The sequence below is a fragment of the Streptomyces sp. NPDC058371 genome (genome assembly GCF_042723265.1).
Lineage (GTDB): Bacteria > Actinomycetota > Actinomycetes > Streptomycetales > Streptomycetaceae > Streptomyces.
In genome coordinates this window covers 1-115,343 of sequence record NZ_JBHXJC010000002.1, presented here as the reverse complement: position 1 = coordinate 115,343, position 115,343 = coordinate 1, and the positions used below count along the sequence as shown (strand labels likewise).

Annotated in this window: 85 protein-coding genes and 2 pseudogenes (1 of these 87 running past the window's edge); 49 read left to right on the top strand and 38 right to left on the bottom strand. The window is 70.8% G+C overall.

Going from position 1 to position 115,343, the window contains the following annotated elements:
- Together ACFWM2_RS08060 and ACFWM2_RS08055 are read right to left on the bottom strand one after the other, a co-directional pair.
- Positions 1 to 339: the 5' portion of an epoxide hydrolase family protein gene (locus ACFWM2_RS08060; protein ID WP_383274514.1), read on the bottom strand. 882 nt of this gene lie to the left of the window's left edge; only the first 339 of its 1,221 coding nucleotides appear in the window; its start codon is at positions 337 to 339; its stop codon lies off the left edge, out of view.
- On the bottom strand, positions 336 to 1,316 hold the full coding sequence (locus ACFWM2_RS08055) for a LysR substrate-binding domain-containing protein (protein ID WP_383274511.1): 981 nt from the start codon (positions 1,314 to 1,316) through the stop codon (positions 336 to 338). Before ACFWM2_RS08055 ends, ACFWM2_RS08060 begins: the two co-directional genes overlap by 4 nt.
- Positions 1,317 to 1,366: 50 nt before the next feature.
- Between ACFWM2_RS08055 and ACFWM2_RS08050 the strand changes: the two genes are divergently transcribed.
- Both ACFWM2_RS08050 and ACFWM2_RS08045 read left to right on the top strand, forming a co-directional pair.
- Positions 1,367 to 1,996, top strand: coding sequence for an RBBP9/YdeN family alpha/beta hydrolase (locus ACFWM2_RS08050; RefSeq protein ID WP_383274508.1), 630 nt, complete (start codon positions 1,367 to 1,369; stop codon positions 1,994 to 1,996).
- 115 nt (positions 1,997 to 2,111) lie between these two features.
- Positions 2,112 to 2,594 carry a VOC family protein gene (locus tag ACFWM2_RS08045; RefSeq protein ID WP_383274505.1) on the top strand — a complete coding sequence of 161 codons (483 nt, stop codon included), beginning with the start codon at positions 2,112 to 2,114 and terminating at the stop codon, positions 2,592 to 2,594.
- Positions 2,595 to 2,706: 112 nt separating this feature from the next.
- On the opposite strand, the gene ACFWM2_RS08040 is transcribed toward ACFWM2_RS08045, so the two are convergent.
- Positions 2,707 to 3,753, bottom strand: a complete 1,047-nt coding sequence (locus tag ACFWM2_RS08040; RefSeq protein ID WP_383274502.1) for an aldo/keto reductase — start codon at positions 3,751 to 3,753, stop codon at positions 2,707 to 2,709.
- A gap of 272 nt (positions 3,754 to 4,025) precedes the next feature.
- A complete protein-coding gene (locus tag ACFWM2_RS08035) occupies positions 4,026 to 5,489 on the bottom strand; it encodes an FG-GAP-like repeat-containing protein (protein WP_383274499.1) in 1,464 nt (487 codons plus the stop codon).
- 670 nt (positions 5,490 to 6,159) lie between these two features.
- Between ACFWM2_RS08035 and ACFWM2_RS08030 the strand changes: the two are divergent.
- From ACFWM2_RS08030 to ACFWM2_RS08020, 3 genes and pseudogenes are all read left to right on the top strand, one after another.
- Positions 6,160 to 7,044, top strand: a pseudogene (locus ACFWM2_RS08030) (chitinase); the annotation flags it as partial.
- Positions 7,045 to 7,058: 14 nt separating this feature from the next.
- A complete protein-coding gene (locus ACFWM2_RS08025; protein ID WP_383274496.1) occupies positions 7,059 to 8,834 on the top strand; it encodes a coagulation factor 5/8 type domain-containing protein in 1,776 nt (591 codons plus the stop codon).
- A gap of 199 nt (positions 8,835 to 9,033) precedes the next feature.
- Entirely contained in the window at positions 9,034 to 11,247 is a 2,214-nt protein-coding gene (locus tag ACFWM2_RS08020) for an MMPL family transporter (RefSeq protein ID WP_383274493.1), read from the top strand.
- 37 nt (positions 11,248 to 11,284) lie between these two features.
- Here ACFWM2_RS08020 and ACFWM2_RS08015 read toward each other — a convergent pair whose 3' ends face one another.
- A complete protein-coding gene (locus ACFWM2_RS08015; RefSeq protein ID WP_383274490.1) occupies positions 11,285 to 12,760 on the bottom strand; it encodes a short-chain fatty acid transporter in 1,476 nt (491 codons plus the stop codon).
- 298 nt (positions 12,761 to 13,058) lie between these two features.
- On the opposite strand from ACFWM2_RS08015, the gene ACFWM2_RS08010 reads away from it, so the two are divergent.
- Together ACFWM2_RS08010 and ACFWM2_RS08005 are read left to right on the top strand one after the other, a co-directional pair.
- Positions 13,059 to 17,354 carry a discoidin domain-containing protein gene (locus ACFWM2_RS08010; RefSeq protein ID WP_383274487.1) on the top strand — a complete coding sequence of 1,432 codons (4,296 nt, stop codon included), beginning with the start codon at positions 13,059 to 13,061 and terminating at the stop codon, positions 17,352 to 17,354.
- A 202-nt stretch (positions 17,355 to 17,556) separates the two neighbouring features.
- On the top strand, positions 17,557 to 19,197 hold the full coding sequence (locus tag ACFWM2_RS08005) for an MFS transporter (protein ID WP_383274484.1): 1,641 nt from the start codon (positions 17,557 to 17,559) through the stop codon (positions 19,195 to 19,197).
- Between the two features lie 97 nt (positions 19,198 to 19,294).
- Here ACFWM2_RS08005 and ACFWM2_RS08000 read toward each other — a convergent pair whose 3' ends face one another.
- From ACFWM2_RS08000 to ACFWM2_RS07975, 6 genes are all read right to left on the bottom strand, one after another.
- On the bottom strand, positions 19,295 to 22,093 hold the full coding sequence (locus ACFWM2_RS08000) for a SpoIIE family protein phosphatase (protein ID WP_383274481.1): 2,799 nt from the start codon (positions 22,091 to 22,093) through the stop codon (positions 19,295 to 19,297).
- An 81-nt stretch (positions 22,094 to 22,174) separates the two neighbouring features.
- Complete coding sequence (locus tag ACFWM2_RS07995; protein WP_383274478.1) at positions 22,175 to 23,296, bottom strand: glycoside hydrolase family 99 protein; 1,122 nt, start codon at positions 23,294 to 23,296, stop codon at positions 22,175 to 22,177.
- Between the two features lie 8 nt (positions 23,297 to 23,304).
- Positions 23,305 to 24,153: an NAD-dependent epimerase/dehydratase family protein gene (locus ACFWM2_RS07990; protein ID WP_383274475.1), complete on the bottom strand. Its 849-nt coding sequence runs from the start codon at positions 24,151 to 24,153 to the stop codon at positions 23,305 to 23,307.
- Positions 24,153 to 25,043 carry a carbohydrate ABC transporter permease gene (locus tag ACFWM2_RS07985; RefSeq protein WP_383274472.1) on the bottom strand — a complete coding sequence of 297 codons (891 nt, stop codon included), beginning with the start codon at positions 25,041 to 25,043 and terminating at the stop codon, positions 24,153 to 24,155. Before ACFWM2_RS07985 ends, ACFWM2_RS07990 begins: the two co-directional genes overlap by 1 nt.
- Entirely contained in the window at positions 25,040 to 26,035 is a 996-nt protein-coding gene (locus ACFWM2_RS07980; protein WP_383274469.1) for a carbohydrate ABC transporter permease, read from the bottom strand. Before ACFWM2_RS07980 ends, ACFWM2_RS07985 begins: the two co-directional genes overlap by 4 nt.
- Entirely contained in the window at positions 26,032 to 27,420 is a 1,389-nt protein-coding gene (locus ACFWM2_RS07975; protein WP_383274465.1) for an ABC transporter substrate-binding protein, read from the bottom strand. Before ACFWM2_RS07975 ends, ACFWM2_RS07980 begins: the two co-directional genes overlap by 4 nt.
- Positions 27,421 to 27,579: 159 nt before the next feature.
- Here ACFWM2_RS07975 and ACFWM2_RS07970 point away from each other — a divergent pair, with 159 nt between their 5' ends.
- From ACFWM2_RS07970 to ACFWM2_RS07945, 6 genes are all read left to right on the top strand, one after another.
- A complete protein-coding gene (locus ACFWM2_RS07970; protein ID WP_383274462.1) occupies positions 27,580 to 28,365 on the top strand; it encodes an IclR family transcriptional regulator in 786 nt (261 codons plus the stop codon).
- A 229-nt stretch (positions 28,366 to 28,594) separates the two neighbouring features.
- Positions 28,595 to 29,878: an enolase C-terminal domain-like protein gene (locus ACFWM2_RS07965; protein ID WP_383274459.1), complete on the top strand. Its 1,284-nt coding sequence runs from the start codon at positions 28,595 to 28,597 to the stop codon at positions 29,876 to 29,878.
- Positions 29,875 to 30,552: a ThuA domain-containing protein gene (locus ACFWM2_RS07960; RefSeq protein WP_383274456.1), complete on the top strand. Its 678-nt coding sequence runs from the start codon at positions 29,875 to 29,877 to the stop codon at positions 30,550 to 30,552. The genes ACFWM2_RS07965 and ACFWM2_RS07960 overlap by 4 nt, the downstream gene beginning before the upstream one ends.
- Complete coding sequence (locus tag ACFWM2_RS07955; protein WP_383274453.1) at positions 30,537 to 31,619, top strand: Gfo/Idh/MocA family protein; 1,083 nt, start codon at positions 30,537 to 30,539, stop codon at positions 31,617 to 31,619. The genes ACFWM2_RS07960 and ACFWM2_RS07955 overlap by 16 nt, the downstream gene beginning before the upstream one ends.
- A 230-nt stretch (positions 31,620 to 31,849) precedes the next feature.
- Positions 31,850 to 34,942 (top strand): alpha-mannosidase, encoded by a 3,093-nt coding sequence (locus ACFWM2_RS07950; RefSeq protein WP_383274450.1) that lies wholly within the window; start codon positions 31,850 to 31,852, stop codon positions 34,940 to 34,942.
- Entirely contained in the window at positions 34,935 to 37,181 is a 2,247-nt protein-coding gene (locus tag ACFWM2_RS07945) for an ROK family protein (RefSeq protein ID WP_383274447.1), read from the top strand. The genes ACFWM2_RS07950 and ACFWM2_RS07945 overlap by 8 nt, the downstream gene beginning before the upstream one ends.
- A gap of 120 nt (positions 37,182 to 37,301) precedes the next feature.
- Here ACFWM2_RS07945 and ACFWM2_RS07940 read toward each other — a convergent pair whose 3' ends face one another.
- On the bottom strand, positions 37,302 to 38,561 hold the full coding sequence (locus ACFWM2_RS07940; protein ID WP_383274444.1) for a glycoside hydrolase family 71/99-like protein: 1,260 nt from the start codon (positions 38,559 to 38,561) through the stop codon (positions 37,302 to 37,304).
- A gap of 289 nt (positions 38,562 to 38,850) precedes the next feature.
- Complete coding sequence (locus ACFWM2_RS07935; protein ID WP_383274441.1) at positions 38,851 to 39,765, bottom strand: SGNH/GDSL hydrolase family protein; 915 nt, start codon at positions 39,763 to 39,765, stop codon at positions 38,851 to 38,853.
- Positions 39,766 to 39,993: 228 nt separating this feature from the next.
- On the opposite strand from ACFWM2_RS07935, the gene ACFWM2_RS07930 reads away from it, so the two are divergent.
- Together ACFWM2_RS07930 and ACFWM2_RS07925 are read left to right on the top strand one after the other, a co-directional pair.
- A complete protein-coding gene (locus ACFWM2_RS07930) occupies positions 39,994 to 41,196 on the top strand; it encodes an SGNH/GDSL hydrolase family protein (RefSeq protein ID WP_383274438.1) in 1,203 nt (400 codons plus the stop codon).
- A 128-nt stretch (positions 41,197 to 41,324) separates the two neighbouring features.
- Positions 41,325 to 42,170 (top strand): neocarzinostatin apoprotein domain-containing protein, encoded by an 846-nt coding sequence (locus ACFWM2_RS07925; RefSeq protein WP_383274435.1) that lies wholly within the window; start codon positions 41,325 to 41,327, stop codon positions 42,168 to 42,170.
- Positions 42,171 to 42,240: 70 nt separating this feature from the next.
- Here the strand turns inward: ACFWM2_RS07925 and ACFWM2_RS07920 are convergent, their stop codons facing one another.
- Positions 42,241 to 43,257, bottom strand: coding sequence for a zinc-binding alcohol dehydrogenase family protein (locus ACFWM2_RS07920; protein WP_383276438.1), 1,017 nt, complete (start codon positions 43,255 to 43,257; stop codon positions 42,241 to 42,243).
- Positions 43,258 to 43,409: 152 nt separating this feature from the next.
- Between ACFWM2_RS07920 and ACFWM2_RS07915 the strand changes: the two genes are divergently transcribed.
- The 3 genes from ACFWM2_RS07915 to ACFWM2_RS07905 all read left to right on the top strand — a co-directional run bounded on the left by ACFWM2_RS07915 (position 43,410) and on the right by ACFWM2_RS07905 (position 46,212).
- A complete protein-coding gene (locus ACFWM2_RS07915) occupies positions 43,410 to 44,207 on the top strand; it encodes a VOC family protein (RefSeq protein ID WP_383274432.1) in 798 nt (265 codons plus the stop codon).
- A 348-nt stretch (positions 44,208 to 44,555) separates the two neighbouring features.
- Complete coding sequence (locus ACFWM2_RS07910) at positions 44,556 to 45,515, top strand: helix-turn-helix domain-containing protein (RefSeq protein WP_383274429.1); 960 nt, start codon at positions 44,556 to 44,558, stop codon at positions 45,513 to 45,515.
- 1 nt (position 45,516) lies between these two features.
- Positions 45,517 to 46,212: a ribonuclease H gene (locus tag ACFWM2_RS07905; RefSeq protein ID WP_383274426.1), complete on the top strand. Its 696-nt coding sequence runs from the start codon at positions 45,517 to 45,519 to the stop codon at positions 46,210 to 46,212.
- Positions 46,213 to 46,255: 43 nt separating this feature from the next.
- Here the strand turns inward: ACFWM2_RS07905 and ACFWM2_RS07900 are convergent, their stop codons facing one another.
- The 3 genes from ACFWM2_RS07900 to ACFWM2_RS07890 all read right to left on the bottom strand — a co-directional run bounded on the left by ACFWM2_RS07900 (position 46,256) and on the right by ACFWM2_RS07890 (position 48,048).
- Positions 46,256 to 46,708, bottom strand: a complete 453-nt coding sequence (locus ACFWM2_RS07900; RefSeq protein ID WP_383274423.1) for an SRPBCC family protein — start codon at positions 46,706 to 46,708, stop codon at positions 46,256 to 46,258.
- A 113-nt stretch (positions 46,709 to 46,821) separates the two neighbouring features.
- Positions 46,822 to 47,646 carry a tyrosinase family protein gene (locus tag ACFWM2_RS07895; RefSeq protein ID WP_383274421.1) on the bottom strand — a complete coding sequence of 275 codons (825 nt, stop codon included), beginning with the start codon at positions 47,644 to 47,646 and terminating at the stop codon, positions 46,822 to 46,824.
- Positions 47,647 to 47,679: 33 nt separating this feature from the next.
- A complete protein-coding gene (locus tag ACFWM2_RS07890) occupies positions 47,680 to 48,048 on the bottom strand; it encodes a tyrosinase cofactor (RefSeq protein ID WP_383274419.1) in 369 nt (122 codons plus the stop codon).
- 458 nt (positions 48,049 to 48,506) lie between these two features.
- On the opposite strand from ACFWM2_RS07890, the gene ACFWM2_RS07885 reads away from it, so the two are divergent.
- The 3 genes from ACFWM2_RS07885 (at position 48,507) to ACFWM2_RS07875 (ending at position 51,910) form a co-directional block, all read left to right on the top strand.
- Positions 48,507 to 49,712, top strand: a complete 1,206-nt coding sequence (locus ACFWM2_RS07885) for an FAD-dependent monooxygenase (RefSeq protein ID WP_383274416.1) — start codon at positions 48,507 to 48,509, stop codon at positions 49,710 to 49,712.
- A gap of 90 nt (positions 49,713 to 49,802) precedes the next feature.
- Entirely contained in the window at positions 49,803 to 51,323 is a 1,521-nt protein-coding gene (locus tag ACFWM2_RS07880) for an MFS transporter (protein ID WP_383274413.1), read from the top strand.
- On the top strand, positions 51,320 to 51,910 hold the full coding sequence (locus ACFWM2_RS07875; protein WP_383276435.1) for a TetR family transcriptional regulator: 591 nt from the start codon (positions 51,320 to 51,322) through the stop codon (positions 51,908 to 51,910). Before ACFWM2_RS07880 ends, ACFWM2_RS07875 begins: the two co-directional genes overlap by 4 nt.
- Positions 51,911 to 51,924: 14 nt before the next feature.
- Here ACFWM2_RS07875 and ACFWM2_RS07870 read toward each other — a convergent pair whose 3' ends face one another.
- Together ACFWM2_RS07870 and ACFWM2_RS07865 are read right to left on the bottom strand one after the other, a co-directional pair.
- Entirely contained in the window at positions 51,925 to 52,551 is a 627-nt protein-coding gene (locus ACFWM2_RS07870) for an alpha-ketoglutarate-dependent dioxygenase AlkB (RefSeq protein ID WP_383276433.1), read from the bottom strand.
- A gap of 115 nt (positions 52,552 to 52,666) precedes the next feature.
- On the bottom strand, positions 52,667 to 53,308 hold the full coding sequence (locus ACFWM2_RS07865) for a TetR/AcrR family transcriptional regulator (protein ID WP_383274410.1): 642 nt from the start codon (positions 53,306 to 53,308) through the stop codon (positions 52,667 to 52,669).
- A 644-nt stretch (positions 53,309 to 53,952) separates the two neighbouring features.
- Between ACFWM2_RS07865 and ACFWM2_RS07860 the strand changes: the two genes are divergently transcribed.
- The 3 genes from ACFWM2_RS07860 (at position 53,953) to ACFWM2_RS07850 (ending at position 58,261) form a co-directional block, all read left to right on the top strand.
- On the top strand, positions 53,953 to 55,035 hold the full coding sequence (locus tag ACFWM2_RS07860) for a tetratricopeptide repeat protein (protein ID WP_383274407.1): 1,083 nt from the start codon (positions 53,953 to 53,955) through the stop codon (positions 55,033 to 55,035).
- Positions 55,032 to 56,150: a polyprenyl synthetase family protein gene (locus ACFWM2_RS07855; RefSeq protein ID WP_383274404.1), complete on the top strand. Its 1,119-nt coding sequence runs from the start codon at positions 55,032 to 55,034 to the stop codon at positions 56,148 to 56,150. The genes ACFWM2_RS07860 and ACFWM2_RS07855 overlap by 4 nt, the downstream gene beginning before the upstream one ends.
- Positions 56,151 to 56,476: 326 nt before the next feature.
- Positions 56,477 to 58,261 (top strand): M4 family metallopeptidase, encoded by a 1,785-nt coding sequence (locus ACFWM2_RS07850; RefSeq protein WP_383274401.1) that lies wholly within the window; start codon positions 56,477 to 56,479, stop codon positions 58,259 to 58,261.
- 58 nt (positions 58,262 to 58,319) lie between these two features.
- Here the strand turns inward: ACFWM2_RS07850 and ACFWM2_RS07845 are convergent, their stop codons facing one another.
- From ACFWM2_RS07845 to ACFWM2_RS07805, 9 genes are all read right to left on the bottom strand, one after another.
- Positions 58,320 to 58,997: an AIM24 family protein gene (locus ACFWM2_RS07845; RefSeq protein ID WP_383274398.1), complete on the bottom strand. Its 678-nt coding sequence runs from the start codon at positions 58,995 to 58,997 to the stop codon at positions 58,320 to 58,322.
- Positions 58,998 to 59,130: 133 nt separating this feature from the next.
- Positions 59,131 to 61,017: a DUF2264 domain-containing protein gene (locus tag ACFWM2_RS07840; protein ID WP_383274395.1), complete on the bottom strand. Its 1,887-nt coding sequence runs from the start codon at positions 61,015 to 61,017 to the stop codon at positions 59,131 to 59,133.
- Complete coding sequence (locus ACFWM2_RS07835) at positions 61,014 to 62,042, bottom strand: hydroxyacid dehydrogenase (RefSeq protein ID WP_383274392.1); 1,029 nt, start codon at positions 62,040 to 62,042, stop codon at positions 61,014 to 61,016. The genes ACFWM2_RS07840 and ACFWM2_RS07835 overlap by 4 nt, the downstream gene beginning before the upstream one ends.
- 64 nt (positions 62,043 to 62,106) lie before the next feature.
- Positions 62,107 to 62,973 (bottom strand): carbohydrate ABC transporter permease, encoded by an 867-nt coding sequence (locus ACFWM2_RS07830; RefSeq protein ID WP_383274389.1) that lies wholly within the window; start codon positions 62,971 to 62,973, stop codon positions 62,107 to 62,109.
- A complete protein-coding gene (locus tag ACFWM2_RS07825; RefSeq protein ID WP_383274386.1) occupies positions 62,970 to 63,947 on the bottom strand; it encodes a carbohydrate ABC transporter permease in 978 nt (325 codons plus the stop codon). The genes ACFWM2_RS07830 and ACFWM2_RS07825 overlap by 4 nt, the downstream gene beginning before the upstream one ends.
- Positions 63,948 to 63,984: 37 nt before the next feature.
- Complete coding sequence (locus ACFWM2_RS07820) at positions 63,985 to 65,316, bottom strand: ABC transporter substrate-binding protein (RefSeq protein WP_383274383.1); 1,332 nt, start codon at positions 65,314 to 65,316, stop codon at positions 63,985 to 63,987.
- A 99-nt stretch (positions 65,317 to 65,415) separates the two neighbouring features.
- Positions 65,416 to 66,510 carry a substrate-binding domain-containing protein gene (locus ACFWM2_RS07815; protein WP_383274380.1) on the bottom strand — a complete coding sequence of 365 codons (1,095 nt, stop codon included), beginning with the start codon at positions 66,508 to 66,510 and terminating at the stop codon, positions 65,416 to 65,418.
- Between the two features lie 100 nt (positions 66,511 to 66,610).
- Positions 66,611 to 67,774, bottom strand: a complete 1,164-nt coding sequence (locus ACFWM2_RS07810; protein ID WP_383276430.1) for a glycoside hydrolase family 64 protein — start codon at positions 67,772 to 67,774, stop codon at positions 66,611 to 66,613.
- Between the two features lie 633 nt (positions 67,775 to 68,407).
- Positions 68,408 to 70,531 carry an alpha-galactosidase gene (locus tag ACFWM2_RS07805; protein ID WP_383274378.1) on the bottom strand — a complete coding sequence of 708 codons (2,124 nt, stop codon included), beginning with the start codon at positions 70,529 to 70,531 and terminating at the stop codon, positions 68,408 to 68,410.
- 183 nt (positions 70,532 to 70,714) lie between these two features.
- Here ACFWM2_RS07805 and ACFWM2_RS07800 point away from each other — a divergent pair, with 183 nt between their 5' ends.
- The 8 genes from ACFWM2_RS07800 to ACFWM2_RS07765 all read left to right on the top strand — a co-directional run bounded on the left by ACFWM2_RS07800 (position 70,715) and on the right by ACFWM2_RS07765 (position 82,599).
- On the top strand, positions 70,715 to 71,893 hold the full coding sequence (locus ACFWM2_RS07800; protein ID WP_383274375.1) for an ROK family protein: 1,179 nt from the start codon (positions 70,715 to 70,717) through the stop codon (positions 71,891 to 71,893).
- Between the two features lie 143 nt (positions 71,894 to 72,036).
- Positions 72,037 to 73,353, top strand: a complete 1,317-nt coding sequence (locus ACFWM2_RS07795) for an ABC transporter substrate-binding protein (protein ID WP_383274372.1) — start codon at positions 72,037 to 72,039, stop codon at positions 73,351 to 73,353.
- Between the two features lie 26 nt (positions 73,354 to 73,379).
- On the top strand, positions 73,380 to 74,312 hold the full coding sequence (locus ACFWM2_RS07790) for a carbohydrate ABC transporter permease (protein WP_383274369.1): 933 nt from the start codon (positions 73,380 to 73,382) through the stop codon (positions 74,310 to 74,312).
- The gene (locus tag ACFWM2_RS07785; RefSeq protein WP_383274366.1) at positions 74,309 to 75,235 is read left to right on the top strand and encodes a carbohydrate ABC transporter permease; all 927 of its coding nucleotides are present in this window, start codon (positions 74,309 to 74,311) and stop codon (positions 75,233 to 75,235) included. The genes ACFWM2_RS07790 and ACFWM2_RS07785 overlap by 4 nt, the downstream gene beginning before the upstream one ends.
- A gap of 77 nt (positions 75,236 to 75,312) precedes the next feature.
- Positions 75,313 to 77,145, top strand: coding sequence for an alpha-galactosidase D (locus ACFWM2_RS07780; protein WP_383274363.1), 1,833 nt, complete (start codon positions 75,313 to 75,315; stop codon positions 77,143 to 77,145).
- A 120-nt stretch (positions 77,146 to 77,265) separates the two neighbouring features.
- On the top strand, positions 77,266 to 79,683 hold the full coding sequence (locus tag ACFWM2_RS07775; RefSeq protein ID WP_383274360.1) for a glycoside hydrolase N-terminal domain-containing protein: 2,418 nt from the start codon (positions 77,266 to 77,268) through the stop codon (positions 79,681 to 79,683).
- Positions 79,680 to 80,954 (top strand): SGNH/GDSL hydrolase family protein, encoded by a 1,275-nt coding sequence (locus ACFWM2_RS07770; protein WP_383274357.1) that lies wholly within the window; start codon positions 79,680 to 79,682, stop codon positions 80,952 to 80,954. Before ACFWM2_RS07775 ends, ACFWM2_RS07770 begins: the two co-directional genes overlap by 4 nt.
- 157 nt (positions 80,955 to 81,111) lie before the next feature.
- Complete coding sequence (locus ACFWM2_RS07765; protein WP_383274354.1) at positions 81,112 to 82,599, top strand: FGGY-family carbohydrate kinase; 1,488 nt, start codon at positions 81,112 to 81,114, stop codon at positions 82,597 to 82,599.
- Between the two features lie 66 nt (positions 82,600 to 82,665).
- Here ACFWM2_RS07765 and ACFWM2_RS07760 read toward each other — a convergent pair whose 3' ends face one another.
- On the bottom strand, positions 82,666 to 83,397 hold the full coding sequence (locus ACFWM2_RS07760) for an MgtC/SapB family protein (RefSeq protein WP_383274351.1): 732 nt from the start codon (positions 83,395 to 83,397) through the stop codon (positions 82,666 to 82,668).
- 190 nt (positions 83,398 to 83,587) lie between these two features.
- Between ACFWM2_RS07760 and ACFWM2_RS07755 the strand changes: the two genes are divergently transcribed.
- The 10 genes from ACFWM2_RS07755 (at position 83,588) to ACFWM2_RS07710 (ending at position 96,409) form a co-directional block, all read left to right on the top strand.
- On the top strand, positions 83,588 to 84,691 hold the full coding sequence (locus ACFWM2_RS07755) for a LacI family DNA-binding transcriptional regulator (protein WP_383274348.1): 1,104 nt from the start codon (positions 83,588 to 83,590) through the stop codon (positions 84,689 to 84,691).
- Between the two features lie 62 nt (positions 84,692 to 84,753).
- The gene (locus tag ACFWM2_RS07750; RefSeq protein ID WP_383274345.1) at positions 84,754 to 86,364 is read left to right on the top strand and encodes an FAD-dependent oxidoreductase; all 1,611 of its coding nucleotides are present in this window, start codon (positions 84,754 to 84,756) and stop codon (positions 86,362 to 86,364) included.
- A gap of 114 nt (positions 86,365 to 86,478) precedes the next feature.
- Positions 86,479 to 88,608: a hydantoinase/oxoprolinase family protein gene (locus ACFWM2_RS07745; protein WP_383274342.1), complete on the top strand. Its 2,130-nt coding sequence runs from the start codon at positions 86,479 to 86,481 to the stop codon at positions 88,606 to 88,608.
- Positions 88,605 to 89,207, top strand: coding sequence for a hypothetical protein (locus ACFWM2_RS07740; protein ID WP_383274339.1), 603 nt, complete (start codon positions 88,605 to 88,607; stop codon positions 89,205 to 89,207). The genes ACFWM2_RS07745 and ACFWM2_RS07740 overlap by 4 nt, the downstream gene beginning before the upstream one ends.
- 3 nt (positions 89,208 to 89,210) lie before the next feature.
- Positions 89,211 to 90,497 (top strand): TRAP transporter large permease subunit, encoded by a 1,287-nt coding sequence (locus tag ACFWM2_RS07735; protein ID WP_383274336.1) that lies wholly within the window; start codon positions 89,211 to 89,213, stop codon positions 90,495 to 90,497.
- Positions 90,498 to 90,520: 23 nt separating this feature from the next.
- Positions 90,521 to 91,519: a hypothetical protein gene (locus tag ACFWM2_RS07730; RefSeq protein WP_383274333.1), complete on the top strand. Its 999-nt coding sequence runs from the start codon at positions 90,521 to 90,523 to the stop codon at positions 91,517 to 91,519.
- A 190-nt stretch (positions 91,520 to 91,709) separates the two neighbouring features.
- Positions 91,710 to 92,705, top strand: a complete 996-nt coding sequence (locus tag ACFWM2_RS07725) for a LacI family DNA-binding transcriptional regulator (protein WP_383274330.1) — start codon at positions 91,710 to 91,712, stop codon at positions 92,703 to 92,705.
- Positions 92,706 to 93,061: 356 nt separating this feature from the next.
- Positions 93,062 to 94,951 carry a discoidin domain-containing protein gene (locus tag ACFWM2_RS07720; protein WP_383274327.1) on the top strand — a complete coding sequence of 630 codons (1,890 nt, stop codon included), beginning with the start codon at positions 93,062 to 93,064 and terminating at the stop codon, positions 94,949 to 94,951.
- A 125-nt stretch (positions 94,952 to 95,076) separates the two neighbouring features.
- On the top strand, positions 95,077 to 95,679 hold the full coding sequence (locus ACFWM2_RS07715; RefSeq protein WP_383274324.1) for a hypothetical protein: 603 nt from the start codon (positions 95,077 to 95,079) through the stop codon (positions 95,677 to 95,679).
- 22 nt (positions 95,680 to 95,701) lie between these two features.
- Positions 95,702 to 96,409 (top strand): fibronectin type III domain-containing protein, encoded by a 708-nt coding sequence (locus tag ACFWM2_RS07710; RefSeq protein WP_383274321.1) that lies wholly within the window; start codon positions 95,702 to 95,704, stop codon positions 96,407 to 96,409.
- 36 nt (positions 96,410 to 96,445) lie between these two features.
- On the opposite strand, the gene ACFWM2_RS07705 is transcribed toward ACFWM2_RS07710, so the two are convergent.
- Positions 96,446 to 96,802 carry a hypothetical protein gene (locus ACFWM2_RS07705; protein WP_383274318.1) on the bottom strand — a complete coding sequence of 119 codons (357 nt, stop codon included), beginning with the start codon at positions 96,800 to 96,802 and terminating at the stop codon, positions 96,446 to 96,448.
- Positions 96,803 to 97,077: 275 nt separating this feature from the next.
- Entirely contained in the window at positions 97,078 to 98,259 is a 1,182-nt protein-coding gene (locus ACFWM2_RS07700) for a PP2C family protein-serine/threonine phosphatase (protein ID WP_383274315.1), read from the bottom strand.
- 226 nt (positions 98,260 to 98,485) lie between these two features.
- Between ACFWM2_RS07700 and ACFWM2_RS07695 the strand changes: the two genes are divergently transcribed.
- Genes ACFWM2_RS07695 through ACFWM2_RS07680 form a run of 4 tightly spaced genes read left to right on the top strand, consistent with a single transcriptional unit; the run spans position 98,486 to position 102,767 of the window.
- On the top strand, positions 98,486 to 98,977 hold the full coding sequence (locus ACFWM2_RS07695) for a DUF5709 domain-containing protein (RefSeq protein WP_383274312.1): 492 nt from the start codon (positions 98,486 to 98,488) through the stop codon (positions 98,975 to 98,977).
- A gap of 59 nt (positions 98,978 to 99,036) precedes the next feature.
- Entirely contained in the window at positions 99,037 to 99,600 is a 564-nt protein-coding gene (locus ACFWM2_RS07690) for a (2Fe-2S)-binding protein (RefSeq protein WP_383274309.1), read from the top strand.
- Positions 99,597 to 100,589 (top strand): FAD binding domain-containing protein, encoded by a 993-nt coding sequence (locus ACFWM2_RS07685; RefSeq protein ID WP_383274306.1) that lies wholly within the window; start codon positions 99,597 to 99,599, stop codon positions 100,587 to 100,589. The genes ACFWM2_RS07690 and ACFWM2_RS07685 overlap by 4 nt, the downstream gene beginning before the upstream one ends.
- A gap of 45 nt (positions 100,590 to 100,634) precedes the next feature.
- Entirely contained in the window at positions 100,635 to 102,767 is a 2,133-nt protein-coding gene (locus ACFWM2_RS07680) for a xanthine dehydrogenase family protein molybdopterin-binding subunit (RefSeq protein ID WP_383274303.1), read from the top strand.
- A gap of 173 nt (positions 102,768 to 102,940) precedes the next feature.
- On the opposite strand, the gene ACFWM2_RS07675 is transcribed toward ACFWM2_RS07680, so the two are convergent.
- Both ACFWM2_RS07675 and ACFWM2_RS07670 read right to left on the bottom strand, forming a co-directional pair.
- Complete coding sequence (locus tag ACFWM2_RS07675) at positions 102,941 to 104,416, bottom strand: hypothetical protein (RefSeq protein WP_383274300.1); 1,476 nt, start codon at positions 104,414 to 104,416, stop codon at positions 102,941 to 102,943.
- A gap of 172 nt (positions 104,417 to 104,588) precedes the next feature.
- Positions 104,589 to 105,361 (bottom strand): annotated as a pseudogene (locus ACFWM2_RS07670) (ArgP/LysG family DNA-binding transcriptional regulator); the annotation flags it as partial.
- Between the two features lie 127 nt (positions 105,362 to 105,488).
- Here ACFWM2_RS07670 and ACFWM2_RS07665 point away from each other — a divergent pair.
- Positions 105,489 to 106,805 carry an MFS transporter gene (locus tag ACFWM2_RS07665; protein WP_383274297.1) on the top strand — a complete coding sequence of 439 codons (1,317 nt, stop codon included), beginning with the start codon at positions 105,489 to 105,491 and terminating at the stop codon, positions 106,803 to 106,805.
- 22 nt (positions 106,806 to 106,827) lie between these two features.
- Here the strand turns inward: ACFWM2_RS07665 and ACFWM2_RS07660 are convergent, their stop codons facing one another.
- Together ACFWM2_RS07660 and ACFWM2_RS07655 are read right to left on the bottom strand one after the other, a co-directional pair.
- Positions 106,828 to 107,793, bottom strand: a complete 966-nt coding sequence (locus ACFWM2_RS07660) for an ATP-dependent DNA ligase (RefSeq protein WP_383274294.1) — start codon at positions 107,791 to 107,793, stop codon at positions 106,828 to 106,830.
- A 93-nt stretch (positions 107,794 to 107,886) separates the two neighbouring features.
- Positions 107,887 to 108,780 (bottom strand): Gfo/Idh/MocA family protein, encoded by an 894-nt coding sequence (locus tag ACFWM2_RS07655; RefSeq protein ID WP_383274291.1) that lies wholly within the window; start codon positions 108,778 to 108,780, stop codon positions 107,887 to 107,889.
- A 170-nt stretch (positions 108,781 to 108,950) separates the two neighbouring features.
- Between ACFWM2_RS07655 and ACFWM2_RS07650 the strand changes: the two genes are divergently transcribed.
- Positions 108,951 to 109,739 carry a PIG-L deacetylase family protein gene (locus ACFWM2_RS07650; RefSeq protein ID WP_383274288.1) on the top strand — a complete coding sequence of 263 codons (789 nt, stop codon included), beginning with the start codon at positions 108,951 to 108,953 and terminating at the stop codon, positions 109,737 to 109,739.
- 126 nt (positions 109,740 to 109,865) lie between these two features.
- Positions 109,866 to 111,290, top strand: coding sequence for a M1 family metallopeptidase (locus ACFWM2_RS07645; protein WP_383274284.1), 1,425 nt, complete (start codon positions 109,866 to 109,868; stop codon positions 111,288 to 111,290).
- 27 nt (positions 111,291 to 111,317) lie between these two features.
- Here the strand turns inward: ACFWM2_RS07645 and glgB are convergent, their stop codons facing one another.
- The 3 genes from glgB to ACFWM2_RS07630 all read right to left on the bottom strand — a co-directional run.
- The gene (gene glgB, locus ACFWM2_RS07640) at positions 111,318 to 113,606 is read right to left on the bottom strand and encodes a 1,4-alpha-glucan branching enzyme (RefSeq protein ID WP_383274281.1); all 2,289 of its coding nucleotides are present in this window, start codon (positions 113,604 to 113,606) and stop codon (positions 111,318 to 111,320) included.
- Positions 113,607 to 113,659: 53 nt separating this feature from the next.
- Entirely contained in the window at positions 113,660 to 115,051 is a 1,392-nt protein-coding gene (locus ACFWM2_RS07635; RefSeq protein ID WP_383274277.1) for a maltokinase, read from the bottom strand.
- A gap of 28 nt (positions 115,052 to 115,079) precedes the next feature.
- On the bottom strand, positions 115,080 to 115,343 hold a 264-nt coding region (locus tag ACFWM2_RS07630), incomplete at its 5' end, for an alpha-glucosidase C-terminal domain-containing protein (RefSeq protein WP_383274274.1).

The window sequence follows — 115,343 nt, the reverse complement described above, 5'->3', positions numbered from 1 at the left end:
CGAACCCGGCCAGCCGTGCGTGATGATCAGGGGAGTCGCATCGGGTTCCGGAGAGCGGATGTGGGCGAGATGCACGGTCGCCCCGTCGATCTCCGTGGTGAACTGCGGCCATTCGTTGAGCCGTGCCTCGGCGGCGCGCCAGTCGTAGTCGTGGCGCCAGTAATGGACGAGCTCGCGCAGGTAGTCACGCGGGACTCCGTATTCCCAGCCCACGCCGGGCAGTTCGTCCGGCCACCGGGTGCGGTCGAGCCGCTGACGCAGGTCGTCCAGGTCGCTGTCGGGAATGTCGATGCGGAAGGGCCGGAGGGCGCCCGAGGCGTCCGGTGCTGAGGTGGTCATATGGCGCGGATGGTATCCGTGCCCGGTCCGGTGGGCGTCATGAATTTCCGGGCGGCCGCTTCGCCCGCGGCGGAGAGCCGATCCAGCACGGTGGCCAGCAGCGGGTCGTGCTCGGCGCCCGACCGGACCGCCGCGAAGACATGACGGCTCGGTGGGTGTCCCTCGGGTGCACGCACCACAAGACCCGGACGGTGCAGGGGCTGCACCAGCCGCGGTACGAGCGCCACACCCGCGCCCGCCTCGACGAGAGCGGCGAGCGACTGCCAGTCGTTCACCGCGTGCCGGATCTCCGGTGTGAACCCGCCGGCCGCACACACCGAGCGGGTCACCGCCCCGCAGCAACTGCGCGCGTCCCCGACGATCCAGGGATCCGCGGCCAGTTCCCGCAGCGGGATGCGGTCCAGCCCGGCGAGGCGATGGGTGGCGGGCAGCCCGACGTCCAGGACATCGGCCAGGAGATCGGTGCGTGCGTAGCGGCGGTCGGTGAACGGGGGCGCGGCGGCGAAGTCCACGGCGACCGCGACATCGACCTCGCCCGCGTCGAGCCGGGTGAACAGGTCGGGCGGCTCGGCCTCCACCACGGCCACGTCGATGTCGGGACACATCCGCGCCAGGTCGGCCAGGGCGGCGGGCAGCAGTCCGGAGATCGCGCTGGAGAAGGCCCCGATGGTCAGCGTGCCGCGCCGCCCGTCGCTCCAGGCCGCGAGATCGGCGCGGGCCCGCTCCAGTTGGGCGGCGATGACGTCCGCGTGCTGGAGCACCACCCGGGCCTGCCCGGTCAGGCGGACGCCCCGGCCGTGCCGTTCAAGGAGCGGTACGCCCAGTTCACGGGAGAGCGCGGCCACCTGCTGGGACACCGCCGACGGTGTCAGATGCATGGCCTGCGCGGCCTTCGCCAGACTGCCCCGGCGGTCCAGCTCACGCAGCGCACCGAGCCGTCGGAGATCAATACTGAAGGCCCCGCTTACCTGTTCCATGCACAAACATTAACTGGACCTGATGTTCCGCAGCGGCCGAGGATCGCACCATGACCGCGACCTCACGTTCCTTCCTGATCCTGCACGGCTGGCAGAACCACCGTTCGGAGGGCCACTGGCAGCACTGGCTGGCGGACCGACTGACCGCCCGCGGCGAGCGTGTGACCTACCCTCAGCTTCCCGATCCCGACGATCCGGACCTGGACGTCTGGCGGGAGCGGTTCCATGCCCTGCTCGCCGCACAGCCCGCGGGACCGGGACACGAGCGGGTGGTCGTCTGCCACAGTCTGGCCGTACAGCTCTGGCTGCACGCCGTGGCCGGCGGGGGCGTTCGCGCCGAGCGGGTCCTGCTGGTCGCGCCCCCGTCCGACGAGGTGCTCGACCGGTACCGGGAGGTCGCCGCGTTCGCCCGGTCCGGGGCCACCGCGGGGCAGGTGGCCGCCGCTGCCGGCCTGACCCGGCTGGTGGCGGGCGACGACGACCCGTACTGCCCGGGCGGCGCGGCCGAGCGGTACGGCCTGCCGCTCGCCCTCGACACCGACGTCGTCCCCGGGGGCGCCCATCTGGATCTTCCCGCGGGCTACGGCGCCTGGCCGTCGGTCCTCGACTGGTGCCTGGATCCCGCCGTGCGGATCACGGCACGCACCGCCCGGGCGACTGATCCGCGCCCCGGACCGTGACGCACGGCGCCGGACGCCCCGCGGGAACCGGGAAATCTCCTCGCGCGCCACCGATGAGTTTCCGGACGAGGATCGGTCGACAGAGGTGAAGACGTTCCCGCCTAGGAGGTACCGCATGTCCAGCGAAGGATTCACCACCTGCCTGTGGTTCGACGGCCAGGCCGAGGAAGCGGCCGACTTCTACGTCTCGGTCTTCAAGAACTCCCGGCTCGGCCGGGTCGGCCACTCCACCGACGCCGGGCCAGGCCCTGCCGGCTCCGTGCTGACCGTCGAGTTCGTCGCCAACGGCCAGAAGTTCATCGCGCTGAACGGGGGCCCGCAGTTCACCTTCAACGAGGCCGTCTCCTTCCAGATCTTCTGCGAGGACCAGAGCGAGGTCGACCACTACTGGAACCGCCTCACCGACGGCGGCGGCGAAGGCGGTCCCTGCGGCTGGCTCAAGGACAAGTTCGGGCTGTCCTGGCAGGTCGTCCCGTCCCGGCTGATCGACATGGTCACCGACCCGGACCAGGAGAAGGCGGCCCGCGCGACACAGGCGATGCTGGCGATGGGCAAGCTCGACGTCGCCGCGCTGGAGAAGGCGTACGCGGGCGAGTAGCGGGCCGGCGCCCGCTGGACGAGCGCCTCCGGCCGGCTTGTGCGGGCGGAGGCGACCTCGCCGAGGATCAGGGCCAAGGGGCTGCCGACGGGGCGCGGCAGCCCGGCCGGCGCTACCTGGCCGGGCGGTGCAGGGCGAGGTCCGGTGCGCCGAAGCGTGACGCCGCGAGACGGGACTGGTGCCAGTGGGGGTAGATCAGCTCGGGCGCGCTGACCTTGTCGAGGCGGTCGAGGTCCTCCGAGGCCAGCGTCACGTCCGCCGCGCCGAGGTTGTCCGCCAGCTGTTCGTCCTTGCGCGCGCCGATGATCACGGAGGTCACGGCGGGCTTCGCGAGCAGGTAGGCGAGGGAGATCTGCGCCGGTGAGGCGCCGTGCGCCGAGGCGATGTCGACGACGGTCTCGATGGTGTCGTAGAGCTTGTCCTCGTCGCGGACGGGCGGCTCGTTCCAGTCGGTGAGGTGCCGGCCGTCGCTCGCCTGCTGTCCGCGCCGGTACTTGCCGGAGAGCAGGCCACCCGCCAGGGGGCTCCACACCATGATGCCGAGGCCCTGGTCGAGGGAGAGCGGGACGAGCTCGTACTCCGCGTCGCGCGACTCCAGCGAGTAGTAGATCTGGTTGCTCACGAACCGCTGGTAGCCGTGCGCGTCGGCGACGGCCAGTGCCTTCATCAGCTGCCAGCCCGAGTAGTTCGAGACGCCGAGATAGCGGACCTTGCCCGAGCGCACGAGCGTGTCGAGGGTCTCCAGGGTCTCCTCGAGCGGGGTCAGGCCGTCCCACTCGTGCACGTGGTAGATGTCCAGGTGGTCGGTGTTCAGCCGGCGCAGGCTGCCCTCGACCTGGTCCCGGATGTGGTGGCGGGACAGGCCCTCGTCGTTCGGTCCGTCGCCCATGGGCATCCGGACCTTCGAAGAGATCAGCAGCCGGTCGCGGTTGCTCCCGATGGCCTGGCCGAGGATCTCCTCGGCGGCTCCGGCCGAGTACATGTTGGCGGTGTCGACGAGGTTCACGCCCGCGTCGAGGCACATGTCGATCTGCCGTCGGGCACCGGCCACGTCGGTGTGCCCGACGTCGCCGAAGGCGGCACTGCCACCGAAGGTCATCGTGCCCATGGCGAGCGTCGACACCCGCAGGCCGGACCGGCCGAGCAGTCGGTACTCCATCGTCGTCCTCCAGGTCGGTGTGATCCATTGCACCCCGGCATCACCGTGCTCGCCAGCCACGCGGGTACCCGCGCCGACGGGAGACACGCCACGGCCCGGGAAGCGTCAGGGGCTTCCCGGGCCGATTCATGTGCGCGCCACGGCTGTGGCAGGCGCTTTGCGGCGCGTACGGAGGACGTGTGCGGGCCGCCGTCCCGGCCGGACGCGGTGTGACCCGGACGCGGGTCAGGCGTCCGACGCCGCCTCGGCCGGAGCTCCGGACCCGCCGTGCCTCACTTGGCGACGGTCGATCCGAAGTGGGCGTTGTCCTGCGGCGCACCGAGCGCGGCGGCGCCGAAGGACCAGGAGCCACTGGTGGTCAGCCCCGAGGGCGTTCCGTCGAGGACCCAGGCGAAGCCCTCGTCGTAGTTCTCGTCCGGGGCCGTGGTGACGAGTTCGGCGTGACCGTCGCGGTCGGAGTCGATGAGACGGGCCTGCGCACCGAAGAAGTCGCCCTCTTCGGCCGCCCCGGGGACACCGGCCGTGTCCTGGTTGAAGTTCTGCACGCCGGCCGAGGTCACCCCTCGCGCCGAGCCGCGCAGCAGCCACACCGCGCCGGCGTCCGCGAGGTCGCCGATGCCCTCGCCCTGCGAACCGATGGCCAGGTCGAGGTAGCCGTCGCCGTTGACGTCGCCGAGACTCACGTCGCTGCCGAAGTCGTCGCCGAGTTCGTCAACGCCGGGGACGCCGTTCTGCCCCTGCTGGAAGACGGTCACGGGCTCCTCGCCGTTGGATCCGAACAGGCCGAGGTTGCTGCCGTAGCGCACCTGGACGGAGCCCCCGGACAGGTCCCACTCGCCGTGCTCCAGCACGCGGGGGGCGCCGAGTACGAGGTCGGGGTACCCGTCCTTGTTGATGTCGCCGGAGGTCCCGACCGAGCCACCGGCGAACGTGCGGTCCAGGACGAGTCCGTCCTGGTCGCTGCGCAGCAGGACCGAACGGCTCTCGACCTGTTCCAGCGACGGCTGGGTCCCGGTGACGACGAGGTCGGCGTAACCGTTCTTGTCGTAATCGGCGCCGGTCAGGCCGGTGGGCTTGAAACCGTCCTCCGTCGGAATGCCGTAGAGCTGCTCGGGGTTCGCCGGTGTGCGGGAGTCGGCGAAGTCGTGCACGTACACGGAGTCCGTTCCGTTGACGTGGGCGAGTTCCTGGTGCCCGTCGGCGTCGACGTCGGCCGCTGTGAGCCCGGTCCCGAACGCCTCGTTCGCGCTCGGCGTGCCCACGGTGTCGCTCTGCAGCCAGCTGCTCGTGCCGGTCAGTCCGCCGGCCGAGCCCCACACGACGGTGATGCCGCCGGCGTCCGTCGCCGAGTCGATGTCCTCGCCGGGGACGCCGATGGCCAGGTCGGCGTAGCCGTCGCCGTCGAGGTCCGCGGAGGCGACGGACGCGCCGAAGGCGTCACCGGCCTCGGGGGTACCGGGCACACCGGCCGAACTCTGGGTGAGGACTGCCTTGCGAGCGGTGTTGATGCCCGAGGAAGAGCCGTAGAGCACGGACACGAAACCGGCCCCCGTCCTGCCGCCCACGGCCGCCTTGGGCGCCGCGGTCACCAGGTCCGGGTAGCCATCTCCGTTGAAGTCGTCGTGCGCCACGGCGGCGCGCGGGGCGGCTACCGCGGACGTGCTGCCGGCCACGACAGCGGAGCCGGTGGTGGCGAGTACGCCGGCCACCAGGGCGGCGAAGTATGTCGAGCGCAAGGAAGTCCCCCTGTGTGAAGCCGCGTTGACGCGCAGCCGTGTGGATACGAGCGAACCGACGGGGTGGGCCTGAGTACGGCTCCTTGTCCGTCGCGTGGGATCAGACACGGCACCCCGGCCCGGGGTTGTGCTCCCGGGGGCCGACCGGAGGGGCCTGTGACACGGCTGTGACAGCGGCGGCGATTCCGTGACGACAGGGCACTCCCCACGGTCGGCCGTGGCACGGCCGGACGAGAAGGAGGCGCGACTGCCTTCACGATTCGAGCACATGCACACGTCTCGGACGCTTTCCTCTTCACTCTCTGAAGTAAAGGAACTCCCTTGAGTCACAGTGATGTTCAATGGTGCAGACCTATTGACTGAACGCCTTCAAGTCCCGAAACATTACGCACTGAGACCGGCCGTGACCTTCCGGCCGGAAGCTGCAGCCGCGGGCTGCGCCGGCGCTCTGCCGACGGGCATACGCCGCCTCGCTCGCGCGAGTTCAGGAAGGCATTCCCCCCACATGAGTCACCGCACGAACCCTTTCGTCCGCCAACCGGGCGGACGTAGCGACATTCCACGTCACCGCCTGCGGCGCCGCGGACGCCGGACCGCCCTCGCCGTGGCGATCGCGGCTGCCGCGGCGGCCACGAGCGCCGCAGCCTGGGCCGACGGATCGGACCAGGTGCCGGCCGCCGCCCCCACAGCGGTCGCCCCCTATCTGTACAACGGCTGGGGCAGTCCCCCCGACCCGGCCGAGGTCATGGACGCCACCGGCGTCAGCTGGTTCACCCTCGCGTTCGTCCTCGACGCCGGTGGCTGCTCCCCGCAGTGGGACGGCAGCCGCCCCCTCGCCGGCGGAGTCGACGAACGGACCGTGAGCGCGATCCGCGCCAAGGGAGGCGACGTCGTCCCGTCCTTCGGTGGAGCGAGCGGCGCCAAGCTGGAGCAGTCCTGCGCCGACGCCACGGCGCTTGCGGGCGCGTACCAGAAGGTCATCGATGCCTACGGCCTCAAAGCGATCGACATCGACATCGAGGGCGACGCGTACAACGACCCCGCCACCCAGCAGAAGACCGTCGACGCTCTGAAGCAGGTCAAGGCGGACAATCCCGGGCTCGTCACCTATGTCACCTTCCCCAGCGACCAGAGCGGCCCCGACGACTCCATGATCGGCCGGGCCGCCGACTCCGGTCTGGAGGTGGACGGCTGGACGATCATGCCGTTCGACTTCGGCGGTGCGGGCAAGGACATGGGGCAGCTCACCGAGCAGGCCACCGACGGACTCAAGAACGCGGTCAAGAGCGCGTACGGCTACAGCGACGACGAGGCCTACCGGCACAGCGGCCTCTCCTCGATGAACGGCATCACCGACGTCAACGAGACCGTCACCACGAAGGACTTCGAGACGATCCTCGCCTACGCGAACGAACACCACCTGGCTCGGCTCGCCTTCTGGTCCGTCAACCGCGACCGCCCCTGCCCGGGCAACTACCCGAACGACGACACCTGTTCCGGAGTCGACCAGGACCCCTGGCAGTTCACCGGCATCTTCGCCCGGTTCACGGGATGAGGGGGAGTACCACCATGATCTTCAGCAACACCGCCGGACGCCGTACCGGACATCGCAGGGGCCGTCGCGCCACTCGCATCGCCCTGGCACTGGCCGTCGTCGCGGGGGCGGGTACCGCGGCACTCGCCATGCAGAGCGCGGGTGCCGCCCCGGCCGAACCCGACCTCGGCCCCAACGTCCAGATCTTCGACCCCTCGATGTCCGCGAGCGACATCCAGAGCAAGCTCGACTCGGTCTTCAGCAAGCAGGAGAGCAACCAGTTCGGCGAGGCCCGGCAGGCGCTCCTCTTCAAGCCCGGCTCGTACGACGCCAACGCCAACGTCGGCTTCTACACCCAGGTCGCCGGGCTCGGTCTGTCCCCCGACGACGTCACCATCAACGGTGCGGTGCACGCCGAGGCGGACTGGTTCCAGGGCAACGCCACGCAGAACTTCTGGCGGTCGGCGGAGAACCTCTCCGTCAATCCGACCGGCGGGTCGGACCGTTGGGCCGTCTCGCAGGCCGCTCCGTACCGCCGCATCCATCTGAAGGGCGACCTGCAGCTCGACGACGGCGGCTGGTCGAGCGGCGGCCTGCTCGCCGACAGCAAGATCGACGGACAGGTCAAGTCCGGTTCGCAGCAGCAGTGGCTGTCCCGCAACTCGGAATGGGGCAGCTGGACCGGCTCCAACTGGAACATGGTGTTCGTCGGCGACAAGAACGCACCCTCCAACAGCTTCCCCAGCCCGCCGTACACCACGGTCGGCCAGACGCCCGTCTCCCGCGAGAAGCCGTTCCTGTACATCGACGACGAGGGCACCTACAAGGTGTTCGTGCCCGCCCTGCGCAAGGACTCCAGCGGCACGTCCTGGTCCTCCGGCACGCCCGAGGGCACGTCGATCCCGTTGGACGACTTCTTCATCGCCAAGCCGGGTGCCACGGCCGCCGAGATGAACGCGGCCCTGGACGCCGGCAAGCATCTGCTGGTCACCCCTGGCGTCTACCACCTCGACCAGACGCTGAAGGTGACGAAGGCCGACACCGTCGTACTGGGCCTGGGTCTGGCAACTCTCGTACCGGACCAGGGAGTCACGGCGATGTCCGTGGCCGATGTCGACGGCGTCAACCTCGCGGGGCTGCTCATCGACGCGGGCACGCAGAACTCCGACACCCTGATGGAGATCGGCCCGAACGGCGCGTCCGCCTCGCACGCCGCTGATCCGACGTCCCTGCACGACGTGTTCTTCCGGGTGGGCGGCGCCGGAGTCGGCAAGGCCACCCAGAGCCTGGTGGTCAACAGCTCCAACGTGATCGGCGACCACACGTGGATCTGGCGGGCGGACCACGGTGACGGTGTCGGCTGGAACACCAACACGGCCGACACCGGACTCGTGGTCAACGGGGACGACGTCACCATGTACGGCCTGTTCGTCGAGCACTACCAGAAGCACCAGACCATCTGGAACGGCGAGAACGGGCGCACGTACTTCTACCAGAACGAAATGCCCTACGACCCGCCCAACCAGGACGCCTGGATGAACGGCTCCACCAAGGGCTACGACGCCTACAAGGTCGCCGACTCCGTACAGCACCACGAGGCATGGGGACTCGGCAGCTACTGCTTCTTCAGCACCGACAAGTCCGTGACCGCCGAGCACGCCATCGAGGCGCCCAAGACGGCCGGCGTCCTGTTCCACGACATGGTCACGGTGTCGCTCGGCGGCACCGGCACGATCAGCCACGTCGTCAACGGCACCGGAGGCCCGTCGAACTCGTCCAACAATGTGGCGAATCTCGTCAACTACCCCTGAAACCAGGTGAAGTGACGGCTCCCGACCGATGAGAGGCCGGGTCGGCAGGTCCCTTTCAGGGTCTGCCGGCCCGGCCGTCGTCACTCGAACGGCCCACTCTTCTCGCGGCCCGCCCACGGCGGTCCGACAGTGGGGGGACAGCGCACTCTGGGCTGCCCGCCATCGGCCGACGGCTGATCCAATCAGTCCGGGAGACCTCGTGTCCGTCTACTTGTTCCGCCTCGCCCGCTGGGCGTTCCGACGTCGGCGTACGGTGCTCGCCGTGTGGATCCTCGCCGCCGCCGTGGCGATCACCCTCTCGGTCGTGGGCGGTGGCAAGACCGACAACACCTTCACGGTCCCCGGAACCGAGTCGCAGCAGGCCACCAATGTGCTCAAGAAGAAGCTGCCTGCGCTGAGCGGTGGCCAGACCCAGATCGTGTTCGCGACCCACGGGAGCACCAAGGTCACCGACCCGTCCTACCAGGCCGGCATCGAGGCCGCGGTCAAGATCCTGAAGACGGTGCCGCAGGTGGGCCTCGTCACCGACCCCTTCCAGTCCAAGTCCGTCTCCAAGAACGGCCATGTCGCTCTCGGGTCGGTGCAGTTCAACGCTCAGCCGAGCGACGTGAAGTCATCGACGCTGGACGCGGTGAAGGCAGCCGTCGTCCCCGCGCAGGACGCCGGTGTGGAGGTCGAGTACTCCGGCAGCGTCTATCCCGGCTGGGAGTTGAAGATCTCCGAGTTGCCGGAGATGGTCGGCATCCTGGTCGCCTTCGTGATCCTGACCATCACCTTCGGTGCGCTGGTCGCCGCCGGACTGCCGATCCTCACCGCGATCATCGGCATCGTCGTCACCCTGATGAGCATCAGTGCGCTGGCATCCGTCATGACCATCGCCTCGACCTCGACGACCGTGGCGACGATGCTCGGTCTCTCCTGCGGCATCGACTACGGGCTGTTCATCCTGGCCCGGCACCGCAACAACCTGCTCACCGGCATGAGCATCGAGGACTCGGTGGCGCTGGCCGCCGGCACTTCGGGCAGCTCGGTGGTCTTCGCCGCGCTGACGGTGATGATCGCGCTGTGCGGGCTCTCCGTGGTCGGGATCCCCTTCCTGACGGTGATGGGACTAGCCGCCGCGGGCGCGGTGCTGGTGGCCCTGCTGATCGCACTGACCCTGATGCCCGCGATGCTGGGCTTCGCCGGGAACAAGGTGGCGAGGTTCATCAGTACGCCGCTGCGCCCGGGCCACCACGAGAACGTCGCCCAGATCGCCGCGACCGAGCCGGAGCGCACGTTCGGCTCCGCCTGGGCACGGTTCGTGGTGCGCTTCAGAGTGCCGCTCCTGATCGCCGGGATCGCCGTCCTTCTCGCGCTCGCCGTGCCCTCGACCAAGATGGAACTGGGACTGCCCAGCGGATCCTCGCAGCCGAAGAAGAACACCGCGCGCAAGGCCTACGACCTGACCACCGACAACTTCGGGCCGGGCTTCAACGCCGCGCTCCTGGTCGTCGCCGACGGGGTCCCCGATGCCGACGCGGCGGCCCCGATCACCGCCGCACTGGCCAAGATCCCCGGCGTGGTGTCCGCCGCACCGATGGCGGCCGGCAACGACGTCGCCGTCATCCGGGTGATCCCCACCACCGGCCCCAACGACCAGGACACCACCCACCTCGTGAACCGGATCCGGGACGAGCGGTCCACGGTCGCGGGGGACACGGGTGCCACGATCCTGGTGGGAGGCACCACCGCCTCCAACATCGACGTGTCGAGCAAACTCTCCTCGGCGCTGCCGGTGTTCCTGGCCGTCGTGGTCGGCCTGGCGTTCATCCTCCTGACGCTGGCGTTCCGGACGATCCTGATCCCGATCAAGTCGATCATCGGTTTCCTGCTGTCGGTGTTCGCGGCCTTCGGCGCGCAGGTCGCGGTGTTCCAGTGGGGTTGGGGCGAGCGGCTGTTCGGCATCCCGCCGAGCGAGACCATCAGCTTCCTGCCGATCCTGATGCTCGCGATCATCTTCGGTCTCTCCAGCGACTACGAGGTGTTCGTCGTCTCCCGCATCAAGGAGGACTTCACCAAGAACGGGGACGCCCTCAAAGCCGTGGAACGCGGCACAGGCCTCTCCGCGCGCGTGGTGACCGCGGCCGCGCTGATCATGTTCAGCATCTTCGTGGCCTTCATGTTCACCGACGACCCGACCGTCAAGGCGATCGGCTTCAGCTTCGCCGTCGGTGTCCTCCTGGACGCCTTCGTGGTCCGGCTCACGCTGGTGCCCGCGTTCATGGCGATCATCCGCGCGAAGATCTGGTACCACCCGAGGTGGTTCGACAAGTACGTCCCCGACCTGGACATCGAGGGTGACCGCCTTCAGCACCAGGTGGGCGGAGCCGAGTCCACCCCGCCCGCGGACGAGCGGACAGCCGTCCGCTGAGCACGCCCGCGGCGTCACCCGCTCGCGCCCGCCCCGGTCAGGGGAAGGCGAGCGTGCGGGCTAGCAGCGTGACGAGGACCAGCACCAGGGGGAACAGCACCAGGAACATGGCGAAGGTGTACCCCATGATGTCCCGCGCCTTCAGCCCCAGGATGGTCAGCGTGGGCAGCATCCAGAACGGCTGGAGCAGATTCGCGCTGGCCTCGCCGAGGTCGTAGACGACGACCACCCAGCCCTGGTTCACATGGAGTTGGTTGGCGGCGTCCAGGACGTACGGCGCCTCGATGACCCACTTGCTGCCGCCGCTGGGCACGAACACGCCCAGGACGCAGCTGTAGACGGCGATGAACGCCGGATAGAAGAACTCGTTGGACACCGAGACCAGCCAGCCGGCGATGGTCTTGCTCAGGCCGGTGAAGGCGATCATCCCGAAAATGCCGCCGTAGAGCGGGAATTGGAGCAGTACACCGGACGCGGCCGGTGTCCCCTCCTTGAAGGCCTGAGCGAGCCGCACCGGCCGCCAGTGCAGGATCAGCGCCAGCAGGATGAGGATCAGGTTGACGGTGTTCAGGTCCAGGGCGTTGAGCGCGTTGCCCTCGGCCCGGGCGAAGTGCCGGGCCAGGTACCACGCACCGAGGGCGAACAGCAGGATCGCGAAGAGCGGACTGTACTCGATCCACTCGCCGGGCCGGCTGCGCCGCGTCTCGGTGCGGTCCTCGGCGACACCGGGACCCAGCTCGATCCCCAACTGCTGGGCGGTCTTGGCGCGTTGGGGCGAAGGCGACAGGAACCAGGCCAGCCCGACGGCGACGACGAACACGATGGCCGTGGCGACGATGCCCTGCCACAGGAAGATGGTGTCGGTCAGCGGGATGAGACCGCTGCCGCGTCCCTCCGCGATGACCTTCTGGACGGCGGGAGGGCTGGAGGCGGGGCTCGCCACCTGGAGCGCCGCCGAGCCCGACAGGCCCTGGGCCCATACCGTGCCGAGGCCGAGGAACGCCATCGCGCCGAGCGCCCGGTAGTCCACCCCCTGGACCCGGCGGGCGATCTCCTTGGCGAGGATGGCCGTGAAGATGAGGCTGAAGGCCCAGTTCAGATACGACGTCAGCATGGCGACGGCCGCGGTGAAGGCGATGGCACCACGGGGTGTGCCCGGAACGCGCGCGATGCGGGCGATGAGCCGGCCCACCGGTGGGGACACGGCTACGGCATAGCCCGCGACGATGATCATCGCCATCTGGAGCGTGAAGGTGATGAGCGACCAGAAGCCCTGCCCCCAGGCGTCGACGAGGCCGTAGCCACTGGTCGCCGCGGGGTCGGACGGGGCGCCGAGCAGCTTCTCGCCGGTCGCGAGGCCCAGCGCGAACACCGCGAACGTGCCCACCAGTACGAAGCCCAGCGCGTCGGGCAGCCACTTCTCGGTGAAGGCCGTGAAGCGCAGCGCCATCCGCGCCAGCCAGTTGTCCCCGCTCTGTGTCGGGTCCGGTTTCTGCCGGGCCGCCGTGGACATCTGCTGCCTCCCAGGGGTGGTGACTGAACCTCGGGTTCCGGGTGTGCGGTGCTGAGGATCATGGGCCGTCCGGAGCCCGAGCGCAATGCATGTGAACCATCCGGTGCCCGCGGTCTCATGCGCGACAGCGCCGCCCCGTGCCTCCCGGCCAACAGTGACGAGCAACTATCTCTGCACAGACTGTGGACTGAGCAACATCACCATGCAACTCTGCAACAACTGAGCGCAAAAACTCGACCCATGACTCTCTCGTACCTGTCACGCATCCACGCGACCCCCCTTCAAGGGCAGGAGAAGCATGAACAGACATCGCTGGAGAGGCCGTTTTCTGGCCGCTCTGCTCACCGCGGCGCTCGCCCTCATAGGGCTCCCCGCGCTGACCGAGACCGCGACGGCGGCCGGCGGCCCGAACCTCGCCGCGGGCAAGAGCGCCACGGCCGCCAGTTCCAAGGCCGAGTACGGCGCCCCCAACATCACGGACGGCAACGCCGGTACGTACTGGGAGAGTTCGGGGACGAACTTCCCCCAGTGGGTGCAGGCGGACCTCGGCGCCTCCGCCCGGGTGGACGAGGTGGTGCTGAAGCTGCCCGCGTCCTGGGAGAGCCGCAGTCAGACCCTGGCGGTGCAGGGCAGCGCCGACGGCACGAGCTTCGACACCATCAAGACCTCGGCGTCGTACGCCTTCACGCCGAGCGCGAGCAACACGGTGACCATCTCGTTCCCGGCCACCCAGACCCGCTATGTGCGGATCAACGTCACCGCGAACACCGGCTGGGCCGCCGCTCAGCTGTCCGAGGTGGAGGTCCACGGCGCGACCGACACCTCGGGGAACCTGGCCGCGGGCAAACCGTTCACGGCGAGCAGCTCCACCCAGACCTATGTGGCGGCGAACGCCGGTGACGGCAACCGCGCCAGCTACTGGGAGAGCAAGAACGGTGAGCTCCCGCAGTGGGTCCAGGTCGACCTGGGCTCGTCCGTGCGGGTCGACCGGGTGGTGCTGCGGCTGCCGGCGAGCTGGGGGGATCGCACCCAGACGCTCAAGCTCCAGGGCAGCACGAGCGGTTCGGACTTCAGCGACATCACCGCCTCCAAGGGCTACGCCTTCAACTCGGCGAACGACCAGACGCAGACCCTGACGTTCAACGCGACGACCACGCGGTACGTCCGAGTTCTCGTCACGGCCAACACCGGCCAGCCGGCCGGGCAGTTGTCGGAGCTGGAGGTGTACGGGCCGACCACCGGCGACACGCAGGCGCCGACCGCGCCCACCGAACTGGCGTACACGGAGCCGGCATCCGGCCAGATCAAGCTGACCTGGAAGGCCGCCACCGACAACGTCAAGGTCACCGGCTACGACATCTACGCCAACGGTGAGCTGCGGACCTCCGTCGCCGACGACGTCACGACGTACACGGACACCCAGCCCGCCTCGGCGACCGTCGCCTACTACGTCCGGGCCAAGGACGCGGCGGGCAACGTGTCGGCGAACAGCAACACCGTCACCCGCAAGGGCGACTCCGGCGACACCCAGGCGCCGACCGCACCCTCCTCTCTGGCCTTCACCGAGGCCACCAGCGGACAGGTCAAGCTCACCTGGGGCGCCTCGACCGACAACGTGAAGGTCACCGGCTACGACCTCTACGCCAACGGCACCCTGCGCAAGAGCGTCGACGGCACCACCACGACGTACACCGACCCGCAGCCGGCGTCGGCGACGGTCACGTACTACGTGCGGGCCAAGGACGCGGCGGGCAACGTGTCGGCGAACAGCAACACCGTCACCCGCAACGGCTCCACCACCGACGACGCGAACCTCGCCGTGGGCAAGCCCATCACGGCGTCGTCCACGATCTTCACGTTCGTGGCGGAGAACGCCAACGACGACAAGACGAGCACCTATTGGGAAGGCGGCTCGGGGACCTACCCGAACAGCCTCACCGTGAAGCTCGGCTCCAACGCCGACGTCAACACCGTCGTCGTCAAGCTCAACCCGGACGCCGCCTGGGCGACCCGGACGCAGAAGATCCAGGTTCTCGGACGCGAGCAGAAGGCCACCGCGTTCACCGGCCTGGTCGCCGCGAAGGACTACACGTTCGACCCGGCGAGCGGCAACACCGTGCGCATCCCCGTGTCGAGCCGGATCGCGGACGTCCAGCTGGTGTTCACCGCCAACTCGGGCGCGTCCGCCGGGCAGGTCGCCGAATTCCAGGTTCTGGGCACGCCCGCCCCGAATCCGGACCTCCAGATCACCGGTATCACCTCGGCCCCGGCCAGTCCCGTCGAGTCGGACGCCGTGAAGCTGACCGCGACCGTGCGCAACTCGGGCACGGAAGCGTCGGACGCCACCGACGTCGATTTCCAGCTCGGCGGCAAGAAGGCGGGCACCGCCGCCGTCGGCACACTGGCGGCCGGAGCCTCGGCCACGGTCACCGCCGACATCGGCACCCACGACGCGGGGACCTACCAGGTCGGTGCCGTCGTGGACCCGAGCAACAAGGTCATCGAACAGAACGAGGGCAACAACTCCTACACCAGCCCCACCTCCCTCGTCATCAAGCCCGTCGCCAGCTCCGACCTGGTGGCCTCGCCGGTCAGCTGGTCGCCGAGCACTCCTGCCGAGGGCAACACGGTCACCTTCTCCGTCGCGCTGAAGAACCAGGGCACGGTGGCCTCAGCGAGCGGCAGCCACGGCATCACGCTGACCGTGGCCGACGCGTCCGGTACGACCGTCAAGACCCTCACGGGCGCGTACGACGGTGCCATTGCGGCGGGTGACACCACCGCGCCGGTCAAGCTCGGCACCTGGACCGCGGGCAAGGGCAAGTTCACCGTGAAGACCGTCATCGCGGACGACGCGAACGAACTGCCGGTCAAGCGCGAGAACAACACCAGCTCGCAGTCCCTGTTCGTGGGCCGCGGCGCCAACATGCCGTACGACATGTACGAGGCCGAGGACGGCACCGCGGGCGGCGGCGCCCAGACCGTCGGACCCAACCGGACCATCGGTGACGTCGCAGGCGAGGCCTCGGGCCGCAAGGCCGTCACGCTCAACAGCACCGGCAACTACGTGGAGTGGACCACCAAGGCCAGCGCCAACACCCTGGTGACCCGGTTCTCCATCCCGGACTCCGCGGGTGGCGGCGGTACGAACTCGACCCTGAACGTCTACGTCGACGGCAAGTTCCTCAAGGCCATCGACCTGACGTCCAAGTACGCCTGGCTGTACGGCGCGGAGACCGGGCCGGGCAACTCCCCGGGATCGGGTTCCCCGCGGCACATCTACGACGAGGCGAACCTGATGCTCGGCCAGACCGTACCGGCCGGCAGCAAGATCCGCCTCCAGAAGGACGCCGCCAACGACTCCAAGTACGCGATCGACTTCGTGAGCCTGGAGCAGGCGACGGCGGTGCCCAACCCGGACCCGGCGACGTACGTGGTGCCGACCGGATTCGGCCAGCAGGACGTGCAGAACGCGCTCGACAAGGTGCGCATGGACACGACGGGCAAGCTCGTCGGCGTCTACCTGCCGGCCGGTGACTACGAGACGTCGAGCAAGTTCCAGGTGTACGGCAAGCCGGTCCAGGTCGTCGGCGCCGGTCCCTGGTTCACCCGCTTCCACGCCCCGTCGTCACAGGAGAACACCGACATCGGCTTCCGGGCCGAGGCCGCCGCCAAGGGGTCGTCGTTCTCGAACTTCGCCTACTTCGGCAACTACACCTCCCGTATCGACGGGCCAGGCAAGGTGTTCGACTTCTCCAACGTCTCCGACATCACCATCGACAACATCTGGAACGAGCACATGGTGTGCCTCTACTGGGGCGCCAACACCGACAGCATCACCATCAAGAACTCGCGGATCCGCGACATGTTCGCCGACGGCATCAACATGACCAACGGCAGCACGGACAACCACGTCGTCAACAACGAGGCGCGGGCGACCGGCGACGACAGCTTCGCGCTGTTCTCCGCCATCGACGCGGGCGGGGCCGACGAGAAGAACAACGTGTACGAGAACCTCACGTCGATCCTGACGTGGCGCGCGGCGGGCATCGCCGTCTACGGCGGCTTCAACAACACCTTCCGCAACATCCACATCGCCGACACGCTCGTCTACTCGGGCATCACCGTGAGTTCACTGGACTTCGGCTACCCGATGAACGGCTTCGGCACGGATCCGACGACCTTGGAGAACATCTCGATCGTCCGCGCGGGCGGTCACTTCTGGGGAGCGCAGACCTTCCCGGGCATCTGGTTGTTCTCCGCGTCCAAGGTCTTCCAGGGGATCCGTATCAACAACGTCGACATCGTCGATCCGACGTACAGCGGCATCATGTTCCAGACCAACTACGTGGGAGGACAGCCACAGTTCCCGATCAAGGACACCATCCTCACGGACGTGACGATCACCGGAGCGCACAAGAGCGGTGACGCCTACGACGCGAAGTCCGGGTTCGGCCTGTGGGCCAACGAGATGCCGGAGGCCGGGCAGGGCCCCGCCGTCGGTGAAGTCACCTTCCACAACCTGAAGATGAGCGACAACGCACAGGACGTGAAGAACACGACGTCCACATTCAAGATCAACAACCTGCCGTAGCGCACCGGGTGCGCCGAGGCCGGCAGGCCCGGGTGGCGGGATCGTGTCCCGCCACCCGGGCCACGCGGCGTCGGGTCGTGCCCCCGGCACCGCCGACCGGCAGTCCGCCATGATCGATTGGTGGGGCCGGGCCACCCGGCTTAGCGTGGTGCGTAGTGAACGCCTGTGTTCACTGCCGTCCCCTGCGACGCAGGGCGATCTCATGACAGGTGCTCCCGTGACGACCCCGGACACTGCCGACTCCCCGCAGCGGGGCAGAGGCAGTGGTATCGCACTCCTCGTCATCGCCTCGTGCCAGCTGATGGTGGTCCTGGACATCACCATCGTGAACATCGCCCTGCCGCACATCCAGACCTCGCTCGGCTTCTCGACCGAGTCCCTGTCCTGGGTGGTCAACGCCTACACTCTGACCTTCGGCGGCCTGCTGCTGCTCGGCGGACGGCTGGGTGACATCCTCGGCCGGCGCCGGGTCTTCATCTTCGGCGTCCTGCTCTTCGTGTTCGCCTCCCTGCTCGGCGGACTCTCGCAGGAGTCCTGGCACTTGCTCGCGGCCCGCGCCCTGCAGGGCGTCGGCGGTGCCATCGCCTCGCCCACCGCCCTGTCGCTGATCACCACGACCTTCCGTGAAGGCCCCGAGCGCAACCGGGCGTTCGGCGTGTTCGCCGCCGTCTCGGCGGGCGGCAGCGCGATCGGGCTGCTCGCGGGCGGGCTGCTCGTGGAGTGGCTCGACTGGCGCTGGGTCCTCTTCGTCAACGTGCCCATCGGCCTGCTGATCGTGCTCGCCACTCCCCGCTACATCCGGGAGTCCGAGCGCCACCCGGGCCATTTCGACCTCTTGGGCGCGCTGACCTCCACGCTCGGCATGGTGCTGCTCGTCTACGGCTTCATCCGTGCCTCGGAGGACGGCTGGAGCGACACCGTGACCATCGGTGCGTTCGCGGCGGCCGTGGTGTTCCTCGCCCTGTTCATCATCGTGGAGCGCAGGTCGAAGCAGCCCATCACGCCGCTGTGGATGTTCCGCGACCGCAACCGCGCCGGCGTCTACGGCATGATGCTGATGCTGGCCGCGGCGATGTTCGGGATGTTCTTCTTCCTGACCCTGTTCGTGCAGAACATCCTGGGCTTCAGCCCGCTGCGGGCCGGTCTGGCCTTCCTGCCGGTGAGCGTGATCATCGCGATGGGAGCGGGCTTCGCTTCGCAACTGCTGCCCAAGTGGGGCCCCAAACCCTTCATGGCGGTGGGCGCGATCCTCGCCGCGGTGGGGCTCGGCTGGCTGACGTTGACCGACGTCCACAGCTCGTATCTGGGCAGCATCCTCGGCCCCATCCTGGTCTTCGGTTTCGGCATGGGCCTGCAGTTCGTGTCACTGACGCTGATGGCGGTGTCGGGAGTGGCTCCGCAGGAGGCGGGAGCGGCCTCGGGGATCCTCAACGCCACGCAGCAGGTGGGCGGTTCACTCGGTCTGTCCGTGCTGGTCACCGTCTTCGGCACGGCCAGCCGCGACGAGGCCACCCACCAGATCCGGGACTTCCTGGGGCAGGCCACCCCGGCGCAGCGGCTCGAGTTCCGCAGAACCGGCCGGCTCCCCTCGCCCTGGAACGACCAGGTGCTGACGTCGGGTATCTCGAGCGCGTTCGTCGTCGCGGCGATCTTCGCCATCGTGGCGGCGGTGATCGCCCTGTTCGTCATCCAGGTACGTGCCGACGACCTGAAGCGCCTCCAGGGCGGAGTTCCGCTGGTGCCGGGAGGCGAGGCGTCCGCGGAGCCTGCGGGGGACGCGTCCGGACAGGTCGCAGGGTCTGCCGGGACATCGCCGCCGGCTGAGGAACCAGGTCGGCCCTGATCGTGCGGCTCTGCCCTGCCCGGGCCTGCCGTACGGCTGTACTGAGCCTGTCAGGGCGATCCGGCACACCGCCCGCCGCGAGACGCGTCGCGCCCCCTCAGGGCAGCGGCTGCTCGGCCCAGATGACCTTGCCCGCGGGGGTGTAGCGAGTGCCCCAGCGCTCGGCGATCTGGGCGACCAGGAACAGCCCGCGTCCGCCCTCGTCGGTGCTGGCCGCGTACCGCAGATGGGGCGACGTGTTGCTGCTGTCGTACACCTCGCAGATCAGGCTGCGGTCGCGCAGCACGCGCACATGGATGGGGGCTGCGCCGTACCGGATCGCGTTGGTGACCAGCTCGCTGAGGATCAGCTCCGTGGTGAAGTCCATGTCGTCCAGTCCCCACTCGGCCAGCTGCCGGGTGACCGAGGCGCGCACCTCGCCGACGGCGGCCGGGTCGGAGCGCACGTCCCACTCGGCGACCCGGTCCGCACCCAGGGCGTGCGTGCGGGCGACGATCAGCGCGATGTCGTCGCTCTGCCGGGCCGGCAGCAGGGCCTCCAGTACGGCCCGGCAGGTGTCCTCCGGCGACCGGTCGGCCCCGGCCAGGGCGCCGCGCAGCAGTTCGAGGCCGACGTCGATGTCGCGCTCCCGGTCCTCGACGAGCCCGTCGGTGTACAGCACCAGCCTGCTGCCCTCCGCCAGCTCCAGATCCGCCGTCTCGAACGGCAGGCCCCCGAGCCCCAGCGGCGGACCGGCGGGCACCTCGGGGAAGTCGACGCTGCCGTCGGGACGGACCACCGCGGGCACCGGATGACCCGCGCGGGCGACGGTGCACTGCCGCGAGGTCGGGTCGTACACGGCGTACAGGCAGGTCGCGCCGGTGATCGTGGCGCTGGTGTCCTCCGTCGACTCGTCCTGGTCGATGCGGCCGACCAGCTCGTCCAGGAGCGAGAGGAGCTCGTCGGGCGGCAGGTCCAGCGCCGAGAAGTTGTGGACCGCGGTGCGCAGCCGCCCCATCGTGGCCGCGGCGTGCAGCCCGTGACCGACGACGTCGCCCACCACGAGGGCGACCCGGGCCCCGGACAGCGGCAGTACGTCGAACCAGTCGCCGCCCACCCCGGCCTGCGCCGGAAGGTAGCGGTAGGCGATGTCCAGGGCGCTCTGCGCGGGCAGGTTGCGCGGGAGCAGACTGCGCTGCAGCGTCACGGCCATGCTGTGCTCGCGCGTGTAGCGGCGCGCGTTGTCGATGGAGACCGCGGCGCGGGCGACCAGTTCTTCGGCGAGGGCCACCTCCTCCACGTCGAAGGGCTCGGGCTTCTCGGAGCGCCAGAAGTTGACCACGCCCAGGACCAGGTTCCCGACCCGCAGCGGGACGGTGATCAGCGAGTGGATTCCGTAGTCCACCACCTGGGCGGACCGCTCCAGGTCCTGGGCCAGCCAGCCCGGGGCCTTGCTGAGATCGGGCTCGACGAGGGCCTGACCGGTGTGGAGGCTGCGGGCCTGGGGCGAGGAGGCGACGAAGGTGATCTCCTGGCCCACCGGGTAGAGCGGCGCGTCCTTGCGGATGCCGATGGATGCCGCCCGGCGCAGGTCGGCGACCGACTCCGGCTCCTCGCCGCTCAGGACCGCGGCGACCAGGTCCACGGTGGCGAAGTCCGCGAAGCGGGGCACGGCCACCTCCGCCAGTTCCTCGGCGGTACGGGTCACGTCCAGGCTCGTCCCGATGCCCACACCGGCGTCGTACAGCAGCTTGAGCCGTTCGCGTGCCACTTCGGCCCGGCCGGACAGTGCACGCAGTTCGGTCGAGTCACGCAGCGTCGCGACGCTGCCGGACGGCCCGCCCTGGAGGTCCGTGGGCCGCTGGTTGATGGCCAGCAGCCGGTCGCCGACCAGGTGCACCTCGTCCGTGGCGACGCGTCCCGAGGCCAGCAGCTCGGCGGTCTCCGCGTCGAGGCCCAGTTCGAGGACGTGCCGTCCGTCCGCGTGCTCGGGCAGGTCGAGCAGACGGTGTGCCTCGTCGTTGGCGAGCAGCAGCCGCCCCTCGCCGCTGATGATGATCACGCCCTCCCGGACGGCGTGCAGCACCGCGTCGTGGTGTTCGTACATCCGGGTCATCTCGTACGGGCCGAGGCCGCGGGTCTGGCGCAGCAGCCGTCTGCTCACGAGCGCCGTTCCGCCGGTGGCCAGGGCGAGCGCGGCCGCCGCGGCGGCCAGCAGAAGCGGCAGCTGGCGGTTCGCGACACCGCCCACGTGCGCGGTCGTGACACCGGCCGACACCAGCCCCACGACCTTCCCGTCGGGATCCTTGATGGGCACCACGGCCTGCACCAGGGGACCGATCGTTCCCGTGATCTCCTCGGTGAGGGGGCGCCCGGCCAGCGCGGGGGCGATGTTTCCGACGAACTTCTTGCCGATCCGGTCCGGCTTGGGGTGGGTGTAGCGGATCCCGTCGGTGTTCATGACGACGATGAAGTCGACCTTCGACGCCTTGCGGGCGGCTTCGGCCCGCGGCTGCAGCACGGCGGTGGGATCGGAGACCTGCAACGCTTCCCGGGTTCCCGGCGCGTTGGCGAACGTCTCGGCGACCGCGAGCGAGCGGTTGCGGGCCTCCTGCGTGCTGTCGTGCTGCACCTGCAGCACCAGGGCCACGACCGCGGCCACGACCAGCAGCAGCACGATCGCCACTTGCAGCACGAACACCTGGCCGGCGACACTGCGTCCGCTCAGGGCCGACCGCAGCCCGGCGCCCCGCCGTCCGGGCCCGCCCTCGCGCGCCCCCTGACCGAGCGCTCGGTGCGGTGTCCGCTGTCCTCGCTGCTCGTGCCCTCGGCGCGCGCGCTCCCGCCTGCGCTGCGCGCGCAGACCGCTGAGACAGCGGGTCGACTGAGCCCAGGATCGACCCAATAGTCGGACCATGTGCCCATGTCTACACTGCCCGGCGCCGGGAGGCGAGGGGCGGCGCCCGCTGTGACAGCGGCCGGGGTGGCCGGGCGGGCGTCAGCCGCGGGCGGCGCGTGCGGCCTCGAAGCGGGCCACCCACCGGGCGGTCCGGTCCAGGTAAGCGGTTTCGGCGCGGGCACCCCGTCTGCCGTACGCGCCCTCGTAGGAGAGATAGTCGAGGGTCCCGGGCGTCCGGGCCGTCGCGGGCTCGATCTGGGTCCCCTCGTGCCATTCGTTGAACGAGGTGATGCTCACCCAGTCGGGCGGTGCGTCTTCGTGCCCGCTGGCCAGCGCGTACTCCCATTCCAGGTCGTAGGTGCGGCCGTCCGCGCGGTCGAGGGTCGGGGTCGTGTTGCCCGGGACCGCCCGGTCGTCCAGGTAGCCGGGACCGAGCGACGGCGCCCACACCATGCCGCGCTCGGCGCAGAACGCGGCGACCCCGGTCCAGTCGGGCCGGTTGGCGGTCGCGATGGCGTCGTAGGTGTAGACCCCGCCGAAGTCGCCGATGCGGGACTCGTCCCAGGTCTGTGCCATGACGAGGGCGATGTCGTCGACCTCGTGCAGTGCGGACCAGTCGACGGTGAGCAGGCTGTTGAACACGTAGTAGGCGCAGCGGTCGCCGTGCCCGGCGGCGCGGTGGAAGGCGGGATGGTCGCCGTGCCGCTCGGTCAGGTAGCGGATGTCAGCGACGACGGACGCGGCGTCGCGGCCCTGGTACGGCTCGATGTGCCAGGCGACCTGGAGCCCCTCGGCGGCGGCCGCGTCCAGCACGACCGGCGCCATCCGGTCCTCGTAACTGCCCTGTCCCCACCAGCTGCTGACGAGCACGCCGGTACGGGCCTGCCGCAGCCAGCGCATGTGCCGGGCGACCGCGCCGCGCAGATCACCGGAGTCGTACGCGCCGAGCACCGGGTAGTAGTTGGAGCTGAGGGTCTCGGGCGGCGTGAGCTCGCCCTGCTGCCAGTGGCGCCACTCGCCGTACACCTCCGGTGAGCCGTACCAGGGGTAGTAGAAGATGTGCGCATTCGCGGAGACGCCCTTGGGCCGCAGCTTCGCGGGGACGTCCTCGGGTCGTGCCGCGGCGGGGGTCGCCGTGCTGCCGATCAGCGCGGCGGCCCCGGTGGCCGCTCCGCCGACGAGGAGCCTTCTTCGGGAAAACGAGCCCAGGTGTCGGGACATGGTCGTCGTCACTCTCCTTGGTTGCCGGGCCGGCCGAACCGCGGAACGAATCCGAGCAGCTCGGCGCAGGCCGTCGTGTCGAACAGGGAGGTGCGCCCGGGCAGCGCCGAGAAGGCCGGTACGCCCGGGTGGTAGCGGTCCATCAACTCCGCGGACGGCAGCGGGGAGGAGGTGTCGGCGGCGGTGACATGGAGGACGTGACAGCCCGTGAAGTCCGCCTCAAGACCCCGGCGCACCACGGCCGCGGCGTCACGGGTGTCGAGCCAGCCCCACAGGTCGTGCCGGTGGACGCCCGGGTCGGCCGCCACGTCGGCGAGCTGGCGGCGCAGCCGGTCGCCGCTGCCGGTGAACGGGAAGCGCAGACAGACGAGATCGGTGCCCCAGCGGCGGTGCATGCTGCGGGCCGTCTCCTCGAGCACCGCCTTCGAAAGGCCGTAGGGATCGCGCAGGAGCGAGGGGTGCTCCTCGTCCAGCGGGACGTACAGCGGCGAGACGGGGACGGGTGACCAGGCGAGCCCGACCGCCGCCAGGCTGGAGGCGGCCACGATCCGGCGGACACCGGCGCGGCCCGCCTCGTCGAGAACCCGGTGCGCAGTAAGGCAGTTGGTCGCGAACAGGGCGCTGTGGTCGTCCATGTTGGGGTGCGGGATCGCCCCGAGGTGGACGACGGCGTCCACCCCGTCCACCGCCTTGCGCACGAGGTCGGCGTCCTGGAGGTCCCCGATGTGCACGCGCTCGGCCCGGGGCGCGTCGAACGGCACGAGGTCGGTGGCCACGACGTCGTACGACGCGGCGAACAGCTCGGCGAGGACGTGCTGTCCGATGTGGCCCGCGGCCCCGGTGACCAGGACGCGCATCAGACCTTCACCGCCCCGACCAGTCCGTTGACGAAGTACCGCTGGAGGCCGAGGAAGAGCAGGATCACGGGAATCACGACGATCAGGGCGCCCGCCATCAGGTTGTTGTAGTGCGGCACGTTCTCCGCGGACAGCGTCTGCAGGCCGAGGGGGAGCGTGTACGCCGACGGGTCGTTGAGGGACACGCGCGTGAGCAGGAACTCGTTCCACGTGGGGATCGCGGTGAGCAGCCCGACGGTGATCAACGCGGGCCGGGCGAGCGGCAGATACACCCGGGTGAAGATGCGCAGCTCGCCGGCGCCGTCGACGCGCGCCGAGTCCCGCAGCTCCCCGGGCACGGCCATGAAGGCGCCGGTCATCAGCAGGATCGACAGCGGGGCGCCGCCGTTGACGAAGGGCAGGACGAGACCCCAGTGCGTGCCGAGGATGCCCATCCTGTTCTCCAGGAGCACGATCGGCAGCATCACCGTGATGCCCGGCACGAACAACAGCGACACGAAGAGCTTCTGCAGGAATCCGCGCCCCGGGAAGCGCAGGACCGCGAAGGCGTATCCGGCGGCCGCGTAGATCACCAGGGTGAGGACCACCGTGTACCCGGTCACCAGCAGGCTGTTCAGGAAGAAGTCGAAGAAGTGCAGCTTGTTCCAGGTGTCGGTGAAGGTCTGGAACGTCGGGTTGTCCGGAATGAGGTGCCCGCCGCGTACGACTTCGACCTGGTCCTTGAACGCGGCCGACACCATCCACAGGAACGGATAGATGCTGACCAGCCCGTACGCCCCGAGCAGCACGCCGACGACGGTGCGGGCGACGACCTTCCGGGCCGCCGCCTTGCGGGTGCGGCCGCCGCCCGGTGGCCGGACGCCGGCGCGGCTCAGTGAAATCGTTGTCATGTCTTGCTCCGCAGCGCTCGAAGATTGATCAGGGCCAGGACGAGCGCGGCGGCGAAGAGGATCCAGCCGAGCGCGCTGGCCAGGCCGAGCGTGGGCGAGAGGTTCTTGAGGAAGGCGAGGCGGTAGGCCTCCAGGCCCAGGACGTTCGTGTGGTCGCCAGGCCCGCCGTAGGTCATGACCAGGAAGGTCTGGAAGCCCTGGAGGGATTCGCGCAGGTTCAGCAGCAGCACGATGGCGGTGATGGGCCGCAGCAGGGGCCAGACGACCGAGGCGTTGGTGCGCCACCATCCCGCGCCGTCCAGCTGGGCGGCCTCCAGGAGGCTGCGGTCAATGCCCTGGAGTCCGGTCAGATACAGGAGCATCGCCACCGGGACATGGGTCCACACCGTCACTACGATCATCGTCGGCATGGCGGTGGACGGATTGCCGAGCCAGCCCTGGGGCTGCTGGAGCGAGCCCAGGCCGAGGCTGTCGAGCAGCGCGTTGATGGCGCCGTCCGGCTGCAGGATGTACTGCCAGGCGAAGAAGACCGCGATGCCGCTGGTGACGTACGGCAGGAAGTACACGGACCGCAGCACGCCCTGGAACCGCTTGACCTGGCCCAGCAGCACGGCCAGCGGGAACGACACCAGGACCGTGAGCGCGGGCGAGGCGAGCATCACCCAGAGGGTGTTGAGGGCGGCGTGCCGCACCCGGGGCGCGTAGATCGGGTCGCGCCACAGCAGATCCGCGTAGTTGTCGAGGCCGACCCAGGTCCAGTTCGGGCTGAAGCCGTTCCAGGTGGCGAAGGACAGCGCGAAGCCGTAGCCCACCGTGTACAGGCCCATCACCGCGAACAGCAGCACGGCCGGAGCGACGAACAGATACCCGGAGAGGGCCTCGTACCCGCGCCACCGGCGGCGCGGCGGGGGAGCGGCCATGGCCGTCACCGGCCGCCCGCCGCCGCGTTCCTTCACCGCCTCACGCGCGGCCTGCCGGGGAGCGGTGGTCACTGGCCTGCCGCTTTCCAGTACGACTGGTCGAGCTTGCGGAGCTTCTGCGCGGTCTGCTGGACCGACTGCTGGTTCAGCGGGCTGAGGTCCGCGAGGATCGCCCCGGCATCGTCCTGCTCGTAGCCGATCGGGCGGAACTCGTCGCCGCGGCTGGGGTCGTACGTGGTGTCGGGGGTGCCCTTGAAGCTGTCGACCAGGGCGCTGAGCGTGGGGCCGAGGACGGTGGCCGAGTCCGCGCCCAGTTCCGTCGCGGGCAGGTCGGTGGCGTTCTTGGCGAACCGCGCGGCGACGTCCTGCTGGGAGAGGAACTCCATCCATTTCTTGGCGTTGCCGGGCTGCTTGCTCGTCGAGGTGACGCTGACGCCGGTCAGCGCGAGCGGGCCGAGGGCCCGGTCGGGTACGGCGCCGTCCGCGGGCGCCGGCAGGCCGAAGGCGAGCACGTCGTCGGGGTTCATGCCGTTCTGCTTCAGATACGCGAGCGTGAAGGTGCCGCCCACGTCGAAGGCGGACTTGCCCTGGGCGAACGCCTGGTCGGCCTGGTCGATCGTCAGGGTCTGCGAGCCGGGCATCCAGTAGGGGGTGAGCTGGTCGTACATCGACAGGACCTTGACGCCGTCGGCGGAGCCGAAGTCGGCGGACTGGTCCTTGCCCCACAGCTTCTCGTATTTCTGCTGTCCCAACTGGGCGAAGGCCAGCGGCTGGAGCACCCAGGTCAGCCCGGTGGCCGGCACCTTCAGACCGAGCGAGAGGCCGCCGTTCTTCGGGTCCTTCGCCTTGGTCGCCTTGAGCGCGCCGAGGAACTCCTGCCAGTTCGCCGGGGCCTTGGTGATGCCGGCGTCGGCGAGCACCTTCTTGTTGCCGTAGACGATGCCGAAGGTGCCGACCGTGAGAGGCACGCTGTAGCGGGCGCCCTTCTTGACGCCGTGGTCCTTGGCCTCGTTGTTGAGGGAGTTCTTGTAGCGCGGGTCCGTGACGAGCCCGGAGTCGTGGACCGCCTCCTGGATGCGTGCCGCCCAGGCGCCCGTGAAGTCGGAGCTGATGTCGGAGACGACCCCGGCCGCGCCGAGGACCCGGTCCTCGCCGTCCGAGTGCACCTCGAGAAGGTCCGGCAGGTCACCGGTCTTCGCGGCGCTCTGCACCTTGGTCGTGTACGCGTCGTCGGGCGTGTACGCCTCGATGGCGACCGAGATGCCGGTTTCCTTCTTGAACTCCTTGGCGGCGGCCCGCAGCGCGCTCACATGGGACTGCTTGAAAGTCCACATCTCCAGCGACTTGGAGTCCCCGGAGCCCGAGGAGCCGCCGCAGGCGGTGAGGGAGGTGAGGGAGAGCGCCGCGGCCAGGGCCCCTGCGACAATCCGCGCTTTTCGTGCAAAAGGTTTACGCATGAGCCCCTACCTAGGGTCGAGCGTTCAGAAGACCGAATAGCGTTGGAGTGACTGAACTTAGAGTCGTCGTGATATAGCGTCAAGACGCATGCTGCGACGAGGTGTTGACCGGTCAGCCGTGGGGCGCCGGGGTGGGGAGGCGGAGGGCCAGTGGAATCGGTGACGACGACAGCGCGCGGGCGCAAGGTCGAAGAGGTCAAATCCGCAGCTCGGGTGCTCGAAGTGCTCGAACTCCTCGGGCGGGACGGGGCCCGGCTCTCGCTCGCCGAGATGGCGAACGCCATGTCGGTGCCGAAGAGCAGCCTGCACGCCATCCTGCGCACGATGGAGGCGCGCCGCTGGGTCGACGTCGACTCGTCCGGCACCCGCTACAGCCTCGGTCTCAAAGCTCTGTTGACGGGCACCGCCTATCTGGAGGGCGACGACGTCACCAGCCTCGCCGGGCCCGTGCTCGACGCCCTCGCGGAGGAGACGGGCGAGGCCGTCCACCTCGGCAGACTCGACGGTACGAAGATCGTCTACCTGGCCAAACGCGAGTCGCGGCACGCCTTGCGCATGTACTCGGCGGTGGGGCGCAGGCTGCCCGCCCATGCCACCGCCCTCGGCAAGGCGGTGCTGTCCCAGTACGACTCGGCCGAGGTGCAGCGCCGGCTGGACTGGCCGCTGGAGCGGCTGACCCCGGACACGGTCGTCGACCCGGACGCCCTGCTCGCCCAGCTCGCCGAGACCCGGCTGCGCGGGTGGGCCGTCGACGACGGGGAGAACGCGGTGGACATCCGGTGCGTGGCCGTCGCGCTCGGCACCGCTCCGGACGGCGGTGATGCCATCAGCTGCTCGGCGCCGCGCAGCAGGATGGACGACGCGCGCCGGGAGGAGGTCGCCCAGGCGGTGACCGAGGCGGCGCACTCGCTGCGCACCCTGCTGAAGCGGATCGGGCAGCGCTAGGGCGTGTCCGCGAAGTCCGTTCCGCCCCGCGACACCTGGCGCGCCCTCTCGCCGCACCGGGCGGACGACGGGGCTCTGTGAACCTGCCCCGGAGCGCTCCGTCCGGTCGGGGGTCTGGCGCTCCGGCCCACCGGATGTCACATTTGGTAGGGCCGTTGACAAACGTGGAGCGCGCTCCTTACGTTCCGATGGCAGTACGTCATTCTGCTATCTGTACGCGGGAGTTCGCATGGTTCAGGCTGATGCCCGCACGCCCGTCCTCGCCCCGGCCCCCTGGGTCGAGGAGCGCGGCGCCAAGGTCCGCATCACTGCCGTACGCACGTTCCTGACAGCCCCGCACGGCTGCCCTCACCTCGTCGTGCGCGTCGAGACCAACGAGCCCGGGCTCTACGGCCTCGGCTGCGCCAGCGATCCGCAGCGCACCCTCGCGGTCCGCTCGGTCCTGGACGACTACCTCGCCCCGATGCTCATTGGACGCGACCCCGACGACATCGAGGACATCCACCGCCTGCTCCTCAACAGCGCCTACTGGCGCGGCGGTTCGGTCACCGGCAACGCCCTCGGCGGAGTCGACGTCGCCCTGTGGGACCTCAAGGCCAAGCGTCTCGGGGCGCCCCTGTACTCGCTGTTCGGCGGCCGGGTGCGCACCGGCGCCGAGGCCTACACGCATGTCGACGGCGTCGACGAGCGTGAGATCGCCGAGAAGGTCGCCGCGGCCCGGGAGCGCGGATTCCGGCACGTCCGGATCCAGGCCGCCGTACCCGGCGCCGACACCTACGGCACCGGCGCGGCGGCCGTCGACCCCGAGGCCGCACGGGCCCGCCGTGTGCCCTGGGACTCGGCGGCGTATCTGCGCACCGTCCCGAGGATCCTCACCCGGGTGCGTGAACTCGTCGGCGACGAGGTCGAGTTGCTGCACGACGTGCACGAAAGGCTGGACCCGCGTCAGGCCCGCGACTTCCTGCGGCGCGTCGAGGACGCCGGCCTCTACTTCGTCGAGGACCTCCTCGCGCCCGAGGACGCGGGGCACTTCGCCCGCCTGCACGCGGTGTCCCCGGTGCCCCTCGCCGTCGGAGAACTCTTCAGCGACACGGCCCAGTTCACGGCGCTTCTCGGCGGACCCGACATCGACTTCGCGCGGCTGCGGATCCCGACGCTCGGCGGTCTCACCCCCGCCCGCAAGATCGCCGCCCTCTGCGAACTGCGCGGCGTACGCCTCGCGCCGCACGGACCGGCTGACGTCAGCCCCGTCGCACAGGCCGCGACGCTCGCCCTGGACGTCTCCAGCCACGCCTTCGGGGTCCAGGAGGCGGCCACGTTCAAGCCACCCGTCGCCGAGGTCTTCCCCGGCACGGTCGTCCCCCGCGGCGGCCTCCTCCTGCCGCCCGAAGTGCCGGGCCACGGCGTCGACTTCGACGAGGCGGCGGCCCGCCGGCATCCCGTGCCCGAACCTCTCCGACACGACCGCTGGGCCCTGCTGCGCAACACCGACGGGAGCGTACAACGACCGTGAACGACGCACTGCGACCGCACGACACACCGCGAAGGGCGCTCGTCGTCCGAGGCGGCTGGGAAGGCCACCAGCCGCTCGCCGTCACCGACCTTTTCCTGCCCTTCCTCAAGGACCAGGGCCACACCGTCGAGACCTCCGAGTCCCTCGACGTGTACGAGGACGCCGAACTCCTCGCGGCCACGGACCTGATCGTGCAGTGCTGGACCATGGGCGAGATCACCCGCGAGCAGAGCGACGGCCTCGCCGCCGCCGTGCGCGCGGGCACCGGACTCGCCGGCTGGCACGGCGGCATCGTCGACTCCTTCCGCGGCGACGTCGGCTACCAACTCCTCACCGGCGGCCAGTTCCTGATGCATCCGCCGGGTTTCCACGATCACGACGTGCACCTTGTGCCCGAGCGGGCCGAGCACCCGGTCGTCCGCGGGCTGAGCGACTTCCGCGTGCACACCGAGCAGTACTGGCTGGCCACCGACCCGCTCATCGACGTGCTCGCGACGACGACCTTCGCGCCCGACGACGTACGGGACCGGGCCGTGGTCATGCCCGCCGTGTGGACCAGGACGTGGGGCGCGGGCCGCGTGTTCGTGTCCGCCATCGGCCACAAGCCGGACGACTTCGACGTGCCCGAGGTGCGGGCGCTCACCGAGAGGGGACTGCTGTGGGCGAGCCGCTGAGGATCGGCATGGTCGGCGCGGGCAAGATCAGCGGGGCCTATCTGGACACGCTGGCCCGCCTCGACACCGTACGGCTCACCGCCGTCACCGACCTCGACCCCGACCGCGCGAAGGAGGCCGCCGTACGGGCCTCCGGTGAGGTGTCCGTCGCCGCGTCCGTGATCGACCTCGCGGCCCGGGAGGACGTGGACGCGGTCCTCAACCTCACCGTTCCGGCGGCCCATGCCGGCGTCGCCCTCGTCGCTCTGTCGATGGGCAAGCACGTCTACGGCGAGAAGCCGCTCGCCGCCACCCGCGAGGAGGCCGCCTCGATCCTGGCCGCTGCCCGCGCGGGCGGACTGCGGGTGGGCTGCGCCCCGGACACCGTGCTCGGGACCGGCACCCAGACCGCCCGCAAGGCGGTCGACGACGGGCTCATCGGCAGGCCGGTGGCGGCGACCGCGTTCATGACCACCGCGGGGCACGAACGCTGGCACCCCGACCCCGAGTTCTACTACCGCCCCGGCGGCGGCCCGCTCCTCGACATGGGCCCCTACTACCTGTCCGCTCTCGTCCATCTGCTGGGCCCGGTCGTCCGCGTCACCGGCGCCGCGTCCCGGCCCCGCGCCGAACGCGAGATCGGCAGCGGGCCCCGGGCGGGAGAACGCTTCCCCGTGGAGGTCGATACGCACGTCACCGGCATCCTGGAACATGCGGGCGGCGCCCTGTCGACCCTCGTCATGAGCTTCGACATCCACGCGGCACGGCTGCCCCGCATCGAGGTCCACGGCACCGAGGGCTCGCTCTCCGTCCCCGATCCGAACGGCTTCGAGGGCCCCGTCGCCGTGCACCGCGGGTCGGGCTGGGAAGCCGTGCCCGCGTCCGCCGGGTATCAGGGCGGCGGACGCGGTACCGGACTCGCCGACCTGGCCGACGCCCTGACCGAGGGACGCCCGCACCGCGCGTCCGCCGAACTCGCCCACCACGTACTGGACGTGATGCTCACCCTGCTGGACGCGGCCCACAGCGGCAGATGCCTCACGGTGGCCACGACCTGCGAACGCCCCGAGGCCGTGGGCAGGGCCTAGACACCCACCGACAGGCGGCAGGAAGGCGGCGGCTCTTCCTGCCGCCCTTTACCGCTCCCGACGTCAACCGAATTAATTGACAAAGGGCTCCCGTATTGGAATTCAATTCCCCTGACAAAACCGTGCAGTTGCGGCGCGATCTGCGACAAGGAGGAACACGTTCGAGGCGTTGACTTGATAACACACATGGTTTTACATGGCGGTAACTGGCTGGACAGGAAGGGCTGCCGATGCATGACCGGAGAAAGTCCGGCGAAGAACGCATAGCCGCATTCCTCGGCGAACGGCTCCGCCCCGCGCTCTATCCGCAGAGCGTCCCCATGGACGTCGGCGCCTGGCACATTCCCGGAGAGCCGGTGCCGGTGGACGTGGCCCTGCGTGCCGACTACGCGCCGTTCACGGTGGGGGAGCGCTGGGGGCAGCCCTGGTCGACGACCTGGTTCCGCGTCGCCGCCACCGTTCCGCAGCGGTGGGCGGGCCGCCGGGTCGAAGCCGTCATCGACCTCGGCCAGGATCCCGGACACGGCGGTTGTCAGGCGGAAGGCCTCGTCCATGACGAGCACGGCATTCCGCTGCACGGACTGCACCCGCACACCGACTCCCTTCCCGTCACCGCCGCCGCGCGCGGCGGCGAGACCGTCCGCCTGCTCGTCGAGGCCGCCGCCAATCCGCCCATCGACGCAGCCACCGGCACCGGCGTCCACTACGGCGACCCGGTCACCGCCGGGGACGCCCGGCTGTACCGGCTGAGGCGCGCCGACCTCGCCGTACGCGACGAGGACGTCTGGCACCTCCTGCACGACATGGAGGCCCTCGACGGCCTCATGCGTGCCCTGCCCGCCGAACTGCCGCGCCGGCACGAGATACGGACCGCCCTGGAGCAAGCCGTCGACGCGGTCGACCCGTACGCAGTGGCCCGCTCCGCCGCGGCCGCCCGCCGGGTCCTGGCGCCCGTCCTCGCCGAGGGTGCCCGCAGCTCGGCCCGCACGGTCGCCGCCGTCGGCCACGCGCATCTGCACCCCGGGAATCTGTGGCCCGTCCGGGAGACCGTCCGCAGCTGCGCCCGCACCTTCAGCACCCTGGCCACGCTCGCCGAGGAGTACCCCGAACTCGTCGTCGCCGCATCGTCCGCGCAGCACTACGCCTGGATGCGGGACCAGCAGCCGCATGTCTTCGAACGGCTGCGCAAGGCCGTCGCCGACGGCAACTGGGTGCCGGTCGGCGGTATGTGGGTGGAGCCGGACACCGAACTCGCGGGCGGTGAGGCGCTGGTGCGTCAGTTCGTCCTCGGCCGGCGCTTCTTCCGGGACGAACTCGGCGCCGACAGCGACGGCGCCTGGCTGCCCCAGGCCGCCGGCGTGTCCGCCGCCTTACCGCAGATCGCCGCCCTCGCGGGCGCCCACTGGCTGCTCACCGCGCGACCCGACGCCGGCCACGCCCCCGCGCCGGTCCAGCCGCTGGTCCGCTGGGAGGGCATCGACGGCACCCGGCTCCTCACCCACTTCGCGGCGGATGCCACCCTCGCCGGCCCCGCGCTCGCCGACACCGTCACGGACCTCACCGGCCGGATACCGGCGGACCGTGCCCTGCTGCCTCTCGGCGCCGGCACGGAGGGCCCCGGGCGCGACGCCCTGGAACGCGCGCGCAGGCTCGCCGACCTGGAAGGCTCCCCGCCCGTCACGATGCGCCACCCCGCCCAGTTCTTCCGCGAGGCCCGGGAGGCGGACCCCCAGGCACCGGTCTGGCGGGGCGATCTCGACCTCGCCCCGCACCGGGGCTCGTACACCGGGCAGGCCCGCACCAAGCGCGGCAACCGCCGCTGCGAGGCCCTGCTCCACGAGGCGGAACTGTGGTCGGCGACCGCCGCGGTGCGCCACGGCGTCCCCTACCCGTACGACGAACTCGACGCCCTGTGGCGGCGAGTCCTGCTCCAGCAGAGCCGCAGCATCCTGTCCGGCAGCTCCATCGCCTGGGTCCACGAGGACGCCGAGCACGAGCACCGCGACATCCGGCGCCGGCTCACCCGGCTGGTACGGCGGGCGGCAGGCGGCTCCGACGGCCGGGGCGTCCTCAACCCGGCCCCGCACCCGCGCCGGGAAGTCGTCACCCTCGAAGCGGACTCCGGACTCGTCTCCGAGCACGCCCAGCTCCTGCCCGACGGCCGCCTCGCGGTCCTCGCCGAGGCACCCGCACACGGAGTGGGCAGCACAGGCCTCCCTCTCGACACCACCGCACCCGTGACCGCGCACACCACCTCCGACGGTCAACACGTCTTGGACAACGGCCTGTTGAGGGTGCGTGTGGATCCCGAAGGTCTCGTGCGGTCGGCCGTCGACCTCACGACGGGACGTGACGCCGTCGCTCCTGGTGAGGCGGGCAACCTCCTCCAGCTCCATCGCGACGAACCGGACCGCTTCGGTCCCCGTCGCCTCGCCCACCGCGAGCTGCGCGACGCCGAGCAGGTCGAACTGCGGGCGCACGGGCCGCTGTTGGCGACCGTGCGCGTGCGCCGCGGGACCGGCCGCTCCACGGTCACCCAGGACCTGACCCTCACGGCCGGCAGCCGCGTGCTGACGGTCGACACGGAGGTCGACTGGCGGGAGCGCGACACCGTCCTCAAACAGGCCTGGCCGCTCGACGTCCATGCCGAAGTCGCCCACGCCGACGTGCAGTTCGGGCACGTGCCCCACCCGACACACGAGAACTCCGACGCGGACACGGCGCCCCGTGAGCGTTCCGCCCACCGGTGGATCCACGTCGGCGAACACCGGTGGGGCGTGGCGCTGGCCACCGACTCCACCTACGGCTACGACGTCGCCCGGCACACCCGCGACGACGGCGGCACCACGACCGTCGTACGCCATACGCTGCTGCGCGCATCGCACGGCCCCGACCCGCACGCCGATCGCGGCCTGCACCGCTTCCGGCACACGCTGCGCCCCGGTGCCTTGCTCGCCGACGCCCTCATCGAGGGGTACGCACTCAACCTCCCGCTGCGACCCGCCGCCGACACGGGCGGCAGTGCCCCGCTCGTGTCGGTGGACCACCCCGATGTCGTCGTCGAGACGGTGAAGCTGGCCGACGACCGCAGCGGCGACCTCGTCGTACGGCTCTACGAAGCCCGCGGGGGACACGTCCGCGCCGAGCTGGCCACGGACTTCCCCATCGAGGCCGTCCACGAGACCGACCTCCTGGAGGAGCACCCCACGTCGCACCCCGTCGACCGCGAGCACCGCCGCGTGCCGCTCGTCCTGCGGCCGTTCCAGATCCGTACCCTGCGGCTCGTGCGCGCCGGGCGACGCCGGGAGGACGGCGGTGCCTGAACCGCGCTCCGACCCAGGCCTGCCGGCGGAGACCCGGGCCGTGCTGCGCGGCTGGGCCGGCAGCGGCGGACCGCTCGCCACCCGCGCCCGCGTCGTCCTCCTCGCCGCCGAAGGACTCCGCGACGCGGACATCGCCCGCCGCCTCGGCGTCTCGCGGCAGACCGTGGGGAGCTGGCGCCACCGCTGGCACAGCGGCGGACTGCCCGGGCTCGAACAGCGCCCGCGCACCGGCCGCCCCGCCCTGGTCGACGAGGCGGAGGTCGTCACCCGGGCGCTGCTGGCCCCCGGCGGCAGCGGAGCCAGCCGGGCCATCGCCCGGGAACTGGGCCTGTCCCACGCCACGGTGGCCGCGATCCGCCGCCGCTGGCAGCTCCCACCCGACGCGGCACCCGCCCCGCACATCCCGACCCGGCCACCCCTGCCCGGCGCCGACGTGTGGGTGATGGGCCTGTACGTCGATCCCCTGAGCGCCGTCCTCCTCGCGGGCACCCGGCCGCAGACCCCGCGTACCGCTCCGGCCGCCACGGTGATCGGCGAGGACGTCCTGGAGGGAGTGGCCCGCGCGCTGGACCCCCTCAGTGCCGCGCCGGACCCGGCCGTCGCTGCTCGGGCCGCGGCTTCCGGGCCGGACACCCGCTGGGACGGCGCGCTTCCCGCCTACCTGGCGGCGGCGGCCGAACACCATCCGGACATCGAACTGCACGCGGTCGTCCTGTGGGAGAGGGGACGCCCTGCCGGGCGCGACACCGGACACCCGGACGCGGGCACCCCCGTCACCTTCCACGACCTCCCCGCCAGGACCACCTGGCGCGGCTTCCTGCGGGCGATGATCGCGCTCGACAGCACCAGCCACCCCGAGTCCTCCCGGCGCGTCTACCTCGACCTCGTCGCCGCTCTGGAACGGCGCGCCCACCGGCCGTCCCCCGGCGGCCCCGCCGAGCCCGTGCACTGGCTGCGCGAGAACGTCGCCGGACATCTTCGCGCACCCGCAAGGCGCCAACTCCCGTCCGTCCCCGCGTCGTTCAGCGGCGTCAACCAGATCGACCTCGGCTCCTTCAACGAGTGCGTCGTCATCGAGGCCGTACGGCTCTCCGGCAGCATCACACGCGGCGAGATAGCCCACCGCACCGGCCTCACCCAGCAGTCGGTGTCCCGGATCGCCCGCTCGCTCCTGGACCGCGGGATCCTCGTCGAGGACGCCCAGCGGCGTGCCACCTCCGGCAAACCGCGCACCCCCGTCCGGCTCTGCGGCACGGCCGCGCATGCCCTCGGTCTGCACATCGACCCCGAGCTGCTCACGGCCGTCGTCATCGACCTCGACGGTGCCATCGTCTGCACCTGCACCCGGCCGGTCAGCGCGGACACCGATCCCGGCGAGTTCGTCGCGCAGGTCGTGGCGCTCGGCCACGAGGCCCTGGAGAAGGCCCGCGGCGCCGTACGCGAGGACGGCCTGCTCGGTGTCGGAGTGGCCGTACCGGGACCGGTCGACATCGCCTCCGGCACCGTGCTCAACCCGCCGCTGATGCAGGCCTGGAAAGACCTGCCGCTGCTCTATCTGCTCAAGGACCACTTCCCGTGCCGGGTGCTCATCGAGAAGGACTCGCTCGCCGCCGCGGCGGGGGAGCGGTGGATCGGACGCGACCGCAGGGCACGGGACTTCGCGTATCTGTACCTGGGCACGGGGGTCGGCTCCGGGCTCTACCTCAACGGCGACCTCTACCGGGGCGTGAGTGCCAACGCGGGCGAGTTCGGGCAGCTGTGCGCGATCGCCCTCGGCCGGATGGCCGGCGACGGCCGGCCGGAGATCCTGCCGGAGTGCAACCCGCCCGTCTCCGTACCGGACTTCGCGGCCCGGCTCGGTCTGGGCAGCGCGGGCACCGACGGCGGCAGCACCGCCGCCTACCGCGCCGTGGGCCGGGCCGCGGCCGACGGTGATCCCGCGGCGGTCCGTGCCGTGCGCGAGGTGGCGGGAGCGGTCGGACGCGGGGCGCTGGGCCTGGTCGACCTGCTCGACATCGACCTGATCGTGCTGGGCGGCCCGTTCTTCACCGACGACGTCGCCGGCTTCTACCTGGAGGAGATCGGCCGAACCGTCAACGAGTTCCCCACGGCACGCCGGCTGCGCCGGGTCGAGGTGGAGCGGTCCGTGCTCAGCGCGGAGGCCGCCGCGGTGGGCGCCGCCTCCACGCTCTTCCACGCCACGTTCACGCCGCGACTGCGCGGCAGGGACCGGGTCTGACGGCTCAAGTCCCCGCGGATGGCGGACCCATGGCGTACGACGCCGGAGCGGACACCCTCGTGAAGTCCGCCCCGGCGCCCATGGAGACCCCGGCACCATCCCCCGGCCGGGGCCCCCGGCTCAGACGGTCGGCGGAGTGGGCCGGGTGGCCGTCAGGCCGATCTGTTTCTTGAGCATCCGTCCGCCGTCCCGCGTGAGCCGCAGGTAGTAGTCCGCGGAGCAGCGCGTGCCGTCCTCGTCCAGGGCCCAGATGCCCGAGCCCGCCGGCACGTCGGCACCCGTCTCCGCGGTCTTCGCGATCTGGTTGCCCTCGTTGAACTCGTCGAACATCGAGATGTAGATGCCCTGCGCGCCGACCCGGACCACGTTGTAGAACTGCCGCCACATGAAGTCACCGTGGGCGCGGTGGCGTTCCTGGAGGTCGCCCGGCAGCACACACGGCTGGTAGTCGATGCCGTGGGCGTTGCAGTCCGCCTGGTCGGGCGTGTTGACGTTCTGGAAGAACTGGTCGGACTGGGCCGCGCTGGAGATCCGGCCCACCATCCAGGGCGAGATCATGTTGAACGCGTGGTAGACGTCCGAGAACCCGGCACGCGAGTCCTCCGTGCCGGTACGCCAGTGCGTGGGCACGCCTCCGATGACGTAACAGCCCTGTGCCTTGAACCAGTTGACGACGTCCAGGCAGGGCGCCGGCTCGAAGGGGCGCCCCGAGTCGTTGAACCCGAATCCCCAGATGCACACGACCGGCTTGCCGTTCTGCCGGGCGTAGGCGCCGGAGGAGGTGTGCGCCTTCATCTTCGACGTCCAGTCCTCCTTGATCTGGGTCTGCATCGACGTCCAGCCGGTGACGTCGTACATGATGTAGAACTTGCGGCCGTTGGCCTCCGCGGACTGCCGCACCTTCTGGGCCATCGAGTCCCGCGTGGGACCCTCCGGGCTGTAGGGGTTGAAGCGCTGGAGCGCGGCGGTGTCGATGGCGTTCTCGCGCATCCAGCGGAAGTGGGTGTCGACGGTCTGCTGGTCCCACGAGGAGAACAGCCGGGCGGCCGCACCGCTGTTGAGGTTGGGGTAGGCCGTGGCGAATCCGCGGCTGTACTCCCTCATGTCCGGCCACGACTTGATGGTCGTGTTGGAGAGCGACGGAGGCCGGCTCATGTCCTGGCTCCAGTGCCACCAGCCGTTGATCGGGGCTCCGTCGCCCTGACAGGCGAACCAGCCCTGATAGCCGACGGATACCTTGCCGACGACATCGCCGGGCGGGCTCGCGGCGGGGCCCTGTGCGTCGAGGGGGGCGGGTAAGGCGTTCGCGTGCTGGGCGGTGCTCAGTCCCGCTGTCGCGGCGAGCGCCGTTCCGAGCAGGGTGCGTCGTGTGATGCTCACGGGAGATTTCCTCCATGTGGGGGCTGCCGGGAAAGAACCGGCATCGCGGGCGCCCGTGAAGAGAGCGCCGCAATGTCACGCCTGGAAGGGGTGGGGTCCAGGGCGGCGGCAGACCTGCCTGCCCCTCAGGCGTGCTGCGAAAATAGAGGAGATTAACGCCATGTTACAAGCGTTTGGAATGAAGGAATTTTGAAAAATTCGGAGCGCCGGGCACACGGATTGTCAGGCTCTTTATTTTCCAATTTCCGATTCCGGCGCATTGTGAATTGACGACCCGTCGGCGCCGCCGTCAGTGAACGTGATCGGAGATCACCCGGGTGATTTCACGTGCGAAGCGCAGAATGCCCGGTGAACGGACCGGGCACGGCTTGGGCTTGGACGTGGTCGGGGCCAGGCAGAAGTGCAGATAGTCGTCGTCGCGGTGCAGGGTGGTGCGCCCGCGCCCCGGCCGGGTGCAGTACGCCGAGTGCTTCCGTTCGTACGAGGTGCACGGCAACTCCTCGGCCCAGGTGTAACGGCCCGAGGCCGGGCTCACCGTCTTCCCGGCGTCGGCGACGAGGTCGCCCGAGGCGGCAGCCCGCTTCTCGTAGACCGCGTTCACCTTCCGGACCCGGTCCGGGGTCATCGGGTCGGGCCCTTGCAGCACCCACACGATTTTCGGCCGCCGGGCCCCGCCCGCCGTCGCGATCTGGTCGGCCAGCCGGTCCGCGTCCGACGCGTACCGCGATAGGTATGTGGCACGCGCCTTGTCGTACGTGATGCCGTCCATGCAGGGCGTGTAGCCCCAGGAGTTGCCCCAGAACTGAAGCACCACGTAGTCCGGCCGCAGTGAACGCACCAGCGCGGCCGCCTTGTCGGCGGGCGGCACCAGCGACTTCTTCGTGGTGCCCTCCAGGTAGTCGCACAGAGTGGTGCCCGAATAGGGCGCACTCGTATAGCGTGCGCGCACCTCGTCCCGCAGGGTCTGCCCCAGCACGTTCTGGTTCTCCATCGCGAGCGAGTCCCCGAGATAGAGCACGGCGGGGCGCTCCGCCGGGGTGCCCGGGGAGGCGGCCGGCCGCTGATGGGTCGTCGAGGACAGTGAGCGCGACGCCCCGGGGGCCGCGGGCGCGGGCGGGGACGCCTCCGGGCCCGACGCCGGATCCCCGCAGCCGCCGAGCAGCAGCCCGGCCAGCAACGCCCCCACGATCCACGGCTTTCGCATACAGCAACTCCCGCCCCGCCGACCGAAAGGGCCCCCAGGCAAGCACAGCGGGGGAGAAGGCGGAAGACGTACGTCGGCCACGGTGCCGCGTCGGCCGGCGAGGGTCCCGAGCGCCTCTCGGTCGTCGCGTTCTTGACGGCCCGTTGGTCCTTCGATCCAATTCCCCTGTCGCTGTTCCCCTGCCCTTCGGGTGCCGGTGGACCATGTCGCAGTCAAGAGGTGAACGTCGTGTTCCGAGGCGCCAAGGTGTTCTCAGTCCCCCTCACGCTGATTCTGGCGACCGCCCTGCCCGCCGCCGCCCGGGAGGACACCTCTCCCCCCGCGCACGGCTGGGTGGGCTCCTGGCAGGCCCCGGCGGTGGTGGGCGAGGCGACGGGCGACGTCGTCTCGGGCGACTCGCTCCGCCAGGTCGTGCACATCAGCGTCGGCGGCTCACGGGTACGCATCCGGCTGTCCAACGAGTTCGGTACGACCCCGCTGGTCCTCGGCCGGGTGACCGTGGCCGTCCGCGCGTCCGGGGTCGACGCCGTGCCCGGCACGGTGCGTCAAGTCGCCTTCAGGGAGCGGTCCGTCGCACCGGGCGAGGACGTGGAGAGCGAGCCCGTACGCCTGGCGTTGGCGCCGGACAGCGATCTGCTGGTGAGCGCCCATCTCCCGCGGGTACCGGGGCTGCAGACCGTGCATCCGCTGGCGCAGCAGCTCGCGTACGTCGCCAGAGCGGGCGACCGCGCCGCCGACGTGTCGGGCGCCGCCTACACCGGTACCAGCCAACTGCGCTTCTACGTCACGGGCGTCGACGTCCTCGACCCGCCGGCGCGCGGGGCGGTGGTCACGTTCGGCGACTCGATCACCGACGGCTACGGATCCACGCAGGGCACCAACCACCGCTGGCCGGACTACCTTTCGGACCGGCTGCAGAAACTGCCGCCGACCCGGCAGCTGGGTGTCCTCAACGCCGGGATCAGCGGCAACCGCCTGCTGCTGGACGGTGGCGGCTTCGGGGTGCGGGCCCTGGCCCGGCTGGACGAGGACATCTTTTCCAGGACGGACGTGCGCACCCTCGTCCTCATGGAGGGCATCAACGACATCCAGCAGGACCCGCACCAGACGGATCCGGCGGCGATCACGGCCGGGTACCGGGAGATCGTCCGGCAGGCGCACGCCCACGGCATCAAGGTCGTCGGCGCGACCCTGACCCCCTTCAAGGGCTGGCGCGTCTACGACGGCACCCTCGAAGCCACCCGCCTCGCGGTCAACGACTACATCCGGACCAGTGGGCTCTTCGACGCGGTCATCGACTTCGACCGGGCCGTCCGCGATCCCGCCGACCCGCTGCGCATCCGCCCGGCCTACGACATGGGAGACCACCTGCACCCGAACGACGCCGGGTACGCGGCGATGGCCGCCGTCGTCGACCTCAACGCCCTGTGAGGACCGGCCGTTCGGCGCCGCGCAAGGCCCGCCGGAGGCGACTGGCCGGATAGTGCTCTGGCCCCTCACCGGCCCCGCCCCCGAGGATGCACTGCGGACCGAGACCGGAAGCCTTGGGGGGCCACTCGATGACGAGATGGATGACGCGTGCGCGTACGGCGGCGAGAGCGGCGGCGCTGGGGTGCGGGGCACTGCTGCCGGCACTGACCGGGGCGGGCCCGGTGCAGGCGGTGGCCGGACCGACGCTGGACGTCGACCGGACGGCGGGACTGCGGGACGGCGACATCGTGACCTTCCGCATCAGCGGCGGGCCGCCGAAGGCCTACGTCTGGGTCAAGCAGTGCGGCCCCTCTGCGGCGGAGGACACCTGCGACGACGCCACCCGACGGCAGTTCCGGGTGCTGCCCGACGGCACCTACGACCTGTCGCCGAAGAAGCTGTACGCGCTCCTGCAACCCGACTCGGGCCCGGTGGACTGCCGTGCGGCGGACCGGGACGATCCGTGCTCGCTGGCGCTCACCGACAACTCGGGCGCGCTGCTCACCACGGTGCCGCTGGGCTTCGCCCGGCACGGCCGGCTGGAGGCGCCGCCCACCTTGCAGGCCACCCCGAACCGTGAGCTGACCGACGGCCAGTCGGTCCATGTGAGCGGCCGCGGCTACGAGCCGCAGTACCACGTCTCCGTCCTCGAGTGCGTCACGGGATCGACGGACACCCTCGGGTGCCGGCCCGGCAGCAGGCCGCCCGCGACGACCGACGAGGGCCGCATGGACCGGGACATCACCCTGTCGGCGGCGTTCACCTCGATCGGCGGGGCCACGGTCGACTGCCGCCCCCGCGGCAGCTGCGAACTGGTCGCCTTCGCCTCCCGGGTCCGCGGCCCCGAGACCGTACGGACGCCGCTCGGGTTCGACCCCGCACAGCCGCTGCCCGGGACCGGCGGCTCAGCGGCCCGGGGTGTCGCCCGCCAGTAGGTCCAGTGGCGCGTGGGCTCGGCACCGCGGTCACCGGCGTGCGAACCCCGTGGCGGTCAGGGGCCCGGCGTCAGTGGCGCGGCGGCAGGTCGTTGACCAGTACGGCGGCCCCGTCGAAGCGCCCGGCCTTGAGGTCCTGCAGGGCCTCCTGCGCCCGCGACAGCGGATAGGCGTGCGTCGTGGCGCGGACGCCGTGGCGCGCGGCCAGCGTCAGGAACGCGCGACCGTCCTCGCGCGTGTTCGAGGTGACGCTGCGCAGCTCCTTCTCGTAGAACAGCTCCCGCTCGTAGTGCAGCGGCGGCACGTCACTCAGATGGATCCCCGCGACCGCCAGGACCCCGCCGCGGTCGAGCGCGCGCAGCGCGACCGGGACGAGCTCGCCGACGGGCGCGAACAGGATCGCGCTGTCCAGTGGCTCCGGCGGCGGCTCCGCGGCGCCGCCGGCCGACGCGGCCCCCAGTTCGAGGGCCAGCCGCCGCGCGGCGGCGTCACGGGTCAGTACATGCACGGTGGCGCCCTGCGCGAGCGCCACCTGCGCACACAGATGGGCGCTGCCGCCGAACCCGTACAGGCCAAGTCGCCCGCCCGGCGGCAGCGACGCCCGCAGCAGCGCGCGGTAGCCGATGATGCCGGCGCACAGCAGCGGCGCCAGCGCGACGTCGTCGAGATCCTCGGGCAGGCGGTACGCGTACACGGCCGGCACGGTCGTGTACTCCGCGTAGCCGCCGTCGGCGTCCCAGCCGGTGTACTCGGAGCCGGGGCAGAGGTTCTCCGCCCCGCGGGCGCAGTACGCACACGTGCCGTCGGTACGCCGCAGCCAGGCGACGCCGACCCGGTCGCCCACGGCGTAACCGCTCACCGCCCGGCCCGTCGCCGCCACCACGCCCACCACCTCGTGCCCCGGCGTCACACCGGGCCGGCGCACGGGCAGGTCGCCCTCGCTGACGTGCAGATCGGTACGGCACACCCCACAGGCGCGGACGTGTACGAGGAGTTCGTCCTCCCGCGGTACCGGGAGCGGTTTCTCGACGAAGCGCAGCGGCTCCCGCTCGATGGGCCCAGGCCGGGCCACCTCCCACGCGTGCATCATCCCGTGCCCCGTCCCGTCGCCGGCCGTCCGTGCGGTTTCTCCGCTTCTGCCCAGTCTCGGGCAGGTCCGCGCGCTCGGCGCGCGGCCCCGCCGCGGGCTGACTAGCGTGAGGAGCGAAAGCATCCATCGAACCGGAGAAGGTCGAAGTCATGGCGGTACAACCAGAGGGAACGCCGTGTTGGGCCGACGCGATGTTCAGCGATGTCGAAGGCGCCAAGAGTTTCTACGGTGACGTACTCGGCTGGACATTCAGCGAGGCGTCGTCCGAGTACGGCAACTACACGCAGGCGTACGTGGACGGCAAGGCGGTGGCCGCCGTTGTACCGCCCATGCCGGGGCAGGAGGGCCATTCCGCCTGGTGCCTCTACTTCGCCTCGCCCGATGCCGGGGCCACGGCGCAGAAGATCCGGGACAACGGCGGCGAAGTGGTGATGGAGCCGATGCAGGTCGGTGAATTCGGCACCATGGCGCTGGCCCGCGATCCCGGCGGCGTCGTGTTCGGCGTGTGGCAGGCCGGCATCCACGAGGGCTTCGAGGCGAAGGCCGTACCGGGTGCGTACTGCTGGGCCGAGGTGTTCACGCGCGCTCCTGAGAAGTCGGACGCGTTCTTCCCCGCCGTCTTCCCCTACCGCGCCCAGCAAATGGAGGACGACCAGGTCGACTTCCGGCTCTTCAGCCTCGGTGACGACGCGGTCCTGGGCCGGATGACGATGACGGACGACTTCCCGCCCGAGGTGCCGCCGTACATCAACGTCTACTTCACCGTCGAGAACTGCGACGCGGCGGTGGCGCGGGCGACCGAACGCGGCGGGATCCTCCGCTTCGGCCCGATGGACACCCCGTTCGGCCGCTTCGCCGCGCTGAGCGACCCCCAGGGCGCGTCCTTCTCCGTCATCGACATCACGACGACCGAGGGCGCGATGCCCAAGCTCACCGACGTGTCCTGAACACCCGCTCCACGCTTCCCGCGGCAGCTGCTCCCGGACCTTCGGAAGCAGCTGCTTCGGGGTGTTCGGAAGCAGATTGGCCAAGTCCCTCGCCGGCGTGCTTCACAAGATTCGGAACTTCCGTAAGTCCGTTATGGATTCCGGTAATTGAGATGGGTCCGGGGGAGAGCGGAGCGAGTTCCCCGAAAGGGCAACCATGGGGGGCCCGTACTCGTCCCTTCATGTGGCCGCGCCGGCTTCCAGCGGCCGACCCCCCACAGGGATTGCGAGTGGAAGAGACACATGCTCCGCATTCACTTCACCCCGTACGATCTGCAGAACGTTCGTGTGGCCCGACAGCCTGATCCCTTGTGGGAACTCATATGCGGCGTCTGCCGGTTGGAGACCGCACAAGGACCGCTCGAATTCGGCCCCTGGCGCCGGTCGGCACGGGCCAGGCTGTTGGCCGACCCGGTCGCGGGCCGTGCCCTGCGCCCGTTGCGGGAACTGATCCCCGCCTCCGGTTACATCCCGGACTTCCTCACCCCGCCGGTCACCGGCGACGGCCTGTCCGCGAGCCTGGACCGGGTGCGCGGCACGCCCCGCACCCGCCTGGACCGTGACCTGAGCCGGCTGGCCGAGTCACGACGCGTCCCCAACTGGGCAGGAACGCTGGGCCGACCCGGCGGCGACGGACTCAAGGCGCTGGCCGAGGCGCTGGGCCGTTCCTTCCGCGCCCTCATGGAGCCGCACTGGCCGCACATCCGGGGCGCGGTCGCGAACGACGTCGGCCTGCGCACCCGCGCTCTCCTCGACGGCGGCACCCAGGCGCTGCTCGACGGCCTGCGCCCGCTGGCCCGCTGGCGGGCCCCGGTGCTGGAAGTGGACTACCCGGTCCGCCGGGACCTGCATCTGGAAGGGCGGGGCCTGCTCCTCGTCCCGTCCTACTTCTGCTGGCGCAGACCCACCGCGCTCGCGGACCCCGGACTCGACCCCGTGCTCGTCTACCCGGTGGCCAAGCCCCCGTTCGACATCGCCGTCCGCTCCGCGGTGGACGGTCTGGAACGGCTCCTCGGCCGTACCCGGGCCACCGTGCTGACCGCGGTGGCCGGACCGAGTGCCCGGACCAGCTCCGAGGTCGCGCAGGTGGTGGGTATCTCGCTGCCCAGCGTCAGTTACCAGATCGGCGTACTGCGGGACGGGGGGCTGGTCGCCAGTCACCGCGACGGCAAATACGTCCTGCACACGGCCACCTCGCTGGGCCAGCGGCTGATCATCAGCGGTGGAGGCGGCACTCGCCCCGGGCCGGAGGCACCCGGCGGCCCGTGACATGATCGGGTACATGCTTGAACGCGTTGTGGCCGCCTGTGACGGGGCTTCGAAGGGAAACCCGGGTCCGGCCGGTTGGGCCTGGGTGGTCGCCGACGGTACGGAGACCCCCACCCGCTGGGAGGCCGGACCCCTCGGTACCGCGACCAACAACGTCGCCGAACTCACCGCACTGGAGCGGCTGTTGACGGCCGTCGACCCGGACGTGCCGCTGGAGATCCGAATGGACTCCCAGTACGCGATGAAGGCCGTGACGACCTGGCTGCCCGGCTGGAAGCGCAAGGGCTGGAAGACGACGGCAGGGAAGCCGGTCGCCAATCAGGAGCTGGTCGTACGCATCGACGAGCTGCTCGACGGCCGCTCCGTCGAATTCCGCTATGTGCCCGCGCACCAGGTCGACGGCGACCGGCTCAACGATTTCGCGGACCGGGCGGCGAGCCAGGCGGCCATCGTCCAGGAGCCCGCGGGCAGCGACCTCGGCTCCCCGGAACCGCCGCCCTCGCCGGACACCCCGGCATCGGGCGCCCAGCGCCGCCGTCCCGCGGGCAAGCCCGCCCGGGCGGCCTCCCCGGCGCGGACGATCAAGGCGAAGTTCCCGGGCCGGTGTCTGTGCGGCCGTTCCTACGCCGCGGGCGAGCCCATCGCGAAGAACCCGCAGGGCTGGGGCCACCCGGAGTGCCGTACCGCCGAGGCCTGAGTCAGCGGCCTCGGCGGCCGGTCGCACCGGGAGCGGGCCGGGTTCACGCGATGCTGCCGCGCCAGCCGCCCGTCTCCAGGCCCCGGGACTCGATGAACTTCTTGAAGCGCTCAAGGTCACCCTGCGTCTGGCGCTTGACGAAGCCGAGCTTGTCGCCGACGGTCTCGGTGGCGCCCTCGGGTACGAACTCCAGCTGGAGCATCACCTTGGTCCGGCCCTCGTCGAGGTGGTGGAAGGTGACCACGCCGGCCTGCTTGGCCTGCCCGGCGACCGTCGTCCACGCGACCCGTTCGTCCGGGATCTGCTCGGTGATCTCCGCGTCGAACTCCCTGTGCACCCCGTTCACATTGGTCACCCAGTGAGTGAGGGTGTCCGTACGCTGCTCGATGCGCTCGACGCCGCTCATGAACTCGGGGAACGTCTCGAACTGCGTCCACTGGTTGTACGCGGTGTGCACCGGAACGCCGACCTCGATGGATTCCTCGACCTGAGACACGGGTTACCTCCTTCTCGGACCCGTCCGGACCACCCGGACGGTGTCCGGCGCGGGTACCCGGGCCCCAGGAGGCGAATCCCGGTGATCCGCTCCCGAGGAGACGGCACCCAGGGTCAGGCGGTGTCGAAGGTGTAGTGCGCCGTGTGATCCAGCAGGTCGGCCGGCCGGACGTCGTTCCACGGCTTCATCGTGTCGTTGAGATCCACGACATCGGGCGTGCCGGCGGTGGGCACGTAGCCGGAGCCCGGGTGCCGGCGCTGCCACTCGGCCCACAGCTTGTCCACGAAGGCGTGGTGGAGCCAGAAGACCGGGTCGTTGGGGGAGACACCGGTGCCCATCTGGCCGCCCACCCAGACGTGCACCCGGTTGTGGAGGTTGACACCCCGCCAGCCCTCGAGGTGATTGCGGAAGCCGTCCGAAGCGCTGTTCCAGGGAGCCATGTCGTACGTCGCCATGGCGAGGACCGACTCCACGTCCGCCCGGGTCGGCAGCTCGCGGGTGCCGCTGCCCAGCGCGCGTCGCAGATAGGTCCGGCTGTCCACCCGTACATTGATCGGCCACTTGCCGGCGGAGGCCGCGAACGGCCCGTCCATCACCCTGCCGTCCAGACTGCGTCCGGTGCCACCGAGGAAGTCCGGGGCCCACAGCGAGGAGCGCACGGAGCGGTCGGTGCTCCAGTCCCAGTAGGGCAGCGCGACGGAGGAGTCGACCGCTTGCAGCGCCTGCTCGAACTCCAGCAGGAATCTGCGGTGCCAGGGCAGGAACGAAGGTGAACGGTGGCCCGTCCGCTCGCCGTTGTCGGTGTCACCGAGGATGAAGGCGTTGTGGGTCGTGACGAGCGTGTCGTAGCGGCCACTGCGCTTGAGCTCCAGGACGGCGTCGACGAAACGCCGCTTCTCGTCGGCGGTGAGGACGGCCTGGTTCTTGCGTACGGTCATGTGCGGGAGATCCCAGTCTGCTTGCGGGGCGGGTCAGTTGGCGCGAAAGGGGACGAGTGGCGCCCCTTGCAGCTCCACGACCGCGGCGCGAGCGGCCGCCCGTGGAGTGGGCACGGGGTCGTAGTGGCTGATGACACTGATCCAGCTGCTGTCGGCGTTCTGCATCACGTGCAGCTCCACACCGTCTATGAACACGCCGTAACCGGCGCCGTGATGGTGTCCGCCGGCAGTGGGGCGGCCCGCTATGCGGCGGCCCCGGTAGACCTCTTCGAAGGATTCGGGTCCGCCGTGGTGCGGGTCCGGGACGGCGGCCGCGGGCGGTGCGGCGACGGCCTGGGAGCCGGCGGCCGCGGCCAGGACGGCCGCGGCGCCGAGGGCGCGGCGACGAGTGAGCTCAGGCATGCGAAGTCCTCCTGGAAACAGTTCTCCTGTGCTGACCCGGCATGCTTATCGGGCTGTCGGAGAAGGGAGGAAATCGCCGATATGCGGTTGGCCGTGATCCGGACAATTAAGCAAATGTCGTGCAAGGTTGAACGAAGATGATCTTGCTGTTCCAGGCGTCGGCGGTGCCCGGAAGGAGGAATTCCTCCCGGCGGGGAGATTCACAGCGATGATCTTGCGGAAGGTGCGGCTGCCGAGTGGCGTGGCTCACCTGCGGAAGGTGACGCGAAAGGGGGTGCGCCCGGGGCCCGTTGGCCGATCTCGCCGGTCCGGCTGCGCCGCCTCGGGGGAGTGCGCGGGTGCGACGGGCGGGGTGGGGTGTCCGGGTCGACCTGTCCGCCGGCTCCGCGGAAGCACCCATCTCTCCCTGCTACTCTTCGTGATCAACTGACCGCTTTGTGCAACATAGGGGAGTGCGCGTGAAGATCGCGTGCGTCGGTGGCGGACCCGCAAGCCTGTACTTCTCGATCCTGATGAAGCGCCAGGACCCGTCCCACGAGATCACCGTCCACGAGCGCAACCCGGCCGGGTCCACGTACGGCTGGGGCGTGACGTACTGGGGAGGCCTGCTCGACAAGCTGCGTGCGGGCGACCCCGAATCCGCACTCGCCGTCGGCGAGAGCTCGGTCCGCTGGAGCGACGGTGTCGCCCACGTCCGCGACCGCAGAACCGTGCACCACGGCGACGAGGGCTTCGGCATCGGCCGGCGCCGGCTGCTCGACCTCCTCGGCGAGCGCGCCGCGTCCCTCGGCGTACGGCTGGAGTACGAGCACGAGATCACCGCCGCCGACCCGCTCCCGGACGCCGATCTGGTCGTCGCCGGTGACGGGGTCCACAGCGGTGTGCGGGAGCGGTACGCCGACCACTTCGGCAGCGAGATCGCCCTCGGGCGCAACCGCTACCTCTGGCTCGGCACCACCAAGGTCTTCGACTCCTTCACCTTTGCCTTCGTCGAGACCGAGCACGGCTGGATCTGGTGCTACGGCTACGGCTTCAGCGCGGACCACAGCACCTGCGTCATCGAGTGCTCCCCGGAGACCTGGACCGGACTCGGGCTCGACCGGGCGTCCGAGCCCGACGGCCTGGCCCTGCTGGAGAAGCTCTTCGCGGACCTGCTGGACGGGCACGGACTGATCGGCCGGGCGCAGACCGACGGCAGTGCCCAGTGGCTCAACTTCCGTACCCTCACCAATCGCACCTGGCACCGGGACAACCTCGTCCTGCTCGGCGACGCCGCCCACACCACCCACTACTCCATCGGCGCGGGGACCACCCTCGCCCTGGAGGACGCCATTTCGCTGGCGGACGCCCTGCGCACCCACCAGGACCTGTCACCGGCCCTCGCCCACTACGAACGGGAGCGCAAGTCCGCCCTCCTGTCGATCCAGAGCGCGGCCCGGCACAGCGCCCAGTGGTACGAGAACCTCCCGCGCTACATCAGCCTTCCGCCCCCGCAGATGTTCGCCCTCCTCGGACAGCGGCACTCCCCGCTGCTTCCCTACGTCCCGCCGCAGCTCTACTACCGGATCGACCGCGCGGCCGGGCAGCTGGAGGCGCTGCGTCGCCTCAAACGGTGGCTCGGGCCGCGGCTGGCGCGCACGGTGCAGGCCCGCTCGGGGCGCTGACCGTCCGGGCCCGGACTAGGTGAATGGCGATTCACTCGATATGGTGAATCGCCATTCACCTCTTTTTTGTGCCGATTTTCTGGAGTGCCCATGACGGCCGTGCGTGCCGGGCGTGACGTGCGCGGCCTGCGGGACCGCCTGACGGTCCCGGTCCTGGCGTTCGGCGGGATCCTCATGGCCGTCATGCAGACGGTCGTGGTGCCCCTGCTGCCGGACCTCCCCCGGCTGACCGGCGCCTCGGCCGGCGCCGTGTCCTGGACGGTCACCGCCACCCTGCTCTCCGGCGCCGTGCTGACGCCGGTGCTCGGCCGTGCGGGAGACATGTACGGCAAGCGGCGGGTGCTGCTCGCCGCGCTCGCCCTGATGACCGTCGGGTCGGTGATGTGTGCGCTGACCTCCGACATCAGCATCCTCATCACCGCAAGGGCGTTGCAGGGCTCGGCGGCCGCCGTCGTACCGCTGTCCATCAGCATCCTGCGCGACGAACTCCCCCCGGAGCGCACCGGTTCCGCGGTGGCGCTGATGAGTTCCACCGTGGGCATCGGCGCTGCGCTGGGCCTGCCGCTCGCGGCGCTGATCGTCCAGTACGCGAACTGGCACGTGATGTTCTGGGCCACCAGCGCGCTCGGTGCCGTCGGACTCGCGCTCGCCTGGTGGGCCGTGCGCGAGTCGCCGGTCCGCGAGCCCGGGCGCTTCGACACGATCGGAGCGCTGGGCCTGGCCGCGGGACTCGTCTGTCTGCTGATGGGCGTGTCGCAGGGCGGCCAGTGGGGCTGGGGCAGCCCCACGATCCTCGGCCTCTTCGTCGCCTGCGTACTCATCCTCGGCGCCTGGTGGGTGCAGCAGCGGCGCGCCGAACGGCCGCTGGTCGACCTGAAGCTGGCCTCCCGGCCGCGCGTCGCCCTGCCGCACCTGACCGCGCTCCTGCTCGGCTTCGGCTTCTACGCCAACTCCCTGGTGACGGCCCAGCTCGTCCAGGCACCCAAGGCCACCGGATACGGGCTCGGCCTGTCCATCGTGGCGACCGGCCTGTGCATGCTGCCCAGCGGCGTGACCATGCTGCTGCTCTCGCCCGTGTCCGCGCGCATCTCCGCGGCCCGCGGCCCACGCGTGACGCTGGCCCTCGGCGCTGCGGTGATCGTCCTCGGCTATGTCATACGTATCGCGGACAGCCGCGACCTGTGGGTGATCATCGTGGGCGCCACGGTCGTCTCCACCGGCACGACCTTCGCCTACTCGGCACTGCCCACCCTGATCCTGCGTGCCGTCCCGGCCGGCCAGACCGCGTCCGCCAACGGCGTCAACGTACTGATGCGGACCATCGGCCAGGCCGTGTGCAGCGCTGCCGTCGCCGCCGTGCTCGTCCATCACACCAGCCCGGTCGGCGGTGTCGCGGTGCCCACCCTGCACGGCTATCTGCTGGCGTTCGCCATGGCGGGTACGGTCGCACTGTTGGCCTGCGGAGCCGCCCTGTCCATACCGGTCGATCCCACCACCCCGGGCGCCCGGGTCCGCGGCCGTGCGGGAGCGGATCGCCGCGGTACGGAAGCAGGCCGCACGGAGGCGGACCGGCCCGAGGCGCGGGAAGACGAGGCACTGGAAGGAGCCTGAGCATCGTGAGTACTCCGTCCCCCGGCCTCGCCGCGGACGCGCCGGCGCGCCGTGACGCAGAGGCGACAAAGACAGCCATCCTGCGAGCGGCCCGCCATCTGCTGGCGCGGCACGCCCACGCGGACATCACGCTGAAGGCGATCGCGGAGCGCGCGGGTGTCAGCGCACCGCTCGTCCTGAAGTACTTCGGCAACAAGGACACGCTCTTCGCGCGGGTGATGTCCTTCGAACTGGACGCCACCGCCCTCCTCGACGCACCGCTGGACGAGCTGGGGCGGCACATGGTCCGGCACCTGCTCGTCAGCCAGCGGGACCAGGGCGCCGACCCCATCCTGCGGATCGTCTTCGCCCCGCTCCACGGTGAGCAGGGCGACATCCTGCGCACCAACTTCCGTACGCAGGTCAGCGAACGCCTCGCCGCGCGGCTCACCGGTCCCGACGCGGGACTGCGTGCCGAACTCGCGGTCAGCACGCTGCTCGGCCTCGGCGTGATGTACGGCATCGCCCGCGGCACGCACCTGCGGGGGGCCGACGTCGACGACATCGTCGAGAGATACGCCCCGGCCGTCCAGGCGCAGCTGGCGTAGCGCGGACGGCGGGGTCAGTTCACGCCCTGCGGGCGGAACTGGATGCTGATGCGGGGCCCGGTGGCGCGTGTCGTCTTCGGGACGGCGTGCTCCCAGGTCCGCTGGCAGGAGCCGCCCATCACGATCAGATCGCCGTGCCCGAGGGGATACCGGCGGCTCTCGCCGCCCCGGCGGGGCCGCAGCGCCAGATCGCGGGCCGCGCCGACCGAGACGATCGCGACCATGGTGTCCTCGCGGGCACCCCGCCCGATCCGGTCCCCGTGCCAGGCGACGCTGTCGCGCCCGTCCCGGTAGTAGCAGAGCCCCGCTGTCGTGAACGGTTCCCCGAGCTCGGCCGCATAGTGCGCGCAGAGCGCGTCGCGCGCCTCGTCGAGGACCGGGTGCGGCAGTTCGTCGTCGGCCCGGTAGTACGAAAGCAGCCGCGGTACGTCGACGACCTGCTCGTACATCCGCCGGCGCTCGGCCCGCCAGGGAACGTCGGAGACGAGCCGTTCGAACAGTGTGTCCGCGCCCCTGAGCCATCCCGGCAGCAGGTCGATCCAGGCCCCGCCGCCCAGCTCGGTACGGCGCAGCTCGCTCAACGGGTTGAGGCCCACGTCGTCGGTCTGGTCGAACAGCGAGCCCTGGAGGTTCATGCCCATACCAGCAGCGTACTCCATATTCGAAAGTATGTTCCATATGGAGGGCGGGCTGCGGTGAGGTGTCGCGTGGTGGGGGAAAGGAGCTGTCCGCCGGCGTCGCGGGCCGGGTCGGCGCTCAGGGGCGCAGCGCGTTCATGATGAAGTCGGCGATGGAGTCCGCGTACTCGTCCCTGTGCGAGGGCTTCAGCGGTGCGCGCGTGAAGAGCCGCTCGGTCAGCGCCTGGTTCGCGAACATGGCCCCACCGCCGGAAGTGATCATGTAGTAGATCACCTCGGGGGGTACCGGCCGGATGTCGCCGCTCTCCACCAGGGCGTTGCGCAGCGGCAGGAAGCGGTCGATGACCGGGGAGACGAAGGTGTCGCTGATGTAGTCGAGCCGTTCGCCGGCCTGACCGCCCTCGATGTCCATCAGCCGTTGCAGCTCGGGATGGTCCGCGTTGAAGCGCACGAAGGTCCGCACGAAGGTGTGGAGCCGGGTCAGCGGCTGCGCCGACTCGTCGTCCGTGGCCAGGAGCTGGGTGACCAGTTTGCCGAATCCCCAGTCCGCGGCGGCCCGCCAGATGGCCTCCTTCGAACCGAAGCGCTGGTGGAGCAGATTGTGGCTCACGCCCAGCTCGCGATTGAGCGTGCGGACCGATGTGCCCTGGAAGCCGTGCGTGGCGAACGCGATCAGTGCTGCCTGTAGAACCCCTTCTTCCGGGGCGGCGGGGGCCTCGTCCTTGGGCGGGCGTCCCTTCGGGCGCGCGGGCTTCACCATGGCGTCATCGTAAGGTCCGATTGCCCCCGCCCGGTTAATTGATATATGTCAATTAGGTCGATATGATGCCGTCCGCCGTCGGTCGGTCCGGAGTCGGCGCCGGACCGACCGGTGATCTGCCGGCCGCGGTGCCGACGGGCACGGATCACCGGTCATGCTTGCCGAAGTACATGAGCTCCCACAGGGTCGGCGCAGGTCTACTCATTCCTGCTCGCCTCCGGTGGATCCGCGCCCTGCAGCCGAATGGGCAAGACGTCGCTGATGAATCCGGAGATGTCCTCCACGGATGCGGCCTGGGTCCGCCGCTACGCCGAGAACGTCGCCGACTGCTCTTGAACGGTCCCTCGCCGCCGAGTTGACCGGAACCGACACCTCCGGGAAGCAACCTCACGCGCGCTGTCGCCGTCTTGATCGGCAACGGGTCGGTGGCGCGGCCGCGGTGGAGCGAGGATTCCCGGGCTGACGTCCCGGATGCTATACACTCAGTGTATACGTGACGTGTATACATGTGGTGCATACGTGCTTGCTGTACGTGAGGCGTGTGCGTGGAGTGCGCATGGTCCTGTGCTCGGCCGTCCGCCCGGCGACGTCCAGCATCCTCCGACGGGCGGCAGTCCCGGTCGGCGGCAGACCGAAAGGCACTCATGTACAGCAAGGCCTTCGCCCCGGAGTACCAGGGCGCTTTGACCACCCTGTCGGTGAACTCCTCGCTGACGGACGTCCTGGCGGCGGGCACCGAGCAGCTGCGCGCCGCCGAGCGCGCAGGGGCGCGGGGCGAGGCCGCCCGCTCGGGCCTGGCCGTCGCCGAGGCGCACCGCCGGCTCGGTCAGGTGGCGGACGCGGAGCGGGCCTGGAAGGCGAGTTACCGGACCGCCCGCGAGGCCGGCGACACCGGAGCCATGGCCTGGGCCCTGTGGAGCGGCGGCACGCTCGCGCGGCAGCGCGGCGCGTTCCCCCTGGCCTGGCGACTGCTGCGGCTGGCCGCCGAACTCGGCGAGTACGCGGGGGACGTGGTGGTCCGCGGCTACTCGCTCGCCGGCATGGCGGAGACCGGCCGGATCCAGGGCGACTACGAGGCGGTGACCACGCTCCACGAGCAGCTCCTCGCCGAGGCCAGGAAGCGCGGCGAGGCACGCCACACGGTGTGGGCCCTGGAAGGCATCGCCCAGATACATCGCAACACGGGCTCGTACGACACCGCGTACGCGATGTTCGAGGAAGCCGCCGACATAGCCGCTCGCGCCGAGGACCGACGCGGCCACGCCTGGGCCCTGCGCGGGTTGGCGGACATCGTCTCCGTACGCGACGGCGACACCGGGCGCGCGCTGGAGCTGCTGAGCGAGGCGGAGGTCTCCTGCCGGGAGATGAACCTGGTCAGCGCTCTGGCCTACAACCACAAGATGCGGGGCAACGTCCTTTACCGCGCCGGGCGTTATGAGGAGGCACGGGACTTCTACACGCAGGCGCTGGCCGAGTTCGACGGAATGAGCGAGCCGCGCGGCCGGGCACTGGCCCGCCTCGGACTGGTCAAGTCGCTGGCGCGCCTGGGCCGTGACCGCGCCGTCACCGCCGCCGATCTCGCCGAACTGGCCGGGATTCTGGAGGACATCGGCCTGCGGCACGCCCGCGCGATGATCGACCGGGCCCGCACGGAACTCGGCCTCGACCCGACGCCGGCGTCCGCCTCCGCCTCCTCAGCCTCCTCGGATGCGGAGGCAGCCCGATGACGGCTCTGGTCTCGTCCCTCCTGGGGCCCGTGAGCCAGCCCCTCGCCGATGCCTCAGCCGCGCACGCGGATCGTGGTCGGCCCGGCGACGAAGCCGCGGCCCTGCTCCACCGCTGTCGCGCGCTCGTCGCGCCCGCGTTGACGGAGGCCCTCGGCACGCTGCACCCCTGGGTGGAGGAGATGGCCGGTTACGCACTGGGCCGCAGGGAGGTCGGTGGCGCCCCCGCCGCCCACAGCTCGGGCAAGGGCGTCCGGCAGGCGTTGGCGGTGCTCGGCGCCGAGGCGGCGGGGGCGTCCGCCGCGACGGGTGTACCGGCCGCCGTATCGGTCGAACTCGTGCACACCTTCTCGCTGTTGCACGACGACATCATGGACGGCGACCCGATGCGCCGGGGCCGTCCCGCGGTGTGGAAGGCGTACGGCACGGGCCCGGCGGTCCTGGCCGGCGACGCGCTCTTCGCCCTGGCCGTCGAGACCCTGGCCGTCGAGACCACGACGGACGGTACCTCGGCCGCCGGGGCCGTACGCCTCCTGACCACCGCCCTCGGTGACCTCGTCCACGGACAGGCCGACGACCTGCTCTTCGCCCGCCGCCCGTGGACGGGCCCCGACGCGGTGACCGTGAGCGCGTACGAGACGATGGCCGAGCGCAAGACCGGCGCCCTGCTCGGCTGCGCACTCGCCCTGGGAGCCCGGCTGGCGGGAGCGCCGGCGGAGACGGTGACCGCGCTGGACCGCGTCGGCCGCCATCTGGGAGTGACCTTCCAGATCGTCGACGACCTGCTGGGAATCTGGGGTGACCCGGCCGTCACCGGCAAACCGGTGCACAGCGATCTGCGCCAGGCGAAGAAGACCCTCCCGGTCCTGGCCGCCCTGAACACCGCGGAAGGGGCCGGGCTCGCCGAACTCCTCACCTCCCGGCCCGCGCTCGACGACGCCGGTGTGCGCCGGGCCGCGACGCTGGTCGAGGAGTGCGGTGGCCGCACTGCGGCGCTGCGGGAGGCTCGCCGGCATCTCGCCCGGGCCCACGCGATCCTGGCGGCCGCGCCGCTGGACCCGGGCGCGACGGCCGACCTGCGGACGCTGCTGGCCGCCCTCACTCACCGCACGGTCTGACGCTCGGGTGCCTCCGGCCCGGTCCGCCGGGCCGGAGGCTGTGCGACATGGGTCACATTCACCCTTCGGCGGGCTCGGTGAGGCAACCAGCTCATCTCGTCTCACATCTGTCCGGACGACGCACAGTTGGTCACCCGCTGATCACCCTGAAGTGAACATTCGTAAAGAGATCGCCCCGAAGAACACAAAGGGGATCTTTAGTCTTTACATGTACATGAGGAATCGGTGAGAGTTCCGCAACGGGGCCCGACAGCCCCCGCGGTGCCCAACAGCGCCGCGCGTCAGGGCGGTTGGCGATCCCGGCCGCCCCTGTTCCAAGGAACTCAGTGCGCAGACCCCACATACGCAGCGTGGCGATAGCCGTCGCGGTGACGACGGCCGCCACACTCCCGACGGCCCCCGCCTTCGCGGCCGCCCCCGACTCGCCCGCCCGCGCCGCGAGTTCGGCGTCCTCGCCCGTGGAAGCGGCCCGCGCGGCGGCCTTCGCCCACGCGACGGCCACCGGTGTCACCCAGGGCGACACCCTCCAGGCCAAGGACGTCATGACCGACCAGGACGGCAAACTGCACGTCCGTTTCGTCCGCACCCACCGCGGGATGCCCGTCCTCGGCGGCGACCTGGTCGTCCACCTCAGCGAACGGTCCGCCTACCTGGGCGTGACCCGGGCGGCCGACCACAAGGTGGAGCCGGCCACGACGCAGGCGAAGCTCACGGCCGAGCAGGCCGAGCGGAAGGCCGCCGAGGTCGCCAAGGGCGACGCCGGCAACGCCGAACTCGTCGTGGACGCGCGGGACGGCGCGGCCGTACTCGCCTACCAGGTGCGGGTGACGGACAGCGACACCACGGAGGCCGGCGGTTCCCGCACGGTCGTCGTGGACGCACGGACCGGCACGGTGCGCAGCAACACCCCCGACAGCGACGAGTTCATCTCGCCGGCTCTCGGCGAGACGCTGCGCAAGCGGGGCGAGAAGCTGAACCCGGCCACGGGTTCGGGTGTCGATGCGGGCACCCCGTCCGCGCTCCTCACCGGCGCCGGCGCCGCACGCTATCCGTCGACCGCCTCGGGCACGGGCGCCTCCCTGTTCGTCGGCAAGGTGCCGCTGACCACCACCCGGACCGCCCGGACCAGCTACGTCCTCAAGGACCCCAACCGCTGGAACACCGAGACCCGGGACGCCAAGGGCCAGGAGCTGGAGGCGTTCTCGCGCGGCAAGAAGTTCACCGACGCCGACAACAAGTGGGGCAACGGTGCCACTTCCAGCCGGGCCACCGCAGCGGTCGACGCCCAGTACGGCATCACCAAGACCCTGGACTTCTACAAGAAGACCTTCGGCCGCAAGGGCATCAAGAACAACAGCACCGGTGCCAAGGCCATGGTCCACTTCGGGCGCAAGGTGGGCAACGCCTTCTGGGACTCCACCTGCGGGTGCATGCTCTACGGCGACGGTGACGGGGACCTCTTCAAGAAGCCGCTCGTCGTCCTCGACGTCACCGGTCACGAGCTGACCCACGGTGTCGTCGACGCCACCGCCGCCCTGGAACCCACCCGGGTCGACGCGGACGGCAACCAGTACGGCGAGCCCGGCTCTCTCAACGAGTCCCTCGCGGACATCTTCGGTTCGGCGGTCGAGTTCTCCACCAACAACCCGAAGAACCCGCCGAACTACCTCCTGGGCGAGAAGCTCGGACTGGCGCAGAAGTTCCTGCGCCGCCTCGACAAGCCCTCCCTCGACAAGCTCGAGGGGACCGTGGACTACTGGGCGCCCGAGGCCTACGACACCGAGGTCCACGCGGGTTCCGGCGTCTCCTCGCACGCCTACTACCTGCTGGCCGAGGGCAGTGGCCGCAAGACGATCGGCAGCGTCAAGTACGACTCGCCCACCTATGACGGTTCGCAGGTCACCGGCATCGGCCGCACCAAGGCCACCGCCATCTTCTACCGGGCGCTCACCCGCTACATGGTCTCCACGACCGACTTCCACGACGCGCGCGCCGCGACGCTCAAGGCCGCCGCCGACATGTACGGGGCCGACAGCACGGAGTACAAGACGGTGGACCAGTCCTGGGCCGCCGTCAACGTCACCCCTGCCAACACCCCTGCCGGGCGCTGACGGACGACGTACGAGAGGGCGCCCCGCCACTCGGCGGGGCGCCCTTCCGTTCCCGGGATCAGTGCTGCTGGGGCTTCTGCGGCGTCGCCTCACTGGGACGTACGACGACGAAGCCGTTGCCCTCCAGCTTCAGCTGCACGGCCTCACCCGAACCGCCCCGGATCATGGACCCGAACGACTGCGAGCGGTGCAGCGAGGTCCCCAGATGCGCGGACCAGCCGACCACCGCGTCCGTGTCCACGAACACCGGCTGCTGCGGCGACACCGGAATGACCAGCGGGTTGCCCTCGCAGATCAGCCCCAGCTGCCCCTGGCCGGTGAAGACGCTGTTGAACAGGCCACCGCCGCTGATGCCGGCGCCCTTGACGGTCTTTATCTCGTACGACAGCGAGGCGTCGAAGCACAGCACATTGCGTCCGTTGACGGTGAACACGTCGCCCGGTTCGACATCGACGATGAAGCAGTTCTGCGCCTCGTGCGCGAACCAGGCCTCGCCCTGCCCCCGCACCGCCATCAGCGGCAGCCCCTCGCCGGTGACCGCCCGTTTGAGCATGCCGCCCACGCCCTGGCCCTTGCGCTCGAACTGCAGGGCCCCGCGCCAGGCGATCATCGCCCCCTGACGTGCGAACATCTCGCCGTTGACGGCGTACTTGACGGACTTGGCGTTCTGCAGGGACATGCCGGGCACCACGGCCGGCTGCACCATGTGGTCACTGGAAAAGAGATCACCCTTCATGAGGGCATCTTGTCCCGGAAGAATACGTTCCGCCAAGATCGCGAACAGCTTGTGGGCGATCCAGGACCGAACTGCAACCTGGGTTCAGGTGCCGTGGGTCAGCCGGCCGGCAAGGACCGGGCCGAACCGTGGATCAGCCCGACAGGCGCTCGACGGTGAACGGCTCGAACGTGACCCGGGTCAGGGACCCGTCGTCCGCCCAGCGGACCTCGACGGTGTCGTCCTGGACGGATACGGCCGCCACAGCCGTGGCGAGCGGGGCGGGTGCCGCCTCCCCGGTCAGCGTGGCCAGGCACGCGTACACCGCGGTGCCCTCTGCCCCACCCGTGAGCCGGGGGACACGCGCCCAGGAGGTGAAGGCCGTCCCCTGCGGTGCACGGGCCTCGTGCTGACCACTCCAGCCGTGCAGTGGATGCAACGCGGACACCAGAGACTCGTCGGGGCCGCTCGCCCACCCCGTCTGCTCGACCACCGCACCGGGCGGTGCGCCCACCACCCGGTGCACCCGCAGCTCATGACGGCCACGGACCACGGTCGCGCTCTCCACCCGCAGCCCGGGCACCGTCGCCGGACCTGACGGGAAGACCGGCAGGTGCCAGGAGGCCGCCCAGCCCCAGCCGTCACCACCCCCGGCTCCCATGGGACGGATCCGGCGTCGCACGCTGCGGACGCCGTCCACCACCACGGCGAGGTGGTTGTCCGCGACGTTCGCGGCGGCGGTGGGGCCGGTACGGGTGGAGTAGGCCTGGCGACCGTAGAGCGGGTCGTCCTCGGTGGCCGACTCGCCCTCGTGCGGCCGGACATGGTCGCTGCCGTGGTTGTGCAGCCGCACGATGCCGTCGGACCGGGTGCTCTGCACGAGGAGCCCCGGCGAGGGCAGGGCGAGCACACGGTCCGCACCCTCGCTCGGCGCGGGCTCCTCGGGCGCGGTCCACAGCGGATGGCCGGCCGGCGCGAGCAGTCCGACGAAGGCCTTCGACGCCCAGTACGGGGAGGCGGGGCCCGAGTAGGGCTGGAGCGTCGCCTCGTGCGGGCCGTGCCAGCCGAGGCTCAGCAGCCCGTTCTCGTCCACGGCCCCGCGGTCCAGGAAATAGCGCAGGGCGCCGCTGATCAGGCCACGCGAGGTGCCCGGCGACAACGGGGTGTGACCCGTGACGGCGCCGAGGGCCACCGCCGCTCCGGCCGCGAACCGGTACGTCAGAGAGCGGCCGAAGTGGATCGGCGCCCCGTCGCCGCCGAACAACGACGAGAAGCTCTCCAGATGTTCGCGCAGCCGCGGGCCGTACGGAGCGGCCCCCTCGTCGCCGGCGAGGTGTGCGTCGAGCACCGGATAGAGGTGCAGAGCCCAGCCGTTGTAGTGGTCGAAGGCCCGGCCGTCGCCGTCGGCGTACCAGCCCTGCCCCCGGTACCAGCCCTCCAGCAGGCCGAGCGCGCGCTCCCGCACGCGGGCCGTCTCCGCGTCACCACGGCCGACCGACTCCAGGAATCCAGCCACGGTGTACGGGAAGAGGTACCAGTTGTTCGGCGCCGGGACGTGCCGCAGCGCACCGCGCAGCCACTCCTCCGCCCGGTCCTGCACGTCCGTGTCGAGCCGGTCCCACAGCCACGGGCGGGTCAGCCGCAGGCCGAGCGCCACCGAGGCGGACTCCACCATCGGCTGGCCCTGCACCTGGTGGTCCCGGACGAGCGGCCACGACTCGGCGTCGTCGCGGCCGGGCGTGCGGGTCCCCGCCGCGAGCCCCTCGGCATACCGGTCGAGCCAGCCGTGCGGGTCCTTGCCGTCGGCGCCCGCGGTCCGGAAGGCGGCGGCGAGAAACGTCCGGGCGTACCCCTCCAGACCGTCCGAGCGGACCCCGGAGCGGGAGGGGCGACCCGGCAGATCGAGCAGGGCTCCGCCGGGTGAGGCCCAGCGCCCGGCGGCCCGCAGCAGGAGATCGGCCGCCGTCTCCCAGTGGGCCCGGGTGTAACCGGTGCGGGGGCTCAACTCGCGGTCGTCGGAGGGGAGTCCGGGCATCGTCATGCGAGGTAGGCCAGCCTTTCGGGCCGTACGGGATGGGCGAAGCCGTCGCCGGCGGTCCACCGCGCGACCTCGCTCACCGCGAGCTCGGCCAGCCGCGCCCACTCGTTGCCCTGGGAGCCTGCCAGATGCGGGGTGATCAGGACGTTGTCGCAGTCCCACAAGGGGTGCCCGGGCGGGAGCACTTCGGGGTCGGTGACGTCGAGGACGGCCCGGATACGGCCGAGGGCGGCGGCCTCGGTCAGCGCGTCCTGGTCGACCACGGCTCCGCGTGCGGTGTTGATGAGCACCGCGTCCGGACGCATGGCACCGATCAGCCGCCGGCCGACGAGCCCGCGGGTCGCGGGCAGCAGCGGGGTGTGGATGCTCACCACGTCGCAACGGGCGAACAACTCATCGATCCCCACTGATTCCACGCCGAGTGCGGCGGCCTCCTCGGCGGTGACGTAGGGGTCGTGCAGGAGCACGGTCAGATCGTAGGGGCGCAGCAGTTCGATCACCCGGCGGCCGATCAGGGAGGCGGACAGGATGCCCACCGTGCGCCCGAAGTTGCCCACGTCGCGCGGAGTGCCGAGCGGGTCGTCGCGGCGGCGTGCGGAGCGCAGGTCCCGGGCGCGTTCCAGAACCCGTTTGCCGGTCAGGAGGATCATCGCGACCGTGTACTCGGCCACGGGCAGCGCGTTGGCCGTGGCGGCGGAGGACACCTCGATGCCACGGTCCCAGCACGCCTGGCTGATGAGTTCGCGCACGGTGCCGGCGGCGTGGACGACGGCACGCAGCCTGGGCGCGCGGTCCAGCACCGATGCGTCCAGGACGGGGCAGCCCCATCCGGTGACCAGCACCTCCACGTCACGCAGCACGGCGTGGGCGCGGTCGGTGCCGAAGTCGTGCAGGGCGGGCGGCGGTACCAGGTCGCAGACCCGGCCGAGGGACTCCAGGGCATCGGGGGTGAACACGGCCGTCGCCGCTTCCGGTCCCATGGCGAGAGCGGTCCGCGGGGGAGTGCGGCCGCCGGGGGAGGTGTGCATCGTTCTCCTGGGGTGCATTGCGCTGGTGGTGGGAAACATCCGGTCCTGCCGGGCCTGTTGGCGCCTACTTCACGGCTCCCGCCGTCAGCCCCGACCGCCAGAACCGCTGCAGCAGTACGAAGGCGGCGATGAGCGGCAGCACGGCGAGCAGGGAGCCCATGATCACGACGGGGTAGTACTCGGGCGAGACGGTCGCCGAGCTGTTCCAGGTGTACAGGCCGAGGCTGACCGGATAGAGCTTCTGGTCGGAGAGCATCACCATCGGCAGGAAGAAGTTGTTCCATATCGCGGTGAGCTGGAAGAGGAAGACGGTGACGAGACCGGGGCCGAGCATGCGCAGCGAAACCCGTACGTACGCGGTGAGTTCGCCCGCTCCGTCCACGCGGGCGGCCTCCAGCACCTCGTCGGGGACGTACCCCTGACTGAAGATCCGCCCCAGGTAGACCCCGAAGGGGTTGAAGAGGGCGGGGATGAACACCGCCCAGAAGCTGTTGACCAGCCCGGCGCCGGACGCCATCAGGTACAGCGGCAGCGCGAGCACGGTCTGCGGCACCATCACCGCCGCGAGGACCAGGCCGAACATCTTCTCCTTGTGCCGGAAGCGGTACTTGTCGAAGGCGTACCCGCACGCGATGCTGACCAGCGCGCTGACCGCGGCGCCCACCACGGCGTACAGCAGGCTGTTGGCGTACCAGCGGCCGTACAGCCCGTCGTCCATGGCGAAGAGGTCGCGCAGGTTCTGCAGGAAGGAGAAGTCCCTCAGCGACAGGACGTCGCTGCCGAACAGCGCGTCCCGGCCCTTCGAGGCGGCCAGCACCAGCCACAGCACCGGCAGCACGGTGTACAGCACCGCCATGCCGACGACGGCGTTGACGGCGGTGCGGCCCAGCAGCCGCGGACGCAGCAGAGCGGAGGAGTCGGTGGCGCTCATCGAGTGGCCTCCTGTCGGGCGCCGGCCCGGTTCGACCAGCTGGTGACGCCGTAGGAGAGCGCGATCGTGCACAGCAGCAGGATCACCGAGGCGGCCGCGGCGAGACCGTAGTTGTTGCGTATGAACGCGGCGTCGTAGATGTACATGCTGGGGGAGAAGCGGGAGTTGATCATCGGGGTGGACTGGCTGAGCAGCATCGGCTCGGTGAAGAGCTGCAGCGCCCAGATGAGAGTGAACAGGGCGACCACGAGGATGGAGGAGCGCACCAGCGGCGCCTTGACCCGCAGGGCCGTGCGGACCGGTCCCGCACCGTCGATGACGGCCGCCTCCAGCACCTCACGGGGGACGGCCTGCAGCGCGGCGTAGAAGATCACCATGTTGTAGCCGAGATTGCTCCACAGGGCGATGTTCACGATGGCCGGCAGCACGGTGTGCACGCCGAGGAAGTCGACGGTGATGTCGGCCTTGCCGAGCAGTTCGACGACCGGACTGATACCGGGTGTGTAGAGGTACAGCCAGATCAGGGCGGCGATGATGCCGGGTACGGCATGGGGCAGGAACAGCCCGAGCTGCGCCCAGGCCCGCAGGCGTACGACCCCGGAGTCGAGCAGCAGCGCCAGCGCCAGTGCCCCGATCACCATCAGGGGGATGTAGATGAGGCAGTACAGCACCACGACACCGAGTCCGCCGAGGAACGTCGGGTCGGAGAGCACGGCGGTGTAGCTGCGCAGACCGACGAACACCCGGTGTTCCGGGCCGAAGCCGAGCCCCGGCTGGTCGTCGCTGAAGAAACTCAGCCACACGGCGGTGCCGACCGGCACCAGGAACACCGTCGTGAGGAGCAGGAAGAACGGTGTCATCAGCACGCCGCACGCGAAGCGTTCGCGGCGGCGGGCGGAGGCGCGTGGGGCGGACCCGGCTGCGGAGCCGGCCCGGCCGGCCGCCGCACGCACCGGTGGTGCGGTGGTGGTCATGGGGATCACCTGCCTAACTGGTCGGTGCGGGCCGTGGTCAGTCGCTGTGCTCGGTGGTCGCGAGGCCGAGCGCCTCGAGGTCCGGCATGGTCCCGTCCTGGGCCGCGCGGACCGCGCCGATGAGCGAGGTCTGACCGGCACCGGCGCGGGCGAAGTTGTCCTGCATCACCTTCTGCGTGGCCGACATGCGCGGGCCCCAGGTCCAGCGGTCCCGGATCTTCGCCGCCTCCTGCTCGAAGAGGTCGTAGATGTCCTGGCCGCCGTAGTAGGAGCGGTCGAAGGCCTTGCGGCCGACGGCCACCAGGCCGGGCGCGGCCGGGTACTGGCTGCTGGTGCCACTGGAGAGCCGGGCACGCAGGGAGTCCGGGTGGGAGACCTGCCACTCGATGAACTCCATGGCGGCTTCGGGGTGCTTGCTGTCCTTGGTCACCGCGAAGGTGGAGCCGCCGTGTGTGCCGACGGCCGGGCGGGCGGTGTCCCACTGGGGGAGCGGTGCGATGGCCCACTGGCCCTCCTGGCCGGGCCGGGCATTCATCTGGGCCCCGGCCTCCCAGGCTCCGCTGAGTCGTACGAGGACCAGGCCCTGGCTGATCTGGGCGTCGCTGCGCCGGCTGTCGGCGGCGTTGACGTGCACCAGATCGTCGTCGATGAGGCGCTGCCAGTACGCCGCGACCTTGCGGGTGGGGGCGTCGGCCATCGAGACGTTCCACGCGCCACCGCCGATGTCGAACCACTGGGCGCCCGCCTGCCAGGCGTAGGCGGCGAACTGCGTGGCACCGTCGGTGGGGAACAGGGCCAGCCGCCGGTCGCGGGACGTGCGCCGGACCGTACGGGCCACCTCCGTGAACTCGTCCCAGGTACGCGGGACTTCGAGACCGAAGCGGTCGAACAGGTCGGTGCGGTAGTGCATCACCATCGGCTCGACGTCGAGCGGGACCGTGAACAGCTTGTTCTCGAACGTGGTGAGCCGCAGCGCCTGCGGGAGCAGTTTCGCCCGCAGCCGGTCGCTCACCAGCGAGGTGATGTCGCGGGCGACCCCGTCGATGGCGAAGCCGGGGACCTGGGGGTACTCGATGGTCGCCACGTCGGGGGCGTTGCCCGCGCGGGCGGCGTTGCTGAGCTTGGCGTAGCCGCCCTGCCCACCCGTGGGGATCTGCTGGAAGTCGACCTGGACGCGGTCGTGGGTGCGGTTGAATTCGTCGACCACTTCCTGGCTGCCGCGCAGCGCGGACCAGAAGGTGATGCGGGTGGCCCCGCGCGTGCCCTGCGAACTCCCGCTCGTCGAACGGGTACAGCCGCTCACCATGCCGGTCAGTGATGCGGCGGTGCATGCGGTGAGCAGAGACCGGCGGCTCGGTCGGCCGGGCATGGATGCCTCCTGCGGCTCAGGTGCGAGACACCGGCATCCTGATCGGCTGAGTGAGTCGGGTCAATAGATCGATCAGAAGAAACCAAAGCAGTCAAACGCTCACAAGGGTCGAGTGGAGCCCCGCACCTTCAGCTCGGGCAGGAGTTCAACTCGGCGCGACGACCGGGCGGATGCCCGCCCGGCGCTGCCGAGGCGTTGCAACAGCAGCTCGGCCGCGACCCTTCCGACCTCGGCCTTGGGCGGCGCTATCGCGGTCAGCGGCGTGCTTCCGAGCGCCGCGACCACGTCGTCGTACGCCACCACCGAGCAGTCGTCCGGGACGCGTACGCCGCTGTCGGCCAGATGCTGGACGAGCATCAGCGCGTCCACGTCGCCGTGCAGAACGGCGGCTGTGGCGCCCCGCTCGCGCAGCAGTTCCGCCAGGGAGTCGGGAACCACCGCTCCCGGCTCCGTCCCCGCACTCGGGGCGCTGAGGACCACCACCGAGTCCTCGATCTCCGGCCGGGCCGCGACGATCTCGACGAAGGCCGCCCGGATCGCGCGGGCGGTGGGACTGTCGTCGCGGGCCGCCAGCACGATCCGCCGGTGCCCGAGCGAGAGCAGGTGCTCCACCGCCAGGTGCATGCCGTGCCAGTGGTCGGAGCAGACCGAGTCGACGGTGTGCAGCGGGCTGCCGGGACGGGGCCGCCGTTCCATGAGCACCGTGGGGACGCCGGTCCGCGTCAGCCACTCCCCGTCCGCCTCCTGCAGGGCGGCGGTACGCCAGCGGGGCGCGAACAGCAGCCCCTGGGCGCCGTCCGCCAACGCCCGTTCCACGATGGGGCGTTCAGCTCCCGGCGCCTGCGGAGCGATGTGCAGCACGATGCGCAGTCCGGCCGCCTCCAGCACCTCACGGGCGCCGTTCATGGTCTCGTACAGGTAGGTGTGCCGTTCGGGCACGACCACCGCCACCGGGCCGCCGGGCACGGCCGGCCGTGCGGCCGGGGGAGCGGCGGGTTCGCTGGCGGCGGTCACCGGACGGGCGATCCCGTGCCCGCGCCGCAGCTTGCCCTCCCGGGCCAGTTCCTCCACGTCCCGCCGGGCGGTGACGACCGAGACCTCCAGTTCGGAGGCCAGGTCGGTCACCCGGACCGCTCCTCGCGACTGTACGACCGCCAGGATCCGCTGCCGTCTGACATCGCCCGGTTCTCGCATGCTCGTGATCCCCTCGCGGCGCGATCGCCTCGTGTTCGTTTGAGCGTTTCGGGGGTGAGCATATAGGCAAGGGCGGTGTGCTCCGGCGGGACGGAAAGGATCAGCTGAACGGATCCAGCGTGACGTACGCCTGCTGCGGGTTGCCGTCGTGGACGAGCGACTCGTAGTTGCCGACGTCGTCGAAGGCGAACGCGTAGGCCTTGCCGTCGGCCATCTGCGCGTGGATCTTCCGTGCGTAGTGGTTGGTCACCGTGTCCTGGTAGAAGCCCGCGGAGCTGGTGTCGGGCTGGTTGGGGTTGGTCAGGAGCGTGGAGCGGTTGAAGCCCGCGCACAGCGTGCGCGAAATCGGGCCGCGCACCAGGTCGTTGGGGGCGTCCAGCAGCTTGTAACAGCCGAAGATGCTGTCGGAGTCCGGCTTCTGGAAGCTGGTGACGACGGCCCCCGCGGTGTTGGTGAAGTTCATGACGTTCCCCGAGACCCGGCCGTAGTACTTCGTGTTCGGCTCGTTCGCGAACGGTGTCACGGTCAGCGTCGACGAACTGTACTTCTGCCATACGCGGTTGACGTAGTCGGCCATCACCGTGCTCGGCAGCGCACCGTTCTCGATGCCGTGACCAGGGGCGAGTGCCCGCAGGACGGTGCCGTCGGGTGCGGTCTGGATCAGATTGGCCCAGCCGCCCGGCTGCCCGCGCAGCGCGCTGAAGAACCCGTTGTATCCCCCTGCCTTGAGGTGACCGGTGTTCTTCGTGGAGCCGTCGGCGAGCTGGACACCGACCGCGTACGGCGCCGAGAACATGTCGACCTGGGTGCTGTTGATCCACAGTCCGCTGTCATTGAGTGTGTACTCGGACCAGTTGAAGAGGGTGTTGCGGTTGGGGTCGCTCGGATTCTGCACGGCAGGCTGCACAAGACCGCCGGTGGTGAGCCGGAAGTCCAGCTTCTTGCCGTAGGAGAAGTAGATCCGGCCGGAGAACTTCGGGATCCGGATCGTCTTCGACTGCCCGTTGGCCGGTCCCGCGATCGACGCGTCCGGGGCGGGAGTCGGCGGGTTGCCGCCCGCCGGCCAGGCATGGAAGGTGCCGTTGGCGTCGGCCCAGCCCTGCTGGCCCGTGGACAGCAGCGTTCCCAGGTCGTAGATGTAGACCGGGTCACTGCGGCCGGAATTGTTCTTGAAGGTCAATGGAATGGTCGCCGGGACGGCGGCCTCGGCGCGGGACGGAGTCCCGAACGTCAGCAGTGCCGCGGCTAGCGTGGCCGCGGCCATCGCCAGGGCCCGCCATCTGAGTTTTCTGGGCACCCTCAGCCTCCTCACGAGGTGGATTCGTTGCGGACGGGATCCGTCCGCTTCTTTTGAGAGCGCTCTCAGAATTGCGCCGGGTAGCGTACATGTCAACCAATTGCGCAGGGGCTCGTGTTGAGCTCGCGTGCGGTGCTTCGCGGCGCGGGTGGCGGGCTGTCGGGCGGTGCGTGGCGGGTTGTCGGCCGGTGGGTGCGCCAAGCGGCAGACCGGCGTGCGCGCTTGGCCGAGGGGCCGGTGGCCGCGTCCGGACAAGCTGTCCAAGCGGCAGACCGGCGTGTGCGTTCGCGCGATGGACGCGGGGCCGCGTCCGGACAGGCCGTCCAAGCGGCAGACCGGCGTGTGCGTTCGCGCGATGGACGCGGGGCCGCGTCCGGACAGGCCGTCCAAGCGACAGGCAGGCCTGCGCGCTCGGTCGAGGAACCGGCGGCCGCGTCCGGACAAGCGGAACGCGCCGCGGCGATTCCGCGGCGCGGTCAGGGGTGGTGACCGTCATGACGGTCAGGGGTGCTGGCCGTCATGACGGTCAGGGGTGCTGGCCGTCATGACGGTCAGGGGTGCTGGCCGTCATGCCGGTCAGAGGCGTGGCCGACGTGCAGGTCAGGCCTCCGGCTCACGTACCAGGTGCACGGCCGTGCTGGCCCAGTCGCCGGCCGGCAGGTCGAGGTGGAGGCCGTACGCGCCGAGTACGGCTGCGTGATGCACGGCGCCGGTGCGGGTGTCGCGGTAGCGGGCCTCGGGGGTCAGGCCGCGGAGCCGGACCGGCACCTTCGGGCTGCCGTGCCGTGACACGCGCCGATACCCGAGCAGGAGGGTCTCGGCGCCGTCCGCGGCGGTGTACTGGACCACCGCCTCGGCGTCCTCCGCGGGCGGCGACAGCCGGTCCAGCCGGCCGTGCTGTACGAGATGACGCACGCTCTTGTACTCGGCCACCAGGGCGGCCCCCTCCCGCAGTTCCTCCTCGGACCAGTGGGTGAGATCCCCGCCGATGCCCAGCGCGCCGGCCATGGCCACGTGGAAGCGGAAGCGCAGCGGGACCGTGCGGCCGGTGAGCTGGTTCGGCACGTCGGTCACCCAGGAGCCCATGGTGCGGGCGGGGTAGACCTGGCCGAAACCGTGCTGGATCCCCATCCGGTCGGCGGCGTCGGTGTTGTCCGACGCCCACGCCTGATCCGTACGGGAGAGGATGCCCAGGTCGACGCGCCCGCCGCCGCCGCTGCACGACTCGATGCGCAGCGCCGGATGGTCCGCGCGCAGCCGGTCGACGACGCCGTAGAGGTTGCGCACGTACTGCGGGCCCAGGCGGTCGGTGCCATCCTGCCGGCCGGGCCAGCCGGCCTCGCTGAACGCCCGGTTCATGTCCCACTTGAGGAAGTCGATGCCGTGCTCGCCGACGAGCCGGGTCAGCCAGTCGTAGGCCCAGTCCGCGACGTCGCTGCGGGCGAAGTTGAGAACGAGCTGGTTGCGCAGCTCGGAGCGGGGGCGCTCGGGGAAGTGCAGGACCCAGTCCGGGTGCGTGCGGTACAGATCGCTGTCCGGGTTGACCATCTCCGGCTCCACCCACAGCCCGAAGCGCATGCCGAGCCCGTGCACCGCGTCGACCAGCGGCCCGAGTCCGTCGGGGAACCGGTCGGGTGCGGGGGTCCAGTCGCCGAGCCCCGCACGGTCGCTGCGGCGCGCTCCGAACCAGCCGTCGTCGACGACGTAGAGCTCGACGCCGAGCTCCGCGGCCCGTTCGGCGAGGGCCTTCTGGCCGACCTCGTCGACGTCGAAGCCCGTCGCCTCCCAGGAGTTGTACAGCACCGGCGCGAACTCGTCCGGATGCGGCAGGACATGGGCCAAGGTGAAGGCGTGCCAGGCACGGCTGACCGCGCCGAAACCGCCCTCGGTGAACACCCCGGCGAACGGCGGAGTGGTGAACTCCTCGCCCGGGGCGAGCGGGACGGTGGTGCCGTCGTGGCCGACGCCTCCGGTGAATCCGGCCCGCCCGTCGGGCGTGCGCTGCGTGGTGATGCGCCAGCTTCCGCTCCAGGCGAGAGCGGCGCTCCACACCCGGCCGTGGTCCTCCGTCGCCTCACCCGCGTCGAGCATCACCCAGGGGTTCGCGTGGTGACTGGTGATGCCGCGTCGGCTGGTCAACACCGTTTCGCCGTAGGGGAGTTGGTCGCGCCTCAGCTGGCTCTCCGCCGACCACTGGCCGGTGACATGGGAGAGCCGGTAGTCACGCAGCGGCGGGAGTGACCAGGCGGCCGAGTCGGCCCGCAGCAGGGTGACGGCCTCGCCGCCGGTGTTGCTGACGACGGTCCAGCGCTCGATCACGTCGGTGTCGTCGCGTACCCGGTAGTGGAGCGCGACCTGCAAGGGGTAGCGGCGATCGCGGAACCGCAGGACCAGCACACTCTGGCCGGGACCGCTTTCCTCGATGTCGTGGCCTGCCGGCTGCCACTCGAAGGCACGGGAGCCGTCCGCGAAACGGACCTGCAGCGACGGCGGACCGTAGCGCGTGCCGCCGTCCACCGGGAGTTCCTCCCCGACGGGGTCCCTTCCCTCGAAGCTGCTGGTCTCGGGACCCGGGGGCACGACGAGGTCCTCGGCTTCCGCGAGGGTCAGCCGTGGGCCCCACGCGAGATGGCAGGGCGCGCCGGTCTCGTCGATCCTCAGCGCGTACGAGGTGTGCGGTGTGGCCAGCAGCCAGACCCCGGAGTCCGGGGCGAAGGAGATCATCGACAGGGGTCCTTACGTTCCGGTGGTGCCACGAGATACCGAGAGCCAACCGTGACCTTCGATCATGTGTCAACACCTTGTCCAAGTCTGTCTTTTGCAGGCGGAGTGCCTGTTGTAGGAGGCACTCAAGATAATCCTGCTTCTTTCATTGACAGCAGAAAATAAGGGACTTAAGTTCCGGCCATGCGCTCGACCTCTCGTACCGAGGCGTTCCCGGCCCACACGCCGACCGCCTCCCAGATCTTCACCACCGTGCTGTCCCACGGTCCGCTCACGCGGTCGGAGATAGCAGGGCGGACCCGGCTGTCGGCCGCGGCGGTCACCAAGGCGGTGCGGCCTCTCATCGAGGTCGGCTACCTGCTGGAGGACGTCGACGAGGACGCACGGCAGTCCTCCCTCGGCCGGCCGGCCAATCCGGTGCGGGTCGACGGCGGGCGGGCGCTGTTCATCGGCGTGAAGATGACGGGCGACGAACTGATAGCGGTACTGACGGACCTGACCTGTCGCATCTGGGTCGCCCGCCATGTGCCGCTCACCTCCCGCGATCCGCAGGCGGTGCTGACCTCGACGGCGGCCCTCGTCCAGGAACTGCTGACGGAGGCCGACGGGTTCGGAGTCCGGGTCCAGGGCCTGGGCATCGCGGTCTCCGGCGACGTGGACCGCGCCGACGGAGTGGTGCGGTACTCACCGTTCCTGGAGTGGCGCGATGTGCCGCTCGCGGAACTGGCCGCCCTGACGACCGGGCTGCCGGTCACCGTCGACAACGACGTCCGGGCGCTGACCGTCGCCGAGCAGTGGTTCGGCGCCGGGGTGGGTCTGTCCGACTTCGCGGTGGTGACCGTCGGCGCGGGGATCGGCTGCGGTCTCGTGGTGCACGGCCAGGTCGTGTCGGGGGCGCACGGCGTGTCCGGCGAGATCGGGCACGTGGCCATCGACCCGTCCGGTCCCCTGTGCCACTGCGGCAACCGCGGCTGTGTGGAGGCGATCGCCTCCGACTCCGCGATCGTCGCCAGGGTCCGGGAGGTCACCGGGGTACAGGTGGCGGACGCCGCCCAGGCCCTGGACCTGGCCCATGACGGCGACCCGGGAGCGCGGGAGGTGTACGCACGGGCCGGCGAGGCCATCGGCCGGGGCATCGCCACGGTCGCCAATCTGCTCGGCCCGGAACGCGTGATCATCTCCGGCGAGGGGCTGGCCGCCTACGACCTGTTCGCCGAGCAGATCCGCGACACGTTCGCCGCGGCCGCCTTCGGCTCCGCCGCGCGGTGCGACGTACAGACCAGGCCCCTGCCGTTCGAGGAGTGGGCGCGCGGGGCTGCGGCCACCGCGATCCAGTCCTTCATCACCTCGGACACCGGCTGAACACCGCTCGCCCACCCGGACCCCGGTCACGAACCGCGGCCCGGACGGTGCGGGAGTCCAGACCCGCACCGACGCCCAGACCCGCAAAGAGTGCGGACCCGCACTGAAGATCAGATACGTACTGACATGCACGAGGAGTTGCGATGACGCAGCAGAGCCGGATTCCGTTGGCTGCGCGTGGACCCAGCCGCCGCAGAGTGACCGGTGGCCTGTTCGGGCTCGGTGCGGCCGCGCTGGCCGCGCCCGTCCTGACCGCGTGCGGCGGGGGAGGTGCGGGGTCCGACCCGAAGACCGTCACCTTCGGGTCCAACGGCGCCGACGCCACGCCGAAGAAGGCCTACGCCACCGTCACCGACGCCTTCGCCAAGGACAGCGGGCTGAAGGTGAAGACGAACACGGTCGACCACGACACGTTCCAGAAGAGCATCACCACGTATCTGCAGGGCACCCCGGACGACGTCTTCACCTGGTTCGCGGGCTACCGCATGCAGTACTTCGCCAAGAAGGGCCTCGCCAGCCCGATCGACGACGTGTGGGACAAGATAGGCGGCGGCTTCAGCGACGCCGCCAAGCAGCTCTCGAAGGGCGCCGACGGCAAGTACTACTTCGTGCCGCTCTACAACTACCCGTGGGCCGTCTTCTACCGCAAGAGCGTGTTCGAGAAGCACGGCTACCAAGTCCCCAAGAAGTGGAGCGAGTTCGTCGCACTCGCCAAGAAGATGAAGGCGGACGGCCTCGCCCCGATCACCTCGGGATACGGCGGCGGCGACACCTGGAGCATCCTCGGCGCCTTCGACTACGTCGACCTGCGGGCCAACGGCTACGACTTCCACATGTCCCTGCTGCGCGGCGAGACGTCCTGGACCGACAAGCGCGCCGTCGCGATCCTCGACACCTGGCGTGAACTGACTCCCTACTACCAGGCGAGCGGTGGCGGCCGCTCCTGGCAGGACGCCGCACAGTCCCTGATCGACAAGAAGTCCGGCATGTCGGTCACCGGCCTCTTCATCGGCCAGCAGATCACCGACGAGGCGGTCCGCGCCGACCTCGACTTCTTCCCCTTCCCCGAGATCGACTCCGCGTACGGGCAGGACTCCGTGGAGGCGCCCACCGACGGCTTCATGCTCAGCAAGAAGCCCAAGAACGAGGACGGCTCCAAGAAGTTTTTGGAGTTCCTCGGCAGCGCGCAGACCGAAGAGCTGTACGCGGGAGTCGACCCGAGCAACCTCGGTGTCAACGAGAAGACCTCCACCGGTTCGTACAACGCCCTGCAGAAGAAGTCCGCCGAACTCATCGGCTCCGCCAAGAACATCAGCCAGTTCGCGGACCGCGACAGTGACCCGGGCTTCATCTCCACCGTCGTACTGCCCGGCCTGACGGAGTGGCTCAGCCACCCCGACGACGGCACCGCGACGCTGAAGAAGATCGAGTCGCAGCGCTCGCGCTACTTCACGGCCTGACCAGGACCGGAAAGGTTTCACGCACCGTGTCCTCCGTACCCTCACTCCGCACCGTCCGCAGGCGCGCCCGCAGTCTCGGGCGCGGTGACCGGATCTTCTTGACCGTCATCATCGGCATCCCGCTTGCCGCTCTCCTCTTCTTCGTCTGGCTGCCCGCACTGGCCTCGCTGGCGCTGTCCTTCACCACCTGGGACGGCATCGAACTGGCCGACATCCACTGGATCGGCCTGGAGAACTACAAGGAGATCTTCACCAACTACCCGCCGTTCTGGCCCGCGGTGCAGCACAACGTGATCTGGCTGCTGTTCACGGGCCTGCTGCCCACACCGTTCGGCATTTTCCTCGCCTACCAACTGGACCGGAAGATCCGCTTCACCAGGATCTACCAGACCGCGATCTTCCTGCCGATGGTGCTCTCCCTGGCCGTCGTCGGCTTCATCTGGGAGATCATCTACAACCCGGACACGGGGCTCCTCAACGGCATCCTGAACTCCCTGGGATCGGGCGAGCACATCGACTGGCTCGGCAACCCCGACCTCAACCTGTGGGCCGTACTGGTCGCTTCGGCCTGGCGGCACACCGGCTACATCATGATTCTCTACCTGGCCGGCCTGAAGGGCTTCGATCCGGCGCTCAAGGAAGCCGCGTCGCTCGACGGGGCCAACGGTCGCCAGACCTTCCTGCGGGTGGTCTTCCCGGCCCTCAAACCGGTCAACATCATCATCCTGGTCGTCACGGTCATGGAGTCCCTGCGGGCCTTCGACATCGTGTACGTCCTCGGTGGCGGTGTCGGCAGCAAACCCGGTATGGAACTGCTCTCCCTGCTCATCACCGACAACATCATCGGCGAGTCCAGCCACATCGGTTACGGGTCAGCCCTCGCGGTCATCCTGCTCCTGGTCTCCCTTGCCGCCATCGGGACCTTCCTCGTCCAGACCATCCGCAAGGAGGACCAGTGACCACGACCGTGCCGCGTCCGGCCTCCCGACTGCGGGCCGGGCGAGAGACCCAGTCCCACGACGGCCCCTCGAAGCCCCGCAGCCAGGCCGGGCGCCATGTGATGCTCGGCAGCATCGCCCTCCTCTGGCTCATCCCGCTGCTGTGGGCGATATACACGTCGCTGCGCCCCTACTCGGACACCGCGAAGAACGGCTATCTCTCCTGGCCGCACAGCCTGAGCCTCGGCAACTTCACGGACGCCTGGGAACAGTCCGGGATGCCGCACTTCTTCTGGAACTCGGTCCTCATCACCGTTCCGGCGGTCCTGGGCACCCTGCTGTTCTCGGCGGCGGTCGCCTTCTTCGTCTCCCGCTTCGACTTCCGCTGGAACATCGTCCTGCTGATGCTGTTCACCGCGGGCAACCTGCTGCCCGCCCAGGTCCTCATCACCCCGCTGTACAAGCTGTATCTGCTCATCCCGCTGCCGTACTGGATGACCGATTCCCTGCTCCTGTACAACTCGATCTGGGGCATCATCTTCATCCACATCGCCTACCAGTGCGGGTTCTGCACCTTCGTCCTCAGCAACTACATGAAGACGATCCCCAAGGAGATCTCCGAAGCCGCGCTCGTCGACGGAGCCCAGGTCTGGCGGCAGTTCTTCCAGATCATCCTGCCGCTGTGCCGCCCGGCGTTCGCCGCCCTGGCGACCCTCGAATCGATCTGGATCTACAACGACTTCTTCTGGCCGCTCGCGCTGATCGAGACCGGCGACAAGCGGCCCGTCACCTCCGCCCTGGCCAACCTCCAGGGTGCCTACTTCACGAATCCCAATTTGATTGCGGCCGGAGCATTGATGACCGCGATCCCGACGCTGCTGGTTTACTTCGCGCTCCAGCGCCAGTTCATCAGTGGACTCACCATCGGATCGGGCAAGGGCTGAGCCGCCTCCCGACCGCAGGGGCAAGAGCCGCCCCGCACCAACCGCCCCCGCAGCCACCGTCCCAGGAGGTCCGACCCATGCGGTCATCCTCGTACACCGTCCTGCCCGCAGCGGCCGCTCGCTCCGGCCGCCGCTCCATAAGAACCGTGGTCGCCCTGGCCTTCACCGCGAGCGTCGCGACGGCCTTCCCGGCTGCCCATGCCGATACGCCCGCCGAGCCCGCCGGTGCCGCCGCCATCGCCGCCAAGCCGTACATGGGCTGGTCGAGTTGGAGCATGCAGTCGTCGAAGTACCCGGGCCTCAATCCGGACGGTGACTACAGCTACCTCACCGAGAAGAACGTCCTGAAGCAGACGGACGCGCTCGCCTCCAAGCTGAAGAAGTACGGCTACGACCATGTGAACATCGACGCCGGCTGGTGGATGGACAAGAGCTGGAAGACCCAGTTCGACCAGTACGGCCGGCAGACGCCCGACCCGGTGCGTTTCCCGCACGGCATGAAGTCGGTCGCCGACCACATCCACTCCAAGGGGCTGAAGGCCGGTATCTACCTGCCCGTCGGCCTGGAGAAGGGTGCGTACGGCGACGGCAAGACGCCGATCTGGAACGCCCCGGACTGCACCACCGCCGACATCGTCTACTCGGACCTGCGCACCACCAACGGCTGGGACAACGCCTACAAGATCGACTTCGGCAACGCCTGTGCGCAGAAGTACATCGACTCGCAGGCGCAGCTGTTCGCCGACTGGGGCTACGACTTCCTCAAGCTGGACGGCGTGGGCCCGGGCTCGTTCAAGTCCGGTGACAACTACAACAACGTCGCCGACGTCGCCGCCTGGAACAAGGCCATCGCCTCCACCGGCCGTCCGATCCACCTCGAGGTCTCCTGGTCGCTCGACATCGGGCACGCCGCCGACTGGAAGAAGTACTCCAACGGCTGGCGCATCGACACCGACGTCGAGTGCTACTGCAACACCCTTGTCACCTGGGAGAATTCGGTCGACGACCGATGGGACGACGCCCCGGCGTGGAGCCGCAAGGCAGGCCCCGGCGGCTGGAACGACCTCGACGCCATCGACGTCGGCAACGGCGAGATGGACGGCCTCACCAAGGCCGAGCGGCAGAGCTACATGACCCTCTGGGCCATGAACAAGTCGCCGCTGTTCACCGGTGACGACCTGACCAAGCTGGACAGCTACGGCGTCTCCCTGCTCACCAACAAGGAAGTCATCGCCGTCGACCAGAACGCCTCCCCCGTGGCGCGTCCGGTCACCTCGGTCGGCGACCAGCAGGTCTGGGCCACCAAGAACGCCGACGGCAGCCACACCGTCGCGCTGTTCAACCTCGGCGACTCGCCGGCCTCGGTCACCGCTCACTGGGCCTCCCTCGGCTTCACCGGCAAGGCCACCGTGCGCGACCTGTGGAACAAGTCGAACCTCGGGACCCACAAGAACAAGATCACCGCCGCCCTGCCGGCCCACGGCTCCCGGCTGTTCACCATCAAGCCCGGCGGCAGCGCCCTGGCGACGACGAGCTACGAGGCCGAGGCCGCGGCCAACACCCTGTCGGGCAACGCCTCCGTCGCCGGTTGCGACGCCTGCTCCGGTGGCAAGAAGGTCGGCAACCTCTACACCGGCGGCAAGGTGCGGTTCAACGACGTCACGGTGAACAAGGACGGGATCTACACCGTCAAGGTCGCCTACGTCAGCGGGGACGCGCGCTCGGTGACCGTCTCCTCCAACAGCGGTAACGGCACCAGCCAGAAGCTCCCCTCCACGGGCGACTGGAGCACGGTCGAGACCGTCAGTGTCCAGCTGGCGCTGAAGGCCGGGACCAACACCATCACGTTCGACAGCGGCAGCGGATACGCCCCGGACATCGACCGGATCGTCGTTCCGAAGACCGTCTGACCCGCTTCCCGCGGGGCCCGGTGCCCTGACCCCCCGGCCCCGCGGGAGACCGACCCCGCCCCGACGGCTCCGCACCGTCGTTCCCGTATGAGCCGCTCCCGGATATGGAGTGCACCAACCGTGGACAACCAGCACATAGCACCACGCGACATCAAGCCCAGCCGCAGAGGCTTCCTCGCTCTCGCCGCCGGCGCCGGCGCGGTCGGCGCACTCGGCGGCCTGCCCGCCTTCACCGCCTCGGCCGCCCCCTCCCGCCCCACCGAGTCGCCTCTGCTGTCCGCGGCCGACGCCGCGAAGAACCAGCTGTGGTGGCAGGCTCCCGGTTCCTCCCGGTCGATGATCGAGCAGGGACTGCCGGTCGGAAACGGCCGGCTCGGGGCGCTCGCGAGCAACGACCCCGCCAGTGAACTTCTGATGATCACCGACGCCACGCTGTGGACCGGTCATCTCAACGACAAGCTGCAGAGCGACGGCCAGTTCCCCTACGGCCGCGACGACTTCGGCTCCCTGACGCTGCTGGCCAAGCTCACCGTGGCCATCCCGGACCACGACCTGGGCAACGTCAACGACTACCGCCGTACGCTCGACCTGGCCCAGGGCCTCATCAGCACCTCGTACGACATCTCCGGTGTGACGTACCAGCGGCAGATCTACGCCAGCCGACCCGACGACGCCATCGTCCTGCACTTCTCCCAGCAGGGCGGCGGTTCCTACACCGGGACCGTGTCCCTCGCCGGCACCCACGGCGAGGCCACCACCGCCAACAGCGCAGGCCGCTACGCCTCGTTCGCTGCCTCCTTCGCCAACGGCCTGAAGTACGGCGCCGCCGTCACCGCCCGCAGCAGCACCGGACAGGTCCGGGTCGACGGTACGTCGATCTCCTTCAGCGGCTGCAAGGACCTCACCGTCGTCGTCAGCGGCGGTACCAACTACGCGCCCGACGCGGCCAAGAAGTTCCGCGACACGTCCGTGGTCCCCGAGCGCCTCGCCCGGACCAAGGTCCTGACCGCGGCCGGCCACTCGGCGAGCAGCCTGCTGCACACCCATGTCGCCGACTTCCGCGCGGTGTTCGGACAGCTGGACATCAACCTCGGCAAGTCGTCCGCCGCGCAGCGCGAGCTGGACACCTGGGAGCGGCTGCAGGCCCGCCACCGGGACGACGTGCCCGACCCGGAACTCGAAGCCGCCTACCTGCAGTTCGGCCGCTACCTGATGATCTCCGGATCGCGGGGCAGCCTGCCGATGGGTCTTCAGGGCCCGTGGCTGGACGGCAACGACCCGGACTGGATGGCGGACTACCACACCGACATCAACATCCAGATGAACTACTGGATGGCCGACCGGGCGGGCCTGTCCGACTGCTTCGACGCCTACACGGACTACTGCCTCGCGCAGCTGCCCGCGTGGACGGACGTCACCCAGCGGCTGTTCAACGACTCCACCAACCGCTACCGCAACTCCAGCGGCAAAATCGCCGGCTGGACCGTGGCCATCTCCACCAACCCCTATGGCGGGGGCGGCTGGTGGTGGCACCCGGCCGGCAACGCCTGGCTCTGCCAGAGCCTGTTCGAGCACTACGAGTACACCCAGGACCGCGCCTACCTCAAGAAGATCTACCCCCTCATCAAGGGTGCCGTGGAGTTCTGGGAGGCCCGCCTCATCACGACGACCGTCACCGATCCGTCCGGGACCGAGCGCGAGGTCCTGGTCGCCGACAGCGACTGGTCGCCCGAGCAGGGTCCGCTCGACGCCAAGGGCATCACGTACGCCCAGGAACTGGTGTGGAACCTCTTCGGCAACTACCGCACCGCGACCGAGGTGCTGAAGAAGGACACCGCCTACCGCAAGACCGTCGACGGCCTGCGCAAGCGGCTGTACCTCCCCGTGGTCAGCCCCAAGACCGGCCGGCTGGAGGAGTGGATGTCGCCCGACGACCTCGGCGAGACCACGCACCGGCATCTCTCCCCGCTCATCGGGCTCTTCCCCGGCGACCGGATCCGTCCTGACGGCTCCACACCGAAGGACATCGTCGACGGTGCGACCGCCCTGCTCACCTCGCGCGGCATGAACAGCTTCGGCTGGGCCAACGCCTGGCGCAGCCTGTGCTGGGCCCGGCTGAAGAACGCGGAGAAGGCGTACCAGCTGATCGTCAACAACCTGAAGCCGTCGTCCAACGGCAGCAACGGCAGCGCCCAGAACCTCTTCGACATCTACGAGGTCGAGCAGGGCCGCGGCATCTTCCAGATCGACGCCAACTTCGGCACGCCCGCCGCGATCATCGAGATGCTGGTCTACTCGCGGCCGGGTCACATCGAGCTGCTGCCCGCCCTGCCCGACGCGTGGGCGGCCTCCGGCTCGGTGTCCGGTGTGGGCGTCCGCGGCGGCTTCGTCGCCGACCTCAGCTGGAAGAACGGCAAGGTCACCCGGGCGAAGCTGACGAGCGTCGGCGGCCGCACCGCGACCGTCGTCGCCGGCGGCGGCTCGAAGAAGATCAGCCTCAAGCCCGGTGAGTCCGTCACGCTGCGGAACCTCGGATGAAGGCCGGCCGGAAGAGACGCCGCGCGTTCGGTGTCGTCTCCGCGCTGCTGCTGGCGGTCTGCGTACCCCTGACCGTCTCCTCGGCGGCGCAGGCCAAAGGGCCCTCGCAGCCGCGACAGCAGGCCTCGGCCCGCACGGCGGCCGCCCCGGCCGCGTCCACGGGCAAGCACTCCGTGGTCACCTGGGGCGCCAGCGCCGACCGGCAGGGCGCCGGGCCCGCCGACCGCAGCTACCGGTTGATCGTGCGCACCAGCGTCGGCGGCAGCAACATGCGCATCCGGCTGTCGAACGCGTTCGGCGACCACCCGGTGACCTTCGCGAGCGCGTATGCCGGGTTGCAGAAGCAGGGGGCGCAGCTGGTCCGCGGCTCCAACCGGAAGCTGTCCTTCGGCGGGGCCGCGTCCGTCACCGTCCCGGCCGGCAAGACGGTGCTCAGCGATCCGCTGTCCGGGAAGCTGGCCGCCCAGGCGAATCTGGTCATCAGCCTGTACGTGACGGGCGCCCAGGGACCGACGACCGGTCACGGCATGGCCATGCAGACCAACTACGCGACCGCGGGCAACCACGCCGCCGAGGAGGGCGCGGCCAACTGGACCGACCCGATGGGCTCCTGGTACTGGCTGGACGCCGTCAACGTGGAGACGTCCTCGACGATCGGCTCCGTGGTCACGTTCGGCGACTCCATCACCGACGGCTGGGCCTCGACCACCGACGAGAACCGCCGCTGGCCCGACTACCTCTCCCGCCGACTGCAGGCCGCGTCCGGCAGCACGGTGAAGGGCGTGGCGAACGAGGGCATCTCCGGCAACATGGTGCTCTCGGACGGCGCGGGGCAGGCGGCGGTGAACAGGATGCAGCGCGACGTGCTCTCTCTCGCCGGGGTGCGCACGGTGTTCCTGTTCGAGGGCATCAACGACATCAAGTCCCACAGTGGTGTCACGGTGGACGACATGATCGCCGGCTATCAGCAGATCATCGACCGGGCGCACGCGGCGGGCAAGTGCGTCGTCGGCGCGACCGTCATGCCGTTCAAGGGCTGGTACGAGTACGACGCCGCGTCGGAGGCCGTGCGCCAGGGCGTCAACGACTGGATCAGGAACAGCGGCGAGGTCGACGCCGTGACGGATTTCGACAGGATCACCCGTAATCCGTACGACCCGCAGCTCATCCTTCCGTTCTTCGACGGCGGAGACCATCTGCACCCCAATGACAAGGGAATGCAGGCCATGGCCGACTCCGTCGACCTCGCCGCACTGAACTGCGACCGCTGAACCATCCGACCCACCCCCCACCTCATGCCGCCTCGCACCCGCGGGGCGGCATGAGCGTGTCAGCAGGCGCGGGAGTCGATCCGGCAACGACCGGAGCCGCAGTCCGGGGCATCGCCGGTTCGCCCGGACGTCGATGAGATCGCCTACGCTCTCGACCATGACGGTGCTCGGAGTCGACATCGGTACCTCCAGCAGCAAAGGCGTGCTGGTCGACGAGGACGGGGCGGTCCTCGCTACGGCGACCCGACCGCACACGGTCGACCGCCCACGGCCCGGACATGTCGAGATGGACGCCCGGGTGTGGTGGGACGAATTCGTCTCCCTCGCCCGGGAGTTGGTGAGCGACAGCACCTCCGTCACCGCTGTCGGCGTCAGCGGCATGGGGCCGTGCGTCGCGCTGGCGGACGAGGCCGGTGAGCCGCTGCGCCCCGCGATCCTCTACGGCGTCGACACCCGCGCCACCGCTCAGATCGCCCGGCTGGAAGCCGAGTTGGGCCGCGACGCCGTCCTGCGCCGCTGTGGTTCCCTGCTGTCCACCCAGGCCGTCGGTCCCAAGGTCGCCTGGCTCGCGGACCACGAACCCGACGTGGTGGCCAGGGCCCGGCGGCTGTACATGCCCAGCTCCTACCTGGTCCACCGGCTGACCGGCGTGTATGTGCTCGACCACCATTCGGCGAGCCAGGCCGTGCCGCTCTACGACTCGGCCGCCCAGGACTGGTACGCCCCCTGGGCCCGCCGCGTCGCACCGGACATCGAACTGCCCCCGCTGCGCTGGCCCGGCGACATCGCCGGACAGCTGACGGCCGAAGCGGCCGCCGCCACCGGGCTGCCCCTCGGCACCCCCGTCGTCACCGGCACGATCGACGCCTGGTCGGAGGCGCTGAGCGTGGGCGCCCAGCGCGTCGGGGACCTGATGCTCATGTACGGCAGCACCATGTTCCTGATCAACACAGTCGCCGAGCGACTTCTGGTGCCCCAACTGTGGAGCACGGTCGGGGCGTTGCCCGGGACGCGGAGTCTCGCGGGCGGTATGGCCACCTCCGGAATGATCACCGACTGGTTGCGGCAGCTGTTCGGCGCGCCCGACCACTCCGTGCTGCTCGCCGAGGCCGAGGCGTCGGGGCCCGGTGCGCGAGGTCTGCTGATGCTGCCGTACTTCGCGGGCGAACGGACGCCGGTCGCGGACCCGGACGCACGAGGCATCATCGCGGGACTGACCGTCGAGCACACGCGCGGCGACCTGTACCGCGCCGCGCTGGAGGCGACCGCGCTGGGAGTGCGGCACAACGTCGAGGCCATGCGCGCGGCCGGCGCCGACCTCCGCCGTGTCGTAGCCGTCGGCGGCGGCACCCGTGGGGGCCTGTGGACACGGATCGTCTCCGACGCGGCCGGTCTGGAGCAGGAGGTGCGTGCCGTCACCCTCGGGGCGAGCTACGGTGCCGCCTTCCTGGCCGCGAGCGCCGTGAGCTCCCCGGACATCGACGCCTGGAACCCCGTACGGGAAACCATCACGCCCGACCCTCGTCTCCGTGCGTCCTACGACGAGTTGTACGACCTCTATCTCCGCCTCTACCCGGCGACCCGGGACATCGCCCACGCACTCGCCGGCCGCGGGCGCGACACGAGCAGTGCACCCCCGCCGTGACCGCGGACGCCGCCGAGGCAGGAGTGGCACGGACTCCCGCGATGGGCGCACGGCGCACCAGCGGGATCATTCGTCGTCGGCCTCCAGGGTCACGTCCACGTCGATGACACCCTCGTCCTGGAACAGGTCCGAGCCCAGCCTTCCCACGTCGGCGGTGCCTTCCAGGCGCAGCAGGACCCGCGCGGCCGGGTCCGTTCCTCCCGGCAACCGGTCGACCCTGACCTGCAGAATGCGGAAGCCCCGCCGGGTGCACTGCTCCATCAGCCGGGGCAGCAGCGCGGCGCCCGTGCGATAGGTCAGCCGGATCTCCGAGGTGGTGGCGGAGGTGTCGGGGGACAGCCGGGCGACGAGCGGGGGATAGCCGCGCACGACGAGGAAGTGCAGGGCGGTGGTGGCCACGGCGAGGATCGGCAGACCGCCGCCACAGGCCATTCCGACCGCACAGGTGAGCCAGATGGTGGCGGCCGTGGTCAGTCCGCGCACCGCATCCCGGCGTACGAAGATGAGGCCGCCGCCGATGAAGCCGATCCCGGAGACGATCTGCGCGGCCACCCGGGAGGGGTCGAAGGAGACGTTGTCCAGGCCGAGTACGTCGGTGAAGCCGTACTGGGAGATCTCCATCATCAGCGCGCTGGCGATGCCGACGAGGGTGTGGGTCCGCATCCCCGCGCTCTTCTGCTGGGTGGCCCGCTCCCAGCCGATGAGGCTCGACAACAGCAGCGCCAGCCCGAGTTCGGCCAGCTGACGCAGGCCCTGTCCGTTGCCCACGTCCCACAACGAGACCGCCAGCTCCCGCATGCTCAACCTCCCCGGCCGTAACCGCCGTAGCGACTTCCGTTGCGCCTACCCCGCTTCGGCCCATTCCTGTCAGAACCCTTGACCGACCGCGGCGAGGCGCCCACAGTACTCACTCATACGCATTAGTGATGCGCATTAGTAATACGCATCAGTTGCCGCTGGATCGGTCGTTCCGGGCCGGGTGAGGAGCATGGTGGAGCAGCCCAAGAAGCGGTCCGGGCGCGGTCGTACGCCCACGGCGGCCGGACGCACGCCGCGGCCGCGGCAGGCCGAGGTCGCCCGGCTGGCCGGGGTCTCCCAGGCCACGGTCTCGATCGTGCTGTCGGACAAGGCGCAGGGCGCGACGATCTCGGCGGAGACCCGGCAGCGGGTGCACGACGCGGCCCGCAGCCTCGGCTACGTGCCGGACCCCGCCGCACAGCGGCTGGCGGCGGCCCGCAACAACCTGCTCGGCGTCTTCAGCTTCACGGCCACCTTCCCCACCGATGTGCAGCACTCGTACTACCCCTTCCTCGTCGGTGTGGAGCAGGAGGCCGCCGCGCGCGGCTACGACCTGGTGCTCTTCACGGGGTCGAGCTCCGGCGGCGCGGGGGCCTCCGGACCCGACGCGCTGAGCAGGGTGCGGCTCGCCGACGGCTGTCTGTTCCTCGGCCGGCACGCACCGGTCGCCGAGCTCAAGCGGATGGTCGCCGACGGCTTCCCGGTGGTGCACCTCGGGCGCCGCGACGAACTCGAAGGGCTGCCCTGGGTGGGCGCCGACTATGTCAGCGCCAGTGGCGAGGTCGTCCGCCATCTGGCGGCCCTGGGCCATAGCCGTGTCGTGCTGATCCGCGAGGACGACGACGCTCCGGCGTCGGCCGACCGGCAACAGGGCTTCCTGGAAGGGCTGGAGGCGGCCGGGCTGGCGGGCGGCCCCGGGACCGTCTTCCGCTCGGCCGACCCGGAGGGCGACCTCACCCCCGAGCGGCTGCGCCACTGGCTCGCCGAGGGTGTCACCGCGTTCGTCGCGGAAGAGACCGACACCGGGGCCGCCTGGCGTGCGCTGAGCCGGGCCGTCGACGAGGCCGGCCTCAGCTGCCCCGGCGACCTGTCGCTCGCCCTGCTCGGCAGTCCGCCCGCCGATCTCGTCGCAGGACCGCAGCCCACCGGATTCGACATACCCCGGCCCGAGTTGGGCGCGGCCGCGGTCCGGCTGCTGGCCGCCCGCGTTGCCGGCGAGGAGGCCGAGGAACCCCTGGTCTCCTGCGCCTTCCGGATCGGTACGACCACGGGGAGACCGCCGGCGCAGCCCTGACCACCGCGCCCCTTCGTGGCCGAAGAACCAGCTTCGTGGCCGAACAACCAGCAAGGAGAAGCGTGATAGCGGAAGCCGACATCCTCATAGTGGGCGGCGGACTCGGCGGCGTGGCCGCCGCTCTCGCCGCCTGCCGGGCCGGACGCAGCGTCGTGCTCACGGAGGAGACCGACTGGATCGGCGGACAGCTCACCTCGCAGGCCGTGCCGCCCGACGAGCACCCGTGGGTCGAGCAGTTCGGGACGACGGCCTCGTACCGTCAACTGCGCGAGGGCATCCGGCAGTTCTACCGGCAGTGGTACCCGTTGCGAGCCGAGGCGCTCGCGCTGACGGACCTCAACCCGGGCGCCGGACGGGTCAGCAAGCTCTGCCACGAGCCGCGGGTGGCCCTGGCCGTCCTGGAGGCCATGCTCGCGCCCCACCTGGCGGCCGGACGCCTGACCGTCCTCACCGAACACCGGCCCGTCGCGGCCGAGTCCGACAACGATGTCGTACGGGCCGTGACGCTGGAAGGCCGCCTCGAAGGCCGCCGCGTCACCGTCGCCGCCCGCTATGTCATCGACGCCACCGAGACGGGCGAACTCCTGGACCTGGCGGGCATCGAGCACGGCTGCGGTGCCGAGGCGCGGTCCGAGTACGACGAACCGCACGCGCCCGACCGGGCCCAGCCGCTCAACCAGCAGGGCATCACCGTGTGCTTCGCGCTCTCTCACCACGAGGGCGAGGACCACACCGTCGACCGCCCCGCGGACTACGGTTTCTGGCGGGAGTACCGCCCCGACTTCTGGCCCGGCCCGCTCCTCGGCTTCGAGGCGCCCGACCCGCGCTCCCTGGAGCCCGTCCCGCGCACCTTCGTCCCCAACCCCGACCTCGACCCGCTCGACGTGAGCGCCGACCAGAGCGCCGACGCCGGCGACAAGGAACTGTGGGGCTTCCGCCGCATCCTGGCGCGCAGGCTGCACCGTCCCGGCGCATTCGACTCCGACATCACGCTCGTCAACTGGCCCCTCAATGACTACTGGTTGAAGCCCCTGATCGGAGCCGGGACCGCGACCGGAGCCGAAGCGGTCGCCGGGGCGCGGCAGTTGTCCCTTTCGGTCCTGTACTGGCTGCAGACCGAAGCCCCCCGCGCGGACGGCGGCACCGGCTTCCCCGGACTGCGGTCGCGCCCCGACGTGACCGGCACCGCCGACGGCCTCGCGAAGGCTCCCTACGTCCGTGAGTCACGCCGTATCAAGGCCGTCACCACCGTCACGGAGCACGACGTGGCGATCGACCTGGTCGGCCCGTACGGCGGCACCAAGTACCGCGACTCCGTGGGCGTGGGCGGCTACCGCATCGACCTGCACCCCTCGACAGGAGGCGACTCCTACATCGACATCGGCTCCGTTCCCTTCGAGATCCCGCTCGGGGCGCTGGTGCCACGACGGGTGCGCAATCTGCTGCCCGCGGGCAAGAACATCGGCACCACCCACATCACCAACGGGTGTTACCGGCTCCACCCCGTGGAGTGGAACGTCGGCGAGGTCGCCGGCGCGCTCGCCGCCCACTGCCTGGCCGAGGACGTCGAACCGCACCAGGTGCAGGCCGAGGACAAACGGTTCGAGGAGTTCGCGCGGCTGCTCGACCGCGACGGAGTGCAGCGCCACTGGCCCGACGTACGCGGCTACTGAACCCGGTGCACACGGCGCGCGCCGGTCGCCGTATCCGGAGCGTGAGCCGGGCGGGCAGGCCCCGCCCGGCGACCGCCCGCGCACCACCGACACAGCACAAGGAGGTGCTTCGGCATGACCATCCACCGCATCCGCGTCGGCATCGACGTGGGCGGAACCTTCACCGACGCCGTGGCCGTGGACGCCACGACGCTGCGACTGCTGGGACAGGTCAAGGTCCCGACCAGCCACCATCACGAGGACGGTGTCGCGCACGGCATCGTCGAGGCGCTGGACCGGCTGCTGCGGCAGGTCGACTGCGCTCCCGCCGACGTGGCGTTCCTGGCGCACGGCACCACTCAGGCCACCAACGCCCTGCTGGAGGGCGATGTCGCCACCGTCGGCCTGATCGGCGTCGGCACCGGACCCGGCGCGGTCCTCACCCGTCGGCTTGCCGCCCTCGGCAGGCTCGAACTCGCCCCCGGCAGACGGCTTCCGCTGCTCTACGCGCACGTCGCCGACCCGGACGACGCCGCCGCCGTCCGTGAGGCCGTCCGGGAGTTGAGCGACGGCGGAGCCCAAGTCCTCGTCGCCACCGAGCCGTTCGCCGTGGACCGGCCCGAGGGGGAGCGGGCGGTGCTGGAGGCCGCCCGGTCCGCGGGGCTCCCGATGACGGCGGCGCACGAGATCACCTCGCTGTACGGTCTGCACAAGCGGACCCGCACCGCCGTCGTCAACGCGGCCATCCTGCCGCGCATGCTCGCCACCGCCGACCTCGTCGACGCGTCCATCACCAAGGCCGGGGTCACCGCACCGCTCATGGTCATGCGCTGCGACGGCGGGGTGATGGCACTGGACGAGATGCGGCGCCGCCCGCTGCTGACCGTGCTGTCCGGCCCGGCGGCCGGGGTCGCCGGTGCCCTGATGCAGGAGCGCATCAGTGAGGGCGTCTTCCTGGAAACCGGCGGCACCTCCACCGACATCAGCGTCGTCCGGCGCGGCAAGGTCGCCGTCCGGCACGCCACGATGCTCGGCAGGACCTCGTACCTCAACGCCCTCGATGTACGCACCGTCGGCGTCGGTGGCGGCTCGATGGTCCGCGTCGCTCACGGCCGCGTCACGGCCGTCGGCCCGCGCAGCGCCCACATCGCCGGACTGCCCTACGCCTGCTACGCCGCCCCGGACGACCTGCGTGACGCGACGCTCGCCACGGTGCGCCCGATGCCGGACGACCCCGATGACTACGTGGTCCTGGACGCGGCGGGCGGACGGTTCGCGATCACCATGACGTGCGCGGCCAACGCCCTCGGCCGTGTTCCCGAAGGTGACTTCGCGCGCTGTGACCAGGAGGTGGCGAAGGCCGCCATCGCACCACTGGCCGCCGTCCTGGGGGTGGACGTGCCGACCGCGGCCGCGCGCATCCTGGACGCCGGGGTCACGCAGGTCAGGTCCGTGGTGGACTCGCTCGTCGGCGACTACCGACTCGACCCCGACACGGCGGTCCTCGTCGGCGGCGGGGGAGGAGCCGCCTCCGTCACACCGCATCTGGCGGCGCTGACCGGGATGGACGGCAGGATCGCCCGGCACAGCGAGGTCATCAGCCCCATCGGTGTCGCACTCGCGCTGCTGCGGGAGCAGATCGAGCGGATCATCCCGGGCGCCACCCAGGAGCAGATCCTCGCGGTACGCGCCGAGGCCGAGCGGGCCGTCGTCGACCAGGGCGCCGCGCCCGACGGCGTCGAGGTCGAGGTGACGGTCGACCCGCAGACCAGCACCGTGCGCGCCATCGCCACCGGGGCGACCGAACTGCGCACCCAGGACCGCTCGCACAGCGCCGACGCCGACGAACGCCTCGCCGCGGCCGCCGCCAGCCTCAAGGCCGACCCGTCCGAGGTCCGGGTCCTCGCCGGCACACCGGCCCACACGGTCTACGGCACCGAGGTGCGCTGCCGGCTGCGTGCTCCCCGGCGTCCCGTGCGCGTCGTCGACGCCGACGGTGTCGTACGCCTGCACTCCTCGGACGCGCGCGTGACCGCCACCACCGTGGCAGCCGCCCCCGAACTCCTCGCGCACCTCGTACGGGAGGCGACGTCGTACGGCGACGGCGGCGTGCGCGCCCCCGCGCTGCGGCTGCTGCTCGGCTCCCGTATCGCCGACCTCTCCGGCGTGCTCGACCCGCAGCCGCTGCTCGCACTGGCCCGCAGCGAGATGCGCGACCGCGCGGCCGACGAGCCGGTGGTCGCCGTACTGGAGGTGCGGTCATGAGCGGTCCGCCGACGAGAGCGAAGGGCGGGGAGACCGTCGCCCGACCGCTGACCGACGACCTCGACCTGGCCGTACGGCTGCTGGCCGGCACGCCCACGCACGAAGGGCGTGATCCGGCCCTGTTGCGCCGATGGGCCCGGGCCGCCGACGCGTTCGGCACGGCGCTCGAACCCGGCCCGCCCTGCCGCGCGCGGATCGTGGAGCGTGACGACGGACTTCGACAGTTGCTGCTCGCCCGCTACTCCTCGCGCCCGGCCACCGTCGAACTCTACACCGACACCATCGGCCGGGCCGAGACGCTGATAGACGAACTCGGCTGGCGCTCCTGGTATCCGGTCGGGTCCGTGCGGGCCGCGGCCCTCGCCCACGAGACGGCGCACGCCCTGCTCCACCGCACCGAGAACAGGACCGCCCTCAAAGCGGCGATCGGGCACACCGCCCTGAGGGTGGGCCGCTTCCGTGTTCTCGGCCATGTCGCGGGGGCCGAGGAGATCGCCGCCCACGCCCACGCCCGTACCGTCTGCGGACTCGGCCGCAGCCCCCTCCTCCTCACCGCCGCGCTCGCCGCCGCGGTGAGCGCACCCGGAAGACAGAGGTGACCCATGGGTGTCGTCATCCTGCTCGTCATGGCGGCCGGCGTCGCCGCCATGCTCACCCGCAAACTGCCGACGGCCTTCGCGCCCGTCGTCCTCGCCGTGGTCATCGCCTTTCTCGCCGGCGCTCCCCTGACCGGCAAGAACAGCGTTCTCGACACCGTGCTTCAGGAGGGTGCACCCGCGCTGGCCGCCACGATGATCGCGATCGTGCTGGGTTCCTGGCTGGGCAAGCTCCTGGAGGAGACGGGCATCGCGGCGACGCTCGTCCGCAAGATCGTCGAGTTCGGCGGTGACCGTCCTGTCGTCGTGGCTCTCGGAGTGCTGGCCGTGTCCGCGCTCGTGGGCACCGTCACCGGATCCGCTCCCGCCGCGATGCTCGCCGGGCTCATCGGCATCCCGGCCATGATCGCGGTGGGCATCCCGAAGGTGACCGCTACCGGGACCGTCCTCATGGGCATCGCCGTGGGCATTCCCTTCGAGCTGCCCATCTGGCAGTTCTTCTCCACGGCCCTGGACCTGCCCATCCCGACGGTGCGCGGCTTCATGGTCAAGCTGTTCCCCTTCGCCCTGGTCGCCGCCGTCACCTATGTGTTCGTCGAATCGCGCCGCCGGGGCGTGGAACACGCCTGGTCCCTCAAGTCCGGTCAGGACAAGCCGCGTTCACCGAGCCGGCGGGAGCGGCTGGGTGACGCGCCGTGGTACGCGCTGCTCACCCCGGCGGTGCCGCTGATCCTCGCCCTCGGCTTCGAACTCGCCATCGTTCCCTCGCTGTTGGCCGGTGTCCTGTACGCCCTGGTCACCACCACTCGCCCCGGCGACATGAACAAGCAGCTCCTGCGCACCCTGTACGGCGGATTCGAGGTGGCCGCCCCGCCGATCGCCCTGTTCATCGCCATCGGCATCCTGCTCGCCGCGGTGAAGCTGCCCGGCGCGGTCGACGCGCTCGAACCGCTGATGAAGGCGGTCAGCCCGCACAACGCGGTGCTGTTCGTCCTCGTGTTCACGCTGCTCGTACCGCTGTGCCTGTACCGCGGGCCGCTGAACGTCTTCGGACTCGGTGCCGGCATCGCCGGCGTCCTCATCGCCACGGGCATCTACCCTGCCGTGGCCGTGCTCGGCATGGCCACCTCGTACAACCAGGTCTTCGGTGTCGCCGATCCGACCAGCACGCAGACGGTGTGGGCCGCCCAGTACGCGGGCGTCTCCCCGCAACAGGTCATGGTGCGCACGCTTCCGTACGTGTGGGCCGTGGCCCTCGGCGGGCTGTGCGTCACCGCGGCCACCTACCTCTGAACCTCGTCCGTCTGGAGCCGACCATGTCCGAGCCGCGATTCGACCGCCGACTGTTCCTGCGCGTCGGCGCCGCCACCGGCGCCGCCGTCACCCTCGGCGGACTCGCCGCCCCGTCCGCGTCCGCCGCACCCGGCGGATTCCCCGACTACGCGTACGTCCGCACCCTGCTCACGCCGTCCCAGCTGAAGTACAACCCGACCGGCGAGATCATCTTCCCGTGCGTCCGCGGGGTGTACGACAAGCTCGCGTCCCCGCTCGGTCGCTACTACCTGTACTACGGGCCGCACGACGCGCCCGGTGGCATCTGCCTGGCCTACGGCGACTCCCTGGAGGGCCCGTTCACGGAGTACCCGAACAACCCGATCGTCGCCCGCGACTGGTCGCCCCACTACTCCGTCAGCCACGTCGCGTCCCCGCACGTGATGTGGCACGAGAGCGCCAAGGAACTGTGGCTGTACTTCCACGGTGAGAACACCACGACGCGTCTGGCCCGCTCCAAGGACGGCATCAACTTCACGTACGACAAGGTCGTCCTGTCCACGTCGATGCTGCCGAGCGGCACGACCGAGACGTCGTACGCCCGGGTCTTCCCGCACGAGCTGCCGTCCCGCGGCGCCCACTACGTGATGGTCTTCATGCTGAACAACACCACCAACCACCGTGACATCCACTGGGGTTGGTCGGCCGACGGGCGCACCTGGAGCTACGACCAGCAGCCGCTGATCCGGCACGCGGACGTCGGTGCCGTCAACGTGGGCGGGCCCCATCTGCTGTACCGCAACAACAGCACGTACGTCGTCTACAACAAGGACAAGGAGAGCGGCGGCGACCTGATGATCACGGAGGTGGGCAACGACTTCAGCAGACGCGCACATCTCGGGGTCTTCTACAACTCCCGTAACACCGCGCCCGAGAACGGTCGTTCCGCTGCTCCGTCGTTCGGCACCGACGGCGGTGTGCCCTACATGATCTACGAGGCGGGGGAGCGCCTCGCGGGGTCCATCGCCCTGGCTCGCGGCTGACGGGAACGTTCGGTTTCTGAAGTCAACCGGGCGGGTGGGGGCCGGCATGGGTGACTTCGGTGTGAAGTATTGACGGCGCCATGACACTCCGGTTGACTCGCCGCCCAGCGCCGGAACCGGTTCCGGGATCCGATAGCTGGATCCGCCTCCGACGCCGGAGTCGCCCTGCCGGGGATGTCAGGAGGCAGCCATGCGTGTGACGATCGCCGATGTGGCCCAGGCGGCCGGAGTGAGCAAGACGACCGTCTCCCGCGTGCTCAACACCCGGGCCGAGGTCGACGCGTCGACCGCGGCCAAGGTGCGCGACGTCATCAACCGCATGGGCTACGTGCCCAGTTCGGGCGCCGTGGGACTCGCCCGGGGCAGCAGCCGGACCGTCGGCATGCTGGTGCCGTCACTGACCTGGCCCTGGATGGGCGAGGTGCTCCAGGGCGTGGTCGACACGGTGGAGGCCGCCGATTTCGGCCTGCTGCTGTTCACCTGCAACCGGGGCACCGAGTCCGTCGCCCGGTTCACCCACCAGGTGTCGGCGCGCGCCTTCGACGGCCTGATCGTGGTGGAGCCGGAGAACACCCTCGACATGCTGACGGCACTGCACCGGGACGGTCTGCCCGTCGTGCTCGTCGACGACCGGGGCCACCACCCGGAGTTCCCGTCCGTCACGGCCGCCAACTTCGAGGGCGGCGCGTCGGCCGCGCGCCATCTGCTGGCCGATGGCCGGCGCGAGCCGCTGGTGCTCACCGGGCCCCAGCGGTTCGGCTGCGTACGCGACCGGCTCGCCGGATTCCGTGCCACCTGCGCCGAGCGGGGCATCGGCGTCGGTCTGGTGGCCGAGGGCGACTTCACCGAGGCGGACGGCCGTGCGTGCGTGCGCCGACTGCTCGCCGAGGGGCGGGAGTTCGACGCCGTCTTCGCGCACAACGACCTCGCGGCGATCGGCGTACTGGGCGCGCTGCGGGACGTCGGCCGCCGCGTCCCGGACGACGTCGCCGTCGTCGGCTTCGACGACATCCCGGTGGCCCGGCACACGGAGCCCTCGCTGACCACGGTCCGGCAGCCGATGCGGGAGATGGGGGAGACCGCGGCGCGGATGCTCCTCGCCCGCCTCGCGGGAGGGGCCTCGCCGACCTCCCCCGTGGTCCTGCCCACGGAGGTGATCGTCCGGGGCTCGGCTCCGGCCCACTAGAGGGTGTCGTTCGGATCGGCGCGGGCCCGCTGCGTGGCCGGAGTGCGTTGGTTCAGCCCGGTTCCGTTGGACCGGCTCGGGTCCGTGACGCCTTGACACAGCACCTCCGCGTGATTGCTGCATCACCCGAGTACGCCCAGTACGCCGTAAACCGGTCGCGCTCCGCCCAGCGATGCCCCGCACCAGACGCCGCGGCCTGATCCGGACCGGTCCGGCCTGAGCGGAACGACACTCCCCTGGGCGTATCCCAGGACCGACCGCCCCCACGAGCCGCACCTTCTGCCGAGAGCCGCACTCCCGGCAGCGCACCACACCCGCACCCGGAACGGCACCCCAACCTCCCCTAGGAGAGCCGCATGCCATCCCGTACGCCCCGCACGCTGATGATCGCCCTCGCCACGCTGTCCGCCGTGGCTCTGCTGTCGACGGGGCCGGCCGTCGCCGCCCAGGACCCGCAGCCCACCGCGGCCGCCGCAGCCGCCTGGGACACCGACCGCGCGGCGACCGCCTACGCCGCGAACCCGGCCTCCGTCACCGCATCCGGCAGCGAGAACACCGGTACCGCGCCGGCTCTCGCCTTCGACGGAGACGCCTCGACCCGCTGGTCGAGCCAGTTCGCCGACGACGCGTGGATACGCGTCGACCTCGGTACCACCCTGCGCATCGACCGGGTCGTCCTGGACTGGGAGGCCGCCTACGGCAAGCGGTACGTCCTGGAGGTGTCCAAGAACGGCACCGACTGGAGCCCCTTCTACACCGAGACGGCGGGCACCGGAGGATCCGTCACCGCCCACACCTATCCGCAGGAGGTCACCGGACGCTATGTGCGGCTGCGGGGTGTCGAACGCGCCACCAGCTACGGCTATTCGCTGTACGCCTTCAAGGTCTACGGCGGCGAACCCGCCCCCGCCTCGACCACCCGCACCAACCTCGCGCTGAACCACCCCGCCTACTCCAACCTCTACCAGCACGCGGGCAATTCACCCGCCTTCGTGACCGACGGCGGATGGCCCGCCGACCTCAAGGCCGACGCGACCCGCTGGTCCAGCGACTGGAACGCCGACCGCTGGGTCTCCGTGGACCTGGGCGCGACCTCGACCATCAACAGCGTCGACCTGTACTGGGAGGCGGCCTACGCGGTGGACTACCAGCTCCAGGTCTCCGACGACAACAGAACCTGGCGCACCGTCTACCAGCCGTCCGCCGCCGAGGTCGCCGCCCGGCGCGCCGACGTGAAGTCCCCCGCCGACGCGGTGGGCCGCCGCGACACCGTCACCCTGCCCCAGGCCGCGACCGGCCGCTACGTGCGGATGCTGGGCAAGGAGCGGCGCTCCTTCTACAACCCGGCCCCCGCGACAGCCCAGTTCGGCTACTCCCTCTACGAGTTCCAGGTCTGGGGGACGGGAGGCAGCGCCGCCGCCGCGTACCCGGCCCTGCCGGCCGAGCAGTCCGGGACGTACCAGACGACGTTCTTCGACGACTTCACCGCTGCCGGTCTCGACCGCTCCAAGTGGCGTGTCGTCAGGACCGGCACGGAGATGGGTTCGGTCAACGGCGAGTCCCAGGCGTATGTCGACTCCACCGACAACATCAGTACGCAGAACGGCAGCCTGCTGCTGAAGGCCAAGTACTGCAAGGGCTGCACCCAGGCGGGCGGCGGGACCTACGACTTCACCTCCGGGCGGATCGACACCAACACCAAGTTCGACTTCACGTACGGGCGGGTCAGCGCGCGGCTGAAGCTGCCGGTCGGCGACGGTTTCTGGCCCGCCTTCTGGCTGTTGGGCAGCAACGTCGACGACCCGTCCGTGTCGTGGCCCGCCTCGGGCGAGACTGACATCATGGAGAACATCGGCTACGCGGACTGGACCAGCACGGCCCTGCACGGCCCCGGCTACTCGGCCGACGGCAACATCGGCGCCCGCCAGACCTACCCCAACGCGGGCCGCGCCGACCAGTGGCACACCTACGCCGTGGAGTGGACGCCGACGGGCATGCGCTTCTCCGTCGACGACGTCCTGGTGCAGGAGACGACGCGCAACAAGCTGGAGTCCACCCGCGGTCAGTGGGTGTTCGGCCACAACCAGTACCTGATCCTCAACCTCGCGCTGGGCGGCGCCTATCCGGCCGGGTGGAACCAGGTCACCACCCCGTACTGGGGTCTGCCGCAGTCCAGCGTCGACAAGGTCGCGGCCGGCGGAGTGCAGGCCGAGGTCGACTGGGTGCGCGTGGAGCAGAAGCGATGACCGGGGTCGACGCACCCTCTTGACGGATGGTTGGTCCAGTCCTAGCTTCCGAGTCAGTTGTTCAACAACAGGGTCGAAGTTCAGTTATATGAACAGCGATCACCCCCCACCTTCAGGGAGTCGAGATGCTCTCACGCCTGCGGGCGCTCACCGTCGGGACAGCGGTGTGCGCCTCCTCGATACTTGTCGCACCCTCGGCCTTCGCCGAGGTCGAACCCGGTGGCTGGACGTCGGTCTCGCCGACCTTCACGGTGCAGGAGCGAGGGTGCGGTCAGGTCAGCGACCTGACGTTCCAGCTCACTTGCTCCACCGCCAGCGGCGACCAACGGGCTGAACGACGCTATGCCACGTACACCGGAGGCACCCGTCAGTTCGAGGGCTCCTTCCGTGTCACCAGCCTCAGCGGCACCCGGATCAGTCTCAAGCAGACCTTCAACGAGTCGGCCGCGGGCCCGTACTTCATGCTCGCCGTCGAGCGCGGTGGCCGGCTGTACGCGGTCGAGGGCGGCGCCACGCTCTCGAACGCCGGCACCGTCGGGGCGACCGTCCGCGTCAACACCGTGCACCAGGTGGGCAGTCAGCACCGCACCTACATCAACGGCTCGCTCAAGCAGACGATCTCGAGCCCCAGCGGCAGCTTCTACGACAAGTTCGGCGCCTACCGGACCAGCAGCGGCAACGGACCGGCGACCGTGGTGTGGAGCGGCATCCACTTCTGGCGCAAGTAGCCGCCGCCGTATGCCCCTGCGCATGCGCATCGCAGTGCCGGCAGTGCTGCTCGTGGCACTGTCGGCCTGCTCGGCGCCACCGAGGACGACCGCGAGCGAGGCCGGCCGGGCACTGAGCGCCGTCCTGACCACCCCCACCGACATCGACCTGACCTGGAAGGGACAGCGGCCCGGGACATCGGGCCACGTTCTGGAGTTCGCGACGGACCGGGCGGGCCCCTACACCGTCCTGCAGTACCTGCCGCCGAGCGTGGTGGCCTACCGTCACCCTGATCTGATGCCGCACACCACGTTCTTCTACCGGCTGCGGGACATCCGCGGCCCCGCCTCGGACCCGGTCCGGGTGAACCTGCCCGAGGGCGAACTGACCACCGCCGACGAGGAGTCGAGCCATGACTGGCTCCCCGCCCGCAAGGTGGCGGCGCACGAGGTCCCCGGACGGCCCCTGCGGATCTCCGGCACCGGAGCGCCCACCGGGCTCAAGGCCGAGGTCAAGCACGCGAACGGCATCCTCTTCAGCTGGACCGATCACGCCTCGGACGAGGACGGCTTCCTGCTGGAGATCCGCCGGCAGGGCAGCACCGTCTACGAGCCCTTGGTCGTCCTCGACCCGGACATCAACGCGACCGGTCTGATCACCCTCCCGACCGAAAAGCAGGCCTCGTACCGGATCCGTGCCTTCAGCTACGGAGCGCGGTCGAACGTGGTCCGGTTGAAGACCGGGGAATGAGGAGCGGGCGCCCGGCGGACGCGGGGGCGGGCGCGGTCAACTCTCGCCGCCCGCCCGCGACATGCGCAGCGCGAGGTCCTGGAGCAGATCGGCCGACTTCACGTCGGTCCGCCCGGAGTCATGCAGGTCGGCGAGTTCGGAGAAGAGGAACGCGAAGGCGCCCACCAGCGAGATGGTGGCGGGCAAGTAGGCGTCCGCGACGGCTTGCCCGGCCTCCGCGGGGCCCGCGTCGCCGGGGACCTCGACACTCGGGAACACCTCCGTGACGAGCGCGCCGAGCTGGGTCTCGGTCGAGTCGACCTCGGCGTCCTCGTCCTGGGCGATCCTGCGGACCATGGCGTTGGTCTCGGTGAGGACCCCGATGGCTCGCAGGATGATCTCCGTCTGTTCCATGCCGTGAGCCTAGACGGGCGACCCCCTCCGTGGTCAGGGCGTACGGCGATCGGTCCGGCGGCAAGCACCAGACCCCGGACGCGACGCTCGTCGCGGCAGCCGGCACCACGTGAAGTGGCGCTCACCGCGGGTCGGGCATCGCGCGAAGTGGCGCTCAGCGCGGGACGGGGCGGCGCCACGCGAAGCAGTGCTCATCGCAGCCGCGGGCGTACCGCGAAGCGGCACTCACCGCGGCAGCGTGAAGTGGCGCTCACCGCGGCGGCGCGAAGTGGCGCTCACCGCGGTGGCGGCCGCCACTCGAAGAGAAGGATCGTCGCGTCGTCCCGCAGCCGGTCGCTCTGCGCATCGAGGATGGAGTGGATGAGCCGCCGCAGTGTCTCCGGCGCCAGTTCGCCGCCCGCGGTGGCGCGGATGATGGAGTCGGTGAACCGTTCGAGCCCGAACTCGCTGCCGTCGCGGGTCCGTGCCTCGGTGACCCCGTCGGTGTACATCAGGACGCGGTCGCCCGGTTCCAGGGTGATCTCGTGCACCCGGCGCGGCTTCGAGGCCAGCAGGGACGGCAGCCCCATCGGCGGGTCCGCTTCCCGGTCCAGCGCACCGTCGATCACCCGTTCGTCGCGGATGAGCAGCGGCGGAGGGTGCCCGCAGTTGCTCCAGCGCAGCACGCCGGTGGCCAGGTCGAGCTGGGTGACGACCGCGGTGCAGAACTGGTCCGGCAGCCACTGCGACAGGGCGCTGTCGACGGACTTCACCAGCTCCGGCAGATCGGAACCGGTACGGCGCGCGTTGCGACAGGCGGCCAGCGCCAGCGCCGTGGTCAGCCCCGAGGCGAGGTTGTGCCCCATGGCGTCGAGGATCGTGGCGTGCAGCGTGGTCTCGGTCAGCGAGTGGTCGAACGCGTCGCCGCCGACCTCGTAGGCCGGTTCGAGGACCGCGGTCGACAGGGCGTGCGTGGTGCCGATCGTGCGGGGCGGGAGGAAGGCGCGCAGCATCTCGGCCGGCAGCTGCATCGGTTCGGTGCGCATCCGCCGGACGAAGGAGTCCTTGTAGGCACGCTTGGACGTGATCATCATGGCGAGGAGCGCGGCGAGGGTCCTGGCGCGGCGCAACGACGCCGGGTCCAGCGCCGGAGAGCGCACGGCGAGCACGCCGAGCCGTTCCGCCCCGTCCACCAGCGGAAGCCACGCCGTCATCCCGCCGAGCTCCGACTCCTCGACGCGCAACGACTGGGTGCGGTACGTCCACCCGGCGAGCGAGTCGTCGATGTCGAGCGCCCAGGCCATGTCGGTGAGCGGAGTGAGCCGCCGCTGTTGCAGGTCGGCGAGGTAGACGACGGAGTGCTGCAGGCCCAGAGCCTTGGAACAGCGGGCCACCGCGGTGGTCAGGTCCAGCGCCGCGTTGTGCGGGTCGGCGAGGAATTCCGCCAGCAGCCCCTCTTCGGTCTCTGCCGTCGCCACTGCATCTCCCCTCGTCGGGACGTCGGACCGTGATCCGGGTGCGCTTCGAGCAGTCTCACACCGGTCCGCGTCCGTCGCCCGGCGACCGCCGGCACCCCGATGCCGTCGCCCCGCCGTCACGCACCGTGTTCATCACCCGTCCCTGACGTGCCGGAACGTGTGGTCTGGCGCAGCCTGGATACGCGGGCTGCAGGACACCCCACCCGTCCAGGAGGTCACAGACACCATGGGCAGTCAGAACGGCGACGAAGTCATGGGCGACGAGGTCTACCAGCCCGAGGGCCCCGACGGCCGTGAGGACGAGGGCATCCTCGATCCCGAGGACACCCTCACCGACCGTGAGTCCGACCCGTACGAGGAAGGCTGGTCGCCGCCCGAGCGGCCGCTCGGCGTGGAGCACGAGGGCACCACCGCGCGGGAGCAGCAGGAGGGCGAGAGCCTGGACCAGCGCCTGTCCGAGGAACGCCCGGACCCGGGGCCGGCGGAGTCCGATTCCGGCGACGAACTCGGCGACCTCGCCGACGGCGAGGGTGAGCTGCTGGACGACGAGGTGGGCGACGGCCGGGCCGGCCGCCTGGTCGCCCCGGACGAGGGTGCCCACGAGGACGCCGAGAAGGACATGCTCGCCGAGGACGTGGGCATCGACGGCGGCGCGGCCTCCGCGGAGGAGGCGGCCGTCCACCTGATCCCGGACGACGACGACCTCGACTCGCCGTAGACCGACCCTCGGCGGCCTGCCCCCGGCCCCCGCCACTCCCCAGCCCCTGGAGGTCTCCCGTGGATTCCGACGCCGCGCACGGCACCGCCACCACACCCGACCGGCACCACTCCGAAGTGGTCCTTCGGGTGAACGGCAAGCCGCACACGCTCACCGTCGATCACCGGTCGGTCCTCCTGGACGTGCTGCGTGAGGAACTCGACCTCACGGGTGCGAAGAAGGGGTGCGACCACGGCCAGTGCGGCGCGTGCACGGTCCTGGTGGACGGCCGCCGCGTCAACAGCTGTCTGCTCCTGGCGATCAGCCTGGACGGTTGCGAGATCACGACCGTCGAAGGCCTCGCCGGGAGTGGCGGCGAGGAACTCCACCCGCTCCAGCAGGCGTTCGTGGACCGCGACGCCTTCCAGTGCGGCTACTGCACCCCGGGGCAGATCTGCAGCGCCGTCGGCGCCCTGGCCGAGGCCGCCGCAGGCCATCCCTCGTACGTGACCGATCCGGCGACCCCCTCCGGGCAGCCCGTGCCGCTGGGCCCGGACGAGATCCGCGAGCGGCTCAGCGGCAACCTCTGCCGCTGCGGCGCCTATCCGCACATCGTCGAGGCCGTCGAGGACGTGATCCGGTGAAGCCCTTCGCCTATGTATGCGCCGCCAGTGTCGAGGAGGCCGCCGACGCGTACGCGTCGCACCCCGGCGCCCGCTATCTCGGCGGCGGTACCAACCTCGTTGACCTGATGAAGCTCGGCGTGGAACAACCCGCCACCCTCGTCGACGTCAGCCGGCTGCCGCTCGACACGGTGGAGGAGCTGTCCGACGGCTCGGTGCGGATCGGGGCGACGGTCCGCAACAGCGACCTCGCCGCCCATCCCGTGGTCCGGGACCGCTATCCGGTGCTCTCCCAGGCGGTCCTCGCCGGCGCCTCCGGACAGCTGCGCAACGCCGCCACCACCGGCGGCAACCTCCTCCAGCGCACCCGCTGCCCCTACTTCCAGGACGTCAGCAAGCCCTGCAACAAGCGGGAGCCCGGCTCCGGCTGCGCTGCCCGGGACGGCGTCCACCGTGACCACGCCGTGCTCGGCCACTCCGCCGAGTGCATCGCCACGAACCCCTCCGACATGGCCGTCGCGCTGGCCGCACTCGACGCGCGCGTCGAACTGCACGGCTCGGAAGGCGAGCGGAGCATCCCCGTCGCCGAGTTCCACCGCCTTCCCGGGGACCACCCGGAGCGGGACACCGAGATCGGCCCCGGCGAGCTCATCACCGGCGTCGTGCTGCCCGCCGCACCGGCGGGACTGCCCTCGGCATATCGCAAGGCGCGCGACCGGGCCTCGTACGCCTTCGCCCTCGCGTCGGTCGCCGCCGTCCTCGACGTCGCGGACGGCGTCGTCCAGCACGCCGGCATCGCCTTCGGCGCGCTCGCCCACCGGCCCTGGCGCGCCCGGCTCGCCGAACAGGCGCTCCTGGGCGCGGCCCCCACCACGGCCGCCTTCGAGCACGCCGTCGACCTCGAACTCGCCGCCGCCCAACCGCTGCGCGACAACGCCTACAAGGTGACCCTGGCCCGCAATCTCGCCGTGGACGTCCTCGGCGGACTCGCGCCGCCCACCCGTACCTGAACCGGCATCCGAGGCCGGAACCCCGGCATCCACCAGGAGGACCCCATGGCCGCCGACACCGGTATCGCGCTGGGCGGACCCGCCGAGCGACGGGAGGGCCGTGACAAGGTCACCGGCAGCGCCCGGTACGCAGCCGAACACCCGGCGCCCGGCCGGCTCCACGGCTGGCCCGTGACCGCCACCATCGCCCGTGGCACGATCCGCGCGATCGACACCGGGACCGCCCTCGGCCTGCCCGGAGTGCTCACGGTCCTCACCCACGAGAACGCCCCCCAGCTGGCCGAACCGGACGACGCCACGCTCGCCGTACTGCAGAACGCGCGGGTGCCGCACCGCGGTTGGTTCGTCGCCCTGGTCGTCGCCGAGACGCTGGAGGCGGCCCGCGCCGGCGCCGCCGCGGTGCACGTCGACTACGCCGTGGAGGACCACGACGTGACGCTCACCGAGACCCATCCGGCGGCGTACGTCCCGGAAGAGGCCAACGGCGGCTATCCCGCGCGCCGCGAACACGGCGACCCGGAAGCGGCCTTCGCCGCCGCCGCGGTGCGCGTCGACGCCGACTACCGGGTGTCGCCCCTGCACAACCACCCCATGGAGCCCCATGCGGCGACGGCGCGCTGGGAGGACGACCGGCTCGTCGTGCACGACTCCAGCCAGGGCGCGACGACGGTGCGTACGGTGCTGGCCGGGATGTTCAAGCTTCCGGAGGACAGTCTCACCGTCATCTCCGAGCATGTCGGCGGCGGCTTCGGATCGAAGGGCACGCCCCGTCCGCAGGTGGTGCTCGCGGCGATGGCCGCACGGGTGACGGGCCGTCCCGTGACCGTCGTACTGCCCAGACGTCTGCTGCCCGTCGTCGTCGGCCACCGCGCGCCCACCCTGCAGCGCGTGCGGCTCGGAGCCGCGGCCGACGGCACCCTCACCTCGGTCGTCCACGAGGTCACCACGTACACGTCCCGCATCAAGGAGTTCGTGGAGCAGGCGGCGATGCCCACCCGCGTCATGTACGCCTCACCGCACAGCCTCACCACCCACCGCGTGGTCCCGCTGGACGTGCCCAGCCCCTCCTGGATGCGTGCGCCGGGCGAGGCCCCGGGCATGTTCGCCCTGGAGTCCGCCATGGACGAACTGGCCGTCGCCCTCGACATGGATCCGGTGGACCTCCGCATCGCCAACGAGCCGGACACCGAGCCGGACAGCGGCAAGCCGTTCAGCAGCCGGCACCTGGTCGAGTGTCTGCGGGAGGGCGCCCGACGCTTCGACTGGACGCACCGCGACCCCCGTCCGCGCGCCCGGTCCGAAGGCCCTCTCCTGATCGGCTCGGGCGTGGCGGCCGCCACCTACCCGGTGCTGGTCTCGCCCTCCACCGCGAGCGCGCACGCCCTGCCCGACGGGAACTTCGTCGTACGGGTCAATGCCACGGACATCGGCACGGGAGCCCGCACGGTTCTTGCGCAGATCGGTGCCAACGCCCTCCGCGTCCCGCTGGAACGGGTCCGCACCGAGGTGGGCAACAGCGACCTGCCCTCGGCCCCACTGGCCGGCGGCTCGTCCGGCACCGCCTCCTGGGGCTGGGCCGTCCACGAGGCGTGCACACGGCTGCGCACGCGCCTGGCCGAACACACGGGCCCGCTGCCCGACCGGGGAATCGAGGCGAGCGCCGACACGGCCGGGAGCGCCGACGCCGAGAGCTCCTTCGCCCGGCATGCCTTCGGCGCCCACTTCGCCGAGGTCGGCGTCGACACCGTGACCGGAGAGGTACGCGTCCGCCGCCTGCTGGGCGTGTACGCGGCCGGGCGCATCCTCAACGCGCGTACCGCCCGTTCCCAGTTCATCGGCGCCATGACCATGGGGCTCGGGATGGCGCTGACCGAGGGAAGCACGATGGACGCGGCGTTCGGTGACTTCACCGAGGCGGATCTGGCGGCGTACCACGTTCCCGCGCACGCCGACGTCCCCGCTCTCGAAGCGCACTGGATCGACGAGGACGACCCCCATCTCAACCCGATGGGCAGCAAAGGCATCGGCGAGATCGGCATCGTCGGCACGGCGGCCGCCATCGGCAACGCCGTCCACCACGCCACCGGCCTCCGGCTGCGCGAACTGCCCCTGACCCCGGACCGGGTGCTGACGGCCCTCACAGAACACCGTGGCGGGGGACGGCCGAGCGGGGTGTGAGGACGCGAGCAGGGCACAAACACCCGTAGGCCCACGGAGTCGTAGGCCTACGGGTGGCCTCGCGGCGGAGGCCTGTGCGGATGCGGTGTGCTGCGATGCGGTGTGTCGCGCGGTCTCGGTGGGTCCGCGCAACTGACTCCGGAGTCATTCCGGTGTGCGGATCGGTCCCGGAACTATTCCGGTGTGTGGTTCGCTCCTGCCAGCGCCCGGTGTTCCGGACGCCTGCCGAGCCGCTCCGACGGGAGCGCCGCCAGCATGGCCATCAGAGCCGTGAGTGCCGCGAGGACCGCGATGAGCCCCGCGAACCAGGGCGGCGCGGCGCTGATCTCCAGGGCCCTGGTGAGGCCCTGGGAGTGCAGCCGGCCCTGGAACAGCTGAAGGGCGGCCAGTGCCGACGGCACCATCACGCACACGGCGAGCACCGGCAGGGAGCCCCTGAGCGTCAGCGTCACCGCCAGCACGACGCACAGCGCCGACACACCGAGGGCGAACCCGTAGGCGTTGGCGGACGCGCCGTCCCGGTGCAGCGGGAAGTACGCCATCCCGCACACGACGAGCGCGGCGGCCGCCAGCCATCGCGGCCAGGGCGGGGGAGTGGTGCCGCGCACCGAGCTGCGGGTGCGGCGGGTGCGGGGTGTACTGCGGCGGGTGTCCGGTGTCCCCTGGAGGGCTGCCGCGATGGCTGCGGCGGCGTCCGCCTGCGGTGCGTCGGACCGACCCTCGGGTGCGCGCACGGCCCGGACGGGTTCGTGCTGCTCCTGGGCCAGGCGGCCGATGAGCTGGACGAGTTCCTCGATGGGGCGGCTGGCGGCCGCGCGGACCGCTTCCTCGCCGCAGTGCGGCTCCAGCGGTGGCCGGTGCAGCAGTGCCATCAGCCGGGTGACGTCCTCGACCGGGCGGCACTCGGCCGCCGCGCGGATGGCCTCGTCGGCGCAGTCGGGGTTCCGCGGCGGGCGCGTCAGCAGGGCCACGAGCCGGGTGACGTCCTCCACGGACCGGTCCACCCCCACTGCCCGCAGTGCGTCGACGGTCGCTCGCGCATACTCCGGAGACTGCTCCAGGAGCGTGATGAGCTGGAGGACTTCCTCCAGCGGCCGGTCGGCCACGGCGGCGTGCACCAGCCCGTCGACCGGGTTGCTGTAGGCCTCCTGCGCATCGGCCGGCGCGGGTTCCTCACGCGGTGCGTGGGAACGGGGCGTCGCGTCGTGCGGGTCGAGCCTGGGTTCGTCGCGCGGTGCGTGGGAACGGGGTGCCGCGTCGTGCGGGTCGAGCCTGGGTTCCTCACGCGGTGCGTGGGAAAGCGGTGCCGCGTCGTGCGGGTCGGCCCGGCGCTCCTCGTGCGGTGCGTAGGAACGAGGGTGCGTGTCGTGCGGGTCGGCCGGCGCGCGTTCCTCGCGGGAGTACGGGCGCTCGGGACGGTCGTCGGCGTAGCGGACCGGTGCGGGTTCCTCCCGCGACGGGTACGAACGCCGGTCCCCCTCGCGGCTGTCGGCCGGTACACGGCCTTCGCGCGGAGGGTAGGCGGGCGGGGCCGGCGCCCCTGCGGCGGATTCCGCCGCGGGGGACTCCATGAGTGGGTCGACCGCGCTGTCAGCAGGTATCCCGGACGGATCCGGGCCGGGCGAGAACGAGAAAGAGCGGGTGGTCATGGTCGGCTCCATGATGAGGGTGCGGCTGCCATCGCTTCCCCGAAGTGCGATACGCAAGCTGATGCTGACCATTACTAGGGGGCCGTCCTCCGCCCCGCCACTCGGGTGCGGCACCCGTGTGAGTGCCGCCCCGGGCTCTGCGGCCGTCCGGCCGTGCAGTCGACCCGCCGCCGAGTGCCTCGGCGGCCACAACCGCCACCGCGTCGGCCACGGCCGAGAGCGCGGGGGAGTCGAGTCTCCTGCTGTCAGTAGAGGGGGACGTCGACGGTCCGGTCCGGCGCCAGCGGGACGAGCCGGCCGGCGCGCAGCAGCGGATCGGCCTGTACGACGGGCACCATCCCCCAGCCCATTCCGGCGACGACGGCGTCGACGAAACCCTCCGAGGTGGGCAGGAAATGGCGCAGTCTTCCGGCCCCGCGGCCTCCCGCGAGCGTGCGGAGGAACGCGTCCTGGAGGTCGTCGTTCCGGTCGAAGGCCACCACGGGAGCCTCGGCGAGCGGGTCGCCGAGGGGTGCGTCCTGCCGTGCGCCGAGCCATCGTTCGGCGAAGCCGGGGCTCGCCACCGGAAGGTAGGGCATCCGCCCCAGGGGGGGCGCGGACGGAACGACCCGTTACGGGCTCCGGGGACGAGGTCACCGCCGCCATCACCAGCCCCTCGCGCAGAAGGGCCGCCGTGCGGTCCTGGTTCTCACGCCGCAGTTCGAAGCAGAGCCGTAGCTCATCGGGTACGCGGGCGAGTGCCGGCAGGAACCAGGTCGCGAGCGAGTCGGAGTTCACCGCGATGGACAGCCGCGTCGCCTTCCCGGCGCCCGTCATGCCGAGCTCGGCATGGGCATCGTGTTCCAGCCGGGCCAGCCGGGCCAGCCGGGCCAGCCGGCGCGCGAAGCGCACGACGACCTCGCCGGACTCCGTCGGGCGCACCGGCTTGGTGCGCAGCAGCAGTACTGACCGGCGGGTTGCCCGCCGCGCCGGCGCAGGCCACGGGCAGGCCATGGTCGGGGCCGGTGGCGCGCTCCGGCCGGCGCCCTGGCACTCTGGCACCGGAAAGATGTATCGAGCAGCCAGGACGGCCGTGGACACGAGCAAGAGCACCACCGACAGCGATGCGGACCCGGACGACGGGACGTCGGTCCAGGCGGAGCGGGCCACCCACCGCGGCGGTTGGCGCCGTTGGGCCATGGACACCCGGCCCTTGCGGCGGCCGGCCTTTCGCCGGCTCTGGTCGTCGACCATCGTCACGGCCGTGGGCAGCCAGCTCACCGCCGTCGCCGTACCCAAGCAGATCTACGACATCACGGGCTCCTCGGCCTGGGTCGGCTACGCGAGCCTCGCCGGCCTGCTGCCGCTCGTCGTCTTCGCGCTGTGGGGTGGCGCGATCGCCGACAGCATGGACCGGCGCAAGCTGCTCCTCGTCACCAACGCCGGCATAGCCGTCACCTCACTGCTGTTCTGGATCCAGGCCGTCACCGGACTCGGCTCGGTGCTCGTGCTGATGGTGCTGCTCGCCCTCCAGCAGGCCTTCTTCGGTCTGAACTCCCCGGCCCGCAACGCCTCCATCGCCCGGCTGGTCCCCGCGGACGAACTGCCCGCGGCGAACGCGCTCGGCTCGACCGTCATGCAGACCGGACTGGTGGCCGGACCGCTGCTCGCCGGCGCGCTGATCCCCGTCATCGGCCTGGCCGAGCTGTATCTCATCGACGCCGTGGCCCTGTGCGTCACGGTGTGGGCCGTGTTCCGGCTCCCGTCGCTGCCGCCGCTCGGCGCCTCGGCGTCCCGACGGGCCGGCTGGCGGGAGGTCGCCGCCGGCTTCCGTTACATCTCCGGGCACAAGGTGCTGCTGCTCTCGTTCCTCGCCGACATCATCGCGATGGTCTTCGGCATGCCCCGCGCCCTGTTCCCGCAGCTGGCGGCCGAGACGTACGCGCCCTACGGCGAAGGACTCGCGCTCGGGCTGCTGTTCGCGGCGATCCCCGTCGGCGCGGTGGCCGGAGGCCTGCTGTCCGGCACGTTCTCGCGTGCCCGCCGCCACGGCCTCATGGTCATCGCCGCGGTGGTGGCCTGGGGCGCGGCGATCACCGGCTTCGGTCTGAGCACCAGTCTCTGGGTCGCCGTGGCCTTCCTCGCCGCCGCAGGGGTCGCCGACATGGTCTCCATGGTCTTCCGCGGAGCGATCCTGCTGTCGGCCGCCACCGACGAGATGCGCGGACGGATGCAGGGCGTGTTCACGGTGGTGGTGGCGGGCGGCCCCCGTCTGGCGGACGTCCTGCACGGCACGGCCGGTGCGGCCCTGGGCGCGCGTACGGCCGTCGTGGGCGGTGGTCTGCTGGTCATCGCCGCGATGCTGGTACTCGCCGCCGTGACACCGGCGTTGCGTCGCTACGGAACCTGAGCCGGGCCGCGCCGGCCGCTCCTCAGGGCAGGTCCGCGGCGGAGTCCTCGGGGGCCAGGTCCGGGCGCAGCCGGTGCCACGACGGCTGCCTCAGCATCCCGGCCCGCGTCCGTGTGCTGTAGCGGACCTCGCCGACCAGAAGCGGCAGCACCCAGTGCGCACCCGGCACGGGCGGCACCGCGTCGAAGGGGCACGTGTCGCTCTCGGCGGCGCTCAACAGCCGCGCGAGCGCCAGCCGCTCCTCCGCGCTCCACCCGGTTCCCACACTGCCGGCATAGCGCAGCCGTCCCGCCTCGCGCTGTCCCACCAGCACGGCGCCCGGCAGTCCCACCAGGCGGCCACGGCCGGGGGACCAGCCGCCGATGATGACGTCGGCGGTCCTCATGTTGCGGATCTTGATCCAGGCGCGGGAACGCACCCCGGGCTCGTACACGGAGTCGAGCCGTTTGCAGACCAGCCCCTCCAGGGCGTTCTCCCGAGTGGCCCGCAGGGCGGACTCGCCGTGTCCGACGAGCGCCGACGGCGTCGACCAGAAGGGCCCGGCGAGACCGAGCGCCTCCAACTCCTGCCGCCGCCGCGCGTAACGCATCCCTGTCAGGTCGCCCCGCAGATGCATCACGTCGAACAGCATCAGGTGGACCGGGGTCTCCGCGGCCCGGCGCGCGGCCCTGGCCGGTGCGTGTGCCAGGCCCATACGGGACTGCAGCCGCTGGAAGTCCCCGCGCCCCCGCTCGTCCAGGACCACGATCTCCCCGTCCAGGATCGCCGGGGTGCTCCCGAGGGCGCCGCCCAGCGGCAGGAGTTCGGGGTACGCGGCCGTGATGTCCTCCCCGGACCGGGCACGCAGCACCACGGAACCGTCCCCGGGAAGGTAGACCACCACACGCTGGCCGTCCTGCTTCGTCTCGTACGCCCACCGCATGTCCTGCCCGGCCGGGGGCAGCACACCGGGCGTGGCGAGCATGGGGGCGATGCGCGGCAGTGTCACAGGTCAGTTGTCGACAGACCCGGCACGACTCCACTCGTCCCGGGCCGGTGTTTCCCCTGAACGGCGCCGCCCATCGGCCCACCCACCGGAGGGCTACCTCTTCAGGGCCAGGGCCATCAGGGTCTGCAGATGCAGTCCGCGCCGGGCGTCCAGCCCGCCGGAGACTCCGCTGCGCACGGCGGTGGCGAACTCCCGGCGCAGCACGGGCCAGGGCTCCTCCTGGTCGAGTCCGGCGCTGTCGAACACGAGCGTGGGGCGGGAGCCGAAGAGTTCGATGCGGGTGATGCCGCTGGGGACGTTCACCGAGCCGGAGAGCGAGGCCTGGCTGACGGCGCCGTTCTCGTGCTCGCAGGTGAGTTCGATCCAGCGGCGCGGGTCGCCGGTGCCGCGGATGGCGACGATGCGCCCGATGGCCGCGTCCAGCAGGTCCAGCAGATGAGGCCCGAGGTCCAGCAGGGCGCCGTGCTCCAGACGCCAGGTGGTGGCGAAGTCGCCGCCCAGGAACGCGCCGTGGACGAGACAGGAACGGGCGCCCGCGACATCGAGCTCCCGGGCGGTCGCGAGGAACTCGCGGACGACAGGGTGGTAGCGGTTGGTCAGCACGAGCTGGGACACCACCCCCGCGTCCTGGACGGCTTCGGCGAGCCGGCGCGCCGAGGGCAGGTCGGCGCCGAGCGGCTTCTCCAGCAGCAGCGCCTTGCCCGCCTTGGCGGCGCGGTGCGCCAGGTCCGCCTGGACCGCCGGCGGGACGGCGAAGGCGACCGCCTCGCACCCGTCGAGCAGCTCCTCGAAGGTCGTGGCGACGGCGGCTCCGTAGGGCGCGGCGGTCTCCCGCGCCGCTTCGGTCCGGCGGGCCCACACCCCGGTCAGCTGCGTCTCGGGCCCGGCGGCGAGTACGCGGGCGTGCACGGCGCGCGCCCACGGGCCGGCGCCGACGAGCCCGACCCTGACCGGTGAGGAGGACCAGGCTGGCGGAGTGCCGTTCACGGAAGTCCGATCTGTCGTCTCGGTCGTCGCACACTGACGCGACTCCATCACGACACCGGTGGCCCTGACCAGGCCCGGGGCGCGGCGTCCCGAACGGTGAGCCGTCGGGCCCGGATTCCGCCTCTCGCGCCTCTGTTCCGCAAGAGGTGCAGAGCGCCATGATTCGGTGCATGACTTCTCCTCGCGACAAAGACGGCTTCGCGGACGCTCCTGCCCTTCCCGCGCTCGCCGAGGACTGGCAGCGATGTCTCGCCGTGGCGGCCCACCCCGACGACATCGAGTACGGCACGGCGTGCGCGGTCGCCCGCTGGACGGCGCAGGGCAAGCAGGTCACGTATCTCCTGGCGACTCGCGGCGAGGCCGGCATCGACGGCATGCACCCGGACCGCGCGAAGCCCCTGCGCGAGGCCGAGGAACGCGCCGGCGCCCGCGAAGTCGGCGTCGACACCGTCGAGTTCCTCGACCACCCCGACGGAGTCGTCGAGTACGGCCTGGAGCTGCGCCGCGACATCGTGCGGGCCATGCGCCGCCATCGGCCCGAGATCGTGGTGTCCGGCGCGTTCACCGTGCGCATGATCGGCGGCATCACCAACCAGGCCGACCACCGCGTGGTGGGTCTGGCCACCCTGGACGCGGCGCGGGACGCCGGCAACCGGTGGATCTTCCCGGAACTGGCCGACGAGGGGCTGGAGCCCTGGAACGGCATCCGGATGGTGTGCATTGCGGGCGCCGAGCAGTCCACCCACGGTGTGGACGTCACCGGCGAGCCGCTGGAACGCGGTATCGCCTCCCTGGAGGCACACGTCGAGTACACCAAGGGGCTGGGAGCGCAGGCCCCCGAACCGCGCCCGTTCCTGACCTGGGTGGCCCGGATGGCCGGTCCCGCCCTGGGTGTCGAGGCCGCGGTCCTCTTCGACGTGCACCAGTTCGTCCCGGACGGTCCGCCGCCCTGGGTGTGAGTGGAACCAGGTCACCACGACACGCTGCGGTGGGCCGGCGGAGGAACGTGATCTGATCGATGGGTTTTCGCGTCGAGGCCGCCCCTAAGCTGACCGGAATTGATCACGCCACCCCCAGGAGCGAACGTGACACTGCCTCGACAGCGGCCCTCCAGACGCCCGACCGTCCTTCGCCGGGAAGCAGTTGTCGCGGCGGTCCCCGTCGCCGTCGCGGCCCTGCTCGTGGCGGCCTCGCCGGCGGCGGCCGGGACCGTGGGCGCCGCCGGGGCGGGAGACCCGTACTTCACCCTGGCCGGCAACGGCGGCTACGACGTCCGCCACTACGCGCTGACCCTGGGGTACGACACGGGGACCCGGCACCTCGACGGCAAGGCGGTGCTCACCGCCCGCGCCACCCAGCGGCTCACGCGGTTCGATCTCGACCTCAAGGGCCTGAAGGTCACCGGCGTGACGGTCGGTCACCAGAAGGCGGCCTTCCGCCGGGACGGCCAGGAACTCGTCGTCACCCCGCGGCACGCGCTGCGCAAGGGCCAGGAGTTCCGCGTCACCGTCACCTACCGGGGCACTCCCAAGCCGGTGACCGACCCGGACGGTTCCCTGGACGGCTGGATCCCCACCGACGACGGCGCGTTCGTGGCCGGCGAGCCGCAGGGCGCCATGACCTGGTTCCCCGGCAACAACCACCCCACGGACAAGGCGTCCTACGACATCACGATCACCGTGCCCGAAGGCCGTGCGGCGGTCTCCAACGGTGTCCTGCTCGGGCAGCGGACGAACCACGGCCGCACCACCTTCCGCTGGCGGCAGACGGAGCCGATGGCCGCGTACCTGGCGACAGCGACGGTGGGCAAGTTCAAGGTCGAGCAGTTCACCACCCCGGACGGCCTCAAGGTCTACAACGCCGTCGACCCGCGCGAGGCGACCGCCGCCGCCCCCGTGCTCAAGAAGCTCCCGTCGGTTCTCGCCTGGGAAAGCAGCGTCTTCGGCCCCTACCCCTTCCGTGCCGCCGGTTCCATCGTCGACCACGCCCCGCAGGTCGGATACGCCCTGGAGACCCAGACGCGACCGGTCTACGACCGGGCACCCGACCTGGGCACCCTCGTCCACGAGAGCGCGCACCAGTGGTTCGGCGACTCCGTCTCGCTGACCACCTGGAAGGACATCTGGCTCAACGAGGGCTTCGCCACCTACGCCGAGTGGCTCTACACGGAGCAGCACGGCGGCAAGAGCGCCCAGAAGACCTTCGACGCCCTGTACGCGCGACCGGCGAGCGACGACCTGTGGGCGTTCGCCCCCGCGGACCCGGGCGACGGAGCGCACATCTTCGAGACACCCGTGTACGCCCGCGGCGCCATGGCCCTGCAGAAGCTGCGCACCACCGTCGGCGATCCCGCCTTCTTCGGCATCCTGCGCGCCTGGGTCGCCGACCACCGCGACGGGCACGGTACGACGGCGCAGTTCATCCGCCTCTCGGAGCGGCTCTCCGGCAAGGAGCTCGGCGCACTGTTCCACACCTGGATCGGCACGGCGGGCAAACCGTCCTCCCCGTGAGACACGCGGGCGGATGGCCGCCCGCCGTCAGGCAGGCCGCAGCCACAGCGTCGCCAGCGGCGGCACGGTCAGGCTCAGCGAGACCGGGCGGCCGTGGCTCGGCTCCGGCTCGGGCTTCAGCGGGCCCTCGTTGGTGACGTCGCTGCCGCCGTAGCGGGCGAGGTCGGTGTTCAGGACCTCGTGCCAGGCGGGGACGTCGTCGGGGACGCCGAGCCGGTACTCGTGCCGGACCACCGGCGAGAAGTTGCTCACCGCGAGGAGCGGTGAGCCGTCGGCGTCGTAGCGGAGGAAGGCGAAGAGGTTGTCCTCGGCGGCGTCCCCGACGACCCAGGCGAAGCCGCCGGGGTCGGTGTCGCGCTGCCACAGGGCGGGTTCCCGGCGGTAGACGGAGTTCAGGTCGCGGACGAGATCGCGGACACCCCGGTGGTCGGGCTCCGCGCTGTAGTCCGGGTCGAGCAGCCACCAGTCCGGCCCCTGAGCCTCCGACCATTCGCCGCCCTGGGCGAACTCCTGCCCCATGAACAGGAGTTGCTTGCCCGGGTGGGCCCACATGTAGCCGAGGTAGGCGCGCTCGTTGGCCCGCTGCTGCCACCAGTCGCCCGGCATCTTCGACACCAACGCCTGCTTGCCGTGGACGACTTCGTCGTGGGAGATGGGCAGCACGTAGTTCTCGCTGTAGGCGTACACCATCGAGAAGGTCATCTCGTTGTGGTGGTACTTGCGATGCACCGGGTCCTTCGAGATGTAGACCAGCGAGTCGTGCATCCAGCCCATGTTCCACTTCAGGCCGAAGCCGAGCCCGCCGTCGCAGGTCGGCCGGGTGACGCCGTCCCAGGCGGTCGACTCCTCCGCGATGGTCACGACGCCCGGGTTGCGCCGGTAGAGCGTGGCGTTCATCTCCTGGAGGAACGCGACGGCATGGAGATCCTCGTTGCCGCCGTACATGTTGGGTGTCCACTGGCCCGGCTCGCGGGAGTAGTCGAGGTAGAGCATGGAGGCGACGGCGTCCACGCGCAGGCCGTCGATGTGGAACTCCTCGCACCAGTACACGGCGTTGGCGACCAGGAAGTTGCGCACCTCACGGCGGCCGTAGTCGAACTCCAGCGTCCCCCAGTCGGGGTGGGCGGCCCGCGCGGGGTCCCCGTGCTCGTACAGGGGGGTGCCGTCGAACTCGGCCAGTGCCCAGTCGTCACGCGGGAAGTGCGCCGGCACCCAGTCCATCAGGACCCCGATCCCGGCCCGGTGCAGGGCGTCGACCAGGTACTTGAAGTCGTCCGGCGTGCCGAGCCGCGACGTGGGCGCGTAGAACCCCGTGATCTGGTAGCCCCAGGAGCCGCCGAAGGGGTGCTCGGCCACCGGCATCAGTTCCACATGGGTGAAGCCCAAGTCAGCGACATACGAGGGGAGTTGCTCGGCCAGCTCGCGGTACGTCAGCCCCGGCCGCCAGGACGCCAGGTGGACCTCGTACACGGAGAGGGGGGCCTCGTGCAGCGGGAGATCCGTGCGGTGCGTCAGCCAGGCGTCGTCCCCCCACTCGTAGGAGGACTCCGTGACGATCGAGGCGGTCGCCGGGGGCACCTCGGTGCGCCGGGCCATCGGGTCGGCGCGCACGGTGTGCGTGCCGTCGGGCCGGGTGATGTCGAACTTGTACGGCGTCCCCGCCCCGATGCCGGGCAGGAACAGCTCCCACACCCCCGTCGCACCGAGCGAGCGCATGGGATACGCGCTGCCGTCCCAGTGGCAGAAGTCGCCGCAGACCCGGACCCCTTGGGCGTTCGGCGCCCACACCGTGAAGCGGGTGCCGAGGACGCCCTCGTGGACCATCGGGTGGGCGCCCAGGGCCCGCCACAGCTCCTCGTGCCGTCCCTCACTGATCAGATGCAGATCGAGCTCGCCCAGGGCGGGCAGGAAGCGGTAGGGGTCCGGCACCTCGGACTCGCCGCCGTCGTACGTCACCAGCAGCGTGTACTCCGGGACGGCGTCGAGCGCCAGAATGCCCGCGAAGAGACCGTCCCCCACGTCCTTCAGCTTGGCGCGCCACCCGTCGACCAGGACACTCACGGTCTTGGCGAAGGGCCGCAGAACCCGGAACCGGATGCCCCCCGGAACCGGGTGCGCGCCGAGCAGGGAGTGCGGGTCGTGGTGGGCGCCCGACAGCAGGCGCGCACGGTCCGTCGCGTCCATGGCGGCCGCCGGCCGTACGCCGAGACTGCCGTGCCCGGGTTCGGGCGGTCCCGCTCCGGGCGTGGTCGCGGGCGCCTCCGTCGGCAGCACGGGGAGGGGCGGTTCGGGAACGACGGTCGTGTGCGGTGCCACGGGGGTCAGCCTCCTTGGGGCGGGGAAAAGGGCGAGCGGGGCGGGCGGCGGAATCACTGCCGTGGCGGCCGCAGTGTCGTTTCGGCGAGCCGGGTGATCGCCGTCATCGGCACCGGCAGCCAGTCGGGCCGGTGCCGGGCCTCGTACAGCACCTCGTACACGGCTCTGTCCGTCTCGTAGGCGCGCAGCACCTCGGGCTCCTCCCGGGGATCCCACCGCGCCTGGGCGGCGTAGCCCGAGCAGTAGGCGTCCCGGCAGCGCTGCGACCACTCCGGCCGCCACGGCCGCCGGGAACGGGCCGCGTAGTCGAAGGAGCGCAGCATGCCCGCGACATCACGGGCCGGCGACTGGGCGTGCCTGCGTTCGGCCAGCGGGCGGGCCGGCTCCCCCTCGAAATCGATGACGAACCACCGCTGTCCGGCCCGCAGCACCTGGCCGAGGTGGAGGTCGCCGTGGATCCGCTGTGCGGGGTGGGCCGTGTCGAGGCGCGCGAGCGCGTCGTAGGCGGACTGGAGTCCGGGCACATACGGCAGCAGCGCGGGCACGGACCGCGCGGTGGCGTGCAGCCGCTCGGTCATCGCGTCCGCGAGGCGCCCGTTGTGCCGCCGGGTCGGGGTCTCCGGCGGGAAGGCCGCGGCCAGCGCCAGATGTACTTCGGCGGTGGCTCGCCCCAGCGCGTACGCCTCGTGGGTGAAGTCGCGCTCGGAGGTGAGCGATTCGACCGCCAGCGCCCAGCCGTCGGAGGCGTCGCGCAGATACGGCTGGAGTACTCCGAGTGTGGCCTGCTCGGGCTGTGACGTCCGGAACCAGGCCGCGGGCGCGGGTACGCGTGTGCAGCCCTGCCGGGCCAGCGACCACGGCACTTCCAGGTCCGGGTTGATCCCGGGCTGGACCCGCCGGAAGACCTTCAGGATGAAGGAATCCCCGTACACCAGCGAGGAGTTGGACTGTTCGGCATCGAGCAGACGCGGGGCCAGACCGGTGGGGATCGGCACCCGGGTGTCGCGCTCGAAGCGCAGCGGGCCCGCCGTGCCCGGGTGGCGCAGCCGCTCCAGGAGGAGCCCCGCCGCATCGGGATCCTGGAGGGCGTCGTACACCGTCAGGCCGGCCAGCGGGCCCTCGTCGGCACGGCCGATGAGGGTGTGGGCGAGCCGCGGCGGCAGCATCTCCCGTACGCCGAGCAGCAGTTGGTAGCAGTCGTCGGCCGGGGGAGTGCCTCCGGGGCCATGGCCGGTGCCTGTGCCCTCGTGTCCGGCGTGCACCAGGACGTGCAGACAGCCGGGGTGCAGCTCGGTCACCGACAGCAGGGTCAGTTCCGTGATGGTCCGCCCCTTGCCCGCGAACCAGCGCTGCCGCGGCAGCCACGCGTGCAGCAGCTCGTCGAGCGAGCTCAACAGCCCGACGAGATCGAGGCTTCCAGGTCTCTGCAGTGCGGTGTTCTGCATGGCGACGCGTCCTTTCAGAGGTTCACGTTCAAGAACGCCGGATGACGCGGGAGGAGAGGGCGCGGAGCCGGAACCAGTAGAAGCCGTGGCCCGCCATGGTCAGCAGATACGGCAGTTCGCCGATGGCGGGGAAGCGCACCCCGCCGATCAGTTCGACGGGATGGCGTCCGTTGAACTCGCGCAGGTCCAGTTCGGTGGGCTGCGCGAACCGGGAGAAGTTGTGGACGCACAGGACGAGGTCGTCCTTGTATTCGCGCAGGAAGGCGATGACGGCGGGGTTGGAGGAGGGCAG

What these genes read in the sequence shown, in the direction of transcription:
- ACFWM2_RS07770 (WP_383274357.1), top strand. Translation starts at nt 79,680, where the DNA reads ATGAAGGCCGGCCGGAAGAGACGCCGCGCGTTCGGTGTCGTCTCCGCG.
- ACFWM2_RS07880 (WP_383274413.1), top strand. Translation starts at nt 49,803, where the DNA reads ATGACGGCCGTGCGTGCCGGGCGTGACGTGCGCGGCCTGCGGGACCGC.
- ACFWM2_RS07860 (WP_383274407.1), top strand. Translation starts at nt 53,953, where the DNA reads ATGTACAGCAAGGCCTTCGCCCCGGAGTACCAGGGCGCTTTGACCACC.
- ACFWM2_RS07830 (WP_383274389.1), bottom strand. Translation starts at nt 62,973, where the DNA reads ATGAGCGCCACCGACTCCTCCGCTCTGCTGCGTCCGCGGCTGCTGGGC.
- ACFWM2_RS07845 (WP_383274398.1), bottom strand. Translation starts at nt 58,997, where the DNA reads ATGAAGGGTGATCTCTTTTCCAGTGACCACATGGTGCAGCCGGCCGTG.
- ACFWM2_RS07920 (WP_383276438.1), bottom strand. Translation starts at nt 43,257, where the DNA reads ATGCACGCGTGGGAGGTGGCCCGGCCTGGGCCCATCGAGCGGGAGCCG.
- ACFWM2_RS07760 (WP_383274351.1), bottom strand. Translation starts at nt 83,397, where the DNA reads ATGCGGGAGCTGGCGGTCTCGTTGTGGGACGTGGGCAACGGACAGGGC.
- ACFWM2_RS07975 (WP_383274465.1), bottom strand. Translation starts at nt 27,420, where the DNA reads ATGCGTAAACCTTTTGCACGAAAAGCGCGGATTGTCGCAGGGGCCCTG.
- ACFWM2_RS08045 (WP_383274505.1), top strand. Translation starts at nt 2,112, where the DNA reads ATGTCCAGCGAAGGATTCACCACCTGCCTGTGGTTCGACGGCCAGGCC.
- ACFWM2_RS07745 (WP_383274342.1), top strand. Translation starts at nt 86,479, where the DNA reads ATGACCATCCACCGCATCCGCGTCGGCATCGACGTGGGCGGAACCTTC.
- ACFWM2_RS07810 (WP_383276430.1), bottom strand. Translation starts at nt 67,774, where the DNA reads ATGGCCGCGGCCACGCTAGCCGCGGCACTGCTGACGTTCGGGACTCCG.
- ACFWM2_RS07820 (WP_383274383.1), bottom strand. Translation starts at nt 65,316, where the DNA reads ATGCCCGGCCGACCGAGCCGCCGGTCTCTGCTCACCGCATGCACCGCC.
- ACFWM2_RS07870 (WP_383276433.1), bottom strand. Translation starts at nt 52,551, where the DNA reads ATGGGCATGAACCTCCAGGGCTCGCTGTTCGACCAGACCGACGACGTG.
- ACFWM2_RS07865 (WP_383274410.1), bottom strand. Translation starts at nt 53,308, where the DNA reads ATGGTGAAGCCCGCGCGCCCGAAGGGACGCCCGCCCAAGGACGAGGCC.
- ACFWM2_RS07950 (WP_383274450.1), top strand. Translation starts at nt 31,850, where the DNA reads ATGCATGACCGGAGAAAGTCCGGCGAAGAACGCATAGCCGCATTCCTC.
- ACFWM2_RS07720 (WP_383274327.1), top strand. Translation starts at nt 93,062, where the DNA reads ATGCCATCCCGTACGCCCCGCACGCTGATGATCGCCCTCGCCACGCTG.
- ACFWM2_RS07905 (WP_383274426.1), top strand. Translation starts at nt 45,517, where the DNA reads ATGATCGGGTACATGCTTGAACGCGTTGTGGCCGCCTGTGACGGGGCT.
- ACFWM2_RS07825 (WP_383274386.1), bottom strand. Translation starts at nt 63,947, where the DNA reads ATGACCACCACCGCACCACCGGTGCGTGCGGCGGCCGGCCGGGCCGGC.
- ACFWM2_RS07965 (WP_383274459.1), top strand. Translation starts at nt 28,595, where the DNA reads ATGGTTCAGGCTGATGCCCGCACGCCCGTCCTCGCCCCGGCCCCCTGG.
- ACFWM2_RS08015 (WP_383274490.1), bottom strand. Translation starts at nt 12,760, where the DNA reads ATGTCCACGGCGGCCCGGCAGAAACCGGACCCGACACAGAGCGGGGAC.
- ACFWM2_RS07925 (WP_383274435.1), top strand. Translation starts at nt 41,325, where the DNA reads ATGACGAGATGGATGACGCGTGCGCGTACGGCGGCGAGAGCGGCGGCG.
- ACFWM2_RS07890 (WP_383274419.1), bottom strand. Translation starts at nt 48,048, where the DNA reads ATGCCTGAGCTCACTCGTCGCCGCGCCCTCGGCGCCGCGGCCGTCCTG.
- ACFWM2_RS07675 (WP_383274300.1), bottom strand. Translation starts at nt 104,416, where the DNA reads ATGACCACCCGCTCTTTCTCGTTCTCGCCCGGCCCGGATCCGTCCGGG.
- ACFWM2_RS07985 (WP_383274472.1), bottom strand. Translation starts at nt 25,043, where the DNA reads ATGACAACGATTTCACTGAGCCGCGCCGGCGTCCGGCCACCGGGCGGC.
- ACFWM2_RS07705 (WP_383274318.1), bottom strand. Translation starts at nt 96,802, where the DNA reads ATGGAACAGACGGAGATCATCCTGCGAGCCATCGGGGTCCTCACCGAG.
- ACFWM2_RS08005 (WP_383274484.1), top strand. Translation starts at nt 17,557, where the DNA reads ATGACAGGTGCTCCCGTGACGACCCCGGACACTGCCGACTCCCCGCAG.
- ACFWM2_RS08025 (WP_383274496.1), top strand. Translation starts at nt 7,059, where the DNA reads ATGATCTTCAGCAACACCGCCGGACGCCGTACCGGACATCGCAGGGGC.
- ACFWM2_RS07915 (WP_383274432.1), top strand. Translation starts at nt 43,410, where the DNA reads ATGGCGGTACAACCAGAGGGAACGCCGTGTTGGGCCGACGCGATGTTC.
- ACFWM2_RS08000 (WP_383274481.1), bottom strand. Translation starts at nt 22,093, where the DNA reads ATGGTCCGACTATTGGGTCGATCCTGGGCTCAGTCGACCCGCTGTCTC.
- ACFWM2_RS07935 (WP_383274441.1), bottom strand. Translation starts at nt 39,765, where the DNA reads ATGCGAAAGCCGTGGATCGTGGGGGCGTTGCTGGCCGGGCTGCTGCTC.
- ACFWM2_RS07990 (WP_383274475.1), bottom strand. Translation starts at nt 24,153, where the DNA reads ATGCGCGTCCTGGTCACCGGGGCCGCGGGCCACATCGGACAGCACGTC.
- ACFWM2_RS08055 (WP_383274511.1), bottom strand. Translation starts at nt 1,316, where the DNA reads ATGGAACAGGTAAGCGGGGCCTTCAGTATTGATCTCCGACGGCTCGGT.
- ACFWM2_RS07840 (WP_383274395.1), bottom strand. Translation starts at nt 61,017, where the DNA reads ATGACGATGCCCGGACTCCCCTCCGACGACCGCGAGTTGAGCCCCCGC.
- ACFWM2_RS08050 (WP_383274508.1), top strand. Translation starts at nt 1,367, where the DNA reads ATGACCGCGACCTCACGTTCCTTCCTGATCCTGCACGGCTGGCAGAAC.
- ACFWM2_RS07800 (WP_383274375.1), top strand. Translation starts at nt 70,715, where the DNA reads ATGCGCTCGACCTCTCGTACCGAGGCGTTCCCGGCCCACACGCCGACC.
- ACFWM2_RS07780 (WP_383274363.1), top strand. Translation starts at nt 75,313, where the DNA reads ATGCGGTCATCCTCGTACACCGTCCTGCCCGCAGCGGCCGCTCGCTCC.
- ACFWM2_RS08040 (WP_383274502.1), bottom strand. Translation starts at nt 3,753, where the DNA reads ATGGAGTACCGACTGCTCGGCCGGTCCGGCCTGCGGGTGTCGACGCTC.
- ACFWM2_RS07795 (WP_383274372.1), top strand. Translation starts at nt 72,037, where the DNA reads ATGACGCAGCAGAGCCGGATTCCGTTGGCTGCGCGTGGACCCAGCCGC.
- ACFWM2_RS07725 (WP_383274330.1), top strand. Translation starts at nt 91,710, where the DNA reads ATGCGTGTGACGATCGCCGATGTGGCCCAGGCGGCCGGAGTGAGCAAG.
- ACFWM2_RS07855 (WP_383274404.1), top strand. Translation starts at nt 55,032, where the DNA reads ATGACGGCTCTGGTCTCGTCCCTCCTGGGGCCCGTGAGCCAGCCCCTC.
- ACFWM2_RS07635 (WP_383274277.1), bottom strand. Translation starts at nt 115,051, where the DNA reads ATGCAGAACACCGCACTGCAGAGACCTGGAAGCCTCGATCTCGTCGGG.
- ACFWM2_RS07735 (WP_383274336.1), top strand. Translation starts at nt 89,211, where the DNA reads ATGGGTGTCGTCATCCTGCTCGTCATGGCGGCCGGCGTCGCCGCCATG.
- ACFWM2_RS07740 (WP_383274339.1), top strand. Translation starts at nt 88,605, where the DNA reads ATGAGCGGTCCGCCGACGAGAGCGAAGGGCGGGGAGACCGTCGCCCGA.
- ACFWM2_RS07680 (WP_383274303.1), top strand. Translation starts at nt 100,635, where the DNA reads ATGGCCGCCGACACCGGTATCGCGCTGGGCGGACCCGCCGAGCGACGG.
- ACFWM2_RS07835 (WP_383274392.1), bottom strand. Translation starts at nt 62,042, where the DNA reads ATGCACACCTCCCCCGGCGGCCGCACTCCCCCGCGGACCGCTCTCGCC.
- ACFWM2_RS07695 (WP_383274312.1), top strand. Translation starts at nt 98,486, where the DNA reads ATGGGCAGTCAGAACGGCGACGAAGTCATGGGCGACGAGGTCTACCAG.
- ACFWM2_RS08010 (WP_383274487.1), top strand. Translation starts at nt 13,059, where the DNA reads ATGAACAGACATCGCTGGAGAGGCCGTTTTCTGGCCGCTCTGCTCACC.
- ACFWM2_RS07715 (WP_383274324.1), top strand. Translation starts at nt 95,077, where the DNA reads ATGCTCTCACGCCTGCGGGCGCTCACCGTCGGGACAGCGGTGTGCGCC.
- ACFWM2_RS07650 (WP_383274288.1), top strand. Translation starts at nt 108,951, where the DNA reads ATGACTTCTCCTCGCGACAAAGACGGCTTCGCGGACGCTCCTGCCCTT.
- ACFWM2_RS07895 (WP_383274421.1), bottom strand. Translation starts at nt 47,646, where the DNA reads ATGACCGTACGCAAGAACCAGGCCGTCCTCACCGCCGACGAGAAGCGG.
- ACFWM2_RS07995 (WP_383274478.1), bottom strand. Translation starts at nt 23,296, where the DNA reads ATGTCCCGACACCTGGGCTCGTTTTCCCGAAGAAGGCTCCTCGTCGGC.
- ACFWM2_RS07815 (WP_383274380.1), bottom strand. Translation starts at nt 66,510, where the DNA reads ATGCGAGAACCGGGCGATGTCAGACGGCAGCGGATCCTGGCGGTCGTA.
- ACFWM2_RS07755 (WP_383274348.1), top strand. Translation starts at nt 83,588, where the DNA reads ATGGTGGAGCAGCCCAAGAAGCGGTCCGGGCGCGGTCGTACGCCCACG.
- ACFWM2_RS07805 (WP_383274378.1), bottom strand. Translation starts at nt 70,531, where the DNA reads ATGATCTCCTTCGCCCCGGACTCCGGGGTCTGGCTGCTGGCCACACCG.
- ACFWM2_RS07710 (WP_383274321.1), top strand. Translation starts at nt 95,702, where the DNA reads ATGCGCATCGCAGTGCCGGCAGTGCTGCTCGTGGCACTGTCGGCCTGC.
- ACFWM2_RS07730 (WP_383274333.1), top strand. Translation starts at nt 90,521, where the DNA reads ATGTCCGAGCCGCGATTCGACCGCCGACTGTTCCTGCGCGTCGGCGCC.
- ACFWM2_RS07765 (WP_383274354.1), top strand. Translation starts at nt 81,112, where the DNA reads ATGACGGTGCTCGGAGTCGACATCGGTACCTCCAGCAGCAAAGGCGTG.